Origin of the sequence: Streptomyces sp. NBC_00203, from assembly GCF_045206325.1 — a bacterium.
GTDB classification, from domain to species: Bacteria; Actinomycetota; Actinomycetes; order Streptomycetales; family Streptomycetaceae; genus Streptomyces; species Streptomyces lutosisoli.
On the sequence record NZ_CP108126.1, the window covers coordinates 10707754 to 10799792 of the forward strand.

General features: G+C 68.1%; 86 protein-coding genes and 14 pseudogenes (1 of these 100 running past the window's edge). 56 read left to right on the forward strand and 44 right to left on the reverse strand.

All coding sequences use genetic code 11. The features are described 5' to 3' along the window. The 4 genes and pseudogenes from OG975_RS47500 to OG975_RS47515 form a co-directional block, all read right to left on the reverse strand. Positions 1-483, reverse strand: the 5' portion of a protein-coding gene (locus OG975_RS47500; protein ID WP_406336023.1) for a GNAT family N-acetyltransferase. Its footprint begins 396 nt before the window's first position; 483 of the gene's 879 nt are visible here — the first part of the coding sequence; its start codon is at positions 481-483; its stop codon lies off the left edge, out of view. A gap of 187 nt (positions 484-670) precedes the next feature. After that, positions 671-1545 (reverse strand): annotated as a pseudogene (locus tag OG975_RS47505) (IS5 family transposase). A gap of 431 nt (positions 1546-1976) precedes the next feature. Next, positions 1977-4160 carry an MMPL family transporter gene (locus OG975_RS47510; protein ID WP_406336025.1) on the reverse strand — a complete coding sequence of 728 codons (2184 nt, stop codon included), beginning with the start codon at positions 4158-4160 and terminating at the stop codon, positions 1977-1979. 5 nt (positions 4161-4165) lie between these two features. Beyond that, entirely contained in the window at positions 4166-4381 is a 216-nt protein-coding gene (locus OG975_RS47515; RefSeq protein WP_406336026.1) for a hypothetical protein, read from the reverse strand. 202 nt (positions 4382-4583) lie between these two features. On the opposite strand from OG975_RS47515, the gene OG975_RS47520 reads away from it, so the two are divergent. Together OG975_RS47520 and OG975_RS47525 are read left to right on the forward strand one after the other, a co-directional pair. Continuing rightward, positions 4584-5759, forward strand: coding sequence for a sensor histidine kinase (locus OG975_RS47520; RefSeq protein WP_406336028.1), 1176 nt, complete (start codon positions 4584-4586; stop codon positions 5757-5759). Next, positions 5734-6405: a response regulator gene (locus OG975_RS47525; protein ID WP_406336030.1), complete on the forward strand. Its 672-nt coding sequence runs from the start codon at positions 5734-5736 to the stop codon at positions 6403-6405. Before OG975_RS47520 ends, OG975_RS47525 begins: the two co-directional genes overlap by 26 nt. Positions 6406-6901: 496 nt before the next feature. Here the strand turns inward: OG975_RS47525 and OG975_RS47530 are convergent, their stop codons facing one another. Then, positions 6902-7078 carry a hypothetical protein gene (locus OG975_RS47530; RefSeq protein ID WP_406336031.1) on the reverse strand — a complete coding sequence of 59 codons (177 nt, stop codon included), beginning with the start codon at positions 7076-7078 and terminating at the stop codon, positions 6902-6904. A 1063-nt stretch (positions 7079-8141) separates the two neighbouring features. Between OG975_RS47530 and OG975_RS47535 the strand changes: the two genes are divergently transcribed. After that, the gene (locus OG975_RS47535) at positions 8142-9317 is read left to right on the forward strand and encodes a hypothetical protein (RefSeq protein WP_406336032.1); all 1176 of its coding nucleotides are present in this window, start codon (positions 8142-8144) and stop codon (positions 9315-9317) included. Positions 9318-9563: 246 nt separating this feature from the next. On the opposite strand, the gene OG975_RS47540 is transcribed toward OG975_RS47535, so the two are convergent. From OG975_RS47540 to OG975_RS47550, 3 genes and pseudogenes are all read right to left on the reverse strand, one after another. Further along, positions 9564-10745, reverse strand: coding sequence for an ISAs1 family transposase (locus OG975_RS47540; protein WP_406336033.1), 1182 nt, complete (start codon positions 10743-10745; stop codon positions 9564-9566). 71 nt (positions 10746-10816) lie between these two features. Continuing rightward, positions 10817-11530, reverse strand: coding sequence for a hypothetical protein (locus tag OG975_RS47545; protein WP_406336034.1), 714 nt, complete (start codon positions 11528-11530; stop codon positions 10817-10819). Positions 11531-11935: 405 nt separating this feature from the next. Continuing rightward, positions 11936-12168: pseudogene (locus OG975_RS47550) on the reverse strand (Zn-dependent oxidoreductase); the annotation flags it as partial. Positions 12169-12291: 123 nt separating this feature from the next. Here OG975_RS47550 and OG975_RS47555 point away from each other — a divergent pair. Continuing rightward, positions 12292-12759, forward strand: a complete 468-nt coding sequence (locus OG975_RS47555) for a hypothetical protein (protein WP_406336770.1) — start codon at positions 12292-12294, stop codon at positions 12757-12759. A gap of 807 nt (positions 12760-13566) precedes the next feature. On the opposite strand, the gene tnpA is transcribed toward OG975_RS47555, so the two are convergent. Continuing rightward, complete coding sequence (tnpA, locus tag OG975_RS47560; protein WP_327426066.1) at positions 13567-13998, reverse strand: IS200/IS605 family transposase; 432 nt, start codon at positions 13996-13998, stop codon at positions 13567-13569. A 26-nt stretch (positions 13999-14024) separates the two neighbouring features. Between tnpA and OG975_RS47565 the strand changes: the two genes are divergently transcribed. Both OG975_RS47565 and OG975_RS47570 read left to right on the forward strand, forming a co-directional pair. Next, complete coding sequence (locus OG975_RS47565; protein ID WP_406336035.1) at positions 14025-15305, forward strand: RNA-guided endonuclease InsQ/TnpB family protein; 1281 nt, start codon at positions 14025-14027, stop codon at positions 15303-15305. A 249-nt stretch (positions 15306-15554) separates the two neighbouring features. Further along, on the forward strand, positions 15555-16523 hold the full coding sequence (locus OG975_RS47570) for a hypothetical protein (protein WP_406336036.1): 969 nt from the start codon (positions 15555-15557) through the stop codon (positions 16521-16523). Positions 16524-16660: 137 nt separating this feature from the next. Here OG975_RS47570 and OG975_RS47575 read toward each other — a convergent pair. Further along, positions 16661-16795, reverse strand: a pseudogene (locus tag OG975_RS47575) (pyridoxamine 5'-phosphate oxidase); the annotation flags it as partial. A 247-nt stretch (positions 16796-17042) separates the two neighbouring features. On the opposite strand from OG975_RS47575, the gene OG975_RS47580 reads away from it, so the two are divergent. Further along, the gene (locus OG975_RS47580; protein ID WP_406336037.1) at positions 17043-17531 is read left to right on the forward strand and encodes a transposase; all 489 of its coding nucleotides are present in this window, start codon (positions 17043-17045) and stop codon (positions 17529-17531) included. Positions 17532-17576: 45 nt separating this feature from the next. Then, on the forward strand, positions 17577-17894 hold the full coding sequence (locus OG975_RS47585) for a transposase (protein ID WP_406336038.1): 318 nt from the start codon (positions 17577-17579) through the stop codon (positions 17892-17894). A 188-nt stretch (positions 17895-18082) separates the two neighbouring features. Here OG975_RS47585 and OG975_RS47590 read toward each other — a convergent pair whose 3' ends face one another. Together OG975_RS47590 and OG975_RS47595 are read right to left on the reverse strand one after the other, a co-directional pair. Continuing rightward, on the reverse strand, positions 18083-18616 hold the full coding sequence (locus tag OG975_RS47590; protein WP_406336039.1) for a HEAT repeat domain-containing protein: 534 nt from the start codon (positions 18614-18616) through the stop codon (positions 18083-18085). A gap of 66 nt (positions 18617-18682) precedes the next feature. Beyond that, complete coding sequence (locus OG975_RS47595; RefSeq protein WP_406336040.1) at positions 18683-20230, reverse strand: glycoside hydrolase family 32 protein; 1548 nt, start codon at positions 20228-20230, stop codon at positions 18683-18685. A 177-nt stretch (positions 20231-20407) separates the two neighbouring features. Here OG975_RS47595 and OG975_RS47600 point away from each other — a divergent pair, with 177 nt between their 5' ends. The 4 genes from OG975_RS47600 to OG975_RS47615 are packed head-to-tail and all read left to right on the forward strand — an operon-like array spanning position 20408 to position 25013. Continuing rightward, on the forward strand, positions 20408-21817 hold the full coding sequence (locus OG975_RS47600; RefSeq protein ID WP_406336041.1) for an extracellular solute-binding protein: 1410 nt from the start codon (positions 20408-20410) through the stop codon (positions 21815-21817). Then, on the forward strand, positions 21814-22764 hold the full coding sequence (locus tag OG975_RS47605; RefSeq protein WP_406336042.1) for a carbohydrate ABC transporter permease: 951 nt from the start codon (positions 21814-21816) through the stop codon (positions 22762-22764). Before OG975_RS47600 ends, OG975_RS47605 begins: the two co-directional genes overlap by 4 nt. 15 nt (positions 22765-22779) lie before the next feature. Beyond that, the gene (locus OG975_RS47610; protein ID WP_369265116.1) at positions 22780-23634 is read left to right on the forward strand and encodes a carbohydrate ABC transporter permease; all 855 of its coding nucleotides are present in this window, start codon (positions 22780-22782) and stop codon (positions 23632-23634) included. Next, a complete protein-coding gene (locus OG975_RS47615) occupies positions 23631-25013 on the forward strand; it encodes a glycoside hydrolase family 32 protein (RefSeq protein ID WP_406336043.1) in 1383 nt (460 codons plus the stop codon). Before OG975_RS47610 ends, OG975_RS47615 begins: the two co-directional genes overlap by 4 nt. Here the strand turns inward: OG975_RS47615 and OG975_RS47620 are convergent. Continuing rightward, a complete protein-coding gene (locus tag OG975_RS47620; protein ID WP_406336772.1) occupies positions 24976-26040 on the reverse strand; it encodes a LacI family DNA-binding transcriptional regulator in 1065 nt (354 codons plus the stop codon). The two genes, OG975_RS47615 and OG975_RS47620, sit on opposite strands and share 38 nt — an antisense overlap. 111 nt (positions 26041-26151) lie before the next feature. Between OG975_RS47620 and OG975_RS47625 the strand changes: the two are divergent. From OG975_RS47625 to OG975_RS47635, 3 genes and pseudogenes are all read left to right on the forward strand, one after another. Then, positions 26152-26459, forward strand: a pseudogene (locus OG975_RS47625) (aldo/keto reductase); the annotation flags it as partial. 129 nt (positions 26460-26588) lie between these two features. Further along, entirely contained in the window at positions 26589-26810 is a 222-nt protein-coding gene (locus OG975_RS47630; RefSeq protein WP_406336044.1) for a hypothetical protein, read from the forward strand. A gap of 387 nt (positions 26811-27197) precedes the next feature. Next, positions 27198-28184 carry a serine/threonine-protein kinase gene (locus tag OG975_RS47635; protein ID WP_406336045.1) on the forward strand — a complete coding sequence of 329 codons (987 nt, stop codon included), beginning with the start codon at positions 27198-27200 and terminating at the stop codon, positions 28182-28184. 134 nt (positions 28185-28318) lie between these two features. Here the strand turns inward: OG975_RS47635 and OG975_RS47640 are convergent, their stop codons facing one another. Beyond that, complete coding sequence (locus OG975_RS47640) at positions 28319-28510, reverse strand: hypothetical protein (protein ID WP_406336046.1); 192 nt, start codon at positions 28508-28510, stop codon at positions 28319-28321. 48 nt (positions 28511-28558) lie between these two features. Then, positions 28559-28972 (reverse strand): DDE-type integrase/transposase/recombinase, encoded by a 414-nt coding sequence (locus OG975_RS47645; protein WP_406336047.1) that lies wholly within the window; start codon positions 28970-28972, stop codon positions 28559-28561. 1076 nt (positions 28973-30048) lie between these two features. Between OG975_RS47645 and OG975_RS47650 the strand changes: the two genes are divergently transcribed. From OG975_RS47650 to OG975_RS47660, 3 genes are all read left to right on the forward strand, one after another. Next, entirely contained in the window at positions 30049-30645 is a 597-nt protein-coding gene (locus OG975_RS47650; RefSeq protein ID WP_406336048.1) for a hypothetical protein, read from the forward strand. A 154-nt stretch (positions 30646-30799) separates the two neighbouring features. Further along, positions 30800-31255 carry a transposase gene (locus OG975_RS47655; RefSeq protein WP_406336049.1) on the forward strand — a complete coding sequence of 152 codons (456 nt, stop codon included), beginning with the start codon at positions 30800-30802 and terminating at the stop codon, positions 31253-31255. A 142-nt stretch (positions 31256-31397) separates the two neighbouring features. After that, the gene (locus OG975_RS47660; RefSeq protein ID WP_406336050.1) at positions 31398-31973 is read left to right on the forward strand and encodes a hypothetical protein; all 576 of its coding nucleotides are present in this window, start codon (positions 31398-31400) and stop codon (positions 31971-31973) included. A 32-nt stretch (positions 31974-32005) separates the two neighbouring features. On the opposite strand, the pseudogene OG975_RS47665 reads toward OG975_RS47660, so the two are convergent. Then, positions 32006-32221, reverse strand: a pseudogene (locus OG975_RS47665) (transposase family protein); the annotation flags it as partial. A gap of 264 nt (positions 32222-32485) precedes the next feature. Between OG975_RS47665 and OG975_RS47670 the strand changes: the two are divergent. Next, entirely contained in the window at positions 32486-32959 is a 474-nt protein-coding gene (locus OG975_RS47670; RefSeq protein ID WP_406336773.1) for a transposase family protein, read from the forward strand. Then, a pseudogene (locus OG975_RS47675) lies at positions 32892-33149 on the forward strand (transposase); the annotation flags it as partial. The gene OG975_RS47670 and the pseudogene OG975_RS47675, both read left to right, overlap by 68 nt. Before the next feature lie 103 nt (positions 33150-33252). On the opposite strand, the gene OG975_RS47680 reads toward OG975_RS47675, so the two are convergent. Together OG975_RS47680 and OG975_RS47685 are read right to left on the reverse strand one after the other, a co-directional pair. After that, complete coding sequence (locus OG975_RS47680) at positions 33253-34587, reverse strand: hypothetical protein (RefSeq protein WP_406336811.1); 1335 nt, start codon at positions 34585-34587, stop codon at positions 33253-33255. Positions 34588-34692: 105 nt separating this feature from the next. Beyond that, positions 34693-35046, reverse strand: a complete 354-nt coding sequence (locus OG975_RS47685; RefSeq protein WP_406336051.1) for a hypothetical protein — start codon at positions 35044-35046, stop codon at positions 34693-34695. 385 nt (positions 35047-35431) lie between these two features. On the opposite strand from OG975_RS47685, the gene OG975_RS47690 reads away from it, so the two are divergent. Together OG975_RS47690 and OG975_RS47695 are read left to right on the forward strand one after the other, a co-directional pair. Beyond that, positions 35432-36037 carry an ABC transporter ATP-binding protein gene (locus OG975_RS47690; RefSeq protein ID WP_406336774.1) on the forward strand — a complete coding sequence of 202 codons (606 nt, stop codon included), beginning with the start codon at positions 35432-35434 and terminating at the stop codon, positions 36035-36037. Next, a complete protein-coding gene (locus tag OG975_RS47695; protein ID WP_406336053.1) occupies positions 36034-36867 on the forward strand; it encodes an ABC transporter permease in 834 nt (277 codons plus the stop codon). The genes OG975_RS47690 and OG975_RS47695 overlap by 4 nt, the downstream gene beginning before the upstream one ends. A gap of 107 nt (positions 36868-36974) precedes the next feature. Here the strand turns inward: OG975_RS47695 and uppS are convergent, their stop codons facing one another. Beyond that, positions 36975-38801: a polyprenyl diphosphate synthase gene (gene uppS, locus OG975_RS47700; protein WP_406336054.1), complete on the reverse strand. Its 1827-nt coding sequence runs from the start codon at positions 38799-38801 to the stop codon at positions 36975-36977. A 329-nt stretch (positions 38802-39130) separates the two neighbouring features. Here uppS and OG975_RS47705 point away from each other — a divergent pair, with 329 nt between their 5' ends. After that, entirely contained in the window at positions 39131-40165 is a 1035-nt protein-coding gene (locus OG975_RS47705) for an SDR family NAD(P)-dependent oxidoreductase (protein WP_406336055.1), read from the forward strand. A gap of 98 nt (positions 40166-40263) precedes the next feature. Then, positions 40264-40740, forward strand: a complete 477-nt coding sequence (locus tag OG975_RS47710) for a nitroreductase family deazaflavin-dependent oxidoreductase (protein WP_406336057.1) — start codon at positions 40264-40266, stop codon at positions 40738-40740. A gap of 136 nt (positions 40741-40876) precedes the next feature. Here the strand turns inward: OG975_RS47710 and OG975_RS47715 are convergent. Beyond that, positions 40877-41176, reverse strand: a pseudogene (locus tag OG975_RS47715) (ISL3 family transposase); the annotation flags it as partial. 54 nt (positions 41177-41230) lie between these two features. Then, positions 41231-41461, reverse strand: a pseudogene (locus tag OG975_RS47720) (ISL3 family transposase); the annotation flags it as partial. Between the two features lie 570 nt (positions 41462-42031). Between OG975_RS47720 and OG975_RS47725 the strand changes: the two are divergent. Further along, entirely contained in the window at positions 42032-42751 is a 720-nt protein-coding gene (locus tag OG975_RS47725; RefSeq protein WP_406336058.1) for a hypothetical protein, read from the forward strand. A gap of 694 nt (positions 42752-43445) precedes the next feature. Here OG975_RS47725 and OG975_RS47730 read toward each other — a convergent pair. Then, positions 43446-43874, reverse strand: a complete 429-nt coding sequence (locus OG975_RS47730) for an ester cyclase (RefSeq protein WP_406336060.1) — start codon at positions 43872-43874, stop codon at positions 43446-43448. A 206-nt stretch (positions 43875-44080) separates the two neighbouring features. On the opposite strand from OG975_RS47730, the gene OG975_RS47735 reads away from it, so the two are divergent. Continuing rightward, the gene (locus OG975_RS47735) at positions 44081-44830 is read left to right on the forward strand and encodes a MerR family transcriptional regulator (RefSeq protein ID WP_406336061.1); all 750 of its coding nucleotides are present in this window, start codon (positions 44081-44083) and stop codon (positions 44828-44830) included. Then, complete coding sequence (locus tag OG975_RS47740) at positions 44827-45705, forward strand: hypothetical protein (protein ID WP_406336062.1); 879 nt, start codon at positions 44827-44829, stop codon at positions 45703-45705. Before OG975_RS47735 ends, OG975_RS47740 begins: the two co-directional genes overlap by 4 nt. A gap of 100 nt (positions 45706-45805) precedes the next feature. Here the strand turns inward: OG975_RS47740 and OG975_RS47745 are convergent. Beyond that, positions 45806-46890, reverse strand: a pseudogene (locus tag OG975_RS47745) (transposase); the annotation flags it as partial. Between the two features lie 308 nt (positions 46891-47198). After that, a complete protein-coding gene (locus OG975_RS47750; RefSeq protein WP_406336063.1) occupies positions 47199-47348 on the reverse strand; it encodes a hypothetical protein in 150 nt (49 codons plus the stop codon). Positions 47349-47620: 272 nt separating this feature from the next. Between OG975_RS47750 and OG975_RS47755 the strand changes: the two genes are divergently transcribed. Next, the gene (locus OG975_RS47755; protein ID WP_406336065.1) at positions 47621-48838 is read left to right on the forward strand and encodes a lipase family protein; all 1218 of its coding nucleotides are present in this window, start codon (positions 47621-47623) and stop codon (positions 48836-48838) included. A gap of 223 nt (positions 48839-49061) precedes the next feature. On the opposite strand, the gene OG975_RS47760 is transcribed toward OG975_RS47755, so the two are convergent. Together OG975_RS47760 and OG975_RS47765 are read right to left on the reverse strand one after the other, a co-directional pair. Next, the gene (locus OG975_RS47760) at positions 49062-49742 is read right to left on the reverse strand and encodes a carbohydrate-binding module family 14 protein (protein WP_406336067.1); all 681 of its coding nucleotides are present in this window, start codon (positions 49740-49742) and stop codon (positions 49062-49064) included. A 222-nt stretch (positions 49743-49964) separates the two neighbouring features. Then, positions 49965-52385, reverse strand: coding sequence for a SpoIIE family protein phosphatase (locus tag OG975_RS47765; RefSeq protein WP_406336069.1), 2421 nt, complete (start codon positions 52383-52385; stop codon positions 49965-49967). A gap of 650 nt (positions 52386-53035) precedes the next feature. Between OG975_RS47765 and OG975_RS47770 the strand changes: the two genes are divergently transcribed. The 4 genes from OG975_RS47770 (at position 53036) to OG975_RS47785 (ending at position 56017) form a co-directional block, all read left to right on the forward strand. Further along, a complete protein-coding gene (locus OG975_RS47770; protein WP_406336070.1) occupies positions 53036-53266 on the forward strand; it encodes a response regulator transcription factor in 231 nt (76 codons plus the stop codon). 381 nt (positions 53267-53647) lie between these two features. Then, complete coding sequence (locus tag OG975_RS47775; RefSeq protein WP_406336072.1) at positions 53648-54700, forward strand: hypothetical protein; 1053 nt, start codon at positions 53648-53650, stop codon at positions 54698-54700. Between the two features lie 230 nt (positions 54701-54930). Then, positions 54931-55161 carry a hypothetical protein gene (locus tag OG975_RS47780; protein ID WP_327434711.1) on the forward strand — a complete coding sequence of 77 codons (231 nt, stop codon included), beginning with the start codon at positions 54931-54933 and terminating at the stop codon, positions 55159-55161. A gap of 79 nt (positions 55162-55240) precedes the next feature. After that, positions 55241-56017 (forward strand): polysaccharide deacetylase family protein, encoded by a 777-nt coding sequence (locus tag OG975_RS47785; RefSeq protein WP_327425883.1) that lies wholly within the window; start codon positions 55241-55243, stop codon positions 56015-56017. Between the two features lie 170 nt (positions 56018-56187). Here the strand turns inward: OG975_RS47785 and OG975_RS47790 are convergent, their stop codons facing one another. Then, the gene (locus OG975_RS47790) at positions 56188-56481 is read right to left on the reverse strand and encodes a transposase family protein (protein ID WP_406336775.1); all 294 of its coding nucleotides are present in this window, start codon (positions 56479-56481) and stop codon (positions 56188-56190) included. A gap of 77 nt (positions 56482-56558) precedes the next feature. On the opposite strand from OG975_RS47790, the gene OG975_RS47795 reads away from it, so the two are divergent. Beyond that, entirely contained in the window at positions 56559-56876 is a 318-nt protein-coding gene (locus OG975_RS47795) for a hypothetical protein (RefSeq protein ID WP_406336073.1), read from the forward strand. Between the two features lie 398 nt (positions 56877-57274). Here the strand turns inward: OG975_RS47795 and OG975_RS47800 are convergent, their stop codons facing one another. Next, positions 57275-57931, reverse strand: coding sequence for a hypothetical protein (locus tag OG975_RS47800; RefSeq protein ID WP_406336074.1), 657 nt, complete (start codon positions 57929-57931; stop codon positions 57275-57277). A 185-nt stretch (positions 57932-58116) separates the two neighbouring features. Then, on the reverse strand, positions 58117-58374 hold the full coding sequence (locus OG975_RS47805) for a hypothetical protein (protein WP_406336076.1): 258 nt from the start codon (positions 58372-58374) through the stop codon (positions 58117-58119). A 285-nt stretch (positions 58375-58659) separates the two neighbouring features. Between OG975_RS47805 and OG975_RS47810 the strand changes: the two genes are divergently transcribed. From OG975_RS47810 to OG975_RS47820, 3 genes are read left to right on the forward strand one after another with little or no spacing between them, the layout of a single operon-like run. Continuing rightward, the gene (locus OG975_RS47810) at positions 58660-58899 is read left to right on the forward strand and encodes a hypothetical protein (protein WP_406336077.1); all 240 of its coding nucleotides are present in this window, start codon (positions 58660-58662) and stop codon (positions 58897-58899) included. Further along, complete coding sequence (locus OG975_RS47815) at positions 58877-59452, forward strand: RNA polymerase sigma factor (RefSeq protein ID WP_406336078.1); 576 nt, start codon at positions 58877-58879, stop codon at positions 59450-59452. The genes OG975_RS47810 and OG975_RS47815 overlap by 23 nt, the downstream gene beginning before the upstream one ends. Then, complete coding sequence (locus OG975_RS47820; protein ID WP_406336079.1) at positions 59449-60444, forward strand: hypothetical protein; 996 nt, start codon at positions 59449-59451, stop codon at positions 60442-60444. The genes OG975_RS47815 and OG975_RS47820 overlap by 4 nt, the downstream gene beginning before the upstream one ends. Positions 60445-60661: 217 nt before the next feature. Here OG975_RS47820 and OG975_RS47825 read toward each other — a convergent pair whose 3' ends face one another. From OG975_RS47825 to OG975_RS47835, 3 genes are all read right to left on the reverse strand, one after another. Further along, positions 60662-61129, reverse strand: coding sequence for a hypothetical protein (locus OG975_RS47825; RefSeq protein ID WP_406336080.1), 468 nt, complete (start codon positions 61127-61129; stop codon positions 60662-60664). Then, the gene (locus OG975_RS47830; protein ID WP_406336081.1) at positions 61090-61380 is read right to left on the reverse strand and encodes a hypothetical protein; all 291 of its coding nucleotides are present in this window, start codon (positions 61378-61380) and stop codon (positions 61090-61092) included. The genes OG975_RS47825 and OG975_RS47830 overlap by 40 nt, the downstream gene beginning before the upstream one ends. Before the next feature lie 308 nt (positions 61381-61688). After that, on the reverse strand, positions 61689-62048 hold the full coding sequence (locus tag OG975_RS47835) for a helix-turn-helix domain-containing protein (protein ID WP_406336082.1): 360 nt from the start codon (positions 62046-62048) through the stop codon (positions 61689-61691). A gap of 142 nt (positions 62049-62190) precedes the next feature. On the opposite strand from OG975_RS47835, the gene OG975_RS47840 reads away from it, so the two are divergent. After that, positions 62191-62568, forward strand: a complete 378-nt coding sequence (locus OG975_RS47840; RefSeq protein WP_406336083.1) for a transposase — start codon at positions 62191-62193, stop codon at positions 62566-62568. Positions 62569-62584: 16 nt separating this feature from the next. Here OG975_RS47840 and OG975_RS47845 read toward each other — a convergent pair whose 3' ends face one another. Continuing rightward, positions 62585-63427 (reverse strand): hypothetical protein, encoded by an 843-nt coding sequence (locus OG975_RS47845; RefSeq protein ID WP_406336085.1) that lies wholly within the window; start codon positions 63425-63427, stop codon positions 62585-62587. Positions 63428-63443: 16 nt separating this feature from the next. After that, on the reverse strand, positions 63444-63794 hold the full coding sequence (locus OG975_RS47850; protein ID WP_406336086.1) for a hypothetical protein: 351 nt from the start codon (positions 63792-63794) through the stop codon (positions 63444-63446). A gap of 376 nt (positions 63795-64170) precedes the next feature. On the opposite strand from OG975_RS47850, the gene OG975_RS47855 reads away from it, so the two are divergent. Beyond that, on the forward strand, positions 64171-65631 hold the full coding sequence (locus tag OG975_RS47855; RefSeq protein ID WP_406336087.1) for a gamma-glutamylcyclotransferase family protein: 1461 nt from the start codon (positions 64171-64173) through the stop codon (positions 65629-65631). Positions 65632-66822: 1191 nt separating this feature from the next. Here the strand turns inward: OG975_RS47855 and OG975_RS47860 are convergent. The 4 genes from OG975_RS47860 to OG975_RS47875 form a co-directional block, all read right to left on the reverse strand. Next, positions 66823-67668, reverse strand: coding sequence for an IS5 family transposase (locus tag OG975_RS47860; protein WP_406336088.1), 846 nt, complete (start codon positions 67666-67668; stop codon positions 66823-66825). Between the two features lie 242 nt (positions 67669-67910). Further along, positions 67911-68768: a calcium-binding protein gene (locus tag OG975_RS47865; protein ID WP_406336089.1), complete on the reverse strand. Its 858-nt coding sequence runs from the start codon at positions 68766-68768 to the stop codon at positions 67911-67913. Positions 68769-69300: 532 nt separating this feature from the next. Continuing rightward, positions 69301-70419 carry a fatty acid desaturase family protein gene (locus OG975_RS47870; RefSeq protein WP_406336090.1) on the reverse strand — a complete coding sequence of 373 codons (1119 nt, stop codon included), beginning with the start codon at positions 70417-70419 and terminating at the stop codon, positions 69301-69303. Positions 70420-70426: 7 nt separating this feature from the next. After that, positions 70427-71482: a ferredoxin reductase gene (locus tag OG975_RS47875; RefSeq protein WP_406336091.1), complete on the reverse strand. Its 1056-nt coding sequence runs from the start codon at positions 71480-71482 to the stop codon at positions 70427-70429. Between the two features lie 87 nt (positions 71483-71569). Between OG975_RS47875 and OG975_RS47880 the strand changes: the two genes are divergently transcribed. Both OG975_RS47880 and OG975_RS47885 read left to right on the forward strand, forming a co-directional pair. Then, positions 71570-72709 carry a PucR family transcriptional regulator gene (locus OG975_RS47880; RefSeq protein ID WP_406336092.1) on the forward strand — a complete coding sequence of 380 codons (1140 nt, stop codon included), beginning with the start codon at positions 71570-71572 and terminating at the stop codon, positions 72707-72709. 478 nt (positions 72710-73187) lie between these two features. Continuing rightward, a complete protein-coding gene (locus OG975_RS47885; RefSeq protein WP_406336093.1) occupies positions 73188-73526 on the forward strand; it encodes a thioredoxin family protein in 339 nt (112 codons plus the stop codon). A gap of 135 nt (positions 73527-73661) precedes the next feature. Here the strand turns inward: OG975_RS47885 and OG975_RS47890 are convergent, their stop codons facing one another. Then, positions 73662-74108 carry a hypothetical protein gene (locus OG975_RS47890; RefSeq protein WP_406336094.1) on the reverse strand — a complete coding sequence of 149 codons (447 nt, stop codon included), beginning with the start codon at positions 74106-74108 and terminating at the stop codon, positions 73662-73664. 287 nt (positions 74109-74395) lie between these two features. Here OG975_RS47890 and OG975_RS47895 point away from each other — a divergent pair, with 287 nt between their 5' ends. From OG975_RS47895 to OG975_RS47905, 3 genes and pseudogenes are all read left to right on the forward strand, one after another. Continuing rightward, positions 74396-74818: a hypothetical protein gene (locus OG975_RS47895; protein WP_330301714.1), complete on the forward strand. Its 423-nt coding sequence runs from the start codon at positions 74396-74398 to the stop codon at positions 74816-74818. 439 nt (positions 74819-75257) lie between these two features. Continuing rightward, positions 75258-75569 carry a transposase gene (locus OG975_RS47900; RefSeq protein WP_406336095.1) on the forward strand — a complete coding sequence of 104 codons (312 nt, stop codon included), beginning with the start codon at positions 75258-75260 and terminating at the stop codon, positions 75567-75569. 91 nt (positions 75570-75660) lie between these two features. Continuing rightward, positions 75661-76819: pseudogene (locus tag OG975_RS47905) on the forward strand (ISAzo13 family transposase); the annotation flags it as partial. A gap of 521 nt (positions 76820-77340) precedes the next feature. Here OG975_RS47905 and OG975_RS47910 read toward each other — a convergent pair. Further along, a pseudogene (locus OG975_RS47910) lies at positions 77341-77631 on the reverse strand (transposase); the annotation flags it as partial. A 49-nt stretch (positions 77632-77680) separates the two neighbouring features. Between OG975_RS47910 and OG975_RS47915 the strand changes: the two are divergent. The 7 genes and pseudogenes from OG975_RS47915 to OG975_RS47945 all read left to right on the forward strand — a co-directional run. Then, a pseudogene (locus tag OG975_RS47915) lies at positions 77681-78052 on the forward strand (transposase); the annotation flags it as partial. A 312-nt stretch (positions 78053-78364) separates the two neighbouring features. After that, positions 78365-79687 (forward strand): PQQ-binding-like beta-propeller repeat protein, encoded by a 1323-nt coding sequence (locus tag OG975_RS47920; RefSeq protein ID WP_406326513.1) that lies wholly within the window; start codon positions 78365-78367, stop codon positions 79685-79687. Positions 79688-79938: 251 nt separating this feature from the next. Next, a complete protein-coding gene (locus tag OG975_RS47925) occupies positions 79939-80559 on the forward strand; it encodes a hypothetical protein (protein ID WP_406326512.1) in 621 nt (206 codons plus the stop codon). Then, entirely contained in the window at positions 80556-80753 is a 198-nt protein-coding gene (locus OG975_RS47930; protein WP_406326511.1) for a hypothetical protein, read from the forward strand. Before OG975_RS47925 ends, OG975_RS47930 begins: the two co-directional genes overlap by 4 nt. 155 nt (positions 80754-80908) lie before the next feature. Next, a complete protein-coding gene (locus OG975_RS47935) occupies positions 80909-81103 on the forward strand; it encodes a hypothetical protein (RefSeq protein ID WP_406326510.1) in 195 nt (64 codons plus the stop codon). A 104-nt stretch (positions 81104-81207) separates the two neighbouring features. Next, positions 81208-81561: a hypothetical protein gene (locus OG975_RS47940; protein ID WP_406326509.1), complete on the forward strand. Its 354-nt coding sequence runs from the start codon at positions 81208-81210 to the stop codon at positions 81559-81561. A gap of 441 nt (positions 81562-82002) precedes the next feature. Beyond that, positions 82003-82653, forward strand: a complete 651-nt coding sequence (locus OG975_RS47945; RefSeq protein WP_406326508.1) for a hypothetical protein — start codon at positions 82003-82005, stop codon at positions 82651-82653. Positions 82654-82818: 165 nt separating this feature from the next. Here OG975_RS47945 and OG975_RS47950 read toward each other — a convergent pair whose 3' ends face one another. Further along, a complete protein-coding gene (locus tag OG975_RS47950; protein ID WP_406326507.1) occupies positions 82819-85224 on the reverse strand; it encodes a Helicase associated domain protein in 2406 nt (801 codons plus the stop codon). Next, positions 85221-85970, reverse strand: a complete 750-nt coding sequence (locus tag OG975_RS47955; RefSeq protein ID WP_406326506.1) for a hypothetical protein — start codon at positions 85968-85970, stop codon at positions 85221-85223. Before OG975_RS47955 ends, OG975_RS47950 begins: the two co-directional genes overlap by 4 nt. Before the next feature lie 275 nt (positions 85971-86245). Between OG975_RS47955 and OG975_RS47960 the strand changes: the two genes are divergently transcribed. The 6 genes and pseudogenes from OG975_RS47960 (at position 86246) to OG975_RS47985 (ending at position 88980) form a co-directional block, all read left to right on the forward strand. Continuing rightward, complete coding sequence (locus tag OG975_RS47960; protein ID WP_406326505.1) at positions 86246-86722, forward strand: hypothetical protein; 477 nt, start codon at positions 86246-86248, stop codon at positions 86720-86722. Positions 86723-86763: 41 nt separating this feature from the next. Next, positions 86764-87420, forward strand: a pseudogene (locus OG975_RS47965) (transcriptional regulator); the annotation flags it as partial. A gap of 3 nt (positions 87421-87423) precedes the next feature. Beyond that, a pseudogene (gene tpg / locus OG975_RS47970) lies at positions 87424-87918 on the forward strand (telomere-protecting terminal protein Tpg). 11 nt (positions 87919-87929) lie between these two features. Next, the gene (locus OG975_RS47975; protein ID WP_406326504.1) at positions 87930-88364 is read left to right on the forward strand and encodes a hypothetical protein; all 435 of its coding nucleotides are present in this window, start codon (positions 87930-87932) and stop codon (positions 88362-88364) included. A 116-nt stretch (positions 88365-88480) separates the two neighbouring features. Continuing rightward, entirely contained in the window at positions 88481-88717 is a 237-nt protein-coding gene (locus tag OG975_RS47980) for a hypothetical protein (RefSeq protein ID WP_406326503.1), read from the forward strand. Continuing rightward, a complete protein-coding gene (locus tag OG975_RS47985) occupies positions 88717-88980 on the forward strand; it encodes a type II toxin-antitoxin system RelE/ParE family toxin (protein ID WP_406326502.1) in 264 nt (87 codons plus the stop codon). The genes OG975_RS47980 and OG975_RS47985 overlap by 1 nt, the downstream gene beginning before the upstream one ends. Before the next feature lie 867 nt (positions 88981-89847). Here the strand turns inward: OG975_RS47985 and OG975_RS47990 are convergent. Both OG975_RS47990 and OG975_RS47995 read right to left on the reverse strand, forming a co-directional pair. Next, positions 89848-90492, reverse strand: a complete 645-nt coding sequence (locus tag OG975_RS47990) for a hypothetical protein (protein WP_406326501.1) — start codon at positions 90490-90492, stop codon at positions 89848-89850. Between the two features lie 315 nt (positions 90493-90807). Continuing rightward, entirely contained in the window at positions 90808-91182 is a 375-nt protein-coding gene (locus tag OG975_RS47995) for a hypothetical protein (RefSeq protein ID WP_406326499.1), read from the reverse strand. Positions 91183-92039 lie beyond the last annotated feature (857 nt).

Sequence of the window (92039 nt, forward strand, 5' to 3'; positions counted from 1 at the left end):
CATGTCGTCCATGGCCCGGCGTGAGGCGGCGAACGTCTGGGCGAGGTCGTCAGGGACGGTTCCCTGCCATGACGCCAGCCGGTAGCCGGGATGCGGACGCTCGATGATCTCGGCGAGGGTGGTGGTGTCCACGTCGGCCAGCGACAGGCGGGCGAACCTCAGGGTGAGCACCTTGCGGAAGCCGCGGGCCGACAGGAAGTGATCGCCGGGTGATCCGGCCTCGGCCTGCGCGACAACGCAGCGTCGGGCGTTGTCCCGGGCGGCGGCCACGGCAGCGTCGAGGAGCCGGGAGCCGACGCGCTTGCGCCGCTCCACGGGGTGGACGTGGAGGGTCAGTTCGGCCAGGTGCTCTTGTCCGCCATCGAACAGGCGCAGAAAGGCCGTCCCGACGGGGATGGAATCGGCGTCGGACGCCAGCCATGCAAGGCGTCGGCTGTGCGCCCCGTGAGCGGGGTCGGTCAGTGGGGTGATGCGGAGCGACAAGGTGTCTCCGTCGTGAGGAGGTGGCAAGGGTCAGTACGCGGGCTCAACTGCTGGGCACTCCTGCGCATGTGCTCCACACCTCCTCGTCGACGTGCCGGTCCGGAACGACATGGACGGCTGGGTGAACCTAGCTGGCCCATCGCCTCCTCGGCAAAGGGTTAACGGAAGGCCGGTGCGAGCGTGCTGGTCACAGCCACTCGTTGATGGCCGCGACCAGCACGGTTGCCTCATAGCGAACGGCGAGCTTGTCGTATCTCGTGGCCACGGCCCGGTGGCGCTTTAGGCGATTGATCCCACACTCCACAGCGTGCCGCTCGCGGTAATCGGTCTTGTCGAACATCGGCGGCCGGCCGCCACGGGGGCCAAGCTACTTGCGGTTGCGGATCTGGTCTCTCTTCTCCGGGATCGTGCATCGGATCCCGCGTCGGCGTAGGTAGGCGCGGTTCCTCCGGGAGCCGTACGCCTTGTCCGCACGCACCTTGTCAGGTCGTGTGCGGGGACGTCCCAGCCCCAGCCGGGGGACTCGGATCCGTTCCAGGACCGGTTCGAACTGCGGAGAGTCCCCGCGCTGTCCGGCAGTGATCACGATCGACATGGGCTTTTGCCCTTGCTCGACTGAGAGATGGACCTTGGTGGTCAGCCCACCTCGTGAGCGCCCGAGGCCGTGGTCGTCCGGCTCGACCTCGACGCCGCCGGGTGACTCCTTCTGGAGATCCCCCTTTTGACCGCCCCGGCGGCGTGCTGATGGGCGCGGCACACCGTCGAGTCGACGCTGACATCCCAGGTGATCAGGCCGTTCTCATCGGCCTGGGCCTGCAGTTCGGTGAAGACTTGCTTCCACGTGCCGTCACGCTGCCGGCGCCGGAACAGGTCGTAGACCCGATCCCACGGCCCGTACCGCTCGGGTACATCCCGCCAGGGCGTCCCGGCCCGGGTCCGCCACCGTATGCCGTCGATCAGCTGCCGCCTCGGCCATATCGGCGGTCGACCGGACTTCTTGCCCTTCGGCAACAGCGGCTCCAGCCTGTCCCATTGCTCGTCCGTCAGATCTCCACGCGCCACAGCCCGTGATCATTCCACGACCAAGATCGACTTTCGCAACAGGCCCTAGCACGCCGACGCCGCGGACGACGGTGGTGCTGTCGGCTGGATGGGCTTCGACGGCGACGATCTCCAGCTGCATGCTGCGGATCTCGGCGTCGTGCTGTTCCATCCAGACGTTTGTCCCGCTCATCGGCTCGGCGTGTCGGGCGGGACTGTAAATCGTTCGTTTGACAGACCCTGACCACGGTGTGCCTCGCGCTGCTCAAATACGGCGTCCAACTCCGCCCCACCGTGTCCCAACCGGGCCGCCCGCGAAGGAAATGCGTTCCACCGGCCGCGCACGGGTCACGGCGTGCATCGTGACCCGTGCCGCTGCGATCTCACCGGCACCGTCGCTCACTGCGGAGGCGACGTGGGCTTGGTGGTGATCCGAGCTGCTTGAGGCGAGGTCAGCTCCGCTCAGGGCGTTCGATGGACACCTTGGGCAGTTTTCGGGCCAGCGGGGCAGGGAGCCACCAGGCCCATTTGCCGAGCATCTGCATGACGGCGGGAACGATCAGGCATCGGATGACCACGGCGTCGAGCAGGATGGCGACGGCCAGGCCGAGTCCGAACTGCTGGAGCATGCGGTCGGAGCTGAGGACGAACGCCCCGAAGACGAACATCATGATGGCTGCGGCGGCGGTGATGACCTTGCCGGTGGAAGCGAGCCCTTCGCGTACGGATCGGGAAGGGTCTTTGGTGCGGGTCCATTCTTCGTGGATGCGTGAGATGAGGAAGACCTCGTAGTCCATGGAGAGCCCGAAGACGATCGCGAAGATCAGCGCTGGAATGAAGGCTTCGATGGGGCCCGGCTGTGCTCCGAACCAGCCGTGCTGGAAGACCAGGGTGATCACGCCTAGCGCGGCGGAGATAGACAGCAGGTTCAGGATGGCGGCCTTGACCGGGATCCAGATGGACCGGAAGACCAGCAGGAGCAGGAGCGAGGACACACCGACGACGACGGCGACGAACAGGGGCAGCCGGTCGGCGAGTGTCTCGGAGACGTCCTGGGAGGCGGCCGTGGCACCGCCGACCAACACCTCGGCGCCGGTGGCGTGTTCCAGAGGCGGGGCCACATCGTCGCGCAGATGGTGGACGAGGTCCACGGTCCCCTCGTCCTGGGGAGAGGTCGCCGGGTAGACGAAGACGGTGGACAGGGCGCCGTCCGCGGAGGGCATCGCAGGGCTGGCCTCGGCGACGCCGTCGGTGGTGGCGAGCTTTGCCTGGACGGTCTTGCCGGCTTCTTGATCGCCCTTCACCAAGACGATGAGCGGACCGTTGAAGCCGGGGCCGAAACCCTGGGCGAGCAGGTCGTACGCGTGCCGCGAGGTGGTCTCCTTGGGGTCGTTGCCGGAGTCGGCGAAGCCCAGGCGCATGCCCAGTGCCGGTGCGGACAGTGCCAGGAGCGCGATCACGCCGACCAGCAGGGTCGGGATCGGACGTCGCTGTACGGCGCGTGCCATGGCGCGCCAACTGTTGCCTTCGGTCTTGCCCTTCTCGGTGGCCTTGGCCTGCTGCTTGAGTACATGGCGCTGGATGCGCTTGCCGAACAGTGCCAGCAGGGCGGGCAGCAGCACCAGAGAGGCGGCCATGGTGATCAGGACGGTGATGGCCACCGCGAGGGCGATGCCCTGCAGCGAGCCGAGCCCGAGGGCGACCAGGCCCAGCAGGGCAACGATGACCGTGCAGCCGGCGAAGAAGACCGTGCGGCCGGCGGAGTCGAGGGCCTTGCGGCCGGCCTCCGCGGGCCCGCTACCGGCCAGGAGCTCATGGCGGTAGCGGTAGAAGATCAGCAGGGCGTAGTCGACGCCGACGCCGAGGCCGACGAGCATCAGGATGGGCGGGGTGAAGTCGGCGACGGTGAAGATGTGCGAGGCCAGGGAGATCAGGCCGATGGCGCCGCCGACGGCGAACAGCGCGGTGATCAGCGGCAGTGATGCCGCCAGCAGTGAACCGAACAGCAGCACCAGGATGACCAGGGCGGCCACGATTCCGGCGAGTTCGGCAGTCGGGCCCGCCTTGTCCTCCGCATTGCGCGCGGCCTCGCCGCCCACCTCGACCTGGAGGTGCTCGGTAGCGATGCTCTGCGCGACGTCGATGATCTTGGCGACGTCCTCCTTGGGGACATCCTCCGTCTTGCCGTCCAGCGTGACGGACGCGTAGGCGACCGTGCCGTCCTTGGACACCGCTGAGGCATCGGCGAAGGGGCTGCGCACGTCGGCGACCCCCGACATCTGCTTCACCTTGGCCAGCATCGGCTCGACGCTGCCCTGGGCGCTCTTGACGCCGGCGGAGCCCTTGAAGACGATCTCGACGCTGTCGCCCGCCTGGTCGCTGCCGTGCTTCTTGAACAGGTCGGTGGCCGCCTGGGAATCGGTGCCCGGCAGCGAGAAGTCGTTCTGATATGCCGAGCCGGCAGCGGTGGAGCCCAGCGCGATGGCGGCCACGACAGCCACCCAGAGCACGATGGCGGCCCAGCGATGACGCTGCGCCCAGCCGGCCAGGGCGCCGAACCGTCCGACGGGCGCGGACGTACCGCCCTGTGGCGCAGGCGGGGCAAGGGACGCGGCGGAGCCGCGGGGGGAAGACATGATGCCTACCTCGAATTCGAGCGAGTGTTGCCTGGAGTCACCGCCACGCCCACGACCGCGCCGGCAAGAGCGGGTACACCGAGCGCCAGCCCGGCGAACACACCACCGACCGTGATCGAGAACGTTCCGGCAGCGGCGACCAGCAGAATTCCGGCAGCGGCACCCACGAGTGCGCCGACGGAGGCAGCACTGATCCGCGTGGGAGTGAGGGACGACGACATGCCCTCGAGCCTGCCCGCGAACCTTGGGCGCGGGCGTCGGCCCACGGCTGACAGTCGGCCTACACCAGCAGCGGGAGGCGACGGCCGCGCCGTACACCAGCAGATGTACGTCCCGGCTGCCGCGTACCTCTCCAGCACACAACCTCGACGCAAATGCGGACATAAAACCCGAGGCCCGTCGTGCCGCAGGCAGAATGAAGCAATGCCGCACCTCGATGTCACCCGCTTCCGCCTGCCCACAGGGCCGCGCGCCGACCTGGCGCTCGCCGGGTTCGTGCTGGTTCTGGCAGGCGTAGCCGAGGGGCAGCGACTGGGCTCGAACTGGGACGCGACCACATCCGCGATCGTCTCCTGGCTCCTGGCGACAGCGGTGTGTGCGGCGCTGCCGCTGCGCCACCGCCACCCCGTGGCGGTGGGCTGGTTCACCGTGCTCGGAACAGGCGTCTACTACCTGCTGAGCACGGTCGACGGCCCGCTCGTTTTGATCCCGATCGCCGCGCTGTACGCGCTGGCGGCCCACGGGCGGATCCAGGCGTCGGTCGCCATGGCCGCAGCGATGGTCATCGGCGTGGGCGCGGGAGCTCTGGCCGGCACCGGCGACGTGAACGGTACGGCGGTCTTCATGCTGACCGGCTGGCTGGTCGCGGTGGTGGCGCTGGGCGCGATGCGCCACGGCCGGGTCGCCTACGCCGAGGAGGAGGCGAGGCTGCGCGCCACGCAGGAGCGGCTGCGCATCGCCCGTGAACTGCACGACGTGATCGGCCACAACATGTCGATGATCCACGTGCAGGCGTCTTCCGCCCTGCACCGGATGCAGAAGGACCCCACCCAGGCGCAGGAAGCGCTGACCGCCATCAAGCAGGGCAGTAGGGACGGCCTGCAGGAACTGCGCGCCACCCTCGGTGTACTGCGTCAGGTCGACGAAGAGGCCCCCACCGCTCCCTCACCGGGTCTGTCCAGGATCGACGAGCTGGTCTCCTCAGCCGCTCGGGCGGGCCTGGACGTACGCATCGAGCAGAGTGGAGCCCACTCGCCGCTACCGGCGGCGGTGGGCCTCGCCGCCTATCGCATCGTCCAGGAATCACTGACCAACGCCGTCAAGCACAGCGACGCCCGGCACGTCGTCGTCCGGATCCACCACGGCGACCGGGAACTGACGCTCAGCGTCCAGGACGACGGGCAAGGTGCGACCCGTTCCGGGCACGGGGACGGCAGCGGGATCGCGGGCATGACGGAACGGGCGCGCGCACTGGGCGGCACGCTGAGCGCCGAGCCCGGCAGTGCGGGCGGGTTCATCGTCCGGGGCCAGCTACCGTTCTCAGACCACCACGAGCCGATCGGCGGAGCAGTTGATGATCAGGATCCTGCTGGTGGATGACCAGCGACTTGTGCGCGCCGGGATCCGCGGCATCCTCGACGACGAGGACGACCTGCACGTGGTCGCCGAGGCCGCCGACGGTCAGGCCGCCGTCGCCGCCTGCCACGAACTGCGGCCCGACGTGGTGCTGATGGACATCCGCATGCCAGTCATGGACGGACTCGAAGCCGCTCGTCGCATCGCCGACGACAAGCAGCTCGCGGCGGTGAAAGTGGTCATGCTGACGACCTTCGACCTCGACGAGTACGTGTACGGGGCCCTGCGAGCCGGCGCCACGGGATTCCTTGTCAAGGACACCGAACCGGCAGAACTTCTGCACGCGGTGCGCGTCGCCGTGCGAGGCGACGCGCTCATCAGCCCCTCCGTCACCCGCCGGCTCATCGCCGAATTCGCCAGCCGCCCGGACAGCACCCGGGAGCCCGACCAGCGCCTCGATGCCCTGACCAGCCGCGAACGTGAAGTCATGCAGCTGATCGCCGCCGGATGCACCAACGACGAAATCGCCGCCCAACTGGTGGTCTCGCCTCTGACCGCGAAGACCCACGTCAGCCGCATCATGGCCAAACTCGGCGCCCGGGACAGGTCCCAAGTCGTGGTCATGGCCTATGAGTACCGCATGGTCAGCCCCGGTTGGCTCACGGACTGAATCTCCGGCTACCGCCAAGCATCTGGCGCCGCGCCGGCCGCGCAGACGCCACCTGTCGCAGGTCCATCACTCGTCTCGCACGGCCATACTCCCGGATTCTCATAGGGGAGTGAGACTGACCATCCGGGTCACGGCGTGAGACGCTGATCGCAGCCGCAGGTCAGAGCGTCGGCGCAGGAAGCAAGCGGCGAGCCCCTACAAGGCGACCGGCAGGCGGTGGCTGAAACAACCGCGCCCGATCCGGACACTGCCGGGCATCCCTCTGGTACACATCACGCTCGTCGCCGGAGCCCTCTACCGCGTGGAGAACGCCGCCTCTGCACAGGTGAAGGTAGTGGCAACTCCGCGAGAGGCTGTCGCCGCAACTGCCGCAATCCTTCATGCAACGTAAGCCGGCCATGCCTCCCGCAGACCATGACCACGCACCCCAGGGACGCCTTCGGCACGCATCCGTGCGTTGTCGTTGTCTGGAACTGCGAGCATCAGACCCCTGTCCTCACTCCCTGCCCGGCGAGGTCCCCCGTGGATCCAGGATCCGCAGGAGAGGGGTCAGTAGATTCAGCGTCCAGGCGGTCCGGGCGGGATCTCCGTCGACGGGGCGGTTGTTGAGGGCGGTGACGGCACGGCGCAGGAGCCTGAAACCGCCGATCAGCAGCCGAGGACTCGGGCGCAAGGCGAGAACCGAGCCTGCTCGCCGCGCGAGCCCCGGCCACTGCACCTGATGAGTGAGGAGCGCTCCGAGTCTGATCGCGGCCGTGATGGGGACGCGGTTGTCCGGCAGATGCTCCCGCAGTAATTCGGGCGCCCGTTCTGCCGGCCAGGGCCGTGGCGACCGAGGCGATCACCTTATGCAGGGCCGGGGGCCGCCGCTGGTAGCGCACCGTCAGTCCGGGGACCTGCTCGACGAACGTGGTCCTCGAGCAGTCCGGGTTCTCGCAATACAGGCGGCGCACCGACACGTCGATCATCACGGGTCTACCGCCGATCGCCTCGTCGGCGACGCACCACACATACCGGCTGTGCTCCCACTCCGACGAACACCCGGAGCCCGGCAGTCCACCGGGACTCCGGCAGCCGTCCGTACCGTGATCCTGACCAGGCCCTCGCCAGCTTCCACCGCCTCGACCAGCACCGAAGCCAGACGAGGAAGCAGGACCGTCAACTCGACATCACACGCCGCCAGCCTGCCCCACCGGGCCACTCACCGAGGCCGGAACCACAAGGTCGATCACCGGCTACGAAAATCTTGGCAGAGCCTGATTCATGACACTCCCCCAAGGCTGTGACGGCCTCGTCGGAAGATCTTTAAAAGGCGATCGATTCTTGAAGTAACGAGGTCTGCGGCGCGGGGATCCCGCAGTTGGGCTCAGCTGGGCGGTGCAGGCGAGTGGTCCAGTACTCCGATCACAAGGTGGCCTCCACCAGCACCATAGCCCGCAGTGCGCTGCGGGCATCTGCCGAATCTGCGGAGGAAGCCGGCTGGCTACACACCCTGTGCGTCCGTGACAACCGGCCGTGACGTGCAAGTTGAGGACTCCGCCAGTAGCTACTACCGTTGATAAAAGGAGAGTTCAATCCGAGTTACGCTGTAACAATTTCAACGAAGTGCCAGTTGGTGCATCATGATGATCTGGCCGGATTTCGGTTTTACCCAAAGTCCCTATGACACTCACTCTCTCCCCCCGACAGCGACAGGGGAAAGGCTGCTAGTGGGGCGAGAGCGTCACATACGACGCTTGATCAATCGACTGGCCTCATCTTCGAGTCACGTCACGATAGAAGGTGAGGCCGGTGCGGGAAAGACGAGCCTCATAACCATAGCTAACTATCGAATGAAGCGGAATAGTGACAAGGCCAGGAGCCCGCTTCTATTGCCCCTTGGGGAAGAATTTCAGCTCACCACGAAAGATGGTGTGGCGGCTCTCGAATTTAAGATTTATCGGGCGATGGCGGAAGCGTTCATTCGATACAGAGACGAATTGCACGAATGGGGCTATGACGCGCCTAAAGTGAGAGACGTAAACAAGTGGATGAATTCACCTACAGTCAAGTCGATATCCGCTGGGGCTTCAATCGCCGGCGTTGGTGTGACGGGTGCCAGGAGTGAATCCGTGAACACTTCAGTCGCATTTGCGGAAACAGGTCTTGCTAAGACGGTTCGAAACTGGATGCGCACATGCTTCGATCCGCCGGAGTGCGGATACTTCGTCTGCGTATTGGACAATTTGGAGCTTCTGGTCAGCTCCACTTCAGCGCGACAGGCGCTCGAGGAAATGCGCGACACGATCCTCGCCGAACCAGGCTTGAAGTGGGTTATCTGCGGCGCACGAGGGGTGGTGCGCACAGCGGCGGCCTCGCCTCGGCTCCAAGGCCGCTTGTGTCACCCGATCGACGTGGATCCGTTGCCCATGGATGATGCGATAAAAGCCCTTGAGGCCAGGGTCGGGGAGTACTCGATAGGCGGGACACCTCCGGTCGGCCTCATTGGTTTTCAGTATCTCTACGAGATACTGAAATGCAATCTCAGGAACGCCCTCCAGAAGTGCGAGGATTTCAGTTTTTGGCTGCATGATGAGGGTATCTTGGATGCGGATGATTTGGAAAACGTTGCGCTACTGGAATCCTGGTTGACGCTCCGTTCGGACGAATATGCAAACAACCCCAACATTTCAACGGTCGACTGGAGGCTCCTGGATGAAATGGTCGATAATGGGGGGTCTTGTAATTTTGAAGACTTCAAGTCCTTCAATTTTTCGGAGGCCCGAGAAATGAAGCGACATGCAGAGGAGCTTGAGCGTCAAAATTTGATTGAAATGACCCCTGGGGATATGGGAATGGATGCGGCCGTCGTAGCTCCCAATGGGTGGCTCGCTCGATTTTCGAGATCTGGGTATAAAATTCCACGCAGCTGAGCGACATCTCAGTTTGAGCCTGCGAACGAGTCAAAAGGACCTTATCGCGTTACGAGCTCATAGGATTTCCCAATGCGTGCGTACCGGAGCGACATCCTTGAACCGGCCCGTCACGCAGACCTGTAGCGGACGCCGACGACGCCCGTGCACCGCATCCACGTACGACAATTCGACGCAGGGCCCCGCCTGATCCACCCCAGCCGGTACACAGGGCTTCGGCGTAGTCGGCGGGCGCCCGTTTTGTGATCATGCGAGGCCGAGGAGTGCGAGAGGTCGGCGGGCGTCGCGTGCGTTGCGACGGAGGCCGGCGGCGATGTTCTTGACGCCGCTCAGGCGGAGGGCACCGATGGCGAGGTTGCGCCAGGTCGCCATCGCGCGGGGTGCGTTGCCGGTCCGCAGCTGTGAGGTGTCCTCGGCGAAGGTGGTGTCGCGGACGTGGTGCATGGCCTCGATCTTCCAGTGGTCGCGGATCAGTCTCGCGAGTTGGACGGGGGTGGCCTGTTCGGCGGTCAGGCTGGTGACTGCATAGACGGTCGTGATGGTGGTCTTGTCGGTCTTGCGGTCGGTGCGACGGCGCTTGATCTGGATGGCCTGGCGGGCGCCGGGGAAGAGCAAGTTGTTCACGGTGGCGACCTTGATCCGGCGGATCTCCGCGCGTCCGTGTCCGGTGCCCCGGGTGCGGCCCTGGAAGGGGATGTCCTTCCAGGGAAGGGACTTCAGCTGCTTGCGCAGCTTCTTCTGGTTGCCCTTGACGATCGCGATGTAATGGGCCCCGCAGCTCAGGAGGTAGGTGGCGTGCTCGCGTTGCGTATGGAGCGCGTCGCTGGTGACCACGGTTGTGGCCAGGTCGGCGACCGTGTCGAGCAGCGGCTGGAAGCGGGTGACCTCACCGGTCTTCTCGCCGACGTCGAGCTGGGCCAGGACCAGCCCGGTGCTGTGCTCCACCGCGGCAAGCAGATGGATCCTCCTCCCCTGGGCCTTCGCCGCACCGCGCAGGGACTTGCCGTCCACGGACAGTCCGCGCAGCCCAGTGCTCTCGGGCCGGCGGTCGGCGAGCCATCCGCCCACCGCCCTGTCCAGGGCGTCACCGTCGATGCGGGCGAGCAGCCGGCGGAGCGTCGCCTCCGAGGGCACCAGCCTCCGGGGCAGTACCGGATCGGGGCGCACGCCGAGTCGCTCCAGCACGTGCGGCGGCGCGTCCGCGATCCACTCGCCGACCGCCAGCAGCGACGTCGCGCCGGTCAGCACCGCGCACGCGGTCAGCGTGAGCACGACAGCCAGGGCATGGCGTACACCGCGCGGATCGCGCGGATCCGGCACCTGAGCCAGCCGCTCCAGCAGGCCGGGAACCTCCCCGGGCTCGACGTCGGACTGCTCGCGGAGCCGGTCAAGGGCAGGCGGAATCAGGGGTGATGCGTCGGCAGGCACGGTCTTCCAGGCAGGTCACGGGGTGTAGAGCACTCCATGATCACGGGAACCTTCCCTGCATCGTCCCCCGGTCACAGCAACGACGCAGCCCCGCCTGCCACCCAGGCCTGCCAGACACGACGGGTGTTCGGCAGGTCAGGGCGGTCAAGGAGCCAGAGCACATACCCGGCATGGCACCGGGCCCACGGACTGTCCGAGTCGACTGCCCGATCGAGCCTGCCCCGTAGGTCAGCGCTGTCGACAGCCCGGGCCACCCGCACGTATTCACGATCCTTGCAGCGATACGCCCGGTGGACGACGAGCTCGACCAGGTCGGTGAGCTTCGCCTTGATCGCCTCCTCCTGGGCAGCACGGGCCACCTTACGGATCAGGCTCTCCTTCGTACCCCATGCCTTCGCATGCAGCGTCCACTCCAGCGGGTACCTCGCCTCCCACTCCAGGAAGAGCAACGCATAGGGCAGCCCCGGCCACGTCGCCAGATCCCCGCCCACAGGGCTATTCCACACCCCGTCAGGCAGCGAACGCTTCTGGGCTTGCCATTGCCTCTGGAGTGCCTGTCGAAAGGCCGGCTCCCGGTACTGCTCGTCCGCTCCCAGGGGCTGCGTCAGCCGCCACATCTCCCTGGACCGGTCGACCGCGTCCGTGACCTTCCTCTGGGCCTCGGCCAGATGGACGAGCGCTGCACCTCTCGCAGCCGGATCCTCCGCGATGAGCCCGAACGCCCAACCCAGTCGCTCAGCCCATGCACAAGCGTCGTCCGCATCTGTACCTGCCTCTTCAGCCACGCACGGGATCATCTCCTAGCGCAGTCGGCTCGCTCCACCCGACGGTGCGGTGGGAGACGCAAGGGCTCCCGGGCGCAACAGACGTGAGCAGAAACCGCCCGCTCTCCCTCTCTTCATCTCAAGTGATTACAGAACGGACGCCCGCCGACTACGCCGAAGCCCTGAGCCGGTACAGCCATCAAGCACCCCCAGCGCAGTCACCGCGCGCCTAGGTTCGCTGAGACAGAAGGTCGAACGACTTGGTTCGTTGAGAAAGCGACTCGATTGAGTGAGACGGGACACTGGATCTGCCGGGCGACATCATTTTCCCTGTTCCGTCTCAGGCGATGTGGTCCTGGTATCAATTGATCTGGTTCGACTCGCCCGTCGTCTCAGGTGATCTGGACCATCGAAGCCTGGTCGTCGCTCATTGCGGTGTACGACCTCGTCGCCGGCCGCGTCGCAGCCGAGGATCATCGGCTGCTGTTCCTCGCTGATGCCGACTCCCTCCAAGGTCCACAGATCGTGGTGGTTGAGCGGGGCCGCCTTGAGTGTGCCGGTGGTCCAGCCGGCGGGCACGGCCGGCTCGGGGCGTTCCCCCACTCCGGTCCGTTGAGCAACTGATCACGGTCGCGGCGGGCGGCGGTGTAACGCCGCACCGGTTTCACCACCGCCGGCACCCCTGAGAACGCTCTGAAACCGCGCTGAATGGGGGGTCGCCCACGCTCTGCGGCATGACGACGACGGCCCCGACAGGGGCAGCGGACCGGGAGGGGATCACTATGAACGGCCTGCGACTGATCCGTCGGCACACGGCGGCCTTCGGCCGCTTCGCCGGGCTGGGCAGCGGAGTCACCCTGGCGGCCTCGGCGGCCCTGGTCCTGCTTTCGCAGTGGATCCCGTGGATGGCGGCGAACGCACTGACCACCGTCGCCTCCACCGTGGTCGCCACCGAGCTGCACGCCCGCATCTCGTTCGGCCACGGACGGCCCGGTCTGGCCGGCCACCTGAAGAGCGCGGCCACCATCGCCGCCGGCTGGCTGGTCACCTCCGCAGCGGTCAGCTCGCTGACCGCGCTCCACCCCGGCGCCGGACTCGTCCTGCAGCAGACGGTGTATCTGTCTGCCACCGCGCTCGTCGGGATCGGCCGCTATCTCGTGCTGCGGCTGGCCGTGTTCACGGAGCGCGCCCCGCAGCCCCGGACCGGCGGCGGCGTCCGGTTGCGGGCGGCGTACGACGCCGCGGCATGAGGGCCGGCGGGGAAAGTACTGCGGCCCGGGGGTCGGGGCGGGCGGCTCGTCGGCAGTAGCGAATGGACGTGCGGCTGGCCGTCGGCCTCACGGGTCGACGGCGAGGCCGGACGCGTCGGCCCGTCCCGCAAGGCGGCGGCTGTCGGGGTGGATCAGGTCGCGGGTGCCGGCGAAGACCGTGAGCGGGGGAGGGGCTGCGAGCCCTGCTGGCCTGAGCCGATCCACATCGCGCAGCGCGGACACCGACCCGACGACGAGCGGACCCGTGCACCCAACGTGATCTGATCTCCGGTCCTCTCCACCAACTCGACCACCACACCGGCCAGATGAGGAAGAACCTCCTGTAATCCCCCTGAGGCGCACACCCAGGAGATACCTGCCACAAATCGACTCCGCCACGTGATCAGCGACAGAGCCCTTGAGCCCGTACTTCGCTCTGCACATGAGCTAGAACGCCCACACATGAGGCCGCTGACCGGTGTTTCGTACGCGGCGATGGTCCACTTCGGGTCACGGGATTGGGCGTCGTGGTCGAAGCGGGCGCGCAGGGTGAGCGATTCGTGGTTGGCGATAGTGCTGTTGTCGTCCCAGGTCTGTTCCCTGTCAAGCTCTGCGTGTTGAGCTGCTGTCGGCCTGTGCCACTGGCCCAGGTCTTGGTTCCTCCATGGTCACGCAGGGCTACACGAGATGCCGCGGAGGAGCGGTCTACCTTTGATCTTGGTCAGTGCTCCGCCGTTTACGGCGGGGGTGAAGGCCATCTCGGAACTGCTCTGACCCAAACGTGAGCACGGGTCCGCTGTGTTGTCCTCAGAGGGCAGGGCGCTGTTGGTTCTCGATGTACTGCTTGACGACGGTCAGTGGTGCTCCACCGCAGGACCCGGCGAAGTAGGAGCCGGACCAGAAGTGACCGCCCCACAGGTGCCGGCGCACATGCGCGTCGTATTCCTGGCGGAGTCTTCGCGAGCTGACGCCCTTGAGGCTGTTGACCAGCTTGGAGAGCTGCACAGTGGGCGGGTAGTGCACAAGCAGGTGGACATGGTCCTGCTCGCCGTTGAACTGTTTCAGCTCGGCCTCGAAGTCCTGGCAGACGTTGCGCATGATCTCTTCGGTGCGAGCCAGCATGGCGTCGGTGAATGCCTCGCGGCGGTACTTGGTGACGAAAACCAAGTGGGCGTGCAGATTGTTGACAACGTGACGACCGGTGCGTACGTCGGGATTTGGATTCCAGCGTGGTGACATAAGCCAACTGTAGTAGAGTGACTGTCGTGAGCGAACATGGCCTGGACAAGCGGCAGTTCGGGCATCGCGCCCGACTGGCACTGTCCCCCGCATGTGAGCTCAAGGCCGACGCCCAGGCACACGCTGCCCGCACAATGTGGAATCTCCTCCACGCGTGGTGGCAGATGATGCCGAAGGAAAAGCGGACGCTCGCGAGCGCGGATGCCGCGATCCGCCAGGCCCGTAAGGACATCGACTTCCTCGCAGTGCTCCCGGCCCAGGCCGCGCAGGCCGTGTTGAAGACGTACTTCCAGGCGTGGAAGAACTGCTGGGACGGCCGGTCGGATGCCCCGAACTTCAAGTGCCGCCTCCGGTCGGTGATGTCCGTGGACATCCCACAGGGACGGGACCTGAACATCGTCCGTGTGCACCGCCGCTGGGGCATGGCCAACATCCCCAAGGTGGGCCGGGTCCGGTTCCGCTGGACCAAAGACCTCCCCGTGGGCAAGCACTCCGACCAAGAGAACCGCATCACCGGCGCGCGGCTGGTCAAAGACGCGCTCGGCTGGCACATCGCATTCCGCGTCCAGATCCTCGAATCCAGGCCCGGGCCTCACCAGGGACCGGAGGTCGGCATCGACGTGGGCGTCACCGTGCCCCTCGCCCTCTCCGACGGCAGCACCAAGAACCACGGCGAGTGGCTGACCAAGCAGGAGCAGTCCAAACTCCTGCGACTGGAGCAGCGCGCCGCCCAGCGCAAGCAACACCGCAAACCCGGGACGCGAACCAGCCGCCGTCTGCACCACACCTATGACCAGATCGCAGGACTTCGCGCGAAAGCCAAGCGCCGGGCCTTGGACTGGCAGCACCAGACGACCACCGCCATCGCCCAGCAGTACGGCACGGTGGTGGTCGAAGCACTCACCATCACGAACATGGTCAAGTCCGCCAGGGGCACCGTCGAGTTGCCGGGAAGGAACGTCGCCCAGAAGTCAGGGCTGAACCGCTCCATCACCGGCGAAGCGTGGGGCCGTACGGTCACGATGCTGACGTACAAGACCGCCCAGTACGGCGGCACCCTGCGCAAGGTCCCGGCCCCCAACACGTCACGGCGCTGTTCCACGTGCGGCTTCATCACGCCCGGAAGCCGGGAGAACCAGGCCACGTTCGTGTGCAAGAACCCGGACTGCGGCTGGTCGGGCAACGCCGACCACAACGCAGCCCGGAACGTCTTGCACCTGTACCGGATGGGCCTCGCGCTCATCCCGGCTGCCGGGAGGGCAGTCGTCAGGCGCGCGAAGCGCGTCAAGCCCGCTGCCGCGAGGTAAGCAGGAATCTCCCGGCTTCAGCCGGGAGAGCACTTCAAAGCTGGCAAAGCAAGGTGAGTGAGCGGGTGCCGGTGCCGCGGTGGGTAGTGAGGCAATGCGGGGCGCGCTGACGGATATGCACGTATGTGGCGCGACGGGCAAGGCGGCGCGACCGGCAACGAGCGCGGCCTCTGTCACCTGTGGTGCCACTACACTGCGCCTGGCGCCACAGGACACACACCAACTGGCCGAAAGCGAACGGGGAGCGGCATGGCTACGGGGGGATGGGGGCCGGGAAACGGCCCGGGTCAGCCTGGCGGCAACGGGCCGGGAGGTCAGGGCGGCTGGGGCGCTCCCTACGGACCACCGCAGGGCGGCCCGTACGGTCCGCCACCACCGAATCCGGGCCCGTACCCGAACCAGCCTCCGTACCCCTACGGCCCCCAGCCCACGAGGCCCGCCGCCCGGCGCCGCCGCGGCTGCCTGTCGTTCGTCTCTCCCTTCGGGCTCGTCGGCGCGATCCTTCGCTCCGCGCACCGCGTTGCCTCCAGGCTCTTCGCGCACGCGGGTGACGGCCGGATCGAGGACCGCACCGTGGACCGCGTCCAGATGGCCCGCACGGTGCTCGGTGCCGCCGCCACCATCGCCCTGATCCTCGCCTACAACGTGGATCCGAACCGCTGGCAGGACGCGGCGTACGGGGGTGCCGCTCAACTCATCGTCGCCCCGTTCGTGCTGATCATCGCCGCGCCCCTGGTCATCATCGGATTCATCTACTACGCGCCTCCGCACCTGCGGCCGCATCTGCGCTCCCGGCTGCGTGCTCCGCTCAAGGCGGTCGGCTGGTACGTGCTGACGCTGGTCGTGATGGGCGGAATCCTCGTCCCGACGGCCCTGACCGTCGACGCCGACGACGGGAAGAGCTGGTGGGAGTACGTACTGGCCGTCGCCTCGCTGATCGTGATCGTGTGGGGTTTTCCCTTCTTCTTCATGGCGTCGCTGTACTCGGCCCGCAGCGCCTTCAACAGCGCCCAGGTCCACCCGATGCTGCCGCCCGTCCTCACCCTGACGCTGGTGTGGGTGTTCGCGGCCTTCAGCCTGATCGGCGACGGCATGCCGGGGGGCCCGCCCGTCGTCCAGTTCTGCTCCACGCTGGGCGGGCCGCTGTCGGTGACCGTTGTCGCGCTGTGGGAACTGCGGCGGATGAGGACCCGTTTCGGAGTCACCCTGCGCGCCTGATCCGGCTTTGGCGGGGCCCGCTCCCAGGTAAAGCGCGGACCTTCGGTGAAGGGGGTGTGAGGGTTCTCAGGGACAAAGCCGGGCGTGCCGGCCTGGAGGTGTGGCTGGCTGGTGGTTCAGCACTCGCAGGTCGGCCGTTACTCGTACCGGTACTTCAGCGAGTCCACCTCCGCCCGTTCGATGTCGGCGATCGTCAGCTCCGGCATCCGCAGTTGGGCCAGCGTCACCTCGGCCGAGGTCGGCTGGGCGTTGGCCGTCAGCCACTGCTCGGGCCCGCCGGCCATCTCCGGGTTTCGCCAGCCGAGGGGCTGGCGGAGCAGGCCCGTACAGCCTCGTGTGATCATGGGATCAAGCGGTGGCGGCTGTATCTGACGGAGGAGCAGATGGAGTCGGTGGCGTACGGGGCTCGGGGGCGGGTGCTGGACGATGGTTTTACGGGCACGACCGGGGCGTGACGAGGGCGAACGGGCCGTCGTTCGTCGATTGTCGCGGGCGCGGAAGGCGCCGCGCGATGCAGTGATGCGGGCCCGGATGATCGAGCTGAGTTGGTCGGGGCTACGGGTGCCGGCGATCGCCGTGGCGCTGGACTGCAGCCAGAAAACGGTCCGGTGCTGGCTGCACCGCTTCAACCGCTCAGGCATGGAAGGGCTGGATGATCTGGGCGGGCAGGGCCGCAGGCGACGGATCACCGAGGAGGAACGGTCGAGAATCATTTCCATGGTCAAGACCGTGCCGCCGGGGCGGCTGAGGTGGGAGCCGGTCGGGGAGCTGTGGGCCTTCGACGAGTCCGGGCCACCCGAGTGGACCCTGGATTCTCTGGCCGCGGCGGCGCGGGCCGCAGGGATCGAGGTGAGGCGCTCGCAGGTCAGGCGTATCTTGCTCGCCGAAGGCGTGTGCTGGCGCCGCACCCGGTCCTGGACGCGATCGAAGGACCCGGACTTCGTCCCAAAAGGACACGGATCATCGGCCTCTGCACCCGCCCGACGGCGCGACGGTGATCTGCGCTGACGAGCTGGGGCCAGTGATCCCGCGGACCTTCCCGCCCGCACCCGCATGGTCACCCGACGGGCACTGGATCAAAGCGGAACTCGACTACAGCCGCGGTCCCGAGAAAACTGGGTCTATGGCGGTCTGCGACCAGCGGACGGCCAGGCAGTCACGATGACCGCTTCCTCCCGCGACAGCGTCTTCTACCAGCAGTTCCTGCAACTGCTCGAGGACGCCAATCCGGACGGGGAGATCTGGATCGTCACCGACAACCTGTCCAGTCACAACAGCGTGTCCACACGGACCTGGCTCGAGGACCATCCCCGCATCCACCACACCTTCATCCCTGTGGGCGCGTGCTGGCTCAACCTGCAGGAAGGCTGATGGCGCATCTTCTGCAAGGCCGCCCTCGCCGGCCGGTCATTCGGCAACCGCGACGACATCGACCAGGCCACCGCCCTGGCGACCGACCAGCTCAACGCCCATGCCAACCCCTGGATCTGGGGCAGGCCCGCACCGCCAACCCGCTCACTACGGCGCCGGTACGTGTACACCGTTTGAGGAACCCAGCACTAGACGCCCTTGGGAGCAGTGCGGCGGTGAATGGGACCGCCGGGCGTGTACCAGCCCGCCTTCTTGCGCACGGCCGGGGACGGATCCTCGTCGCGGGAGCGGAGCAGCGCGGCGACGGCGTCCGCGTTTTCGTGCACCCACAGTCCTAGGAGTTCGGCCGCTCTCATCCTGACCTGCGGGTCCACGTCCTCCTGGAGGAGACGGACGGCGCGCGGCAGAAGCCGGACGCGGTCGGGACGGCAGGCATCCGCGTCCGGCTTGCACCGCAGACAGGAAAGGGCGTGCAGGGCTGCCACCCGCACCCGGGCGTCGGGGTCGTCGAGCCTCGCGATCAGCTCGTCCATGGCCTCCGGGGCGAGCAGTTCGTCCAGCAGATTGCAGCACTGCTCCCGTACCCGTGGCTCGGGGTGGGTCAGTCCGCGCCGGATGGCCAAAAGAGCCGCGGGGCCGCGCCGCAGGAGTGCCCGGAAGGCGTCCGGGCGGCGTGGCTCGCTGCCCAGCGCGTCGATGAGTACCCCGTCTTCGACCGTCACGAACCAAGCGTGCGCGCTCGCGGCCTTCGACCCCAACTCCTTTTTGAATGCGGCGAGTTCAGGACCTCACACGGTGAACTCCCGTATCACTGTGTTCCGGAACGCCGCCGTGCCCCCGATCGAGAACAGCGCGAGCCCCGTGTCGATCAGATACGGGAACGCCTGCGACGAGTGCACGTACCGGCCGTCGTCGACGAACATCTCGACGGACGTGCGGTCGACCAGGATCTGCAGCCTCACCGTGCGGGCCGACGGGTCGAAGGGGCTGTGACTCTCCTGCCACTTACCGGAGTTGTCGGGGTTGACGGTGGTGCGGCGGTTGACGAACGAGAAGTCGTCGTAGATGCCGGCGTCGATGTGCCGCCCCCCGTCGGGAGAACGGCGCAGCTGGAGGCCGGCGCCGGTCAGTGTGTCCCAGGTGATCTCGGTGGTCACCTCGTAGGACGTGCCGGTGTAGTCGAGGACGCGGGTGCCGTCGACCTCCAGGTCGCCCAGGTCCACGGTGCGCGAGACGTGGTCGTCCAGGGCGGAGACCGGCCGCGAGGCGAGGTAGTACGTCCCGTTCGGGGCCCGCTTCAGGGTGATCTCGCGGACGATCGAGTCGGTGCCGTTGAAACCGTCGCAGTCGATGGTGGGGGTGGTGTTGGCGTAGTCCCAGTTGTTGAGCCAGCCGATCGCGTGTCGGACGGACGGATCCACCGAACCGTCGTCCCGGCGCTTCTCGAACGTGACGGCCCCGTACCAGTCCCACCCGTGGTCGAGCCACTGCGGATCGCTCGCGTCGGCGGTGAACGCGGTGCCGTCGAAGGAACCGGTCCAGTACGCGTACGTGTTGGGCAGCCCGGCCGCCTTGCCGTTGGCGCTCGCGCCCAGCACCCACTTCGCCGTGGCGTCGTCCGCGGTGATGCGGAACAGGTCGGGGCACTCCAGGACGCCGAGGCCGTCCTTGATGAATCCGCCGGCGTACGTCCAGGACTTCAGGTCCGCCGAGTGGTAGAAGCCGATCTTGTTGTTCTCGGCGAGGGCCATCACCCAGCGACCGTGTTCCTCGTCACGGACGATCTTGGGATCGCGGAAGTCGGGCACGCCGGGGTTGGCCAGCACCGGGTCGGTGCCGTGGTTGCGGAAGGAGCGGCCGCCGTCGGTGGAGTAGTACAGGTACTGCGCCTGAGTGACCTCGTCGGGCGCCATGGTGGCGATGACGATCACCGCGCCCGCGCCGAAGCCGGCCGTGTTGTCGGCGTCGACCACCGCCGAGCCCGACCAGACGTCGCCGCCCGCGGTGGTGTCCTTCGGCACGGCGATCCCGCGGTCGGTGAACGCGACCAGGTCGGTGCTGGTGGCCAGCCGCCAGGCGGTGCCCGCGGTCGTGCCGCCCGTCAGGTAGTCGGCGTTGTAGAGGTAGTAGTAGTGGTACTCGCCGTCGATCCACACCGGTCGCTGCGGATCGTTCTTCCACTGGTCGGGGACCGTGAAGTGGTACGCGGCGCGGTAACTGGCGCAACCGGCCGCGGACTTGGGTTTCGCGGCGGCCGGGGGCGCGGCCTGCAGCAGCACGGCTGCCGCGCCCCCGGCCGATCCGGCGAAGAGCGCTCTCCTGGACATCCCACGCATCACACATCGTTCCTCTCGTCACTGAGCTCGTCGAGCTCGGAACGGCGGCTCATGGGGTCAGGACTGTGCGGCCTAACTCGTTAAAGGTCAAGGGGTGCACGACTCTTGACAGCGCCGTCGCGCACTTCCCATCATCTGGGGCATCAACCCTGAACTAACACGAGTTAGGCCCGTTGGATGACCGACTCGCACGTCTCCCGCCGCACGCTGCTGCGGTACGGCGCCTACGGCGCGGGTGCCGCCGCCCTGACCGGTACCGCAGCGAGCTGGGACCGGCTCACCGGAGCCGACATACCCGGCCGCGACGACGGTTCCCTCGTCGTCGCCACCCTCGGCCCCGCCTACGGGCCGGAGGCCATCCGCACCCTCACCGAGGGCTTCCGCGAGGTGCACCCAGACATCAAGCTCCGGATCAACGCGGTGCAGGCCGTCGACTGGTCGGACTTCTTCGCGAAGATCCTCACCCAGATCGCGGCGGGTACCGCCCCCGACCTCGTCTACGTCGCCACCGAGGGCGTCCAGCTCTTCGCCCAGCGGCTGGGTGTCGCCCTGGACCAGTGGGTGAAGCGGGACGCGGCCGAACTGCGCGAGTACTTCGCCGACGTCCACCCCTCGCTGGTGGAGTCGATGATGTACGAGGGCAGCCTCTACCAGCTGCCGGTCGAGTTCAACGCGGCCGACATGTACCTGAACAACCAGGTCCTGAAGCGGGCGGGCGCGAGCTTCCCCGCGGCCGACTGGACCCGCGACGACTTCACCGCGCTGCTGCGGGACATGAAGAAGTCCAGCGGCAGCCAGTTCACCCCGTACTTCTGGACCAACCGCCTGTGGGGCGGCGTGGTGCCCTGGCTCTTCGCCAACGGCACGAACCTGCTCACCGAGTCCAAGGCGCCCGGCGGCGCCTGGCTGTGGGACTCCTTCTACCCGGCCGCCGAACGGCAGGGCCGCGGGGGCGGCTTCCGGTGGACGACCCCGCAGGCCACACACGACCGCGTGGAGGAGGCGTACGACTATCTCGCCTCCCTCATCCAGGAGGACCTGTGCACCCGCCCCGAGGGCGGCAACGGCCAGAACCTCGTCGGCGTGTTCTCCACCGGCCGGGTCGGCGTCACGCCGGCCGGCGGCTTCTGGGCGGGCGGTCTGCATCTCGCGGGCATGCAGGCGGCCGACTACGACGTGCAGTACTTCCCGCGCTGGCGCACCCAGCGCATGCAGTTCGGCGCCGCCGGCTACGCCCTGCTGCGCACGTCGAAGCGGCAGGAGGAGGCCTGGGAGTTCATCAAGTACGCCGCCCGAAGGGACACCCTGATGCGGCTGTTCAAGACCAACCAGACCACCCCGGCCCGCCGTTCGATGCTGACCGCCGACCGCTACCGGGAGACCGGCCCGAACCACTGGCAGACCTTCTACGACACCCTCGACAAGTTCCCCGACACCGGGCCGATCCCCGCGCCGCCGCAGGTCGCCGAGGTCGAGCAAGTGCTGCTCAAGCACACCGGAACGGCGCTCGCCGCACGGCGCTCGGTGGGTCCCGCGCTGCGCCGGATGCAGGGCGATCTGGAGAAGGCCATGGAGCGTGACGTATGACGAACACTTCGACTCCCGCCCGGACAAGGACGGTGGCTCCTCCGCCCGTGGCCCCCGCGCGGCCGTCCGCCCGCGACCGCGGCACCCGCCTGCTGGCCACTTTGTTCCTGGCCCCGACGATCGTCGGCATCGTCGTCTTCACGGTCGTCCCGATCGTCGGCTCGGTGGTGCTCAGCCTCTTCCACTGGAACGTGATCGACGACCCGAGCTTCGCGGGGGCCGCCAACTACCGCGAGATGCTGAGCGATTCGACCGTTCTGGTGTCCTTCCGCAACACACTCGTGTTCATGGTGCTCGCGGTCGCCCTCCAACTGCTGATCGCGCTGGTGCTGGCGCTCGCGGTGAACGGGCGGATGCCGGTGTGGCTGCGCTCGGTGTTCCGTTCGGCGTTCTTCTTCCCGCTGGTGCTGTCCGCCGCGTCGATCTCGGTGGTGATGAAGTACCTGTTCAACCAGGACTTCGGTGTCGTCAACTGGCTGCTCGGGCTGATCGGCATCGCTCCGGTGCCGTGGCTCACCTCCGAGAACTCGGCGATGGCGGCGGTCATCCTCGTCTACGTCTGGCAGCAGTTCGGCTTCTCCTTCCTGCTGTTCGTCGGGGGCCTGAACAACATCCCCAAGGAGATCCACGAGGCCGCCTCCCTCGACGGCGCGACCGGTCTGCGCAAGCACCTCAACGTCACGCTGCCGCTGCTGTCACCCACCCTGCTGGTCGCGTCGGTGGTCGGCATCATCAACGCCCTGCAGGTCTTCGAGCAGCCGTACGTCCTCACCAACGGCGGGCCCGGCGACTCCACCCGCACCGTCGTGATGGTCATCTACGAGAGCGCGTTCGAGCAGCTCCGCTTCGGCGAGGCGTCCGCGGTGGGCGTGCTGCTGTTCGTGCTGATCATGGCGGTCACCGCCCTCCAGTTCCGGCTCAGCCGGCGTTTCGTCCACTACCAGTGAGCCGGTGAACCCCCTATGACCCAAGCGACTTCGACCGTGAGCCGGGCCCGTCACTCGCTCGCTCCGTGGGCGCGGATCACCGGACTGGCGGTGTGCGCCCTGCTGACGCTCGGTCCGGTCATCTGGACCGTCTCCACCTCGCTGCGCACGCCGGCCGAGTCCTTCGACCTGCCGCCGAGGATCATTCCGACCAGCCCGACCGTGGAGTCGTACCGCGGGGTCTTCGACCAGATCGATGTGTGGCTGCTCGCTTTGAACTCCACACTCGTGACCGCTTTGATCGCGGTCGGCCAGATGATCACCGCAGGTCTCGCCGGTTACGCGTTCGCTCGTCTCGAATTCCGTTTCAAGAAGCCGCTGTTCGGACTGGTCCTCGCGACCATGATGGTCCCCTTGCAGGTCACGATCGTTCCGGTGTTCCTGGTGCTCAAGTCGATGAGTCTGACCGACACGCTGCTCGGTCTGATCATTCCGGCGTTTCCGACCGCGTTCGGCACCTTCCTGATGCGCCAGTACTTCCTCGGCATGCCGAAGGACCTGGGCGAGGCGGCGATGCTGGACGGCTGCGGGCCCTGGCGCATCTTCCGCTCGGTCTACGCCCCGCTGGCCGCGCCCGGCCTCGCGATCGTCGGCGTGCTGGCCTTCAACTACCACTGGAACGAGTTCTTCCGGCCGCTGATCCTGGAGACCTCCGGCCAGAACTACACCCTGCCGCTGGGCCTCGTCTCCCTCCAGGGCAATCTCGGCACCGGCTCCATCTCGGTCGTCCTCGCCGGTGTCGTCCTTTCCATGATCCCCGCCGTCGCCGTGTTCGTCGTCGGCCAGCGCCCTCTGCGCGAGGGCATCACGTCCGCAGGAGTCAACCGTTGAAGCACGACCCCGACGCCCCGCGTTTCAGGGTCCGTCCGCCCGCCCACTGGATCAACGACCCGAACGGGCCCTTCCGTTGGCGCGACCGCTACCACCTCTTCTACCAGCACAACCCCGACGCCCCGCGCCACGAGAACGTCCACTGGGGCCATGTCTCCAGCCCCGACCTCGCCCACTGGGAACACCACCCCCTCGCGCTCACCCCGACACCCGGCGGCCCCGACGAGGCGGGCTGCTGGTCCGGGTGCGTGGTCGACGACGACGGCGTACCGACCGCCGTCTACACCGGCATCGACCGCCACCACAGCGGCCTCGGCACCATCTGCCTGGCCCGGGCGGTCGTCCCGGACGACGAGACCCTCACCGACTGGAAGCCCCTGCCCACACCGGTCGTGACCGGCCCGCCGGCCGGCCTGGACGTCGTCATGTTCCGCGACCCGTTCGTCTTCCGCAGCGGTGGCAGGCGCTGGGCACTGGTCGGGGCGGGCCACGCCGACGGCACACCGTCGGTCCTGCTGTACGACTGCGACGACCTGGCCGACTGGCGGTTCGCCGGTGTGCTGCTCGACGGCAACGACCCTGTGGCGACGGACGTGTTCGGCGACAAGGCGGTCGGCTGGGAGTGCCCGCAGCTGTTCGCGACGGCGGGCGGGGAGTGGGTGCTCGTCGTGTCGCTGTGGGACGGCGACCCGATGGCCACGGGCTGTCTGACGGGCCGTCTGGAGCTCGACGGCGAAGGCGGGTTGCGCTTCGGGGCACGCACCGGCGGCCGGCTCGACCACGGGCGGGACTTCTACGCACCCGCCGTCCTCCAGGAGTCGGACCGGACCCTGATGTGGGGCTGGTCCTGGGAGGCCCGTGAGCAGGGCGAGGTGGACGCTGCAGGCTGGGCCGGTGTCCTCACCGCGCCGAGGGTCGTGGACGTCCGTCCGGACGGCGCGCTGAGCGTCGTACCGGCTCCGGAGCTGCAACTGCTGCGCGCGGCCGAGCCGTTCGCCACCGCACCCGAACGCACCCCGCTGCCGCAGTCGTACGACCTGACGGTCACCGCCCGCACACCGACCACCGTCAGTCTGCTGCGCTCTGCCTCCGGCGCGGAGCTGACGATCCGCCTGGACCCGGACGAAGGCACCGTGACCCTGGACAGCAGTGACTGGCCGCGGACCCGGAGCGAGGGGTCGGCGCCCCTCGTCGTACGGGCGCCCGCGAGGGAGGTGCGCATCCTCGTCGACGGCTCCCTGTTCGAGCTGTTCGCCGACGATCGCGCCACCGTCACCGAGCGGATCTACCGACGTCCGGGCGACGTGCCCGAGCTCGTCGTGACCGGAGCCGGGGCCACCGTCATCGGATGGGAGCAGGTCCCACCGACGAGCGGCTGATCACCGGGCAGGCGAGACGCCGTACCGTCGCGGGCGGCGTCTTGCCGGTCTCGATGGCGTCGAGGAGGAGCCGGGTGGCCGCCTCGCCCATCGCCCGGTGCGGGAGAGCGACGGTGGTGAGCGGCGGGGACAGGAAGGCAGCCATGTGCTCCTGGTCGTCGTACCCGACCACGGACAGCTCTTCGGGGACGGTGATCCCGAGCCGGGTAGCGGCGTGCAGTGCACCCGCGGCGACGCGGTCGTTGTAGCAGAAGATCCCGGTGGGGCGGCGGCCGGCGGGCACGCCGTCGAGCAGCCGCAGCGCTCCCTCGTAGCCGCCGGAGATCTCGCCGCCGGTCCGCACGACCCACTCCTTGGGGACGGTGATCCCCTCGGCGCGCAGCGCATCACGGAAGCCGCGCAGCCGCTCGACCGAGGCGATGTCGTCGAGGCCGCCGACGTGGGCGATCCTGCGGTGCCCCTCGTCGAGAAGCAGGCGGGCGGCCGTACGGCCTCCCGCGCGTTCGGCGGGGATGACGGCAGGCAGCGAGTCGTCCTCGGGGACGCAGTTGGCGAGGACGGAGTGGGTGCGGTGCAGGCCCTCTGGGACGCGGACGCGGCGCAGGGAGAAGGCGGCGTAGATGATGCCGTCCACGCGTCGGTCCAGGAGCTCGGCGACCGCAGCGTCCTCCTTGGCGGGGTCGCCGCCGGAGTCGACGGTCAGGACGAGGTGCTCGTTGTCCCAGGCCGTGTCCATCGCGCCGCGCAGCAGCCGGCCGGCGAAGGGCGAGGAGGCGATCTCGTCGGTGACCAGGCCGATCACGGCCGTACGACGGCGGCGCAGGCCGCGGGCGACGGGGTCGGGGCGGTAGCCGAGCTGGGCGGCGGCCTGGCGGATGCGCTCCTGGGTGGCGGGCGAGAGGTTGCCCTCGGCCCGGCCGTTGAACACGAAGGAGACCGCGGTGTGCGACACGCCGGCGAGCCGCGCGACGTCCCGGGACGTGGGGCGTCCATGGCCTGCCGGCTGCTTCTCCTCGGTGCTGCCCATGCCGTCCGCTGCCTTCATCCCCCGCCAGTTCCCCGCCCGTCCGCTTGATCACTGCTCACCCTATCCGTGACGCTCGGTGGACGACACAGTCGAAGGGAAGGTCCGGGAGCGATCAGCATCCCGGTACACACGCTCAACCACGGCACCAGGATCCCGGCGATCGGCCTGGGCACCTGGCCCATGAGCGACCCGGAGTCGGAAGAGGCGGTGGCGGATGGCCTGCGCCTGGGCGACGGCCTGGTCGACACGGCGACGAGCCACCACAACGAGGCCGGTGTCGGGCTCGGCGTCGCCCGCACCGGCGTCCCCGCGAGGAGGTCGTGCTGACGACCAAGCTCCCGGGCCGGCACCACGGGTACGAGGAGAACCTGGCCTCCTTCGAGGAGCACCGCGACCGGCTCGGCCTGGACTACGTCGACTGGGCGGAGATTCGGATGTGCACGAGGAATTCTGAGATCTGTTGAATCCGGACCCAACTGCCCATCTCTGCCTCAATGTTCGCAGCGGTACGTCCTCGATCATCCGCTCGCGCCTCTGGCGGTCCCCGTATGCGCACTGCGCTCCGCGTCGGCATAGCCGGGGCGGTGGCCGCGGCCACCCCCCTCACCTGCGGCACCGCTCAGGCGACACCGCCGGGACCTGGTGTCACGGGCAAGCTGATCAGCCAGATCACCATCGGTGACACCGACTACGTCGTACGGGAGGTCACCTTTCCGCCCGGCCAGGCCACCGGCTGCACGACCACGACGGTCTCGTCTACGGGTACGTGAAGCAGGGCACGCTCACGCACTACCACGCGGACTGTGCGACTGACGGCGTCTATCCGAGGGGCACGACCGTTGCGTGAGCCGGGCGGGCCGAGCGATGTCCACCTCGGCCGGAACCTCGGCGGCACCGCGCTCGCCGTGGTCGGGTGGGTGCGGTGTCTTTTCCGGGGTGGGGTCTGTGCTGGTGTGGTGTGGGGCTGGTCCTGTGGGTGGTGTGGGCTGCTGGATAGTATTTGTGTATGGATGGGTGGTTTGCCGGTTTCGCGGGGTTGGGGTCGTGGGTGTGGGTGGGGTGTGTGTGATGGGTGCAGGACTGGATATGTCGGGTGCCGGTGGGGGACCGGATGTGTCGGGTGGGGGTGCCGGTGGGGGTGGGTCGGGGGGTGGGGGGTGTATACGGGGCGGGCTTCGGGTTTGGTGGGGGCGCAGATTGCGGGGTATCGGGTGGAGCGTGAGATCGGGCGGGGGGGTATGGCGGTGGTGTATTGCGCGCGGGATCTGCATCTGGACCGTACGGTGGCGCTGAAGCTGCTGGCTCCGGAAATGGTCCGCAATGAGACGTTCCGCCGGCGTTTCACGTATGAGTCGCGGGTGGCGGCTGCGATTGACCATCCGCATATTGTGCCGATTTTTGAGGCCGGTGAGACGGATGGTGTCCTGTATATCGCCATGCGTTATGTGCCGGGGCTGGATCTGCGGGCTCTGCTGGACCGGGACGGCCCGTTGCCGGTGGAGACGGCGCTCCGTATTGCGGCTCAGGTGGCGTCGGCGCTTGATGCGGCGCATGAGCATGGTCTGGTGCACCGGGATGTGAAGCCGGGGAATGTTCTGGTGGCCCGGGGTACGGACAGTGATCATCCCGAGCATGTGTATCTCACGGATTTCGGGCTGACGAAGAAGTCGCTGTCGTTGACGGGGTTCACGACGGTGGGGGAGTTCGTGGGCACGCTGGATTATGTGGCGCCGGAGCAGATTTCGGGGCGTCCGGTGGACGGCCGGTGTGATCTGTACAGTCTGGCCTGCGTCGTCTACGAGATGCTGGCGGGCGGGCCGCCTTTCCGGCGGGATGACGACATCGCGCTGCTGTGGGCGCATCAGTACGATGCTCCGCCTGCTTTGAGTGAGAGGCGGCCGGGTACTGCGCCGGCGATGGACGATGTGCTGGCCAGGGCGCTGGCGAAGGTTCCCGAGGACCGTTACGGCTCCTGTCTGGAATTCGTGGCGGCTCTGCGCGCCGCTGCGGACAGTGCCGGCGGGGGTGAGCATCCGCCGGCGCGGGCGGGCCGTGGTTCTGCCGGGGCCGCGCAGCCTGCCGGGCCGGCCCCGGATCCGCCGCTGTGGGCCCGGCCGGTCTTTGTCCGTTCGTCCGGTGACTGAGGCTGCCCGTGTGGTGTCGTGGGGGTGTTGACGGCTGCTGATCCGCGCGCTGTGCGGTCGGCGGCGGGCTGATGGCAGGGCGGCGGGAGCTCGCGCAGGGGTGAAGTTTCCCCATGGTCTTGGACGCGTTCTCGTTACGCCGCGAGGGCTTGGTCTTGCTGGTGGCGCAGGCGTGTCTCGTGGGGCGTGAGGTGACCCCGGTTGATGTGTCTGCGCAGGCGGCGTCTGTTGGAGAAGGTCTCGGCGAAGTCGAAGATGCCGGCGCGGGTGGTGGCGCGGTCGGGCCGGAAGCGGGTGCCGATCTCCTCTTTGAGTACGGCCCACAAACTCTCCGCGGCGGCGTTGTCGAGACAGCTTCCGGTTCGTCCCGTGCTCTACCGGTGTCCCGACTTGGTTGTACGGGTGCGGAATTGAACGGAGGTGTACTCCGGCCCGCGGTCGCTGTGGATCACGCGGCCGGGTTCCGGGCGGCCGGGGCCGGCGGCCGTGTCGAGGGCGTCGGCGACCTGGTCGCCGCGGTGGTGGCCGGCCATCGGGTAGCCGGTCACCTCACGGGTGGCCGGGTCCGGCCAGGAGGCGGGGTGGAGCCGGCCTTCGCCGGTGGGGATGCAGGTGATGTCTCCGACGGCCTTCGTGCCGGGGTGGGCGGCGGTGAGGTCCCGGCCGATCGGATCGGCAGACGGGGCGGCCTTGGTGTCGGCCCTGGCCGGACTGCGGCGGCCGGTGCGGCGGCCGGCCCCGGCGATCCGGTGCTTCCGCATGACGGGCGCCACCCGCTTGCGGTTCACCAGCCGTGCCTGGTGGCGCAGTTCGGCGGTGCTGCGGGGGGATGCCGTAGGTGCCCCGGGACGCGACGTGGATCACCGTGATCTCGTGCGCCAGGGTCTCGTCCGCCCGCCACCGCTCTTCCCGGGCCTGGCAGCCGGCCACCTGGGCGTAGTGCGTCGAGCGGGCCGTCTTCATCACCTTGCACAGCAGCGTGACCGTGTAGTTGGCCTTCTCCGCATGGGTGAACCGGCATGTCGCGCTCACCGGTCGCTCTCCTTCGCGAGGAAGGCGGTCGCTTTTTCAGGATCTCGATCGTCTTCGCCTGCTCGGAGTTGAATTTCCGCAACCGCTTCAGCTCCTGGTCCCGGTCATCCGCGCCGGGTTGGTGCCGCGCGACGCCCGGCGCCAACCCGGCGCCCTCGGCAGCGCTGGCCTTCTCCGCCCGGCCTCGCAAGGGCTCCGGGCTGGTCCCGGGCTCCTGGGCGGCCTCGGTCGCCGTCCGGCCCGGCGGCCGCGCCGGCTCGATCGTGTCGCGCTGGTACTCATCCGGGTACCGCTTCGTGTATGTGCTTCCCGCCTGGCACTGCTTCCTGTGGAACCTCGGATCCCGGTCTCCCGGTCTCCCGGTGTCCAGGATCAGGGGGGGGGGGGCTTCACCGCGCGCAGCCCGTGGTCGTGGCCGGCGGGGCAGGGGCGGGGCGGGATGCCTGAACGCCGTCGGACGCCGCACGGACGGGGCTGTCACCGCGCGGGAGCCGGAGCTCGCTGAATTCCGCCCGAGGCAGGTGGCGGGGTGGGGTGTGCGTGTTCACCGGCGGCGTTTTTGTGGGCTTTTACCTGATGTGTGCGGCTTGGTCAAGCCACGACATGTCGGAGCGTGACCGTGGCGGGTGTGCGGGGCCTACTTGAAGTGCGGGCCTCACCGGAAAGGAAATGAGGCAGCAGGGTACGGCGGAAATCCTCACCAAGGTTATCGCTTTCACCGATCCGTAGTTGTTCCGGTGTGGCGGTTCCGGTCGATATCCGGTCCGCCGGCCATGGTCCAGAATTCCTGGGGCGCGTCTATGGGCCCCTCTGTATTGCTAGGAGAAATTCCATGACTCGTAATGTTCACACCCACAGTGATGTCCGTTCCCGGCGGCGTGGCCTGCGTTTTGCGACGCTCTTCGCCTCGGCCGCGGTGATCTCGGGGGGCATTCTCCTTCCGGCGTCCTCCGCGATGGCCGCCCCGATGCCGGCCTCGCACGTTGTGAGCTTCGTTCACGGCGGCGGCGTCGGCGGTGACGGAGGGGATGGCGGCGGCGGCCTCATCGGCGGCGGCGGCGGCTCCGGGGGCTCTGGTGGCGGCAGCGTCCTGGGCACCGGCGGTGACGGCGGCAAGGGCGGCAACGGCGGCAGCGGTGTCCTGTCCGGCGGCGCCGGTGGCGGCGGCGGTGGCGGCGGCGAAGGTGTCGTCGGCGGCAACGGCGGCAAGGGCGGCAACGGAGGCACCGGCCTGTTCGGCGGCAACGCCGGCGGTGGCGGTGGCGGCGGCGACGGCGTCTTGCAGGGCGGCAACGGCGGCAAGGGCGGCAACGGCGGCGACGGTGTCTTCCAGGGCGGCAACGGCGGCAAGGGCGGCAAGGGCGGCCTCGGTGGTCTCTTCGGCGGCCTGGGCGGCGGTGGTGGTGCCGGAGGCAGCAGCATCTTCTGACGCTCTAGCGCCGGCAGCCCCGAATAGGGGCTGCGGCGTCCGGGCCCTGGTGGCCCGCCCCGACGGGGTGGAGGTCAAAGCGGCCTCCACCCCCCACCCCCCAACCCCCTCACCTCCCTCAGATTTCACCTCGTGACGGAAACGGAGAACCCCCATGTCCAGAAGGCTCTGGCAGCGTCCGCTCATCCTGGCGGTGGCCTCGGTGGCCCTGGCCACCGGCACCGCGTGTGCCGCGCAGGCATCGCCGAGTGCCACGGCGGCCACCACCCGCGTGGTCCTGGCCGACCAGTCCTCCCACTGCGGGAAGGGCGGAGAAGGCGGGGAGGGCGGGGAAGGCGGCAGGGGCGGTGAGCCCGGCCGGCCGGGTGAGCCCGGCAAGCCCGGCACGTCCTGCTTGCGGTTCGGCGCTCTGCCTGACAAGCCCGCATCGAAGCTCACGGTGATCGACAAGGTACGGATCGTGATGGCGGTGGAGTCCGGTCAGGCGAAGAAGGCCGAGGTCGCCAAGAAGTACAAGGTCTCTGAAAAGGAGATCGACACCTGGGTCAAGCAGTTCCGCGACGGTGACTGGGCCGCGCTGATGGGGGTGAACTTCCTCTTCGGCTCCTGAGGGGCCTTAGACCGGGCCGGTCTCCTCGATACAGGGCCCGCCCGGTGGCCTCTTCCGCACCTGTCCTCGCGGACGGACCGGGGGAGAGGCGGAAAAGGGAAACCGCGTCACGGAAACGAATTCTTCGGGAAGGGAGAATTTCATGCGTATGCGCTCTTGGAAAATCCGTCTCGGTCTCACGGTCTCGACTGCCCTGACCGCTGGTCTGGCGGCCGGCGCGCTGGCGCCGGCCGCGATGGCGGCGCCGATGCCGCAGGGGCATGCGGCCACGGCGCAGGCCGCCCGGGATCTGCCGGCCGCGGACGGCGGGGGCACGCAGCCGGGCGGCGGCACCGGAGGGTTCGGCAGCATCAAGGTGGGAGGCGGCAGCGTCCGTATCGGTGACCGGGTGTGCGCGGGCCAGTGCAACGGAACGGTCAACGGGACCAGCGGCACGGGCGGCGGGATCTGCGCCGGGATCTGCAACGGCAGCGCCAACGGCGGCAACGGCACGGCCGGCGGTCCGGGCATGGGCGGGACGGACGGCGGGAACGGCGGGATCTGCGCCGGGATCTGCAACGGCAGCGCCAACGGGGGCAGCGGCGGCAACGGCGGGGACGCGGTGGGCTCCGGCGACGGCGGCAGGGGCGGCCGGGGCGGCAACGGCGGGATCTGCATCGGCGCAGGCTGCCAGAGCAGCGGCCAGGGCGGGCGCGGCGGCAACGGGGGAGCCGGCTGAGGCCGACCATCTCGTGCCGCCGCCGCGCCGGCGGCCCGGGCGGTCCCCGCCGAGATGCCGAAGCCGGCGGCTGTCCGGGCGAGGGTGTCGTACTGGTGCAGGTGCACCAGGGCGACCGGTGCACGCTGGTGCGGCGGGAGCTTGCGGCGGCGGTCAACCCCGGGGGTGACGATGAGCAAGACGATGAGCATGGTGACCCACCCGACCAGGGTGTGCGGGAGGCCGAGTGCGGCAGGATGGGGAACCAGCGAGGCTCCTGTGCCGATGGGTTGAGACTTCGAACACCTCCCTCAACGGCGTGGGAGCCTCGTCCGTTGCGTGCCATGCCGCCGTCACCCGATCAGCGGCCACGCTGAAAGAGCTCAATGAGCAGACCGTCCTCCCAAAGACCCGTCCACCTCCGCCCAGTCCATGTCCGGCCGCTGGGCGGACTGTGTCCAGCCGGTGATCCGTCTGCGCCGCTCCATGTGTGAACGACGGCGCCGCGTTGGATCGATGTGCGTGTCACCGCGGTGCACGTCACCGCGGAGAGAGTCGCTGTCGAGGCGTCGTCGTGCGGGCGGCCACCAGTCTGTCCGGACTGCGGCTGGCCGGGACGTCGCGTCCACTCGCGGTACGTGCGCCGGGTAGCCGAACGCCCTGTGGTGGGGCGGCCGTTGGCGATCTGGCTCAGTGTGCGCCGGTTCTTCTGTGAGCGGGCTTCGTGCGGCCGGCGGACGTTCGTCGAGCAGGTCCCGGATCTGAGTGAGCGGTACCGTTGCCACAGCGTTGGCCTGCGGCGATGGATGGAGCCCATCGCGACGTTCCTGGGCGGTCGTCCCGGTGAACGCCTATGCCAGGTCCTCCTGTTGCCCACCGGTCGTACCCACCTGTTGGGGCTGCTCACGGCCCCGGGCGGTGCCCGAGCAGGCGCCTCGGGTGTTGGGAGTCGACGAGTTCGCCTTCCGCAAGGGCTGGCGTTACGGCACTGTCCTGGTCGACATTGAGGCGGCCCGGGTGGTGTACGTCCTGCCCGACCGGGATGCGGCGACCTTCGCCGCCTGGCTGCGCGAACAGCCCGGCGCGGAGATCATCTGCAGGGACCGGGCCAGCGCCTACTCCAGTGCCGTGCGCCAAGCAGCGCCAGGCGCCCAGGAGATCGCCGACCGCTGGCATTTGCTCAACAACCTCTCCTCCGCGGTCGAGCAGGGGCCGGTAGGGTGCCGCGCGTGGATTCGGCGCCAGATGATGTGCTGCGCGCCGTGGACTATCTCCTCCCTGTACGGCAGCGGCCGGAGCGTCAGTCCGCAGGCTGGGCCGCGGTGGCCATGTCTTCGAGGGCCTGCCGCCAGCGTGCGGGGAGGCTTTCTGCACCGGGGAGTGCTTCGTCGATGCGGAAACACGCACTCGCCTCGTTTCCGTAGACGAACACGGCAACCGTCATGGGCGCACCTGGCGGGCACACGACCAGGGGATCGAGGCGGTTCACCTCCGCGTCGCCGTAGCGCAGACGGTGACGCACGACGACGTAGGAGGCGCCGAGCGTGAGCCGGCCAGGGGCGGTCATCAGTGCCACCAGACGCTGAAACGGCCACATGGGGAGCCGAGTGAGAATCGCGCGGAGTACTGCCTTGTGCTCCGTCGACTTCAGTGGGTGGGTGAGCGTGCGTGTGTGTCCCAGCCGTTGGAGGAGTGGCATGGTGCCGCCTGGCAGGTCGATACGGGCCAGGAACAGGCGATTGCCGGGGGCTGTCACTTCTTCGGCTGTGCGGAGGTTGATGGGGATCATGACGGGGATGGGGAGGTCGGCAGCGCGGGGCCATGCGGCTTGCGCCCACTCCGCGACCGCGTCGGCGAGGGCCGTTAGATTGACGTCGTTGGTGCTGGCGTCGCCGGCGCGTGCCGTTGTCCGCAGCCACGCCGCGGGTGCGTGGGTCAACATGAGGTGGCGGCGGCTGGACAGTGGGTGTGCCGGTGAGCTCCACCGGTGGTGTTTGCCGGCGCGCCGCAGCAGCGTCATGGTGCTTCGCAGGACCTGTCCCGGACGAAGCCGGTGTGCATGGGGGACTCCTCGGGCCACCGCTGTGGACTGCTCGGCGCCCATCGGTGGCCCGAACAGGGCCTCGAGCACCGCGAGGATGCTGCCGGCGTCCTGCAGTGCGTGATGGGTGAGGTACAACAGGACGAATCCGTCGGGGACATGCCCGTGGAGCAGGATCAGTCGCCAGGTGGGAACTGCCTCGGGCCAAGGTTCCCGTAGGAGGCGCCGCATTGCGGCGTCGAGAGGTTCCGGTCCCGCGTCGACGCGCTGTGCCTGGATGTGGTGGTCCATTTCCGGGGCGGCGGACTTCCATCGTGCCGTCGGCCCGCGCCTGTCCAGGACGTGCGTCAGACAGGGAAGGTCTGCCAGGCGCGCGGCGACGTGGTGGCGCAGCTCGGCCAGGTCGGGCACGGCACCGGTCAGGTGCAGCATCACTCCGGTGTTGGACAGAGCGTCCGGGTGCTCTGCGTGCCGTTCGACGTCTCGCAGGATGAGATCGGCGGGGGTGGGGGCGAGGAAAGTGCGGCTCCCTGTCACGTTTGTCGCCGCCGCCGTGATTCCGTGCTTTGCCGCTTCTGCGGACCGCTTGGTCATCCCGAAGCTCCTGCCGTGACGATTTTCCGGCGTGGGTGGATGAGCACCCCCTCTCTCAACGAGGCCGGACAGGGCTGGTCACGTGGATGCCTGCGAGCCGGGCTTTCAGGACACCAGGGCGGTTTCCGCCTGGCCGGGCATCGACTCCTGGGATGTCCGCGAGACCATGCGGTGGGTGCGGGTGCGGGTGCGGGTGCGGGTGCGGGTGCGGGTGCGGGCGGCGAAGGCGGTAATGCCCAGCCCTGCGGTGACAGAGCCCATCCGGTGCCCAGCAGCAGACAGCTCCAGGGCATGACGTGCAGCCCACGGCCGCCACCGCGGTCTGCACTGCCCCTTGCGTCGGCAGGTAGCCACGATGGCGCTGTCCGCGTTCGCGTTGATCAGGGAGTTCTGCAGCAGCAGGTCGGTGGAGCTGATCAGGATGGTCAGGAACATTCCGGCCGGCTCGTTGCGCACCACGGCCGCGAGCACGATGGGCGATGCCGCCGTAGATCAGGGCGCCGGTGAACATCCCCGCGGCGAACACGGCGGGCTGAACAGTCTGCCAGAACAGGTTCATCCAGGCGGTGGCGTAGACGGCGACCGCGGCTGCCACCAGGGCGAGCGAGGCGCACTTCGCCAACGCGAGGCAGGAGCGCCAGGTCGCCCGCTCCCCCCATCCTCACGTACGGGTACATGGGCCTTGTCGTCGGCAAAGCGCTTGCAGCGCCAGTCCGGTCAGCTCAGCCCGGACCGGGCGCCGGTGAGGCGCGGATGCTCGCCGCTGACCTCCCGCCGATGCCGTACCTCGCCTCCAGGAAGGTCGTTAGGCATGAAGATCGACGAGAGGTTCGAAGGGACTGTGATGGAAGTCTGCGGTGTGCACCACGCCTATCGTCGGCGGGTGGTGCTGTGCGGTGTGAGTCTGCAGCTGCGTTCTGGTGTGCTGGCCGGCATCGTCGGGGAGAACGGGGCAGGCAAGACCACGCTGTTGAAAATCCTCTCAGGAGAGCTGCGGCCCGTTCGCGGCACGATCCGCCACAGCGGCAGGTTCGGGTACTGCCCCCAGGCAGCCGTCCTCAACGGTGCCCTCACCGTCCGTCAGCACCTGCAGTTCTTCAAGACCGCCTACGGCCTTACGGACATGCGCAGGGCCGAGGAAGTGATGGAGAGGCTGCACTTTCACGAGTACGCCGACGAACTCGCCGGCACACTCAGCGGCGGCACCCGGCAGAAACTGAATCTCACGCTGGCGCTGATGCACGACCCGCAGGTGCTGCTGCTGGACGAGCCCTACCAGGGCTTCGACTGGGACACCTACCAACGCTTCTGGGACCTGGCCGCGTTCCTGCGGGAGAGCGGACGCTCCGTCCTGGTGGTCTCCCACCTCGCCTACGACACCGAGCGCCTGGACGAGCTGTGGCGGCTGAACGGCGGCCTGCTGCACCAGCAGCCCATGATGTCGGCATGAGGCGGCATGGCCAACTGCTGGTCACCGCCACCCGTTACACGGTGGCCGAACACCTGCGTAACCGGTTTGCCATGGTGCTGGTCGCCGGGTTCATTCCCCTGTGGACCGTCCTGGCTTACCTGTCGGTACCCAGCGCGCGGGTCGAGTTCCGTCTGAGGGCCACCGGGCAGCTTCTGAGGCCCGCCGGCAACCAGCTGACCGAGATCACCGGCGCTCTCAACGCCGTCACGCTCATCATCGGGTTCATGATGTTCGCGGCCGCTTTCTCCGGCGGTCATTTCGACCGTCGTCTGGCTATGGCCGGGTACCCGCGCAGCCACCTTGTCGTTGCCAAGATCAGCGCTCTTGTCCTGGCATCGGGCGCCGTCGCCGTCTACGCCGCCGCTGTCACGTACTGCTTGTGGGCGCCGCGGCAGCCGTTTCTCCTCGCCGCGGCCCTGTTCTGCGCCGCCTTGACCTACGGCGCCGTCGGGGTCGCTCTCGGCTCCCTGCTGCGCCGAGAGGTCGAAGGCATGTTCACCATCGTCATGATCAGCGTTGTCGATGTGTGCCTGCAGAACCCCATCGCCAGCTCCGGGTCCGACAGCACCGTCGTGCGCTATTTGCCCTCATACGGCGCCGTGCAGGCAAGCACCGCCGCTGGGTTCTCCGACACCGCGCTGCCCCGCTATCTCGCCGTCCAGCTCCTGTGGTTCACCGGTGCCGCCCTGATCGGCCTCCTCGCCTTCCAGCGACGCACACGCAACACCTTGTCCCTCGATCCCAGCCACCCTCACCGGCGGCTGCCCGAGCAGACCGTCCGGAGCTGCGTGGAGGAGACAGAGGTCTGATCCTCACGGCCTCCTTACGAGGAGCGGTCGCCTCCTCATCCACCGCTCGTTCGGGATGGCGCGTGCTGTGGTTGTCGTGCGGTTCCGAGGCCGCGTCGTGCCTCCTGCTACGTGATCTCAGTCTCTGTGCGGGCGGCGGGCGGCGCGTCGGGCGAGGTGGCTGTGCCGTAGCGGCGGCGACGGTGCGTGTGGTCGCTGATCACCTGCCAGAGGTCGCGTCGGTCCACCTGCGGCCAGAGCTCGGAGGTGAAGTGCAGTTCGGCGTAACTGGCATGCCAGGGCAGAAGGTTGGACAGCCGCTGCTCGCCACCGGTGCGCCACAGCAGATCGACGTCGGGCATTTCGGGGTAGGGAAGGTAACGCGCGAAGTCCCGCTCGGTCATGTCACCGTGGGTGAGGTCACCGGTTCGTGCGGCGCGTGCGATGGCGCTGCCGGCCCGTGCGAGTTCGGTGCGGCCGCCGTAGTCCAGGCAGAGGTTGAGCGTCAGTCCGGTGCGGTGACGGGTGGCCGCCTCTTGGTCACGAATCTTGGCGGCGAGGTCGCAGGGGACTCGCTGCGCGTCGCCGATCCAGCGCAGCCGGATGTCGTGCCGCAGGATCCAGCCGTCCTCCAACTCGTCGCCGAGTACGCGGAAAATGTGAAAGACCTCGTCGGCGGAACGGTTCCAGTTCTCGGTGGAGAAGGTGTAGAGGGACAAGTGGGCCAGTCCGATCTCCAGCGCTCCCATGGCCATGTCGCGAAGCACACGGACGCCGGCCGTGTGGCCCGCCGTGCGCGGCTGGCCGCGGCCGGCCGCCCACCGGCCGTTGCCGTCCATGATGATCGCCACGTGGTGGGGCAGGCGATCGCGGTCGATGGCCGGGGGGAGTGCCCCGCTGGGATGAGCGGGCACGGGCACCGCCGGCACGGTGACCGTGGTGGACCGTGGCTGCGGGGATCCGGGTGTGCGCTGTTGAGGCACTCCTGCTTGGGGACGGGCAGCCGGCGGCGTATGGAGCGGGACCAGGCGCCACAGCAGGAACGCCTTGAAGCGCGCGGGGGCCATGATGCGCCATCGCGTCAGCCGATCGGGCTCGCAGGGGTGTTGCAGGATGGCGGCCCCGCTTTTCTCGGCCACGTCCAGGCGGGCGCGGAACAAGGCGACGATGGACTGGAGCAGGATGTCGGCACCTGGGTGCAGATGGTGGCGCAGCTCGTCATGGCCGTCGTTGAGACTCTGCCGGGCCCGTTGCAGGAGATGGGCGACCAGCGCCTGGACACCGGGGCTGAAGTGCCGCGCCGGCAGGTCACTGCCGGCGCCGGGGAAACGGTTGAGAACTTCCGTCGGCAGGGTCAGGGTTCCGCGGTTCACGTCGTCGGCCAGGTCGGCGAGGGTGTCGGTCAGGTACAGGCCGTCGAGGAAGCCGGAGACCGCAGCCAGCTGCCCGAGATCTACCGGAAAGCGGACGCCGCAGCGCTCCAGGAGCCGCAGGAACTGTCCCACCCAGCCGGTGTTCTGTGACTTCACCCGTGCACGCCAGTCGTGCCACGTCGCCGGGGCGGTGCCGTCCGCGTCCGCGGCAAGGGCGGACAGCGACTCCTGGAGATCGTCCAGGTCGATCTCCCACCGCCGGACCGTGTCCACGAGTGCCCGGCGCACCGGGTCACGGCTGCGTCCATGATCCGCCTCGGTGCGCAGGGCCGCCGTCCAGGCGGCAAGGTGCTCGGACCGCTGAGCGGGGGTTCCTTCGGTGGTGTCGATCAGCCCGTCAGCGGTGTGGAAGGCCGCGTAAAGCGCCCAGCAGGCCGGCCGGATCTGTGGTGGCATCAGGTGCAGGAGTGCGTACTCCGCCGAGTGTGCCTCGCGCACGATCCTTCGGCAGGCGCGGTAGGCCGCCCGGACATCGGCGTCCTCGCCCGCGCCGGCCGGCGCGCCTTCTCCCAGCCGTGGCACGGGGTTCCTTCCAGCCGTCTGATCAGTTCTCCGGCTTTTCCAACGGGTTTCCTGCCGCCGCGCTACGGCTGATCGTCATCGTTCACCTGAAAGCGCACCTCCCCGGCCACCGGGGATGTCGCGGCAGCCCGCCCCGCTCTCCGGCATGCTCGTACGCGGGCCGGGCGCGCCGTAGCTTTGCGTACGACCACCCGGCCGCGTGCTCCCTTGGCGGAGGTGTCTGCGCCGGACATGCAAGCAGCCCCATCCCTGCAGCCGTGTCCCTGGGCCGGTCGGCCGCGTTGAGCGGGGAGCCCGCCGTTCCCCCACCGGTCATCCAGGTGCCAGCCATGCCGTGGATTCCTGACTCACCGCGCCGCCGCGCACCGTTGCCCTGGCTGCGGAGGGGAACCGACCCGTCGGGGTGGGGGTACGCCGACGTGCCGCGGCTCACCGGTCTCACCGCGGTCCTCACCGGCGGCAGCTCGGGCGTGGGACTCGCTCTCGCCGAGCAACTGGCCGCGAGAGAGGCGCATGTGGTGCTCGTCGCACGCGGCGCAGACGAAACCGAGTCCGCCGCCCGCCAACTGTGCCGCCGGGCCACCCCGCGGCACGTATCAGCGGTGCCGGTGGATCTCGCCGACCTCGACGACATCGGGACCGCAGCGGGCCGCATCGGGGAACTGACGGACGGCCGTGTCGACATCCTGGTCAACAACGCGGGCGTTGCCGCTCTGTCACCGACCTGCACGCCCAGCGGGTTCGAGGCACATTTCGCGGTCAACCACCTCGGCCACTACGCCCTCACCGGCCACCTGATGCCTGCTCTGCTGCGCACTCCCGCACCCCGGGTGGTCACGGTGTCCTCGGTCCTGCACTGGCTCGGCCGACTCGATCCTGTGACACCGCACCGGCCGGCCCGATACCACCGGTGGGGCGCCTACTTCGCCTCCAAGGCCGCCAACCTGCTCTTCACGCACGGCCTGGACACCTGGGCACGCGCTGCCCGAGTACCACTGACAGCCGTGTCCGCTCACCCGGGACTCGTGCACACCAGCCTCGGCTCACGCGCCCTGCGAGAGTCAGGCCGCCACGCCGAGGCCCGCCTGCTGGAGCATCTGCAGCGCCGCTGGCACAGTCCCACCGAAGCCGCCCTGCCCATCTTGAGAGCGTCCACCGACCCCACTGCGCAGGCCGGCGACTTCTTCGGGCCCGGTGGTTACCTCGAGCTGTCGGGACCGGCCGTCCACGTCCGAGCCGCACCATCGACGGCATCCGCAGCAGCAGCTGATCGGCTCTGGCAGCTGTCGAAGCAGCTGACAGGCGTCGCCTACCCCGCCGCCCCGCCCGCGCCACACAAGCCCGAGCTTTCGACAGGACCATGAAGCAGCCCGACAAGCCGGCTGTTCACACCCGTCGGCCCCTCCTCGGGCGGGAGCCTCTGGCGCCGCCGACTCGTCCCGACCGACAGGGAGCATCCGACATGATCCACCCGTGGGCCGCACGGGCGGGCCGTACGCGCCTTTTCCTCGCCCTGGCCCCCTGTCTGCTGCCTCGGCTCGATGTGGCCGGCCATCGCCTCACCGGCGGCCGGCTGCTGCCGAGCCGTCTTCTGCTGCCCACCGTGCTCCTGACCACTACCGGCCACCGCACCGGCAGATCGCACACCACTCCCTTGTGCGCCCACAAGTACGCGGACGGCAGCTGGCTGATCGCCGCAACCAACTTCGGCCGCCCGCACCACCCGGCCTGGAGCACCAACCTGCTCCACCACCCCCGAGGCACCGTCACTCACCGGGATCACCAGTGCGCCGTCGAAGCCACTCTCCTCCCCCCGAGCCAGCACGGTGCAATCCGCCCGGAGCTCCTGCGCATCCTTCCGGTCTACGACCACTACGCCAGCCGTGCCGCACACGACATCCGCATCTTCCGGCTGAGCCCGGCTATCGGCAGTCCGTAGCGCCACTGCTCTCCCGGGCCGCGCCGCCGTATCGCCTGCTCCTCCTCGGCGGCCACCAGCCAGGGACGAGCCGGTGGCTGCCTCCGCGCCCCGTCACGACGGCATGGCCCCCACCACCGTCCAGAGTGTCTGTCAGCGCCCGGCGCAGTGCCTCCGGTTCCCAGGTGCGTGTGTAACGCCTGACGGTGTTGAGTGCGAGGTTGAGGCGTCGGGCGCCTTCGAGGAGGCCCACGCCCTTGCCGAGCAGGCCGTGGACCTGGTGCCACCGTTCACGGGAGGTCTGCTCACGGACTCCTCCGGGGCGAGGCGGGTTGACGGTGGCCCAGCAGGAGCTGTGGGAGCGGACCTCGGCCAGCGCCAGGTCGCAGAGGTTCTGCCAGATGTGCCATCGGTCGCTGACCTGCACCGCATCGGGCAGGGCCCGGCGGACCGCCTCCCGAACCCGTTCGGCGAACGTCCGCCGCCTGCACTCGGGCCGCTCGCAGAAGAACCGCCGCACCCGCAGGGAGATCGCCAACGGGTGCCCTGCCAACGGGCGTTCGGTCAGGCGGCGCCGATAGCGGGAGTGCCACCGGCGCCCCGGAGACCCGCAGCTGGGGCAGTACGGTGGCCGACCGCAGGCCGCCGCCTCGACGAGGACCCCCTCTGCGGCGGCGTGCACCGCCGTGACCTGCGCATCAATCCCAGGAAACAGAACATGCTCGATCGCCTCAACCCCCATACCAGGGGGATCTCCGCAAGAAACGTTCTCGCACTCACTTGTTCACCTGGGGATTCACGGAATCGCGGCCAGAACCAAAATCGCCGCCGCTCACGCGGCTTCAGCCGGTGGAAGGTGTCCCCTCAGTGGTGCGGCGCGGTTGTTGGTCCGGTGTCGGCTGCGCCGTCCCCGGCCGTCTGGTCCGCGCTCGGGGACGCCGTGCGCGGGGTGCGGGGCGGGGCAGTGGCGCGGTGAGTGTGCCGGCGGCTGCCGCGCGGGGGCCGGCGGGGCTTCATGCGTCCGGCTGGGCTTGCCCGTCACGCATGCCGGCGGGCAGGAGGGCTGGAGCGGTGTGTGCGTGCCGGTGCTGTCGGGGGCGGGAGGCGGCTTCCCCGGCCGTGGAGGCGGCCTCTGACGTTTGTCTCGGCGGCACCTACCCGGCGCCTTTGGACCCGTCAAGTCCCGAGCCCTCGGAACGTGACCGGGTTCGGTGATTCCGGCCTACTTGAAGTGCGGGCCTCACCGGAAACACCGGAAAGAAAACGAGGCACCCGGGGCACGGAAAGTGCCTTTCCCTTTTCAGGAGGAATCGTGAGCCGTATGACCCGCAATGACAAGGACGCCCGTTCCAGGCGCCGGCTGGGCCTTGCGACGGTGGTGGCGTCGGCCGTGGCGGTCGCCGGAGGCGTCATCCTGCCGGCCGCCGCCGCAACGGCGGCCCCGATGTCCGAAACGTCGGTGGGGGCCATGACCCCCGGGCACAAGCACGGCAAGGGCAAGTGCTGGAAGAAGCACCACCAGGGGCACAAGAAGGGCTGCTGGGACAAGCACCACAAGTTCTACTGGGACGGCCACCACACGTACTACTGGGACGACTACTACGACGTCTACTACGTAGTGGAGCACCACAAGAAGTGCTACTTCTGGGACTCCCACAACGACTACCACTACTGGGACAAGCACCACGAGGATCACTACTGGGACACCAAGGACGAGGACCACTGGAAGGACAAGGACGAGGTCGAGAAGATGCCGGATGAGCCCAAGCCGGCTCCGGCTGATCCTGCTCCGGACCCCGCGGACCCGGCCCCGGCTGACCCGGCTCCGGACCCCGCTGATCCGGCTCCGGCTCCGGCTGACCAGGTTCCGGCTCCGGCTGATCCTGCTCCGGACCCTGTGGACCCGGCTCCGGATCCCGTGGACCAGGTTCCGGCTCCGGCTGACCCGGCTCCGGACCCCGTGGACCAGGCCCCTGCCCCTGCTGCTGAGGAGCCTGCCCCGGCCCCTGCTGAGGCGCTCCCGGCCGGGTAGAGCGGGGGTGGCGGTGACGGCGGTGACGCCTTTTGACCGGCTCTCGCTGATGGCCCGGACGGGTGTGTGACGGCCGGGCCGCGACGCCCCGAGGCGGTGGGGTGAAGGCCTGCTGAGGCCTTCACCCCACCGCCTTGTCGGCTTTTTTGGCCCCTGGAAGGAGAGAGCGCTCGTGTCCGGAAGGTCCTGGCGGTGTTCTCTTGCCCTGGCAGTGGATTTCCGGGCTGTCGTCCTCGGTGCCGTGTGCGTGCACACGGCACCGGATGCGGCGCCCGGTGCAAGGCGTGGGCGGCCGCATGGTCTGGGCCTTCGCCTCCCGGGGGTGTGGGGTGGTCCGCTCGCTGATCGGGGATGCGGGTTGTGCCGGTCTGCGGGGTGTGGGGGAGGGCCGTGCACCCGGGGGGAGTGGAGGGACCGGCGAGGTGGGAAGGACGGCGAGGGGCGGGCGGGAGATGTGTTGCGGCGTGTGCCGCTGGTTTACCCGGGCCGGGTCTTCCCTTCTGGCGGGATGCTGTTGCGCCGGTGCCCCGCGTTGCGGGTGTCCCGAAGGCGGTGCGATCCCGGCCGGTGTGCCGCGGGCCTTGACGGCGGGGGGCAGCGCTCGTGAGCACCGAACCGTCGTCGTCCGACCGTCCTGCAGAGAAGTAGCCGACCCAACGGGATCCCTGGCACGCGGCGGGTGGACCGGCCGGCGTCAGTGGCCGGCGAGGGTGGGCGAGATCTGCTGCATGAGGCTGAGCACGTCCGGAGCGACCCACTCCTCGGCGATCTGGTCGCCCTCGAAGCGGTAGACCTCGACGCTCCGGTAGCTGACCTGTCGGCCGGTCGCCTCGAACTGCTGGAACGCGCCCTGATGCGTGCCCTGGAAGTGGACCAGTACCGCCACCTTGTCGCCGACGCCGAACATGTCCTGGACAGTGATCTTCAGGTCAGGGAAGGCGTCCTTCATGATCTTGGTCCCCTGGCCCCAGATGTTACGGCCGTGCAGCGGGTCGGGGCTCCCGGGGACGTTGGCGATGAAGTTCTCGGTCAGCATCTGCTTGGCCGCGTCGAGGTCATCGCTCTCCACAAGCTTGTACGCGGTGCGTATCAGGGTCATGTTCTTCTCGGTGGTGGTGCTCATCTCGGTGTCCTCTCTGGGGGATCGTCCCGCGAGCTCGGTGAGTGCTTCGGGCCGGATGCCGCTCAGTAGAAACCCTGACGTCGCGGCAGGGTCAAGGAGGTCGCCGGACTCCCCCTGCCGCCCTCCACCACGGTCGCGCCGGGCATGCCACCCGCCGCTGAGGCCGCCCTTGACCTTGCCGCGACGTCAGGGTTTCTACTGGGCTCATGCGAATCGGCGAGATCGCCGCCCTCGTCGGGGTCACCCCGCGGGCCGTGCGGCATTACCACCATCTCGGGCTGTTGCCCGAGCCCGTACGGCGCAGTAACGGCTACCGCGAGTACGGCATGCGGGAGGCTGTCCTGCTCGCCCGGATCCGGCGGCTGACCGAGCTCGGGCTCGGGCTTGAGGAGGTGCGGGACGTCCTCGCGGATGACGAGGGGCGGGAGCTGGTGGAGGTGCTGGAGGAGCTGGACCAGGACCTCGGACGGCAGGAGGCGGTCATCCGGGAGCGGCGGGCACGGCTCGCCGGGCTGCTGGCCGAGGCGCGGGCCGGGCGGCTCCCCGCCGAGGGTCCGGTGTCGCCGGAGCTCACCAGGCTGCTGGCGGGTCTCGGCGAGGTGCCGGACTCCCCGATGGCCGTGCAGGACCGGGAGCACCTGGCCTTCCTCGACGCCGTGGTCCCCGAGGAGAAGCGGGGCTCGCTGATGGCGGCGCTGCACGGGATGAGGGAGCACGCGGGTCAGGTGTACGGCCTGCTGGACTCGCTCGCTGACGAGGAGCCGGACGACCCGCGGGTGGCCCATGCTGCGGCGGCGCTGGCAACCCTTCTGCCCGACGACCTGGCGGTGGATTTCCCTGACAGCGACGACGGCGGTCTGGCGGACGGCATCTTCACGGACCTGGCCCCGGCCCAGTCGGCGGCCGTCCGCCGTGCGATGGAACTCGTGACGGAACGACAGGAAGGGCCATCATGACGACTCCGGAGATCCGGGCGGCTCTGCCCCAGCCCGCCGCCTCCGTCCGGGGGCCGGCGCTGCGGAAGCTGCGCAGCATTGCGCTCCCCGGCCAGCTCGTGCTGGCCGTCTGCCTGATCAGCGGAGTGCCGATACCCGGCACCGTCCTGCTCGGCGGCAAGCTGCTCCTGTTGGTGCTGCTCGGCGCCGAGGCGCACGTCTGGCTGCGGCTGCGGCGGCACGGGCTGTCCCGGCGGGAGGCGCTCGCGCAGCTCGTGCCCGAGCCCGTGCTGCGGTTCGTCAGACACGAGCTGCGGATCATGGCGAGCCTGGTCCGGTGGGCCACCCGCCGCCGGCATGGCGTCAACGGCGCCGACGCGGTCTTCTCACACGGCCGCGACCAGGCCCTCATGATGTACGGCTTCACGTTCGCGTGCGTCGTCGAGACCGTTGCCCTGTCGTACCTGCTTACGGACTGGCCCGTCGTCCACGCCTTCTTCTTGTTCGTGGACGTCTACACCGTCCTGTTCGTCCTCGGTGTGCACGCGGCCTCCGTCACCCGGCCACACGTCCTGGCCGACGGTGCCCTGCGCGTCCGGCAGGCAGCCCACGTCGACGTCCACGTGCCACTCGACCAGATCGCCTCCATCCGGCGCGAGACACGGTTCACTCACGAGAAGAAGGACGACGAGCTGAACCTGCCCATCGGCTCACAGACCTCCATCACCCTCTCACTGACCGAACCGGTCAACGCGCCGAAGTTCCTCGGCGCGCCCCGCCTCGTCAACGTGATCAGGCTGCACGCGGACGACCCGAAGGACCTCCACGACGCCGTCACACGGGTGGCCGGGACGTCCCCGCTCACGGCCGGGCCTCCAGACGCCCTCCGGCCCTGAGGCCGAGGCGCTGCGGCAGCACGGCAGGTGCCCGCCGCAGCCGCCCACGTTGATGTAGCCGTGCTTCAACGCGTCGTACGACACAGCGGCGGCCACACCCTCACACGTCCTCGGGGGCGTGCTTGTCGCGCAGGGGCCGCATTCCGCCGGGGAGATCGGGGAGCTGGAAAGAGTACCTGCCGAGCATGTTGACGTGGTGGCCGACGAAGGGGGAGAGGCGGGCGATGTCCTCGTCACGGACGTCGAACCCGTCGGCGCGGAGCCGGGTGACGGCGGCGTCCATGTAGCGGGTGTTGAACAGCACCAAGGCGTTGAGGACCAGGCCGAGCGCGCCGATCTGGTCCTCCATGCCGTCCTGGTAGCCCTGGTAGAGCTGTCCGGTGCGCCCGTGGAAGATCTTCCGGGCGAGCGCGTGTCGGCCCTGGAGGTTGCCTGCACCTTGATCTGCCGGCGGTAGCCGGGCTCGTCGGCCAGCCGCAGGATGTGCAGGGTCTTGGCGATCCGCCCGTAGTGCGCGATCGCGTCCCCGAGCGGGGTGGGCCGTCCGTCGCGCGAGAGCGTCCGGATCACGTCGTAGGCGCGGACGGCTCCAGTGTGGATGGAGCCGATGATCCGCAGAATGTCCTCCCAGTGCCGCTCGATCCGGGCAGGGGCGACCCGGCCAGGGGCGACCCGGCCGCGGGCCGCGTCCTGGAAGGCGCCGTAGTTGGCGGCGCGGTTGATGCGCCACATCTTCCGGTCCGGCAGGTCCGCCGGCTGCGGCGCGTACGCGAACCCGGCGAGCGTGAGCAGGCCGAACACGATGTCGCTGTACGAGGCGGTGTCGGTGACGATCATCTCCGGGCGTTTGCCGCCGTCGCGGTCGTAGAGAGATTCCAATACGTACAGCGAGTCGCGCGGGGTGCCGGCCACGACCCTCCCGCCCAGCCCGGCGGCCTGGTCGTTGATCATGTTGAGCCAGGTGGCGCCGCCCCGGCGTCCGAAGTACTTCGGGTTCGGCCGCGCGTACACGCTCGGCACGGGCACCACGAACCGCATCCCATCGACCGAGGCGACGAGCCCTCCGCCCCACGCGCTCGCGAGGCCGATGGACGCCTGGTGCTGGATCAAGGTGGCGTTGGCAGCCCGGTAGGTCGTGAGCCGCAGGTAGGTCTGGTCGACGTGGCTCAGCCGCTCGTACGAAACAGCCCAGAGAACGCTTAGCGCACGATCTGACACGGATGTTCCTCAGACCCCGGGACCCCCGTGAGTTCGCGGAAACTGAAGGGTCTTCAGCACGAACCCGAGGGTGCGGTGCCCTGATTCTGGGGGATGGACCCGTGGGTTCGCAGTCAACTCGCGGGGCCGGACTCGGCGGCTTGCTCCAGCAGGGCTCGTGCGGAGTCCGCGTCGCGCATGGCGGTCTTCTCGTGAAGCCCGAACACCTCAGCAAGGTGGAGGGGGTCAGGGCCCCGGATCATGGCCTCTTCGAGTTGTCGATCAACGCGGAGCCTTTAAAAAGTTGCCTCCTGGCCGCGAAGGGGCCCGCGGACCCAGCGGTTGCTGGCGCGACCGGTGCCTGTGGCGGTCTGGTTGTTGATCAGCAGGTGGAGGTTGGCCGTGTTCGGCCAGCGCTCGCGCCGGTATTCCAGCCAGTCCAGCATCGATAGGTCGAACCTCAGCAAGTGCTCCCGAGGAGAGGCCACGAATGGCCGTGATGCCGTCATGCGTCCGGCGCCAGCGCAGCAGCTCGGCCCGAACGCGGCCAGGTCGCCTACGCGACATCGCCCTTTCTGGTGATCGTCATGCCGGTCACCCTCCCATCCGCGAGGATGACGAGAGGATGCACCACACAACGACCGCACGCGCGGCGTGACCATTACCCGAGAACCGCCCGGGAAACCGGGGCAAGCTCACCTTATGGAATGGGGTTGCGGTGCGTCGTTCTGTTGTCGCCGGCTTGATCGGCTTTGCCACGCTGGCAGCGGCAGTCCTGTCTCCTGCCGCGGTTTCCGCCGCGCCGGCCAAGGCTGCCGCGCCGGCAGACTTCTACCAGGCGCCGTCGCCACTGCCGGCCGGTGAACCTGGCGCGATCATCCGGACCCAGCCCGCGACGGTTGTCGCGACCGCGGTGACCGCAACTGCCACTACGGCGATGTACCACTCCCGCAACGCCCAGAACGCCGACATCGCGGTCACCGGCACGGTGTTTACACCGACGCTGCCGTGGCTCGGTGCCGGTTCCCGGCCGTGGGTGGATCTCGCGGTCGGCACCCAGGGTCTGGGGCAACAGTGCGCGCCGTCCAAACAGTTCGTCGCCAGCACCGAACAGGAACTCGAACCGGTCGAGGCGCTGCTGGCGAAGGGCTGGGGTGTCGTTGTCAGCGACTACGAGGGTTACACCACCGGTTCCACCCCCACCTATGTTGCCGGAGTCTCCGAGGCGCACACCGTCCTGGACATGGCCCGCGCGGCTGCCTCGATCTCCGGGACGGGCATCTCGGCGGCGACCCCCTGGGCCACGATGGGCTACTCGCAGGGCGGCGGCGCATCGGGCTGGGCGGCGTCCCTGGCCCCTTCCTATGCTGCGGACCTCAAGCTGATCACCGATGTGTCCGGCGGTGTGCCGGCGGACATCCGGAACGTGGCCGAATCCCTGGACGGCAGTGTCACCGGCGAGGGCCTGCAGCTCTACGCGCTGATCGGCCTCCAGCAGGCCTACCCCGGCCAGTTCCCACTGGATGACTCCCTCAGCGCTGCAGGCAAGGCCACCGAGGCGTCATTGAAAAGCCAATGCGTCGTGCAGACCCTCGCCGGTTACCCCTTGAAGAAGTTCAGCGACTACTCGACGGGCGCGACGATTCAGCAGTTCGACGCACAACCCGGTGTCGCCTCCGTGTACGCGCAGGACAGCCTGATCACCCGGCCGGCACCGACCGTACCCGTGCTCCAGTACCACGGTGCCCTGGACGAAATCATTCCTATCGGCCAAGCCCGTGCCCTGAACCGAGCCTGGTGCACCGCAGGCGTCCGCACGGTCTTCACCGTCGTACCCGGAGATCACATCGCCGGTGAAACCGCCGGCCTGCCCGCTGCGGTCAGCTGGCTGTCCGACCGGTTCGCCGGGCGGCCCGCGCCGACCACCTGCTCATAGCGCCCACCGAAATCCAACATCGTCGAGGCCCATATGAGCTCCCTGCGCCACAAGGCGGACGCGCCGTTCGGCTGGCGTGCCATCGAGACCGTGCGCGGCTACGGCGACCGGCGGGCCGAAGTCAGTCGCGGACGGCGGTGGCTCGACTGTCATTGCCTCGTTCTTCTCAGTTGGCCATGTCCAGCAGGTCGGCGTGCTCGCAGACCTGCTGGACGAGCCATGCCTACCGCGCGACGAAGCCGCCCGTGGCCTCGTCATAGGTCATACCGTCAGGACAGTCGCACTCGTAGCAGTACCCGTTGCTGCACTTGATGAACAGGCTCGGATCGGTCGGGTGGGCGTACGTGCCGTTGGCCCGGGAGGTACAGAAGTCCACAAGTTCGGGGGGCGTCTCGGTCATGGAGCTCCTCGGCCGGGGGTGGATGAGGACCTGTATACCAGCGCTGCCAACCGCTATTTCGTTCTTCCCTGGCCCGCTCCGGCCGTATCCCAACGTCGATGCCGAGCTGGTGCCGCGCGGCCGGTTCATCTCGTCGATCGGGCACTCGACGACCCGGCCGGTCATCCGGTGGATTTCGACCTTGTGCCGCAGCTCAAGGAACATGAAGTACGTGGTCAGCGCCTGCGACCGGGCCAGCCGGGTGCCGCTCGGCGAGCCACGCAGCATCTTCCCGAAGTACGCGTCGGCATCGGCCGGCTCCATGTCCCACAGCGGTCGGCCGAACCAGGACCTGATCTGGTCCAGGTGCCCGACGTCGCCGCGGATCGTGCCGTCCGCCAGTCCTGCCGAGGCCCGTGCGAGGACGAACCCGGACAGCGGGTCGGTCTCGAACTGCTCCAGCTCTTCCGCCGACGCGGGCCGCCAGTGCTCGCGCAGGTCCCGTACGACTGTCAGCGCCGCCAACCCGAGCCTCCTCACCTTCGGCCCGACTGAGGATCGGTCGGACGAGGTGAGACCGCTTCAAGAATCCCGAAGTTACGTCACAAGCCCGCAGAGCACCCGAAGGAGGAAGAACCCCCTGGCCGCGGGGCAGGGACTCAGCGGAGCTCTGGGGAACTCACGGGATGTCGCACAGAAGGGCGTGTGCGGGGCTGGGGGTCTGGGCCGGGCTGGGCTGGGTGGTTTTCAGTTGGTGGTGAGGAATTGTTCGGCCCAGACGGTTTTGCCGGTGGGGGCGTGCCGGGTGCCCCAGCGCTGGGCGAGCTGGCCGACCAGGAGCAGGCCGCGTCCTCCTTCGTCGGTGGTGCGGGCGCGGCGCATGTGGGGGGCGGTGCTGCTGGAGTCGAAGACTTCGCAGGTGAGGGTGGTGTTTTCGTGGATGAGGCGGAGCTGGATGGGCGGGCGGCCGTAGCGGATGGCGTTGGTGACGAGTTCGCTGACGATGAGTTCGGTGATGAAGGCGGCGTCGTCCAGGTGCCAGGTGGTCAGCTGGGCGGTGGCGTGCTGGCGTGCCTCGGCGACGATGGCGGGGTCGGAGGCCAGGTCCCAGGTGGCGACCCGGTCGGCGTGCAGGGCGCGGGTGCGGGCGATGAGCAGGGCGATGTCGTCGTCGGGGCGGTGGGTCAGCATGGAGGTGAGGATTCTGTCGCAGACGGTGTCGAGCGTTTTGGCGGGGCGGGCGAGGGCCTGGAACATTTTGTCCAGGGCTTCGTCGATGTCGTGGTCGCGGGCTTCGAGCAGGCCGTCGGTGTAGAGGGCGATCAGGCTGCCCTCGGGCAGTTCGGTCTCGAAGGTCTCGAAGGGCAGGCCGCCCAGGCCCAGGGGCGGGCCGGCCGGGACGTCGAGGAAGTGGACGGCGCCGTCGGGGGTGACCACGGCGGGCGGGGGGTGGCCGGCCCGGGCGAGGGCGCAGCGGCGGGAGACCGGGTCGTAGACCGCGTACAGGCAGGTGGTGCCGATGCCTCCGGCGCTCTCGGCGGCGCCTTCCGCTCCGGCCTCTTCGGCGGACAGGTGGATGACGAGGTCGTCGAGGTGGGTGAGCAGTTCGTCGGGCGGCAGGTCGACGTCGGCGAGGGTGCGCACCGCGGTACGCACCCGGCCCATGGTGGCCGAGGCACGGATGCCGTGGCCGACCACATCGCCCACCACCAGGGCCACCCGGGTGCCGGACAGCGGGATCACGTCGAACCAGTCGCCGCCCACGCCGGCCCGGCTGCCGGCGGGCAGGTAGCGGGTGGCGATGTCCAGGGCGCCCTGGACGGGCAGTGTGTGCGGGAGCAGGCTGCGCTGCAGGGTCATGGTGGTGGTGTGTTCCCGGGTGTGGCGGCGCGCGTGGTGGATGCTGACGGCCGCCCGGGCGGTGAGCTCCTCGGCCAGCCACAGGTCGTCCGCCTCGAAGGGCTCGGGGCGCTGGCGGCTGAAGAGGGCCACGCCGAGCGTGGTGCCCGCCGCCCGCATCGGCACCACCATCACCGAGTGGGTCCCCGCCGCGCGGATCCAGGCGGCCTGCGGGTCCTGGGCCGCCCACCGCGCGATGGCGGCATCGCTCACCTCGTACACGGCGCCATGGCCCTGGGCCAGGCACCGGGCCACCGGTGACAGCGCCGGGTAGCGGGAGGGCTGTGCCTCGGCGCCAGGCGGGGCGGGGCCGTCGTCGAGCAGGGACCGCACGGCGGCGCGGTCCATGGTGAGGGTCGGCCCGGCGGGAGGCCCCTCGCCGCCGTGCTGGGGGGCCTGAAGCAGGTCGACGGCGGCGAAGTCCGCGAGGCGGGGCACGGCGACGTCGGCCAGCTCCTGCGCGGTGCGCCGGACGTCCTCGGTGGTGCCGATCCGCGCGGTGGCGTCGTTCAGCAGCAGCATCCGCTGCCGGGCCAGGTGCTCCTGCACCGTGTGGTGGGCCGCCAGGCACACCGCGCGCACCCGCCCGTCGGCGTCTTTCAGCGGGGCCAGCGAGGTCGACCAGCCGTGCTCCGCGCTGACACCGGTGGGCCGCAGGTAGGCCTCCACCTGCTGCACCTCGCCGCTCTCGAGCGCCAGGCGCATCTTCGCCTCGGCCTGCTCGCTCACCGGGTGCGGCGCGAGGTCCACCAGGCGCAGCCCGCGCATCTGGTCCTCGGTGAGCTGCAGCGCACCCTCCATGCCGGCGTTGGCCCGCACCAGCCGCAGGTCCGCATCGAAGACGGCCAGGATGCAGGGGGACTGGCCAAACACCCATTCCTCCAGCGCCCCGCCCCCGGGCGTGCGCGGTGTGCCGGCCACGGCGGACACCACCAGCCACTCGGCGACCGGGCCGCCCACAATCCGGCGGTGCACCAGCAGGCGCCGCTCGAGCCGGGAGCCGTCCCGGTGCCGCAGCGCCACGGTGCCGCTCCACCGCTGGCGCCCGGCCGCCTCCCGCCGCGCCTTCTCCCCGACGTCATCGGCGAGCAGCCGCGCGGCCCGCTGCCCCACGACCTGCGAGGACTCATAGCCCAGCAGCCGCCGGGCACCCTCACTCCAGCCCGTCACGATGCCCTGCTCATCGACGGTGGCCGTGGCCGTGTAGGCCGGCTCGGGCAAGGCATCCGCCCGCGCCTGCTCACCGCCAGGGGTGGGACGTCGCTCCATCGCCGCTCATCTCGCCCTTCGGGAACCTGCACGGCCGGGACCCCTCCTGACAAGCATGATCCTGGGGGACACGGAGCACCAACCCGGCGCCGTCACCCGAGCCCTGCCCAGGCCCTGCCCCAGGACGCCGGTCGGGCCGCTCACAACCCGCCCCGCCCTGCCCCCACCCCACCTCACGCCACCCCGCCTCGCCCCGGCCGTGGGCACGCTGTGCCTGCGGCCCCGGCGGCGTTCACCGCCGGCCCCGCCAAAGGGGAATCTTCAGAACGTGCGCAACGGGTGGCAGTCGGCCCGGCCTGCCCGCGCCGGGGCACAGAGCACCGTGCGGGATCTTCCCTGGGCAGGCCAGGGGGAGGCGGCCGGGCCGGCTCCGGAGGCCGGGAATCCCGTTGCGGGGCTGCGGAAGACGGCCCTGGGTGCCGGCCGGGGGGCTGCAGATCATCTCCGTAGCGATACGGCTCTTCTCTGTGACGCACGGTGGCGCGCCTGCGGATGTGGCCTGTGACACGCCTGTGACAGTCGGCGGACACGGTCATGAAGTCCTCCGAGCAGTCTTATCGAAACCGGACAAAAGGCAGCATTCGGGCATTTGTCCTCTGTTTTCGAAGGTGTGAGCAGTGATGACCGAGCCGATGCGCGGAGGAAATCCCATGAGCCTCACACTCACCACGCCGTACACCGAAGCCCCCGCACCTGCGCTGGCCCCGCGTGAGCTGGAGACCCTGCGACATATCGCCTCGGGGTGCACCTACCTCCAAGCGGCCCGCCAGATGGGACTCTCCCGGCACACGGTCGACGCCTATCTCCGCCGCATCCGGGCCAAGCTCAACATCAACACCACGGCCGAACTCACCCGACTGGCCATCTCCCTGGGACTGTGACGCCCGGCCACACAGGGCCAGAAACCGCCCACAGGTGACCAGGAACTGCACCACAGTCAGTTCAAGTGGTGCGCCCGCCAGGCCGGTTCCGCATTCGAGACCGCGCTCGCGACGTGCCTGGACCGCCTCGAGTCCTACCGGCTCATTGAACTGGTCCGTTTTCTGCACGCACAGGACGAGACGGACACGCTCGGCCTCATGCGGGACTGGGCCGCTGCACCCGGCCGCAGTGACGCAGCCTGGGCCGCTGTGACGGTCACCCTGTCTGACCTCGGAGACAGCCCTGCCCGCGCCCAGGTGAAGCACACCGTGGCAGCTGGCCCGCTCCACCGAGGGCCAGATCCGGACGCGGAACGCTGGATCACCGCGACCCGTACCCTCATGTCCTACACCGACCTGCCGGAAAGCTGGCCGCACATCCGCCGGGCGTTCGACGATCCCGAGCTGTGCCGCGCCGTGATCGACCGCTTGATCACTGCTGGTCCCGACCGCTGGCCCGCAGGTGTGGCAGAACTCGACGAAGCCGATCTCGCCGACCTTTACGAGCGCTTGTGCAAGCGGGAGGAACTGAGCCGGTCCCGGCCTGAGCACGGTGTCGCCTACCGGATCACGCCGGAGGAAACCCTCCACGACCTCGCCGACGCCCTGCCTCAGAGGATCGCCGACAAGAAGACCCCCCAAGCGGCCGACCACCTCAACCGACTGGCCACCCCTACATCCCACCACCCGGCCTGGCTGCGGCGCCTGGCCCGCCACACCGCCCGCCAGGCGGCCCAGCAGCAAAGCCAACCGCTGCCCCCGCACCATTTGCAGAAACTGGCAACCGACCACAGCTTGCGCGTGATCACCGACGAGACACAGCTCCTGGACGTCGTCATGGAGGCCCTCGACCGCGTCCAGGAGGCACTCTCGGCCCCCAACGGGATGGCCATCCTGCTGTGGAACCGCTCCGCTGCAACCGGCAGCAGCGCGATGTGGCCGACGTGGGAGGACGACTTCAGCGACCTCGTCATGGGCCTGCTGAAGATCCACCTCAACGGACGGCGCATCATCCTCAACCGCGAGGTCCAAGTCGACCGCCCAGGCGTCCAAGGAGGCCGCACCGACATTCACATCCAGGCGGCCGACCCCTCCCAGGACGCCGAGCCGTTCACCGTCGTTATCGAAGCCAACGGCTGCTGGAACCGGAGCCTGCCCACCGCACTCGCCGAGCAGCTGGTCACCCGCTACCTGCGCCGCCCCCGCACCGCCGGCAACGTCCTGGTTGGCTCCTTCGACTGCGACCAGTGGCGCTCCGATCAGCGGCCGCGCTGCTCGCCCGGCCACACCCAGCAGCAGATCGAGCACAAGCAGCAGGAGCTGGCCGCGCAGCAGGATGCCGTGGTCCGTGCGCGGGTCCTCGACTGCCGACCGCCCGGAGCCCAGACCGACTAACGACCGCACGCCTGTGAGGTCTCACCATTGAGATCGTTTCATCCTGAAGTTGCAGGTCACGGGGCTGGTGTGGCCGGTCATGGGCGTGCTCATGCTGGTCGGTGGCGTGATCGGTAGCAGGTGATCGTCTGGTCATGGAGTGATTCGCCGGACTGCGGGCCGCGGGGCGCCCGTGCCGTCTACTGCCCACGGAATCAAGGGAGTTCACGGGGCGGGAGAGGGGGGCGGAGGTGGCCGCGGTGCTGACGTGGGTGATTCAGCGGCGGGTCGTGCTGGCGGACCGGGTCGAGCAGCTGCGCAAGGAACTCGCGGAGGCAAAAGCCGAGGTGGCCCGCCTGGCGGCGGCCGCAGCAGCGGGCCGTTGCCAGGCGCGAGGCACACCAGCGCCACCGTCGGCGGCCGAACACGTCGGAGAGGCGCTGGAGCGGATCGCAGCCGAGGTGGCGCCGCAGCGCACTTGAAACGCGCTGCACACACGTGTCCTGCCTCACTATCGAGGCCGCCGGGCAACCCTTCCAGCGCTGAAATCTTCTCCCTGGGATGAAGATCCTTAAGAGGCGGCCTCGCCTACTCATACTCCTGACCCTGGCCGTGGTGGCGGCCGTGACGGTGACCGTCGTCATGGTCATCCAGGCGAACAAGATGGAGACGCTCTCCCCGCGCGAGGAACGTGACCGGGCCGCGTCTGGAGCAGCCGTACCGTCGGGGCAGGTGGACTGCCGGAAGGTCAAGTGCATCGCGCTCACCTTCGACGGCAACCCGGGCGAACCCACCGACCGACTGATGGACCTCCTGAAGGAGTACAAGGCGCCGTCGACGTTCTTCCTTGAGGGCCGGCGCATCCACAAGTTCCCGGATGTGGTGCGGCGGATCGCCGAGGACGGCCACGAGATCGGGGACCACACCTGGACGCACGCGGTGCTGACCGATGTCTCCGATGCGCAGATCCGTGATGAGCTGCGCCGCACCGCACGGGCCATCTCCAGCATCACCGGCAGCGAGCCGACGCTCATGCGCCCGCCCCAGGGCCGCACCGACGACCGCGTCTCCAAGGTCTCGAAAGAACTGGGGATGGCGCAGGTGCTGTGGACGGTGACCGCGAAGGACTACGAGACGGACGACACCGCGCTGATCACCAAGCGCGTGCTCGCGGGCGCCGGCCGCGACGGGATCATCCTGCTCCACCCGCTGCACAAGGGCACCGTGCCGGCCATGCCTTCCATCCTGAAGGCGCTCAGCAAGCAGGGCTACACCTTCGTGACCGTCTCCCAGCTGCTCGCTCCGGCCAAGGCCGAGCCCGGCAAGATCTACAAGTGACTGACTGACGCGCGAAGCGTCCGCCTTCTTGGGCCCCTCGCCATCACGGGAGCGGCGGCCACCGGTTCCGCCGAACTCCGGTGACTCGTTCGGCATCCCATTTCCGGTGTGGCCGCTCGTGGGGTTGCTTGTGCTGGTCGGCGGCGGGATCGGTAGCAGGTGATTGCCCGTCACCGGGAGACTTCGGTGCGGGTGAGGACGAGCAGGGCCCGCAGCAGTGCGGTGGCGTGACGGGCATTGAGGCGGAGATTGGTGAGCACGCGCCAGTTCTTCAAGTCGGCGAAGCCGTGCTCGTTCGCGGCGCGTTCGCGGGCCACGAGCTTGTTCGCCTCCTTCTGCGCGGCGGTCAGCCGTCGGCCGCGGGCGGCGCGGTAGCCGGTGATGATCACCGGGTTGTCGGGGTCGTCGTCGAGGCCGAGGAAGCCAGGGTCGGCGATCGCGCCGATGCCGGCTTCGTACGCAATTCGCGCAGACGGATCTCGCGGACGGCGGGTTCGGAGCGGGCGGCGGCAGGAACGACACCAGCGGTCCTGATGAGGGCGTGCGCGATTCTCACGACCGGCACGCGAGCCCCGCGCGGCAACTGCCCGACCGGCTACGGGCGGTCGGACCGGGCTGGCATCTGTTGCTGCTGCAGTTGCACGAGCAACTCCTCACCCACGTCCCCGACTGCCAGGTGGAGGACCTGAAGGAGAAGTTCGGCACCGCACGCATCCACATCGCCCCCGCCACGGCCGCACGTCATCCCCAGACGCAGACCTTTGTCGCCTCAGCCGAGCAGGACGAAGTCCGCGTCCGCGCCGCAGACGTCCGTACTGCCGTTGAAGACGGGCCCGCAGATCCGCTGGTGGGCGGGTAGTTGCTGCGGGCTGCTGAAGGGGCCGGATGGGCGGCCAGGGTCATTTGGCCGGTGATGTCCCTCGACGACGTCGCGGGTACGGCCTCGAGAAGGTCGTCGAGGGTGGCGCCGGGCGCGCAGTTGCCCAGGGTGTTGCCGCGTACGAAGCCTCCTAAGCGGTAGATGGCTTCGAAGCGGGACGCGAGATGGCACAGGCGTACCAGCCGGTCTTCGGCTTCGCCGGGCAGTGTCAGGGGCTGGCCGTCGGGTTTCCCGTAGCCGCGCAGTTCTGCCGGCAACTCCATGCCGGCGTCCTGCACGCTGAGGGTCACTTCCGGGCTCGGCCATCCGTCGTCGTCGGTGCGGGCCAGGTCCATGCCGCTGGTGTTCGGCTGGAGGTGAACTGACCGGTCTGGTAGTCAGCTTGTCTCTGGCCGGGCGTCGGCCGGGGTCGTTACGGGTGCGGTCGGGTCCGGGGTGTCGGTGGCGGTGTAGTAGACGGAGGAGCCTTGCTTGGTGCGCTGGGCATGGCTCTTGGCGACGAGTCCTTCGACCGTGGTGCGTACGACGGTGGTTTTGATGGTGCGGTCGGGGTGGGCCTGGCCGAGTGCGGTGGCGATTTCGGCCGCGGAGCGGGGTTCGCTCTGATCGGTGAGGTGGCGGCGGATCAGGTCGACGAGGGTGGGCTGGGTCGGCTTCGCGGCCGTCGCTTCGGGCACGGCTGTGGGCTTCTTGGAGGCAGGCTTCCTGGCTGCCTCGCCGTCTTGCACAGCGGGAGTCTTTTTCGCCCGTGCCCGCTTGCCGGCGCCGGGTTCGGTGTCGGTCTTCTGCCGCGGCACTGAGGGCGTTGCCGTCTCTTCGGTGGCGGGCTGGGCGGCCGTGTCCGCGGTGCCGAGTGCCTTTTGCATGTTGGTCAGCACGGTGTGGTCGTGGTGCAGGGCGCGCAGTTGTTCCTGCAGCGCGTCGATGTCCGCAGTGATGCGTTCCTGCTCCTTGGCGTTGCGCTCAAGGTCGTTGGCCACCTGGGCCGTGTACTGCGATGTCAGTTCGGTGGTGGGGGTTTTGGTGTCAGGCATGATGCTGGCCTTTCCTCGGGTTGCGGCCGCGGGCTGAAGGAACCTCGGAGCGGGCGCCAGGGGGCGCACAGTGCTCGCGTCGGCGTTGACGGAGTCATGGGTGGGCCGCGACTGTGTTTGGTCGTCCCCGTGTAGAGATAGTACGGACAGGCGGAGTCAGTTGTTCCTCTCGGGCGGTCTTCCGCTCAGCCGCATGTCATGTGTGGGCCGCAGTCGGTGCGGTCGAAGCCCACCGAGCCTTGCCGTTGGGGCGGGTACCAGACGACTTCGTCGGCTTCCCGGTGGTGGTGCCGGGCGGTGAGTGTGTGTGATGCGGTCAGGCGGTCGAGGAGTTCGGCGGTCTGGCGGGGTGAGTGTCCGCACAGGCGGGCGAGGACCTCCATGTCCGTACTGCCGGCATCGCCTGAGGTGTGCGAGGCCAGGGCACGTGCGGTCAGCTGCACGGCCGGGGGCAGTAACGGCGGGCACTGACGCGGCCCGGCCCCGCAGCCGCTGCCCACGATGCCTGCATGCCTACGGCCGGCACCGCACCCCTTGCCGATCCTCGCAGTCACGTGGCAGTGCGCAGTCGCCTGCCCCTGCCGGTACCGCCTGTGGCGTGCGCGGTGTCGGGGAGAGATCTCTGTGACCAGCTGAATGTCACAACTCCCGGAGAAATCAGCACTGTTGTGGTGCGTGCGATGCGCGGGCGGTATTCGAGTAAGTCATCCGAAAGGGGAATGTACGGCATGGATCCTGTGATCGTCGGAGCGGTGGTGACCGTGGCCGTCAGCGTCGTCAACGGCATAGTGAAGATCGCCCAGCGGCGCCTGACCGCTGATGTCGAGATAGCGCGCATCGCCGAGGCCGGACAGACCGACCGGATCCGCTGCACCACGGCACAGGATTCCCGCCCCGGCCGCCGCTCCCGGCCAGCACCAGCCGACCGGAGTGGGGGTGGCCGCCATGGAGGACGCGCTCAGCACTGACATCGGCCTCGCCGACCACGTCGAGACCAGCCCGGCCCCACTGCCCGGCATCGAACTCGCCGAAGCGCTCCACCACGAGCAGTACCCGGCACTGGTCCGCTTTCTGCTCCTGCACGGCGCGTCCTGGGCGGAAGCTCAGGACGCTGCCCAGGACGCCTTCACCCAGATGTGCGCGCCCGGTCTGTCACTGACCCATCCCCGCGCCTGGCTGCGCACGGTGGCCTGGCGGTCATGGGTGAGCCAGCAGGTCAAACCCGAAGACGCCTGCGCCGAGATGCCCGAGCCCCAGACCAGTCTGCGCTGGCAGACCCCGGACCACGCGGCTGAGCTCGGGGAGGAAGAGCGCCGGGTGGTCTCCTTGCTGCTCCAGCTGCTGGCCAAGCAACGCGCCGCCATGGCCTGGCACCTCGATGGCTTCACCACCGAGGAAAGCGCCCGCGCCATGGGCACCACACAGGCGGCCGTGCGTCAGAACCTGACCCGGGCCAGAGCGGCTCTGAGGGAAGGCCTGCACCTGGAAGGACGCTTCAAGGAGGGGAGGAGGGTGACGTGAGCGACCGCGATCCGCGTACACCCAAGCCGGAACACGGCTGCGAGGACAGCCTGGACATGCTGCTGACGAGGGCGCACGAGCAGCTGGGCACTGCCATAACCGACCGCATCACCGCACGGGGAGGGCCACCCGAGCTGCGTTCCCCGGACCTTGCACTGGACCGCCTCCTGGCAGCCGCCCATCGCTGCGTCGGGACCGCCGTCACCCGCCGCCGCTCCCGCGAGGCCCGCGCCGCCCTGGCCCAGCGCAACCTGGCGCTCGAAGCACGCCTGGCAGAGCGCGGACCGCTCTCCAGCCGGCCATCGCCCGTGCGGCTGAAATACCGTCAAGAGACCCTGCGCCTTGCCCACCGCTACTGGCCCATCGACCTGGCCAAGGGCATGCGGGCCGCTGTCCGCATCGTCCAGAACCTGAGTGACCTCCTGGAGGACACCAGCCAGCCTGTCACCACCACGGGCCCGGTGGTCCGACAGCTCAGAGAGCATCTCCACGACATGTCTCGGCTGCCCAAGCCGCCACGGCCCCCGGTCACGCTCACCGGACTCGACTACCTGGTGGCGGTTGAGTCGGCGCTCGCCGAGCCCGCCGAGCGGCTGCTGCACGATGTGCACCGCATCCGGCAACTGCTCGATGAGGAGCTGGCGCCGGCGATCGCCACCCTCAAGTCGTCCCCGCCTGCCTACGTGTTCGGTGTCGATGCCATCGCACAGGACCTCATCGACGATCTGGCCCAGGGCTGCGACCAGGCGGACGTCCTGGCCAAGGCCGTCGTCGAGGTCGAACGGGCGAGCAGCGACTTCGTCGGCGCAGACCTCAGCTGCGCCAAACTGGACGGCGTACTCCTCGAGGGGATCCTGTGGGACGCCACGACGGTATGGCCGGGAGAGTGGGAAACCCTCATCAGGCGCGCCTCGCTGCCCTCCGGCGAAGAACAAGGCGTCCTCATCGTCGCCGCCGAACCATCCGACACCGTCATCCACGCCGAAGCATGACCAAACGCCGCTGCCTTCACCCCTGGCGCGAGTGTTGCGGTGCCGGGCGGCGTGCGCGGTCGCGGCGATTGTTGGACATCCGCAGCGGGAGCAGAGATGCGACGGTCCCGTCAGCCGGTGAGCGCCTGGCCGTGGGCGTCGATCGGTGGGGGCAGCGCCCGCAGCCGCTCGGTGAGGTCGTCAGCGGCAGGGCCGCCCCGGTCGGCAAGCGTGCCGGTCAGGTTCGAGAGCCGGGTGCGCGCGGTGGAACGGAGCCGGGCGGGCGGGACCCGTTCGAGCACGTCGTGTGCGCGCTGCGCTGCGGTGCCTCTGCCTGCGCGAGCACCAGGGAGGCCGCCGCCCATCCGGGCGTGCCGCTGATGCAGTCGGACAGCGAGGCCTCGGCGCGAGCGCGGGCATCGGACGCCCGGCTGAGGACGAGATACGCCTCCGCCTGGTGCAGGGCGAGTTCAGCCGAGTCGAAGCCGAACCGGCCCGGGGCCTCGGTCTCGGCGGCCGAGTCGAGTTCGTTCAGCGCCGTGGTGAGGGCGTGCCCGGCGTCGTCGCCGCGGCCGCCGGCCGCGAGGGAAGGCAGCAGAGCCCATGCGTGGAGCTGGGCACGGACGAGACCGGGCGGGGCTGCGGCCGCTCCTCGTTCGGCGTGCGCTATGGCGTCCGCGGTGCGCCCGGTGGCCCGGGCCACCATGCTCTGTGCCCCCCACGACCACGCTTCGAGTCGCCGGTCGCCTCCATGCCCACCAGCTCGACCTGTTCGAGCAGCAGCCAGTCACTCAACTCGGCCAGCCCGCGCTGAGTCGTGGGATACGTTCGCGTCTCCTGACCCCGGCTGTTCTTGCGCTTGCCCGGCCAGCGGACCGTGGCCACCACCGTGTCGCGGTGCACGTCCAGGCCCGCGCAGCGGGCCACCACCACATCCATCCCAGCCTCCTCGGGCATGACGCCGTCCCAGCGGACGCCGCCCGAAGGGGGCCTACCGGTTCAAAGAGTCTGAGATTCGCGCTCGTGGCAGCAGTCAGAAGTCCCTCAAGCCTCAGCGTCATACTTTTTCCGGACTCGCAGTACCACACGGCACCGACGTCTGCCGGGCGACGCCCCCTCGATGATCACCCACCGTGCGGAACCCAAGTACCGGCGCACGGCAGCAACCCCAGCGGCGCGTGAGAGCACCAGCCACCCCCGAACGCTCCCGTACGCCCCGCCACTGGAGCCAGCTCAGGCCGGAGAAGTGGGGCCGCCGCAAGCCGTTAATGCCACTCGGCCCCGAACCGGCGGCGTACGACCTCGCCGATACGGGCCAACGTCCAGCCCAGGTCACTCCAGCCGCACGCGGCCGGACCGGCCTCCAACACCGCTTCCAGAGCACGCAGTTGGCTGGCGTCGAGCTTGCAGCGGGCGCCACCGGGCCCCTTGGAGACCAGCGCCTGGCGGCCACCCGCGGCCAAGGCCCGACGCCAGCGATTCGCCGACATCCGGGTCACCCGAAACCGCCGGGCCACCTCCCGGTCACTGGCCCCCACCTCGATCAAGTCAGCAGCCGCGAGCCGGACTTGCTCACGCCGATGCCGCTCCTCGGCCGTCAGCCCACCGCCATCGGGATACCTCATCCTCCTGGCATAGCGCGGCTCGCGACAGCCGTCACGACCCCACGTAACCCGCACCGTTAAAGATCTCTGGAGGGCGTCTGAAAAGCCTGTCAGCGGGCAAGTTGCCTGGTAGCGGGGTGGTGGCGCATTTTCGGGGGCTGGGGTGTGCGGGCTGCGTACCCGTTACTCGACGGATCTGTCTGATCCGGAGTGGGAGATCCTGTGTCCGCTGGTTCCGGCGGTGAGGCCCGGTGGACGGCCGGCGAAACACTCGCGGCGGGAGATCGTCAACGCGCTGGCGTATTGGCTGCGGGCCGGCTGTTTTCCCCCTGACCTCCTGGTCAGAACGCTCGTCCTGCTCCAGCACGACCTACTCGAACGACTCCTGCCGGCCAGACGCCTGCGCAGCCAGCCCCGCGTCATCAAACGCAAGATGTCCAACTACCGGCTCAAATGGGCCGAACACCACACCTGGCCCCAACCCACCCGAACCGGCACCCGAGCAATCACCATTCAACGACCCCAACCCGCAAACCCGTAACGCAACGGCATTGCCTCTAGAGCTGGTCGATGCACACCCGGAGTAGCGCGTTGAGCGCGGCGGCCTGGGGCAGGTCGTGCATGGTGATGACGTCGGCGCTTTCACGAATCTGCCGGTGGAGTACATCATCCGCCTGCGTCTTAAAGTCCAGCAAGCGGGTCATGTATTTCTTGTCGGTCCGGGTCCATCCGTAGTTATTGACGGCCACCTCGAATGACTTATAGCCGAGGACCGGCGGCACGTGGTCGATGATGGCCCGCAGCAACGTGTGGCAGGAGTAGGCGTGACCGTCCGCGTAGTTGTCATCCAGTTCTCGCAGCAGTTGCAAAAGCTTGTCCACATTCAGCTTGGTCTTGCCTTGCTTCGCGGCCAGTTCAGTGCGGAGGGCAGCATTGACGTAGAGCTTCGGCTCACTGACCGTCTCGACCGTCGGTGCAATGATGGCTCCTGTGACGGTGGGCAAACCCTGCGGGTACTGTGCAACGGCAGACGCAACCGAAAACCGAGGGCGCGGCGTAGGCACCGGCATTGAGATTGAGGGAGACGCCGGGAGTGTAATGGTGTTGGCCGCCGTAGTCAGCTCGGCAACTCGCTCCACATAACCGGGTAGATCGTCAACGTCTCGGTACTCTTTGAGTCCCCGGTGGAGTTGAAACCGCCAACCGCCCGGGGCTGTACCCCACGGTTGATAGCCGCGCCGCAGTACCGGCTCACGCTGGAAGATGCCCGGCAAGGCCACCACGAACTCAGTAGTGACGGCGGGATGGTCTCGCTTGAAGTCGTCCGAGGTGATGTACGGGGCATCGGACCGATCCGGCGATGGCTTGGCTGCCCGCTGATGCTTCACGAAGTACTGCAAGACGCCAATGAAGTTGTCAGCGAAGATGCCGCAACTCGGGCGAGTGGAGGCCAGCGGCGGCAGTAAGGGCCGGGCGGCTGTCATCGGCCAAGTGGGCCCGGTCGTACCAGGCCAGACCATACGAGGGCCCAGTCAGTCCTCCGGACTCCCTGAACCCGGCCACAGGCAGGGACTTGAGAACGGCCTCCGCGTCGTCGTATCCCAGATGGTCCATCATGCCCTCGACGTAGTGCCAGAACGGCCACTGCTCATCTTGGAAGTAGCGCTCAGCCATGACTTTGAGCAAGGCGAGTTGAGCGTCATCAAGCGGCTCTGTCAGGGCTGACATGGTTCGTCCGATCTTGAAATTATCTGTCGGGATGACCACGTATCGTACGCCTGGTGAGGGAGCATCAGCCACGGCTTTGAAGCCCGGCGACCTGCACTGCGGGGCTGGAGAATGCCGGTTCTGCTGGATGTGGCCCCTGGCCGTCGCGCTGAGTGGGGATTGCTTCGCGAACGTCAGCCTGCTGCGGGCCGAGCCGTCGTTGCTCGGGCCGGCCTCCGACCCCACTGCGTCCCGGCTATTACCACACTGGCTTCGAACTGGAAGCGAGCGTTGACCGTACTACGGCAGGTCCGCCGCCCAAGTCCGTGACTATGCATCTAGACTAGTGCGTCATTTGTCGTATTTTCACAGTCCATGTGGCACTTATAGGGTTGATGTTCCAGGGAGAGGTAAAGCTCAAGCGGAGAACAGGCTCATGACTGGTCGTGAGCGCGGCGTTCACTGGCGGCGAGGGGGGCGAGTGCACCCGAAAATCAAGACACCGGCGGCATTACTGCTGAGCCGAAGGAGCTTCACCTCCATTTTGCTCTTCTTTGTCGCCGCCTCACTGGCGGTCTCGGCACTGCTTGCCCTGGGCTTGGCCGGATACAGCTCCGACAAGATTTCCTACCCGACCGCTTTTCGTCTAGCGCTTTCTTCGGTGTGGAATCCAGGGGACTTAATGCTCAAAGATGGCGAGTCTGCGGGCTACTACGTGTTCGCGGGACTCGCTACGCTCGCCGGAGCTGTCATACCCGTTCTGCTGCTGGGGTCTTTCGTCTTCAAGCTCTTCAATCGTGACCCTTTGCAGTGGCGGAGCAACGTATCGCTGATCAATTGCTCCGGCGAAGGAGCGGTCATGGTACTGCGTTTCTATAACGGAACACAGATGAGTTTGGTCAATATTTCGATCGACGTGATCGCTCGATATGAGACGACTGCTTCACCCAAGTCGCTGATCAATAAGCCGCTTGAGTGCCTGTCAGGGGCAACGATGAAGCGCGCCAATCGCGGATTCTGGGCGTATAGCTCTCCGGGTGTCCCTTTCACTGTTCGGGTGCCGCTTTCGGAAAAGCTGAGCGCAGCTCAGACGTACGAAGGGAGCGTGATAGACCTTCAAGGGCGGATGCTGAAGAAATCTCTCGTGCAGATCATTGCATTAGCGAGGGGGACCGTCGTTGAGACCGGATCGGATTTTGTGAGCATCCATCACTACAGCGCAAAGGACTGCTTTTCCATCGGCCACCCGGAGGAAATCGAAGTCAATGGATCCGTCAACCCGAAGCATTGGAAAGGGTGGCAGAATTTCGAGAATAGTTCCAATGTGTACATGTTTGCGTACGGCTCGCTGGTGAGCGGCGAATCTATTTCTCTCACCGTCGGCCACGAGTATCATCCCTTTGACGGGCCGCTTTCCGCGCGACTGTATGGGTGGCGGAGAACCTGGAATGTCGCTTCGGAAACCTCGCAGCTCGCCCCCAGGGTGTACCGGATGCCCGACGGTTCAGCATATGACGGTTGGGTTCGTTCACTCGGGATCAAGCGGGACCCCTCGGCCTTCTGCAACGGAGCCGTGTTTCGCGTTTCCGAGAAAGACCTGTCCCTTCTCCGCATCAGAGAGAAGCGATATACCGAAGAGGACGTTAGCGCCGAAGTCACGTGGATCGGAAAGCCGGCCGACGCCAAGGTGGTGACGTATGTCCCTCGCGAGAGACTCGTTCCCGAACCGCGGAATCCGGGGGATATTCGCCCTACTGTGATTCGAAGGGGCTATATAGCTCTCATTGAAGACGCCTTTGGAGCGCTGGGGCCCGGATCACTGGAAGAGTACAAAGATACCACGGACGACCCAGACGGGATTGTCATCCAAGATATGGATATCGAGTCCAAAGACTGACTTTTTTCTAGCAATTTCCTCATCAGATTACAGCGCGGAGGCCGTAATTGATTTGCCATGCGATTGACGGATCTCTAGCACTTCAAAACATTCTCGCCTGCGGGTTGCTACTTCTGGCTATCCATCATGGCCGAACAATCGGATGTGCCGCCGCCTTTGCTACACTTTTCATTGGCGCGATTGTCCTGAATGCTGTCATATTGGGTCTTATTCCGGCCCTCTGTCGTTAGCTTCATCGAGCGGCACATGCTGATTGCTCAAAAATGCTTGGGACGATCAGAATTGAGTCGATCGAGAGTAAAAATATGATCAGTTCAGCGACATCCGTGACCGTGGCGGAGTCGAGCCCCTGGTGATCCGTGCCGTATGCCCCATCAGTTGAGTCGAGACCGTTGTGGGACAGCAGTAAAGGATGTCATCGTCCGGGCAGCATCATAGATACCCGCAGTCTCACTGGGAGTCCCACCATGAGCACCCCGCCTCCGCCCCCGCCCAGAACTCGCCTGAAGAGTTTCCTTGCCACCCTCGTTGCGTTGGGTACATTCTTCGCTCGCGCTGCCGCGATGCTGGGTGCTGGTGCTGGCCACTTGTTAGGAGTCGATAATTTACTCGGCAATAATGACAGAAACTCAGCTTCGAGACCAACGGTAGTATCATCGGCAACACCAGATGCGAAGATAAGAATCCCCACAGGCGCGACAGTGATTTCTCGGTGCATCACAGTTGAAGGCACAGGCCACGCCGCCCCAGGACATCATTTGTGGGTTGGTATCGAGGCGTCACCCGGACAGGACTATCTGGACAAACGTGTCACTGTCTTGGACGAGGATCACTGGCAAGTAACTGGCGTAGTGGTCGGCTCCAAAAATGCCACAGGAGAAACACGCACAATCCTAGTGCTTGATGTTGACGACCCCACGGACAAGTGGCTTAGAACGATATCTGTTCAATCGAAACCGCAATGGTACGCTCAGATAATTGGCCGAGGATTTCCTTCCGGAATAACCACCGTAGCGCATAGGGAAGTGCAGCGCGACGACACAAGCTCTGATGACGGTCCAGATTGTTCGATCCCTCCAGCGTGACGCATTGCTACATAGATCTTTGACGATGAGATAGACGACTTCGCCGTACCTCACCGTTGCTCTTGATGCGACCTAAGTTGACTCTAGAGGGCGTCTGAAAAGCCTGTCAGCGGGCTGGTCTTGCGAGGCGACGCACCAGGAGCATGGCCATGGTGAGGTAGATGGCGCTCTCCGAGCAGACGCGGAGGTACTCGTAATCCTTGGACAGGCGTCGGCACCGTCCCAGCCAGGCAAACGTCCGCTCTACCACCCAACGTCGCGGGACCACCGCGAAGAGGGGCACTGCCGGAGGCGGCTCTCCCACCCGGGCCCAGGTCGAGCGGAAGCCTCCGTCGCGGCGCTGCACGACCTCCACGGTGATGCCGGTGGCCTCCCGGGCCCAGGCATGGAAGTCGGCGCCGCGGTAACCCTGGTCCGCCCACACATGCCGCAGACGCGGAAGGGCATCGGCAGCCCGGGAGAACAGCACCACGGCGCCATCACGATCGCCGACGCTCGCCGGGCTCACGCAGGCCACCAGGACGGTGCCGCGGGTGTCGACGAGTAGATGGCGCTTGATGCCGCTGACCTTCTTGCCGCCGTCGTACCCATGCAGGCCACCGCGCTCACTGGCCCGCACGCTCTGACTGTCCACAATGGCCGCACTGGGGATGGCATCCCGGCCGAGCTGCACCCGCTCGCGTTCCCGCAACGCCGTCAACATCCGCTCCCACACGCCTTCTTGCTGCCAGCGCCGCCAGTAGTGATACACCGTCTGCCACGGCGGCAGGTCATGCGGCAAAAGTCTCCAGGCACAGCCGGCCCGCAGCCAATACGCCAGCGCGTTGACGATCTCCCGCCGCGAGTGTTTCGCCGGCCGTCCACCGGGCCTCACCGCCGGAACCAGCGGACACAGGATCTCCCACTCCGGATCAGACAGATCCGTCGAGTAACGGGTACGCAGCCCGCACACCCCAGCCCCCGAAAATGCGCCACCACCCCGCTACCAGGCAACTTGCCCGCTGACAGGCTTTTCAGACGCCCTCTGGACGCCCGCAAGGCCCTGTGCCGGATCCTGTTCGTGCTGTCGATGAGTGCCCGAACAGGCTGAACACATCATCTGATCACCGAAGCGCACAGCAACGGAGTTCTCAGGATGTGCCGGATCCCGCCGCGGCCGATCCGCATCGGTTGCTCATGGTGGTACTTGCCGGATCAGGGGCGTACATCGACGTAGTCGCCGGCGGCCTTGGCTGGGCCGGTGGTGGTGGTGCCGGTGAAGTTCCAACGCCAGTAGCCGTCCCTGACTGCCTTGACCGTGGTGCGCAGGGTGCCGGTGTTGCTGGTGTTCACCGTGGCCACCGTGGTGTAGGTGCTGCTGGCCTTCGGGCGGAACTGCAGTTTGACGGCTTGGCCCGCGTATCCCGCATACCGGTAGGTGTCCCAGTTGGCCCGCACGAGCTTGCCGGTGACGGTGATACGAGAGCCCTTGGTCACTGGTTCCGGTGAGGCGTTGACCGTGAGCCGCGCGGCACGCTTGAGGCTGAACGACCCGGCGCCGGGGGCAAAGACCGAATCGCCGTCGTTGGCGTCGGCCAAGGCGTCGACCGACCATGTTCCCGCGTTGGCGTTGGCCAGGTCCACCGGATCGTCGCTACCCGGTGCCGGGTGGGCGTTGGCGGTGAACACCGTCGTGCATGCCGTCGCGCTCTCGCAGAACGCGTCGGTGGTGTAGAAACCGCCGTGCGGCCCCTTCAGATCCACATCGGCGAAAGACAGGCCGGAGTCGTCTGATCCGGTGACCGTGACCGGGAACACCACGTTGTGCGTGATACCCACGATGACGTCATGTCCGGAGTTGACGGTGGCACCGCTGACCACCGGGTCGCCGGGCGCGGCATCGGCCGAGGCGCCGGCCCCCGCCAGCAGAACGGCGACGGCCCCCACCACGACACTGCGGCTTGTCGCGCGACCGACGGGCTTGCGCCGTGGGGCATGTGCGGCGGCGATGGGTGGGGCGATGTCGCGCCCGCCGCTTTGTCTGTCGCCAGGTGGTGCGACGAAGCTGGTCATGAATCCTCCCAGGGATGACTGGCCCTGATGCCAACCAGCCCGCGAGCGAGGGCAGTTGGCGGCGAGCGCGGGAGACGGATGTGTGTCACTCCCTACGACTGCCGAACCGGCCCGATCGTTGCCCCCGGCCGCGTGGCAGGCGGTGTTTCGGCGGGCGAACGCGCGGTGCGCTTCGTTCGGGATCGGCATCGAGGTGCACCCGCATACTCTGCGGCACACCTATGCCGTGTACATGCCGGGGTTGTTGCTGCGGCAGACGGTCCGGGCGCTGGGCCGCCGGCTGGACGGGCCGCTCTCGCACGCCGAACTGCGGCGGCTGCTGATCGGGAATCCGATGCGAACCCTCCAGTTGCAACTCGACTCCACACAACTCGGGGCAGGCCGCGGACTCTACGAAACTCGGGGCAGCTCAGGCTGCCCCGGATCCCGTGTCGTACGGTCTGACGTCGCGGTCGCCCACCGTCCGCAACGGATCTCACCGAACCCGGCGGTGCCGCCGGTACGGCCGAGAGGTCTGAACCAATACCGGGAATCAGGCGGCGACGAGCTCCTGCTCGCGGTCCGGCGTCTTGACCTTGGGCTTCTTGTTCGGCAGCGAGAGCCGGAAGACCTTGTGCCACGCGGAGAACACCTGCTTGGGCAGCGGGCCGGTGACGTACTCCAGCTCGTACTTCTCGAACAGCGCGCGCACCTTCACCGCGACCTCGGCGTACCGGTTGCTCGGCAGGTCCGGGAACAGGTGGTGCTCGATCTGGTGCGACAGGTTGCCGCTCATGAAGTGCATGGCCTTGCTGCCGCTGATGTTCGCCGAGCCCATCATCTGGCGCAGGTACCACTGGCCGCGCGTCTCGCCCTTGATCGAGTGGCGCTCGAAGACCTGTACGCCCTCGGGGAAGTGCCCGCACATGATCACCGAGTGGGTCCAGACGTTGCGGACCAGGTTCGCGGTGAACGTGGCGGCGAGCGTGGTGAAAAACGACGGGCCTGACAGCAGCGGGTGGATCACGTAGTCCTTGAGCACCTGCTTGCGGATCTTGCGGCCCACGGCCTTGGCCCGCGCGCGGAACTCCGGGTTGTTGCGGCGGCGCTTGTGCAGGTTCTTGCCGAGCTCCAGGTCGTACGCTGCGATGCCGTACTCGAAGAAGCAGGCGTTGAGGAAGTTCCACAGCGGCTGGCCGAGGTGGAAGGGGTGCCACTTCTGGTCCTCGTCGACGCGCATGATGCCGTAGCCGAGGTCGTTGTCCTTGCCGATCACGTTGGTGTACGTGTGGTGCAGTTCGTTGTGCGAGTGCTTCCACTGCTCGGACGGCGAGACGTGATCCCACTCCCAGGTGGTGGAGTGGATCTTCGGGTCTCGCATCCAGTCCCACTGGCCGTGCAGGATGTTGTGGCCGATCTCCATGTTGTCCATGATCTTCGCCACGGACAGCCCGGCGGTGCCGATCAGCCACGCGGGCGGGAAGATCGAGAACAGCAGTACGCCCCTGCTGACCAGCTCGAGCTTGCGCTGCGCCGAGATGACCTTGCGGATGTAGGCGGCGTCTTTCTCGCCGCGGTCGGCGATCACCTCGTCGCGGATCGCGTCCAGCTCGCGGCCAAGCTCCTCGATCTGCTCCGCGGTCAGGTGGGCGGTGGGGTCGATGGCGGTCAAGGTGCTCCTACCGTTCGATGTCGCAGGGGCCCGCGGCGGCGGACACGCAGGTCTGGATGAGGACGCCCGGTTCGGCCTCGGTGATCTCGCCGGTGCGCAGGTCGCGGACGGCGCCCGCCTTGAGCGGCGTGATGCAGCCGAAGCAGATGCCCATGCGGCAGCCGGAGGGCATGAGCACGCCGGCCTCCTCGCCGATGTCCAGCAACGGCGTGGCGCCGTCCGCGTCGACGGTCTTGCCGGTGGCGCTGAACGTGACCTCGCCGCCGTCGCCGGCGATGACGATGCTGGGGCGGAAGCGTTCGGTGTGCAGGCGCTCGTGTACGCCGTGCTCGGTCCAGTGCTCTTCGGCGGCGTCGAGCAGGCCCGCGGGCCCGCAGGCCCAGGTCTCGCGCTCGGCCCAGTCGGGCACGAGTGCGTCGAGACGGGCGATGTCGAGCTTGCCGTCTGTGTCGGTGTGCACCTCGGTGAGCCGCAGCTTCTTGTCCGCGACCAGGTCGTGCAGTTCGTTGCGGAAGATCACGTCTTGCGGCTGTGGCGCGCAGTGGACCATGACGACGTCGTCGAACTTGGTGTCGCGCAGCATGCCCATCACGGGCGTGATGCCGCTGCCGGCCGTCAGGTAGAGCACCTTGGCGGGCTTGGCCTGCGGTAGCACGAAGTCACCGGTCGGCTGGTCGAGCTGGATCAGCGTGCCCGGTTTGGCCCTGCGGACCAGGTGGTTGCTGACCTTGCCGTCCGGGATCGCCTTCACGGTGATCGTGACGCGGCCGTCCTGGCGGTTTGTCGGCGAGGTGAGGGAGTAGGCACGCCACAGGCGCACCCCGTCGACGTCGATTCCGATCCGCACGTACTGACCGGCTGTGTGGCCGCGCCAGCCCCGTCCCGGCCTGATCACGATGGTCGCGGCGTCACCCGTCTCGGGGTGCACGGCCTCGATGCGCCCCCGCAGGTCAGCGCCCGCACGCAGCGGGCTGACCAGGTCGAGGTAGTCCGACGGCAGCAGCGGCGTCGTGACCATCTCCAGCAGTTTCCACGCCCTGCTGCGGAGGGCTGTACTCGTCATGACTCCAGCTTGCTGCGCCTCAAGGCGTAAAGTCCTGACCGTAGGACGTAAATCTGGTCGGCTGAATTGTTCGCAGGGAACAAAAACGTGAGCCATGCAATCCGAAGGGCCAGCGAACTGGCCCTCGATGAGACGACGGTCACCGCACTTCGGGCCGCGCTGAAGAGCACCGCCGACGAGGTCGTCCAGGCGATCATCGACGAGGTCCCTCCCTACGCCAACGCCCTTTCGGGCCACATGGGCGCCACCATCCGCCGGGCTGTTCGCACCGCCCTGGGGCACTACCTGGACCGCGCGAGCGGGAACGCCACAGGCGGCGACGCCGGTGACGCAGCCTACGAGCTGGGCCGCGGCGAGGTGCGCGACGGCCGTTCGATGGACGCCCTGCTCAGCGCCTACCGCGTCGGCGCCCGCGTGGCCTGGCGATGCCTGGCAGCGGGTGCCGTACCCGCAGGTCTGCCCGCCGCCGAGGTCGCCAAGTTCGCCGAGCTGACCTTCGCCTACATCGACGAGCTCTCCGCCGCGAGCGCCGCGGGCCACGCCGACGAACTGGCCGCCCGGGGCAGGGACCACGAGCGCCACCTGGAACACCTGGCCCGCGACCTCCTCGCCGACGCGAGCCCGGACGTGCTGCTGGCCTCTGCTCAACGGGCCGGGTGGCAGCATCCGGCTTCGCTGACCGCGGTCCTGCTGCCCGCCGCCCAGGCCCGGCCTGCCTACCGCGCGCTCGACCCGAGCACCCTCGTCCTCGACGATCTGCCGGACGCCACCGGTGTGCTGCTCGTCCCAGACGCCGACCGATCACACCTCTTGCGGCAGCTGACCGACCGCACCGCCGTGGTCGGCCCGGCCCGGCCATGGACTCGAGCGTCCGCCTCGTACGCACGAGCCGTACGCGCCCGCTCCCTCTCCTCTGATATTCGCGACACCGAGGACCACCTGCCCGAGCTGGTGCTGAGCGCCGACATGGACGCGTTCGCAGACCTGCGTACCCGAGCCCTCGCACCGTTGCGGACCTTGCCTGTCGCGACCGCACAGCGGCTGGAGGAGACGTTGCGGGAGTGGCTGCTGCACCAGGGCAGACGGGACGAGGTGGCGGCGGCGTTGTTCGTCCATCCCCAGACAGTCCGGTACCGGATGTCGCAGCTGCGGGAGCTGTTTCCGGATCTCGCATCGCCACACCGGGTCCTTGAACTGACGCTGGCGGTCGGTCTTCGGGTCACCTGACGCGTACTTCGACCGTCCACGACCGCGTCCGCGAGCGGTCCAGGAATCGTGCCTCGTTCCCGGTGCCATCAGCTGGCTCGTGCGGCCCGTCGAAGAGCGGTATGAGCCAGCTGAGACCGGGGGTTGATGTGAAGACCGGACAAGGCCTCCAGAAGCCCGTCGGGGGCGCTGTCTCTGAGAAGCGCGGTGGCGGATACGGCTCGACTGGATCCGGTGGACAATGCGTACCGGCCCGCTCGTCGACGCGCTCATCGAGCATCTGGTCGGTGATCTGGGCCGCTATGACCTGGAAAACGGCTTTTCATGTCGTCGTGGAGGGCGCTGCCCTGGCACGAGCTGACCCACGGGCGCGCGGCGGGCTGCAACTGGGTGACCGGCGGGGCGGCCAGGCCGGGTCACCAGGGGCGGGGGGCCGGCCTGGCACACCGCGCGAGGGAAGATGGGGATGGAATGACGGAACGCGAGGTCAGGAGCTTCCATGACGAAGCGGGTTCACCAACCCCGTGAGGACGCGGAGTTCGATTTCATCCTCGGGGTGAGCGGAGTCCCGGTCCTCGCATACTTCACCGGGACATGGCCCAAGGCAATCGAGCCCTGCCGGGCGATGGACCTCGTCGTGGGTGACATCGCAGACGAGTACACGGGCCGCCTGACGGCCGTCCGCACCGACATCACGCGCTGTCCGTCCGCAACCAAGCGATACGGGATCACCGGAGCCCCGTCCTACGTCCTGCTGAAGGAGGGAGAGGTGGCGGCGCACGGCACAGGGCCCATGACCATCGCCGAGGTACGGAAGTTCCTGGACGGCCACCTCTGAGCGGCCTACTGGAGCTACCACGCCGCTCGCGAACACCAGCGTCTGTACCCCGCACCTGACCAGCGGAACTACACCATCGCTGCCTGAACGCGGGCGGCCGGCGAAGGTATCGAGGAACCATACCGATGGCGTTCGTCAGGGCAACTGCGACAGGACGAGGCCGTCGATCCGGGACTTTCCGAAGTCGTGTCCGCAGGCCGGACACCCGCTCACGATCCGATGCTGAGCAAGATTGCGCCCCAGGACGGGGATCGCCACCTCGGGGCAGATCACCTCGAACCCGGTATCGCACACAAAGCACTTGTGCCGCTTCAGCCCGGCGAGCACCACGCCCGCCAGATCGTCCGACGCTTCCACGGCGTCCTCGTTCAGATCAGGAAGGACGACTTCGTCGGGCCACACCGCTACGTACGGAGCATCCGGCCACGCCCGCCGCAGGGGGACGCGCAGTAGTGCCGGCCTGAACCTGGCGCCGAACCGCGCGGGAACCTCGGCGATGCCAATCACGGACGACGGAAGAGCCTCGTCCGTGAACACACGCAGTTCGCCCCAAGGCCCCCAAAACAGCCGCATCCGCCGCATCTCCCGTTGCGCTCATTCAACGCTGCCGCAGATGCTCGCATACTCGTCTCGCCGTCGCCCGACGGCGACCTCGACACCTGACCGGCGTCGTCCCTTGAAACGAGCCGCACCCAAGGCGTTTTCGCCACCGTCCAACAGACTGTCTTCGGGTTCCTGTTCGCCCGTCGTGCGGTTGTTGCGCAGGCGAGGGTGGGCGAGGGCTCCGATCGTGTCGGGACCGGAGGTGAGGGTGGGATGATCCTGTCCTCTCCGGTACGCCTGGCGACGCCACGTTTACCGGATCACCGGTGACCGACGAGGAAGACGAAGGATCGATGACGCTGAACGTGGGCCAACGGGTGCGGCTGGCGGCGGATCTGCGGTTGGCCGGATCGGTGACCCCGGCCGGGGAGCCCCCGGAGGAGACGGGTGCCTTCGCCGTCTCTGTGGCCCTGGCAGCAGGCATCGAGGGCACCGTCGAGCGTGTGGACGAGCATCACCGGCAGCAGAGCCACGAGGTCCGTGAGTACCTGCGCCTCAAGTCGCTCCTCGACGACTTCGGCCACCAGATGCCGTCGGCGAGCAGAGAGCAACTGGAGGAGCAGGTGGGGGCCTTGGAAGAGCAGTGGGTCGCCTACCAGCGACGGATGCTCCGCGTCACGGTCCGTGTCCGGCTCGACAACGGATTCGTCCTCGACGACGCCCCCGAGGAGGCTTTCGCCTCCGCCTGACCAGGCGTTGCGGCGCTCCCTTTCCGCGTGCCGGCCTGTCAGCCGGGCAGGACACCCGGATTGAGGATGTGGTGCGGGGTGAGACGGTTCTCGGCGGCTCGCAGCGCCAGTGCGAAGGGTTCGGGGGCTGGAGGTCGAAGGCGGGACGGTGGTCGCGGCCGTCGTCACGCTCGATCGCTCGGCGGGCCGGCTGTGCCCGTCGTCTCCGCGAGACGGTGTTCGAGGCTGCCGCGACGTGGGACCTGCACGGCATCCTCGGCCCCACGCTGGAGGAGACCAGCCGCCCCGACGACGAACGACCCTTGTGGGGCGGTCCGTAGGACAGGCAGATCGCTTTGCTTGCATCCGCGTCCTCGCGTGCGGGCGATGGGAGGTTTCCCCCTGGTCGTGGACACCCTGGACACTGGATCTATGAAGTTCCAGAGATCAGGAGTTCCCGTTGGGGACCTACAAGTACTCGGCTGAGTTCCGGGCCGACGCCGTCGCGCTGTACCGCGCCAGTCCGGGGCGTCCGGTGGCGGCCGTGGCCAGGGACCTGGGCGTGAACCACGAGACGCTGCGCCTGTGGATCAAGGCCGTCGAGGACTCCGAAACGCCGTCCGTGCGGGCGGAGGCGGACAAGGAGCCGAGATCGCAGCCCTGCGCCGGCAGGTGCGCGAGCTGGAACTGGAGCGCGAGATCCTGCGCCGGGCGGCGAAGTATTTCGCCGGGAGACGCGCTGGTGAGGAGCCGTCAACTAACTACTGCCTGATTCTGGGCGAGTGTGGTCTGTGACGTGGTAGAGGGAATCCGTAGGAATCACGGAAGCCGTCCTGGCAGTGCTGGACGTGAAGTTCGCGTCGATGCTGCCGCATCTGGACGAGCGACAGCGCCGCCTGTACCTGGCCCTGGAGGCCGATGCCCTCGGGCATGGCGGGACCGCGGCGATAGCCAGGCTGGCGGAGGTATCGGAGTCGACCGTCGCGCGGGGACGCGACGAACTCGCGAGCGGCGCCCCGGTGCTGGGACGGGTGCGCCGCCCCGGCGGCGGACGTAGACCGGCAACCGAGCGCGACCCTGGCCTGGTGCCGGCACTCGAGGCCCTGATCGAGCCGCAGGAGGTCGGCGACCCGGTCTCCCCGCTGCGCTGGACCACGGCCTCGCTGCGAGACCTGGCCCGGGAGTTGACCGCGGCAGGCCACCCGATCAGCGCCCCTGCCGTGGGCGAGCTGCTGCGCTCGAGGGGCTTCAGCCTCCAGGGTGTGGCCAAGACCCGCGCCGGAAGCCATGTCCCCGACCGCGACGCTCAGTTCCGGCACATCAACGCCACGGCCGAGCGGTTCCTGGCCCAAGGTCTGCCGGTGGTGAGCGTGGATGCGAAGAAGAAGGAGCCGATCGGCGACTTCGCCCGAGCGGGCCGCACCTACCGCCCCAAAGGGGCGCCGATCACGGCCCCAGACCACGACTTCACAGACTCCGACACTCCGATCGCGATCCCGTACGGCGTCTACGACCTGGGACAGGACACCGGCTGGGTGAACGTGGTCACGGACCGCAACACTGCGGCCTTCGCGGTGGAGTCCATCCGCCGCTGGTGGAACCAGCAGGGCCAGCAGGACTACTCGGGCGCGACCCGGCTGCTGATCACCGCCGACTCCGGTGGGGCGAACTCCGCCGACTCCCACCTGTTTCAAGAAGGACCTGGCCGCCCTCGCCGACGAGTGCGGACTGACCATCACCGTCCTGCACTTTCCACCTGGCACCTCGAAGTGGAACAAGGTGGAGCACCGCCTATTCTCCCGGATCACCCACAGCCTCCGCGGACGGCCCCTGACCAGTTACGAGGTCCTGCTCCAGAGCATCGCGGCCACCCGCACCAGCACCGGACTTACCGTCAGCGCCGTCCTCGACGAGAACGACTACCTCACCGGGCGCACGCTCACCAAGGACGAGCGCAAGGCGATCCTGCAGCGCGTCCAGCGGGACGACTTCCACGGCGAATGGAACTACACCATCGCCCCGTACGATCCCCAGATGGCACCGCCACCCGAGCCGGACCGGGCGAAGGCACCGCCGATCCCGGCCGAGGCGACTTACCTGCTCACGCACCCCGCCCTGACCGGCATGTCCCGTGAGCTGTTTGACCGGCTCGTGGAGGAACTCGAGCCCTGTCGCCGGGTGCTGGCCGAGACGGAGCGGGAGAAGAGGAAGGGCCTTAACCGGCGCGGATACAACCCCGGGTTCGGCTTCCTCGACCACCGCCACCGCGTCCTGGCCGCCCTCCTGAGTCGTCGCAACACCGTCACCCTCACCCTGACGGCCCGACTGCTCGGCCGGGACCGCAACACCCTGACCTACCACGCCCACCGAATCATGCCCCTGCGCTCCTTTGCCGCAGCCCCCGACATCACCGCAGCCATCACCCAGCACCGGCGAACCCGCCCACCCCGCACGATCGACGCCCTCCAGAACGTGATCGCTGACTACGAAAGCAACATCAAGTCAGGCAGTAGTTAGTTGACGGCTCCTCACCAGCGCGTCTCCCCGGCGAAATACTTCGCCGCCTTCCGCAGGATCTCGCGTTCCTCCTCCAGTTCGCGGACCTTCTTGCGCAGGGCCGCGTTCTCCGCCTCCAACGGCGTGGGCGGCTCCGCTGGTGCCTCCGCCCGGCGGCCCCGGGGCCGGTTCGCCCCGGCCGCCCGTACCCAGTTGCGCAGAGTCTCCGGGTTGACTCCCAGATCGGCGGCGACCTGCCTGATCGTTGCTCCGGGGCGCGACTGGTACAGCGCGACCGCGTCCGCCTTGAACTCCGGCGGGTAGTGCTTCATGACCACGAGATGTCCGTTCTCAGATCCTCAAGATCCAGTGTCTCGTGTGTCCAAGATCAGGGGTCAAGGCCCCATCTCCGACAACGAGGCAGGCAAGCAACTCCGCACCCAACTCGCCACCGACCACCCCACGATCACCAAAGCATGGGTCGACACCGGCTACAAGACCCGGGCCATCGAGCACGGCGCCGCACTCGGCATCGACGTCGACGTAGTCCCACGAAACACGCAGGTCAAAGGCTTCTCCGTGACGCCGAGGCGCTGGGTAGTGGAGAGAACTTTCGGATGGATCATGATGCACCGCCGCCTCGCCCGTGACTACGAGACCAAACCCGCGCACTCCGAGAGCATGATCCGCATCGCGATGATCTCGAACCTCGCGAAAGGAGCAACCGGCGAAACACCCATAACTTGGCACAACCCATGAACTATCCCGTCTTCAGCCGGAACGTCCTCTAAGAGGAGAGAAGCTCCCAGACTGGCGGGACACCGCCGCGGACGTCGCCAACTTGAGACCTCCGGCCCGCCCGTAGACTTGCCGGGATTTCCGCACATCAGCGCGGGACCCTCACCCACCGCCACCCACGAATCAGCAGGTCAAAGGATTCCGTCGGTTCCCCAGGCGGAGCACGTGCGCGCTGACGTGCGCGGTGCGGGATGCCGGGGCCCGTGCCTTAGGGGGTGTGACGGATGCGGACTAGGGTGATCACCCGTTGGTGACAGGAGGAACGGGGATCTCATGAGAAACAGTCAATTAGTCCGCCGCGCAAGGCGGTTGATCCTGGCCGCGGCGTTCGTCGGCTGCTCCCTGACAGGGTGTGGAAGTGGCAAGGACAGCGCGACGGGCACCGACGACGCTCCGTGGACGGCGCCCAGTAAACCCGCCGCGGCGCCGCGCCCCGTCCACGACCCGCCCGCGAAGTTCGCCGCGGCGGGCAGCCCGATGCCCGATGAGGCGACCACCGGACGTCTGACCATGGGGGGCACGCTCAACAGCGCGATCCCGGTGACCCTGTACAAGGCGACGGCGTACGTCGCCGCGCCCGACCATGTCCAGGCCGTCGACACGGCCACCGGACACGTCACGGCGACCGTCGAGCCTGAGGGCGCGGCCCTGTCGGAGACCGGCAGTTATGGCAATGACAACCCGGCAGTGGCGCCGGCGCTGGTGACCGTCGGCGGCAAGCCGACCGTGGTGACCCCGTTCCTGGTGAAGCGGTCCGGCAGCGGAACGCAGGCCGGCCACAAGGCGGTCGAGGTCACCGGCCTCGACGCGAACACTGCCAAGGTGCTGTGGCGGTTGACGCTGCGGCTGCCGGATTGGGCGGACACCACGTACGACGATCTGACCGCGACTGCCGTCGGCGCCGATCAGGCCATGGGCGCCGTCATGGTGTCTGCGGGGGAGGACGCCGTCACTTATGGCATCGATCTGGCGGCTCATCGCCGGGTGTGGACGCAGGACGGGTTCCGGGCCACCGCCGTCGCCGGGGGTGTCGTGGCCGGCACGACCGCGGACGACCTCGTCCATGAGCGGGCTGTCGGGTACGAGGCCTCGACGGGCAGGCGTCGATGGTTGGGCGGGGACAGCTATGAGCTGGCTGTGTATGCGGCGGGCCCGGGCCTCGTCCTTGCGCAGGGACGCGACTACGGCAGCGGCGCCAGCTACCACCGCCTCCTGAACGCTGCCACGGGCGCCACGAAATGGGAGATGCCGGCTGAGTTGGCCGGCTCGAGCTGCGTCTACGACGAGAAGAGCGTGCTGGTCTGCCACGGCTCGGGCTCGCAGGGCCTGGTCGCGTATGGCCTCGACGCCAGTAGCGGCAAGGTTTTGTGGCAGCTGCCGGACAAGCAGGCCGACCGGGTGGCTCCCAAGGTCACCGCGGCTTGGCACGGCCGGGTCTACGGCACCACCGACAATGGCCCCCTCGTTCTCGACGCCCGCACGGGTGAGGACACTCCTGCCCGGCCGGGTATCGCCCCGGTGCTCCTCAACGAGTCTGCGGGGATCGCCCTCGATGACGCCGGCGACAACCTGCTCGTGTACTCCACGAGCGGCTGAGTTTGTCGAACCGTTCTGGCACGGGCTCGCGCACGGCGAGGTGCTGGCTGCGGCCGTGCTGCTGAGCGGATCCGGGCTCTCTCGGTGGTTGTTGACGCCGAGCGAGGTTGCCGTGTGGTCAGGCCACCCCCAGCCGGGCACGGCATGCCGCTGGACTTCTGACCAGTACCCACCTCGTCGTCCTGGAGCAAGGAGTCTCCACGAGCGCTGTCCCGGTCAAGGTTGTCAGTGCTCGTTCTTAGGATCACGGCATGTCTGATGCCTTCACCGTCTTGTGGACCCATGACACCTGCGGTGCTCTGCGCAAGACGGGCCGCGTGGGCGAGCGGCCGCCGGTCGCCTTCAGCGGCGTCCATTCCTCCCTGCCCGCCTGGTCGGGTGCCCGTGTTGGGGATGAGGTGTACGCGCTGCACGTCAACCGGTGCGTCGTGTTCGTGGTGAGCCGGATGCGGGTGATCGACTTGGAGCGGCGTGACTGCTGCGGTACCGCGCCCGCGACGTGGCAGGACCCGGCGTTTCCGGGGCACGGCGACTGGTCGATGCTCGGCGCCGGCGGCTGCGGTGCTGCGGCAGTGCACGTGGACGCGACGCCCGTACGCTTCGATACGCCGATCCCCGGCGATCTTCTGGCGAGGCTTACCTGGCGTAACCGTCGAGGCCAGACCCGCGGTCTGAAATACGTGGTGGACGGCCGTCTCGAACGATCGGTCAGTCTCCAGGGGTTCTACCGTCTGACCCCCGAGTCCGCCGGCGAGCTGGCGGAGGCCGCCGAGCCTCGTGACGGCACCGGCGGCGAGCTCGCCCCCCCCGGTAGCGGGAGTGGCACACACACCTTTCGACCGGCTCGAGACCTGCGGGATCCGTGCCGGTGAACTCCATCCTGGTCGTGGTGGGGATGTCCCCGAAACGCTCGGCGCGGCGACTGACGGGGACGCGGATGCGGCGCTCGCAGCAGGAGAAGCAGCGGGGGTACTCTCTCGCCGACGGCGGCCCGGGTGCCCTGCTGCTGGCCCGCGCCGGCCAACGGCAGGCCCCGCTAGTGCTGGGCCTTTACACGCTCCAGTGAGGGCCCGTCAGGGGCCCGGGCCCCTGCTCAGTCCCAGCTCCCGGCAGGGGCTGGCCCACGCCGGCCAACGGACGGCCGCGGTCGGCCGCGGCCGACCGCGCGGGAACCTTTGTCTGCCGGGTTCCTTGTCAGTGGTGGCTGGCAGCATGGTGATCATGAGTCGAATCATCTCGTTCTCCACTGCCGATAGAGCCGACGTCGTGGCGTTTCTCGGGGCGGCGGGGAAGCTCACCTCTGGCCAGCAGCGCACTGTCGGCATGATGCGCGAGCGGGCACAAGCCAGCCAGCGCGAACTCGACGGTCAGGGCATCGACTTGGGCTTGTCGTCCCGGACGCGCTTGACCACCTGATAGCCGGCCACGCCAGCTCGGACGCTGAGTACGCGGCCGGCGCCTACTACCGGGCCCTTCAGCACATCATCGACTTCACCGGGTCTGACCCCTACGACCTGGGCGTGTACTCCAAGCCCTCCACCTTCTTCGGCCTGATGGACGACGAGTTGCGCCGCCTGGGCGTGAGTGCGGATCTGCTGCCGCACGGCTATCTGTTTGCCGGGCCGCCCAAGGAGATTCCCTTCCACATCCCGTATCCCGTGGACGGCCCGCACATCGGCATGTTTCCGCTGGCCAAGGCCAAGCCGGCCGCGGATGCCTACCGCGCGGTCCTGGACCGGATGGACGACGGTTTCACGTACGACATCCAAGTCCTGATCGAACGACTGGAGTTCGAGCACGACGAATGGATCTACGCCAGCCAGAATCTCGACTTGTACACGCAAGACACGATCTTCTTCGCCATCAGGGGATGACCCCGGCCCTCGTCCTTCCGATGCCCCGGCAGGGGGCTTCCTCCCAGCTGGCCAGCGGCCGGCCCCCGTGGTGGGGGTGGTGACGAAATGCGCCCCGATGGGTGACGAAACGTGGGCGGACGTCCAGTCGGTGTCGCGTACCTGATCGCCACTGTCCGGGTGCCATCGAACCGAGTCGAATGGCCTTCTGTGTCAGCAAACAAGTCCCCGCAGGTCAGCGGCTTGAAAAGACTGCCCGATGCCTCCCTCGGCCGACTCAGCCAATCCAGCCGTCGCCGGTCAGTCCCTCGCGGTCACCCAACTCCGCTGACAACGGTCAGCCACACGGTGACCAACGAGGGACCTGTTCCGCGTCCCCGTCCGCAGGTCGGGGACGCCTGTCTCCCGGGGACCGCTGATTTTCGCTGGCCCCGGGGGATTCAGGTTGTTACAACCAGTCGCATGGGAATCTGGACCGACGCCTTCATCGCACCCGCGGAGCCGAGTCTGCTGTCCCGGGAGGCCTTTGGCCGCCTTGTGGTCGACCTGGCGCGTCAGCGTGTGGTCCGTACACCCTGGACACTGATCGCGGGCGAGCTCTGCGTCAACGCGTGCCTCAACTGGGGCAGCGTCAGCGGGCAGGCCCGCTGGGACCGCCCGGCCCCGGGAACGCTGCTGCGCTCAGAGGAGGTCCCCGAACAGTTCCAGGACAACGACCCGCCGCCGTGGGGCGACTCGCACGAGCAGGCCCGGCTGCTCGCGCGCAGTGACGCAATCCTTGATGTGCTGCCAGCCCTGCAGCAGGCACCGTACGGAGACGAGGATGTCGCCGTCGTCTTCGACTGCCTCGACTTCGGCAACCGAGCCATCGTTGACCACTTCCAGTTCAAAGACCACCGCACCATGCTGGTCTGCTTCGCCCTCACCCGGGCGCAGAACCGGCCCCTTGCCACCAACGACGCCTGGGCGCCCGGCGGGCCGGTCCACCCGATACGCACCTGCGTCGTCCACACTTTCAAGCACGCGGCAGAAGACGGTGCCGTGCCGGCGATCGCCTCCATCGCTGCCCGCCACTTCGGCCCCGCCCTCGTCAGCGGCGAAACCTGGGGCTGAGCCGGGAAGCAATCGCGAGATTCACAAGCTTGCCCGGGAGCGGCCAGCCGCCACAGCGACGGAGGGGGCAGGCCAGCTCCTGTGAATCCCCAGACAATCTCACGGGATCTTCACCCGCGAAACCTCCGAAAGTCGCAGGTCACAGAGTTTCGTCGGTTGCCCTCATCACGCTGCCCCTTCCACGGCTGCCCAGTCGAGTCCCAGTTCGGCGAGCGCCTGGAGTTTGTCGGCAGTGAGCTTCCCGCGCCTCGACTTCGTGTTCGAGAGAAACACCCCCAGCTTCACCTCAGTCCCATCCGGCAAAACCTCAACGTGAGAGCGACTGACAGGCCCCACAGAGCCCGTACGCGCCTTGTACTGCGCCAGGGCCGCTACGCCCTTCTCGAAGGCCCCGGAGGCCGCCTTGGGGGCCTTTGCGGGCGTCTCCTGCTCCGGCGGCAGTGGTACGACGCCGATTGCCTCCAGGAGCTCGCGCTGCCCGTCCATCAGCCCTGTCCAGACTGCGTGCTGACGGTTCTTCTGGAGCCACCGTCCGACGTCCATCCCGTGCACGGTGACACCGGGCAGGACGTCGGCCTGGTCTTCATCGCGCACCAGCTCCCGCAGTGCGGCGTAGTGCCGCTGCCAGTCGGCCGGCCACGCCGGGTTCCAGTGCTCATCGATCTCGTTGAGCGCCGTCTCCCACTCTGGGTGGCCCTCCAGCGCACCCGCGCGGCGCATGTTCGAAATCCACTGCCCGACCGGCCTGTCCAGCATCGTCGCCGTCCGGGGCGCGCAGAGCGTCCAGTGCTGGTCGTAGTACGCCCTCGCGGCCTCCAGGTTCTCCTGGAACCGCTCATCCGCCAGCGACCAGACCATGCCGAGTTTCTCCAGTCGGCGGGCGCGTAGGCCGGTCATCTGTCCGGCTCCGTAGGCGCGTCGCTGTTCTGCGACCCACTGTCCAAGGGGGTACGCGCCCTCCTTGTGCCCGTACGGCACGCGGGCGTGATGCTCACGCTCCGTGTACTTTTTCAGGTTCGCCCAGCCGCGCGCCCAGTCCTGCTTCTCTGTGTCGATCACGTTGAAGGACACCCAGTCCGCGACCATCACCGGGTCGCGTGGAGCCGCAAAGCGCAGCAGCAGGCGGGATTCATCCTCGCCTTCCTCGGGCGGCGGACCGATGTACTCGGAAGGCTGCGCGACATCCTTCTGCGGCTCCTGCGGAATCGCGAGCAGCTCGATCGCCTCTTCGTCGTGAGCGCGCAGACCTTCCAATACCTTCACCAAAGGCCGGTACGAGCCGGAGGTGAACATGTCCTCCGGCTTTTCTCCTGGCTGGAGGAACACCGGCACGATCAGGGAGGCGAGCTTGCCCTGTCCGGGCTTCTGACGCAGCGCCCGGCCGATGGCCTGGACGATGTCGTGCGGTGCGCCCTTCGGGTCCAGCAGGGCGACACTGTCCACCGCCCTGATATCGACACCCTCACCCAGGACACGACAGTTACTCAGCACGGCCCGCTGCGCGGTGGACCCGAACCCCGCCAGCACCTCCCGCCGGCGCTCCGGAACGTGCTCCCCGCACAGCCAGTCCGCCCAGACTTTCGCCGGGTACTTCTCCGGCCGGTCGGCGTGCAGCTTTGCCGCGACCCGCTCCAAGCCCTCTGCGTACGCAGAGGCCTCGATGGTCCGGTGGTGGAAGGTGATGCAGGTCTGCAGGTCGTGCTGCGCCATGGTGTGCAAGAGCGCGGCTTGGAGCGCCCCGAGCCGCTGCCCGCGCACCTCCTCGGTGTGCCGGTCCTCGCCCATCAGTCGCTCCGGGGTGACGACCGGGTCCTGGAGCTCCAGGACGATGATCTGGTACCGCGCGAGCAGGCCCCGCGAGACGGCGGACGCCAGCGACAGCTTGTAGAGCACCGGGCCGAACACGGCCTCGTCGTCCATGGAAGCCGCCATCTCCCGCGGCAGCGGATCACGCACCCCCTCGGCAACGTCCCGGTTGAGGCGTTCCTCCCAGATCCGCGGCGTGGCCGTCAGGTACAGCCTGCGGTGCGCCGGGATGACGGTCTGGTCGTGGATGTCTGCCCACGCCTTGCCCATCGATCCCGACGTTCGGTGGGCCTCGTCCACCACTGCGAGGTCTACGGGCGCCAGTTGTTGCCCGTAGACGCCTTCGAAGGCTTCCGCGAGGACACCGAGGCTGGCGTAGGTGGCGTAGATGGTCACCGGCCCGGAGCCGTGCCACAGGGCCAGTTGCACGGGGTTGGTGGTGGAGCGCACCCGCAGGTTCCACAGGTCGGGGTCGTCGGTGAGGCTGCATACCGCAACCGCCGGCCCCGCATGCCCGGCGTCGTGCCACGCCTTCACCGTCTGCGCCAGCAGGTCCAGGGTCGGCACCAGCACGAGCGTGCGCCCCTTGGGTGCGAGCCGCCTCGCCGCGGCGGCGGCGATGAGGGTCTTTCCCGTTCCGCACGCGGCGTGCACCTGTCCGCGCAGGCCATTGGCTGGAATGCCGTCCGGCGGGATGTCGAGACCGCGCACAAGGGCGGCAACGGCTTCACGCTGGTGGGGGCGGAGGACATTCGCGGTATTCACGATGCCTCCTTCCCAGAGATGCCGGGTGCTGCGTGCGGCGTAGCCGTGTGGGGGCGGTCGGCTGGATCGGCGGATGCGTTCTGCCGCTTGCGGCGCCTGTGTTCGCGTTGGGCCTGGGCTCGGGCACATTCACGGGTGCAGTACTTGATGCCGGTGGTGCGGTTTTGCCCGTACTCGGCCCGGCCGCGCTGGCGGACGAAGGGCCGCCGGCAGGTCTCGTTGGCGCATTCGCGGATGGTGGCGTCCTCGGCGAGGTGGTTGTACAGCTGCAGGAACGCCACGGCCAGGAGTGTGGGGTAGCGGTCTTCGAGGCTGCCGATGCCGATGCTGAACGGCTCCAGGGCCGAGTTGAGGGTACTGGTCAGGTCGCTGATCTTCAGGCTCAGCAGCTCCTTGCGCATGTGGTCCAGGTCGCGTGGCCAGGTCTCTTCCTTGTGGCTGTTTGCGGCCTGCCACCGGGCGAGTTCTTCTTCGGTGGCCTCGGCTTCGACGAGTGCGTCCAGCCCGCCCTCGTGGCGGAGAGCCAGCCATGTGGCGATGGCGTCCTGGGCTTCCGAGACGAACAGCGTCGCCAGCTCGCCGTGGAGGGCGAACGGACCGTACTCGGGGTGGAGCCTGTTCGCCAGCTCGCTGTAGTGCTCGTATCCCTCCACATCGAGGCTCAACGCGCCGACGCTGCCGCCCAGATGTCCGTAGGTCTGCATCGTGTCAGCGATCGCATCCAGGTCGGCGGGGTCGAGCTCCATGAATTCGCGAAGGTAGAAGTCCTCTGGGAGCGGCACGGTCCGCTCGCCGGGGGAGCGGAGTTGCGGGGTCCAGACGATCCACTCTCCCTCGGTCCCTGCGTCGGCGAGGGGACTCAACTCCGGGGCGGGAACAGGGGTTCCAGGCCAGAGCGTAGGACGAAAGCGTGGGTCAACGTATGCCGCCATGTGCGGCATCATAGCCAAAAGGGAGGGGTACGAAAAGCATGCAGTTCGTATCACCCAAGCGGACTCGACGGAGAGGAAAGGAACCCGCCGTGACGCAGTGGCAGGACCGGAAAACCGTGGGAGACCTACACGAACAGCGAGTAGCTACCGCCCTGCGCGCCAGAGGCTGGACCGTCCACCCTTGCGGACAAGGCACCTACCCGAGCGCAGTCCGCGAAGCCCTGCGCCGCACACGCTCTGCCTTACGACAGTTCCCCGACCTGATCGCCGCCCGCGGCAGCGACATCGTCACCATCGACGCCAAAGACCACATGCCCAGCACCGGCACCAACCGCTACGCCATCAGCACCACCACCATCAACGCCGGCCTCCAACTCACAGCCGTCCACGCCCCAACCCCGCTCTACTACGTCTTCGGCGACCTGAAAGTCCTCACCCCCGCCGAAGTCCTCCACTACACCGACCACGCCCTCCGCCACTCAAGCGGCGCCTACCACCTCGTCAGCACCCACCACGCCCACCCGTTTGACGACGTTTTCGGTTCCGCTGCTGCCCGAGCGGCCTGACCGTGTAGGTGTCTCGGCCCACCGACGCCCGCAGAAGGACCTACGCGCAGGAACTCGGCTTCAACGTCCAGCCGTTGGAGGCGTACCTGCGCCGGGAGACCGGCGCCTATCTGGACCCGTGGCACGACCGCCTCAAGACCGCCTACGTCGACACGCTTGCCGACCTCGGCGTCACCAAGGACCTGTCGGACGCGGAGTTCCTGGCGGCGATGGAGCGGCACAAGCAGGTCGACCCCGCCATGGCCGCAGTTCTGGCCGAAATCAAGGCGACGGTGAAGGGCGGGATCGGGAAGCTGTTCGAGAACCCTCAGGGCAAGGGCTACAGGGAGGGCGACCCGTGGCCGGCCATGCAGCGCCCGACCTGGCGGCCCGATATCCGGGCTGCGGTCATCTCTAAGGCGCGGGTGAACATGCATCGCAAGCTGAACAACATGGCGAAGATGACGGGCCTGTTCCCGCTCGCGGTGCTGTCGGACTGCGTCGTCTACCCGAGCCCCGGCGACAGCCCCCTCGACTTCCTGCCCTACGCGGCGTCCGGGAAGCCGCAGCCGGGAGGCTTCCGTCTCGGGCCGACGCCGGGCCTGGCCAAGCTGGAGGGTGTGCAATCGATGCTGTGGGCGGTCGACCTGATGGAGCAGGGCTACAACCCGGCCCGCCACATCAAGGGCGGCGACGCCGTCCTGGACGAAGGGGAGTAACCCGTGGGGGAGATCGAGTACGCGATCGAGCGCGCTGACCGGGAGTCGTTCACCCACGAGCCGCCCAAGACCCTCAAGGGCCAGATCGGCAGCGTTCGGTGGAGCGCTACCGCAAGGGCGATCGCAAGCACCCACCCAAGGCCATCGCCGACAAGATCGACGCGGCGGTGCGGTCCGGTGGCAGCCCCTGGTTCGCAAGCGCCGACGGAAGCAGGCCGCCACCTCCACCGGGATCACGGTGGAGACCCGCGCCCAGTTCGGCTACACCGCGCCGATCGGCACCACCGACGACGGCCGTTTCCGCCGGCTGACCGTCCACCTCCCGCCGGAGTACGCGCAGCGCCTCTTCGACGCCGAGCCCAAGGCGCCAGCGACCAGCAGATGCGCGACATCGTCGCCGAGGGATTGCAGGAGGTGTATTTCAAGGACGGCGGACGCCGCGCCGAAAACCTCGAAGTAAGCCTCAATAACATCGACTACTTCGACGTCTCGTTCTAGGAGTCATGACAATGCCTGAGGGATTAACCGACCGGCAATGGAAGTGGATACTCCTGCGGCACCCGTCGCGGCAGCAGCTGTGGCTGTACTACCCGGCAGCCTGTGAGGGGGACTTCGAGGTGCTGCGGGTGTGCGACCCGACGGGCTGGGATGCGGCGGTGCTGTCCTGGCACACCTGCACGTCCTGCCGCCGCGGCCACATCGCGAAGATCTCCATTGCGGACCACTGGCAGCGCCAGGGCCTGGGGCGGCGCCTGGTCCTGCGCGCAATGCGCGGCGCGCAGGACTACCACTGGACGACGACCGGGCAGTCGCCCGAGGCGCAGCAGTTCTTCCCCGTCCTGGCCCGCGAGACCGGCGCTGCCTTCACCCAGCGAGAACCCGTCTGCGACCACATGAAGTCCGCCGACTACAGCCACCCGGTACCCCGGTTCGAGCGCCACTGATCCATGTAGGGCGGGCCCAAGGGAATCCAAGGCCGGACCATTTTTCGTCCGGACGGAGTGCCCCGGACCCGATGGGCGCTACCGTGAATCCCAAGCAGGAGAGCAGGAGCCTCACGATGAGCGAGCACGACGTCCCGCAGCCGGCCCCGGGCCGCGAGCCGCTGACCCCTGAGGGCGCGCAGGCGCTGCGCGCGTACGCCGCACGCAAGCGCGAGCAGGCCGACCAGGTCGCTGCCGTCCTCGAGGACATCGCTGCCAACGGCTTGCCCGCCGTCGAGGACTGTGTCCCCTGGGAAGAGCTCCGGGAACGCAAGCTCGCCGGGCTCCACGCCCAGCGGGGGCACGTGGCCTGATGGCCAAGCACGCACGCAGCCGCGCCCGGATCTTCTTCTCCGACGCCGCCGCCAAGCAGATCGAAGCCATCACCGACGAAGCCGAGATCCACGCCCTGGACCGAGCCCTGACGGCGCTGTCCGTCGCCCCGGACCTCGGTAGCCCGATCCCCGGCTCCCACCCCGAGCTGCGCGAGTACGCCGACGATGTCGACGACGTCCGTGTCATCTACTACGTCACCGCCCTGCGCACCGTGGTCATCGTCGCGTACGTGGAAGCCTGACTAGCTGTTTGGGGTTCCTGGCTTCCGGTCATCTGGGCTCTTCGCGAAGGTGGACATCGCGAGACAGAAAAGGAAGCAAGGGGGCATCGTGTCAGGTGTACCGCGAGGCTATTGGGCAAGGCTGGCCCCGCACGGTTCGCGGCCTGCTGCCGAGGCGACGCAGTTCGTTGCTGCTCCGCTCCTCGCAGGCGCTGCCATTGCGACGATCGGTGTGGCGGGAGCTGACGGCGCGCGGTTCCGGTGGCCGGGCCAGCGATGCTGGCTCTGACAGCGGCTTCGGTCACCCTGCTGATGGGGATCCAGCTCGCTCTGTGAGCACGGCGTTACCTCTACAGCAGGGGAGACGTCGAAGAGTGGCTCGGAGACTTCGGGGCAGACGAAGTGGCGTTCGCGGAGAACCAGGCGATGGACCTGTATGTCTGGAAGCGCCTGTACGGATGGTCGAGCTTTGCCTACGAGACAGGAGTGGCAATGCTCGGTTTGGGCGTTCTAGGGCTCCTTGCTCCACCGGTCCATGCATCCCTGGCACACAGCGTCTGCCGCTGGACGGCCGTGGGCGCTGCGGTCATCGGGCAAGTTGTATCCACACAGCGGTCGTACTTCCCGATGACTGTTCGACGAAGCTGATCAGTTGCGGAGCCCTCGGGAAGTACCAAACTACATCCTGAGCTGCCAAAACAGTCCCAGGGCGCTGCCGATGATGCACCTGCATGGGTGCAGGAGTCAGCTCACAGTCACGTACAACTGGTCGTCTTCGGTGAGGTGTTCGCTGACGCCCAGTGACGCCCAGCCGTCTGGGCTGACTCCGTCAAGATGTACTGCACCCGCGCCAGGGCCGCACTGCTCGGCCGCCGGGTGAGGATCCGCTCAGGAGCAGTTCCACTGGCGTGCCAGGGCGACGGGCGCGAACCGCGAGCAGTCATCGGTGGCCGGATAAGCGTCGGAGCCGACGAACCACCACCCTGTGTTGGGGGTGAACCGGAAGAACTGCAGGCTCGAGCCCTCGTCCTGGAGTTGGACCCGGTCGTCGCCTGTCGCGCCGGAACCAGCTTCGAAGCGGGCGGCTGCATATAGCGTGGTGCCGCAGCTGCCGTAGTAGAAGTTGCCGGGCTTCGGCTGGATGTGGCTGACCCTTTTGGCGTGCTCCCAGGTTTGGGTCACTGCAGACTTCACGTCGGCCTGGACCGCCAGGTTCTTGCACGCGGCGGGGACGCCAGTGGAGGCGCTCGGCGTTGCCGTCGGCCGGGTGGCGCCGGCCATCGCTTTGGCGGTGGGGGCCGGAGAGGTGCTCGCCACCGCGGTCGGGCCGACGGATGCCGTCGCCGCCTGCGAGACCGTCGGTGTGGCCGAGGCCGAGGACGCTACGGATCCCGACGCTCTCCGGGCAGCCGTAGCCGCGGTGCTCGCACTCGCTGCCGAACCGGAACCGTCGTTGCAGGCCGCCAGGCCCAAACTGGCTGCGAGTGCCAGTCCCGCGGTGGCGGCCGCGACCCGTCCGTGGTCGAAGGTCATGAGTCCCCCACTCCCGACGCGATCTCTCGCGCTCCCGCTTCTCGCCGCAGACTATAAGCCCCGGGCCTCGCCCACGGTTCGCCTCGGACCGCATGAGGTCGTGCCTCACGTGCCTCAACGACTGAGACCATCGCTGAACTGCGCAGATGTCCGGCGACCACTAGATAGCGGCGGCTCCCGGCGACTACAACAGCCTTGCGCTGCCCACGGCGTCGTGTACGCAGCGTCACGCTCCACGCAACGAGAGTCACAGCCCGTTCTCGCGTACAGAGCCAGTCGTGGTCGCCGCTGCGGCGGCGGGGCGCTGTCCGGGTATCAACCGGGGTCGGCGGCCATGGAGTTGAAGGTCTCCCGCATGAGCTGGTCGGTGGCGCCGGGCTGTTCGACCAGGCTGTCGAAGAGGTCGGCGAGCAGCCAAAGCACGAAGTTGTGTACCAGGGCTTCCTTCGGTGGGATCGTCCCGAACTGGTCGCGCCAGGCCACGGTGTCCATGCCCATGGATGCGGCCATGAGGACGCCGGTGACCATTGGTACCTGGGTGGGGTCGGCCAGTTCGAAGCCGGGGAGCCTGCGGATCACGGCCGGGATCAGATCACTCAGCGGATCGAGGCGGTCCTCCTCAACGCCGTCCTGCTGGCCGATGATGTGCGCGGTGAGCACGCCCACCAGGAAGACGGAGCCCCGGGACATTTCCTCCCGGCCGTAGGTGTCCATCGCGGCCTGGACGCGCTGCTGCGCCTGCCGACGCCCCTTCTCTGACGTGCTGTTCTAAGATCCGGTACGAGTCCCATGCTGCGCGGACTGCCTCGTCCACGACTACACCGTCACTGGCCATGCGCTGACCGTAGTGAGTCGGCGGACTGCGGTGGCAGTACTCGCACGAACCGTTGGCCCGGGTCCGGTGCGGCCCGCCGTGTGCCCTCCGTTGGCGCGGGGGCCGCAGTCTTGTCACCTCCAGGTGTGTGACCGGCATCAGACACGCCCTTGAGTTGCTCGGCCACAGAACGGAAGTCCCGATATGGGGGCGCAATTCTGCATTCCACCGGTAGTTTTTGGGACGGAGTAGGGTGGTGCTGCCAGGACCCAAACTCTACACAGAGCATCATCGTGATGCAGAATCCGCATGATGTGTTCGATATCTCGAGTGAAGAATCGGCGGATTTTGTACCACTGAGGCAGGTTGGCGTGTACGCTGACAGGGCATCAGTGAACTCGACTCGGACGGGTTCAGGAGTTGGGGAGGGTTCGGGTGGAGCGCAGCGGAGCCCGTCACTACGGTGGGGCCGGCACCCCGTCAGGCCGACGATCCGTCACCTTCGTTGCGGCGGTGACGGCTGGGATTCCCAGTGGCTACACAGTCCCGCACGTGATGCACCTCCCCTCGTAGCCAGCCTCGGGAGTCCCGCTTGCGGGACTCCTTCAATTCGCGCTTGCGCGAATTGACGTCCTGTCAGAATTCCGCTTGCGGAATTCAATTCCCGCGTTTACGCGGGAATTCCGAATTGCGCTTGCGCAATTCGCGATCTATGCAGCGCGCCAGCGCTGCA

Bases quoted from the DNA above. Each gene is read 5' to 3' on its own strand.
- OG975_RS47855 (WP_406336087.1), top strand. From the start codon at position 64,171: ATGACTGGTCGTGAGCGCGGCGTTCACTGGCGGCGAGGGGGGCGAGTG.
- OG975_RS47630 (WP_406336044.1), top strand. From the start codon at position 26,589: ATGCGCACTGCGCTCCGCGTCGGCATAGCCGGGGCGGTGGCCGCGGCC.
- OG975_RS47985 (WP_406326502.1), top strand. From the start codon at position 88,717: ATGGCCAAGCACGCACGCAGCCGCGCCCGGATCTTCTTCTCCGACGCC.
- OG975_RS47955 (WP_406326506.1), bottom strand. From the start codon at position 85,970: ATGGAGCTCGACCCCGCCGACCTGGATGCGATCGCTGACACGATGCAG.
- OG975_RS47765 (WP_406336069.1), bottom strand. From the start codon at position 52,385: ATGGAGCGACGTCCCACCCCTGGCGGTGAGCAGGCGCGGGCGGATGCC.
- OG975_RS47555 (WP_406336770.1), top strand. From the start codon at position 12,292: ATGAACGGCCTGCGACTGATCCGTCGGCACACGGCGGCCTTCGGCCGC.
- OG975_RS47990 (WP_406326501.1), bottom strand. From the start codon at position 90,492: ATGACCTTCGACCACGGACGGGTCGCGGCCGCCACCGCGGGACTGGCA.
- OG975_RS47825 (WP_406336080.1), bottom strand. From the start codon at position 61,129: ATGGTGGCCCGGGCCACCGGGCGCACCGCGGACGCCATAGCGCACGCC.
- OG975_RS47875 (WP_406336091.1), bottom strand. From the start codon at position 71,482: ATGACGAGTACAGCCCTCCGCAGCAGGGCGTGGAAACTGCTGGAGATG.
- OG975_RS47510 (WP_406336025.1), bottom strand. From the start codon at position 4,160: ATGTCTTCCCCCCGCGGCTCCGCCGCGTCCCTTGCCCCGCCTGCGCCA.
- OG975_RS47710 (WP_406336057.1), top strand. From the start codon at position 40,264: ATGATCCACCCGTGGGCCGCACGGGCGGGCCGTACGCGCCTTTTCCTC.
- OG975_RS47515 (WP_406336026.1), bottom strand. From the start codon at position 4,381: ATGTCGTCGTCCCTCACTCCCACGCGGATCAGTGCTGCCTCCGTCGGC.
- OG975_RS47890 (WP_406336094.1), bottom strand. From the start codon at position 74,108: ATGCGGCGGATGCGGCTGTTTTGGGGGCCTTGGGGCGAACTGCGTGTG.
- OG975_RS47815 (WP_406336078.1), top strand. From the start codon at position 58,877: ATGGAGGACGCGCTCAGCACTGACATCGGCCTCGCCGACCACGTCGAG.
- OG975_RS47935 (WP_406326510.1), top strand. From the start codon at position 80,909: ATGAGTCGAATCATCTCGTTCTCCACTGCCGATAGAGCCGACGTCGTG.
- OG975_RS47620 (WP_406336772.1), bottom strand. From the start codon at position 26,040: ATGGGCAGCACCGAGGAGAAGCAGCCGGCAGGCCATGGACGCCCCACG.
- OG975_RS47735 (WP_406336061.1), top strand. From the start codon at position 44,081: ATGCGAATCGGCGAGATCGCCGCCCTCGTCGGGGTCACCCCGCGGGCC.
- OG975_RS47650 (WP_406336048.1), top strand. From the start codon at position 30,049: ATGACTCGTAATGTTCACACCCACAGTGATGTCCGTTCCCGGCGGCGT.
- OG975_RS47835 (WP_406336082.1), bottom strand. From the start codon at position 62,048: ATGAGGTATCCCGATGGCGGTGGGCTGACGGCCGAGGAGCGGCATCGG.
- OG975_RS47660 (WP_406336050.1), top strand. From the start codon at position 31,398: ATGCGTATGCGCTCTTGGAAAATCCGTCTCGGTCTCACGGTCTCGACT.
- OG975_RS47705 (WP_406336055.1), top strand. From the start codon at position 39,131: ATGCCGTGGATTCCTGACTCACCGCGCCGCCGCGCACCGTTGCCCTGG.
- OG975_RS47610 (WP_369265116.1), top strand. From the start codon at position 22,780: ATGACCCAAGCGACTTCGACCGTGAGCCGGGCCCGTCACTCGCTCGCT.
- OG975_RS47925 (WP_406326512.1), top strand. From the start codon at position 79,939: ATGTCTGATGCCTTCACCGTCTTGTGGACCCATGACACCTGCGGTGCT.
- OG975_RS47605 (WP_406336042.1), top strand. From the start codon at position 21,814: ATGACGAACACTTCGACTCCCGCCCGGACAAGGACGGTGGCTCCTCCG.
- OG975_RS47995 (WP_406326499.1), bottom strand. From the start codon at position 91,182: ATGTCCCGGGGCTCCGTCTTCCTGGTGGGCGTGCTCACCGCGCACATC.
- OG975_RS47785 (WP_327425883.1), top strand. From the start codon at position 55,241: ATGAAGATCCTTAAGAGGCGGCCTCGCCTACTCATACTCCTGACCCTG.
- tnpA (WP_327426066.1), bottom strand. From the start codon at position 13,998: ATGTCACCACGCTGGAATCCAAATCCCGACGTACGCACCGGTCGTCAC.
- OG975_RS47770 (WP_406336070.1), top strand. From the start codon at position 53,036: ATGAGCCTCACACTCACCACGCCGTACACCGAAGCCCCCGCACCTGCG.
- OG975_RS47740 (WP_406336062.1), top strand. From the start codon at position 44,827: ATGACGACTCCGGAGATCCGGGCGGCTCTGCCCCAGCCCGCCGCCTCC.
- OG975_RS47945 (WP_406326508.1), top strand. From the start codon at position 82,003: ATGGGAATCTGGACCGACGCCTTCATCGCACCCGCGGAGCCGAGTCTG.
- OG975_RS47920 (WP_406326513.1), top strand. From the start codon at position 78,365: ATGAGAAACAGTCAATTAGTCCGCCGCGCAAGGCGGTTGATCCTGGCC.
- OG975_RS47695 (WP_406336053.1), top strand. From the start codon at position 36,034: ATGAGGCGGCATGGCCAACTGCTGGTCACCGCCACCCGTTACACGGTG.
- OG975_RS47830 (WP_406336081.1), bottom strand. From the start codon at position 61,380: ATGCCCGAGGAGGCTGGGATGGATGTGGTGGTGGCCCGCTGCGCGGGC.
- OG975_RS47865 (WP_406336089.1), bottom strand. From the start codon at position 68,768: ATGACCAGCTTCGTCGCACCACCTGGCGACAGACAAAGCGGCGGGCGC.
- OG975_RS47585 (WP_406336038.1), top strand. From the start codon at position 17,577: ATGGTCACCCGACGGGCACTGGATCAAAGCGGAACTCGACTACAGCCG.
- OG975_RS47750 (WP_406336063.1), bottom strand. From the start codon at position 47,348: ATGCTGGACTGGCTGGAATACCGGCGCGAGCGCTGGCCGAACACGGCC.
- OG975_RS47975 (WP_406326504.1), top strand. From the start codon at position 87,930: ATGCCTGAGGGATTAACCGACCGGCAATGGAAGTGGATACTCCTGCGG.
- OG975_RS47885 (WP_406336093.1), top strand. From the start codon at position 73,188: ATGACGAAGCGGGTTCACCAACCCCGTGAGGACGCGGAGTTCGATTTC.
- OG975_RS47810 (WP_406336077.1), top strand. From the start codon at position 58,660: ATGGATCCTGTGATCGTCGGAGCGGTGGTGACCGTGGCCGTCAGCGTC.
- OG975_RS47800 (WP_406336074.1), bottom strand. From the start codon at position 57,931: ATGCCTGACACCAAAACCCCCACCACCGAACTGACATCGCAGTACACG.
- OG975_RS47525 (WP_406336030.1), top strand. From the start codon at position 5,734: ATGATCAGGATCCTGCTGGTGGATGACCAGCGACTTGTGCGCGCCGGG.
- OG975_RS47570 (WP_406336036.1), top strand. From the start codon at position 15,555: ATGGCTACGGGGGGATGGGGGCCGGGAAACGGCCCGGGTCAGCCTGGC.
- OG975_RS47980 (WP_406326503.1), top strand. From the start codon at position 88,481: ATGAGCGAGCACGACGTCCCGCAGCCGGCCCCGGGCCGCGAGCCGCTG.
- OG975_RS47730 (WP_406336060.1), bottom strand. From the start codon at position 43,874: ATGAGCACCACCACCGAGAAGAACATGACCCTGATACGCACCGCGTAC.
- OG975_RS47680 (WP_406336811.1), bottom strand. From the start codon at position 34,587: ATGACCAAGCGGTCCGCAGAAGCGGCAAAGCACGGAATCACGGCGGCG.
- OG975_RS47655 (WP_406336049.1), top strand. From the start codon at position 30,800: ATGTCCAGAAGGCTCTGGCAGCGTCCGCTCATCCTGGCGGTGGCCTCG.
- OG975_RS47520 (WP_406336028.1), top strand. From the start codon at position 4,584: ATGCCGCACCTCGATGTCACCCGCTTCCGCCTGCCCACAGGGCCGCGC.
- OG975_RS47580 (WP_406336037.1), top strand. From the start codon at position 17,043: ATGCGGGCCCGGATGATCGAGCTGAGTTGGTCGGGGCTACGGGTGCCG.
- OG975_RS47775 (WP_406336072.1), top strand. From the start codon at position 53,648: ATGTCCTACACCGACCTGCCGGAAAGCTGGCCGCACATCCGCCGGGCG.
- OG975_RS47690 (WP_406336774.1), top strand. From the start codon at position 35,432: ATGGAAGTCTGCGGTGTGCACCACGCCTATCGTCGGCGGGTGGTGCTG.
- OG975_RS47600 (WP_406336041.1), top strand. From the start codon at position 20,408: ATGACCGACTCGCACGTCTCCCGCCGCACGCTGCTGCGGTACGGCGCC.
- OG975_RS47595 (WP_406336040.1), bottom strand. From the start codon at position 20,230: ATGCGTGGGATGTCCAGGAGAGCGCTCTTCGCCGGATCGGCCGGGGGC.